At 73.3% G+C, this 93,803-nt stretch carries 83 protein-coding genes and 2 riboswitches (1 of these 85 cut by a window edge); of the genes, 57 read left to right on the forward strand and 26 right to left on the reverse strand.

The annotated features are described in order from the left end of the window. Positions 1-411, reverse strand: partial view of a rhomboid family intramembrane serine protease gene (locus tag ACIPLC_RS08740; RefSeq protein ID WP_400472234.1) — the 5' portion only. 372 nt of this gene lie to the left of the window's left edge; 411 of the gene's 783 nt are visible here — the first part of the coding sequence; its start codon is at positions 409-411; its stop codon lies off the left edge, out of view. A gap of 200 nt (positions 412-611) precedes the next feature. Between ACIPLC_RS08740 and ACIPLC_RS08745 the strand changes: the two genes are divergently transcribed. From ACIPLC_RS08745 to ACIPLC_RS08770, 6 genes are all read left to right on the forward strand, one after another. Continuing rightward, complete coding sequence (locus ACIPLC_RS08745; RefSeq protein WP_270147438.1) at positions 612-875, forward strand: hypothetical protein; 264 nt, start codon at positions 612-614, stop codon at positions 873-875. Positions 876-1,145: 270 nt separating this feature from the next. Further along, complete coding sequence (locus tag ACIPLC_RS08750; RefSeq protein WP_400472462.1) at positions 1,146-2,489, forward strand: NYN domain-containing protein; 1,344 nt, start codon at positions 1,146-1,148, stop codon at positions 2,487-2,489. A 200-nt stretch (positions 2,490-2,689) separates the two neighbouring features. Further along, on the forward strand, positions 2,690-3,724 hold the full coding sequence (locus ACIPLC_RS08755; protein ID WP_400472235.1) for an NlpC/P60 family protein: 1,035 nt from the start codon (positions 2,690-2,692) through the stop codon (positions 3,722-3,724). A 334-nt stretch (positions 3,725-4,058) separates the two neighbouring features. Then, positions 4,059-4,212: riboswitch (cyclic di-AMP (ydaO/yuaA leader) on the forward strand. A gap of 10 nt (positions 4,213-4,222) precedes the next feature. After that, entirely contained in the window at positions 4,223-5,368 is a 1,146-nt protein-coding gene (locus ACIPLC_RS08760; RefSeq protein WP_400472236.1) for an NlpC/P60 family protein, read from the forward strand. A 227-nt stretch (positions 5,369-5,595) separates the two neighbouring features. Continuing rightward, positions 5,596-6,642 carry an NlpC/P60 family protein gene (locus ACIPLC_RS08765; protein WP_400472237.1) on the forward strand — a complete coding sequence of 349 codons (1,047 nt, stop codon included), beginning with the start codon at positions 5,596-5,598 and terminating at the stop codon, positions 6,640-6,642. A 41-nt stretch (positions 6,643-6,683) separates the two neighbouring features. Beyond that, positions 6,684-7,850 carry a hypothetical protein gene (locus ACIPLC_RS08770; protein ID WP_400472238.1) on the forward strand — a complete coding sequence of 389 codons (1,167 nt, stop codon included), beginning with the start codon at positions 6,684-6,686 and terminating at the stop codon, positions 7,848-7,850. An 88-nt stretch (positions 7,851-7,938) separates the two neighbouring features. Here ACIPLC_RS08770 and ACIPLC_RS08775 read toward each other — a convergent pair whose 3' ends face one another. Continuing rightward, positions 7,939-9,354, reverse strand: coding sequence for a glycosyltransferase 87 family protein (locus tag ACIPLC_RS08775; RefSeq protein ID WP_400472239.1), 1,416 nt, complete (start codon positions 9,352-9,354; stop codon positions 7,939-7,941). Between the two features lie 243 nt (positions 9,355-9,597). Here ACIPLC_RS08775 and ACIPLC_RS08780 point away from each other — a divergent pair, with 243 nt between their 5' ends. Continuing rightward, positions 9,598-10,734, forward strand: coding sequence for a glycosyltransferase family 4 protein (locus ACIPLC_RS08780; RefSeq protein WP_400472240.1), 1,137 nt, complete (start codon positions 9,598-9,600; stop codon positions 10,732-10,734). 79 nt (positions 10,735-10,813) lie between these two features. Here ACIPLC_RS08780 and ACIPLC_RS08785 read toward each other — a convergent pair whose 3' ends face one another. Then, positions 10,814-12,607: an AMP-dependent synthetase/ligase gene (locus ACIPLC_RS08785; protein ID WP_400472241.1), complete on the reverse strand. Its 1,794-nt coding sequence runs from the start codon at positions 12,605-12,607 to the stop codon at positions 10,814-10,816. Between the two features lie 325 nt (positions 12,608-12,932). On the opposite strand from ACIPLC_RS08785, the gene ACIPLC_RS08790 reads away from it, so the two are divergent. The 5 genes from ACIPLC_RS08790 (at position 12,933) to ACIPLC_RS08810 (ending at position 17,108) form a co-directional block, all read left to right on the forward strand. After that, positions 12,933-13,394, forward strand: coding sequence for an SRPBCC family protein (locus ACIPLC_RS08790; protein ID WP_400472242.1), 462 nt, complete (start codon positions 12,933-12,935; stop codon positions 13,392-13,394). A 26-nt stretch (positions 13,395-13,420) separates the two neighbouring features. Continuing rightward, positions 13,421-14,593 carry an ArsA family ATPase gene (locus tag ACIPLC_RS08795; RefSeq protein ID WP_400472243.1) on the forward strand — a complete coding sequence of 391 codons (1,173 nt, stop codon included), beginning with the start codon at positions 13,421-13,423 and terminating at the stop codon, positions 14,591-14,593. Positions 14,594-14,687: 94 nt separating this feature from the next. Beyond that, entirely contained in the window at positions 14,688-15,065 is a 378-nt protein-coding gene (locus tag ACIPLC_RS08800; protein WP_400472244.1) for a DUF5304 family protein, read from the forward strand. A 193-nt stretch (positions 15,066-15,258) separates the two neighbouring features. Then, on the forward strand, positions 15,259-16,203 hold the full coding sequence (locus tag ACIPLC_RS08805; RefSeq protein ID WP_400472245.1) for an ROK family glucokinase: 945 nt from the start codon (positions 15,259-15,261) through the stop codon (positions 16,201-16,203). A 146-nt stretch (positions 16,204-16,349) separates the two neighbouring features. After that, positions 16,350-17,108: an endonuclease/exonuclease/phosphatase family protein gene (locus tag ACIPLC_RS08810; protein WP_400472246.1), complete on the forward strand. Its 759-nt coding sequence runs from the start codon at positions 16,350-16,352 to the stop codon at positions 17,106-17,108. Between the two features lie 17 nt (positions 17,109-17,125). On the opposite strand, the gene ACIPLC_RS08815 is transcribed toward ACIPLC_RS08810, so the two are convergent. Both ACIPLC_RS08815 and ACIPLC_RS08820 read right to left on the reverse strand, forming a co-directional pair. After that, positions 17,126-17,911 carry a hypothetical protein gene (locus tag ACIPLC_RS08815; RefSeq protein ID WP_400472247.1) on the reverse strand — a complete coding sequence of 262 codons (786 nt, stop codon included), beginning with the start codon at positions 17,909-17,911 and terminating at the stop codon, positions 17,126-17,128. Beyond that, positions 17,904-18,698 carry an alpha/beta hydrolase gene (locus ACIPLC_RS08820; RefSeq protein WP_400472248.1) on the reverse strand — a complete coding sequence of 265 codons (795 nt, stop codon included), beginning with the start codon at positions 18,696-18,698 and terminating at the stop codon, positions 17,904-17,906. Before ACIPLC_RS08820 ends, ACIPLC_RS08815 begins: the two co-directional genes overlap by 8 nt. A 238-nt stretch (positions 18,699-18,936) precedes the next feature. Here ACIPLC_RS08820 and ACIPLC_RS08825 point away from each other — a divergent pair, with 238 nt between their 5' ends. Genes ACIPLC_RS08825 through ACIPLC_RS08835 form a run of 3 tightly spaced genes read left to right on the forward strand, consistent with a single transcriptional unit; the run spans position 18,937 to position 21,687 of the window. Next, positions 18,937-19,731: a lysophospholipid acyltransferase family protein gene (locus tag ACIPLC_RS08825; protein ID WP_400472463.1), complete on the forward strand. Its 795-nt coding sequence runs from the start codon at positions 18,937-18,939 to the stop codon at positions 19,729-19,731. 35 nt (positions 19,732-19,766) lie between these two features. Then, positions 19,767-21,029, forward strand: a complete 1,263-nt coding sequence (gene macS / locus ACIPLC_RS08830) for a MacS family sensor histidine kinase (protein ID WP_400472249.1) — start codon at positions 19,767-19,769, stop codon at positions 21,027-21,029. Then, complete coding sequence (locus ACIPLC_RS08835; RefSeq protein ID WP_400472250.1) at positions 21,007-21,687, forward strand: response regulator; 681 nt, start codon at positions 21,007-21,009, stop codon at positions 21,685-21,687. The genes macS and ACIPLC_RS08835 overlap by 23 nt, the downstream gene beginning before the upstream one ends. Positions 21,688-21,762: 75 nt before the next feature. Here the strand turns inward: ACIPLC_RS08835 and ACIPLC_RS08840 are convergent, their stop codons facing one another. Then, positions 21,763-23,697 (reverse strand): anthranilate synthase family protein, encoded by a 1,935-nt coding sequence (locus tag ACIPLC_RS08840; protein ID WP_400472251.1) that lies wholly within the window; start codon positions 23,695-23,697, stop codon positions 21,763-21,765. A 241-nt stretch (positions 23,698-23,938) separates the two neighbouring features. Between ACIPLC_RS08840 and ACIPLC_RS08845 the strand changes: the two genes are divergently transcribed. Then, positions 23,939-25,348 carry a class II 3-deoxy-7-phosphoheptulonate synthase gene (locus ACIPLC_RS08845; protein ID WP_400472252.1) on the forward strand — a complete coding sequence of 470 codons (1,410 nt, stop codon included), beginning with the start codon at positions 23,939-23,941 and terminating at the stop codon, positions 25,346-25,348. Between the two features lie 206 nt (positions 25,349-25,554). Further along, positions 25,555-25,836: a bacterioferritin-associated ferredoxin gene (locus ACIPLC_RS08850; RefSeq protein ID WP_400472253.1), complete on the forward strand. Its 282-nt coding sequence runs from the start codon at positions 25,555-25,557 to the stop codon at positions 25,834-25,836. Between the two features lie 22 nt (positions 25,837-25,858). On the opposite strand, the gene bfr is transcribed toward ACIPLC_RS08850, so the two are convergent. Continuing rightward, the gene (gene bfr, locus ACIPLC_RS08855; protein WP_188300920.1) at positions 25,859-26,338 is read right to left on the reverse strand and encodes a bacterioferritin; all 480 of its coding nucleotides are present in this window, start codon (positions 26,336-26,338) and stop codon (positions 25,859-25,861) included. 221 nt (positions 26,339-26,559) lie between these two features. Between bfr and ACIPLC_RS08860 the strand changes: the two genes are divergently transcribed. After that, entirely contained in the window at positions 26,560-27,189 is a 630-nt protein-coding gene (locus tag ACIPLC_RS08860; protein WP_400472254.1) for a sulfite oxidase-like oxidoreductase, read from the forward strand. A gap of 39 nt (positions 27,190-27,228) precedes the next feature. Here the strand turns inward: ACIPLC_RS08860 and pknB are convergent, their stop codons facing one another. From pknB to thiO, 4 genes are all read right to left on the reverse strand, one after another. Next, a complete protein-coding gene (pknB, locus tag ACIPLC_RS08865; protein ID WP_400472464.1) occupies positions 27,229-29,007 on the reverse strand; it encodes a Stk1 family PASTA domain-containing Ser/Thr kinase in 1,779 nt (592 codons plus the stop codon). Positions 29,008-29,127: 120 nt separating this feature from the next. Then, entirely contained in the window at positions 29,128-29,925 is a 798-nt protein-coding gene (locus tag ACIPLC_RS08870; protein WP_063347257.1) for a thiazole synthase, read from the reverse strand. Position 29,926: 1 nt separating this feature from the next. Beyond that, positions 29,927-30,226, reverse strand: coding sequence for a sulfur carrier protein ThiS (gene thiS / locus ACIPLC_RS08875; protein WP_400472255.1), 300 nt, complete (start codon positions 30,224-30,226; stop codon positions 29,927-29,929). After that, positions 30,223-31,398: a glycine oxidase ThiO gene (thiO, locus tag ACIPLC_RS08880; RefSeq protein WP_400472256.1), complete on the reverse strand. Its 1,176-nt coding sequence runs from the start codon at positions 31,396-31,398 to the stop codon at positions 30,223-30,225. Before thiO ends, thiS begins: the two co-directional genes overlap by 4 nt. Positions 31,399-31,401: 3 nt before the next feature. Continuing rightward, positions 31,402-31,514, reverse strand: a riboswitch (TPP riboswitch). A gap of 84 nt (positions 31,515-31,598) precedes the next feature. On the opposite strand from thiO, the gene ACIPLC_RS08885 reads away from it, so the two are divergent. From ACIPLC_RS08885 to thiE, 3 genes are read left to right on the forward strand one after another with little or no spacing between them, the layout of a single operon-like run. Further along, on the forward strand, positions 31,599-32,807 hold the full coding sequence (locus ACIPLC_RS08885) for an NAD(P)/FAD-dependent oxidoreductase (protein WP_400472465.1): 1,209 nt from the start codon (positions 31,599-31,601) through the stop codon (positions 32,805-32,807). A gap of 41 nt (positions 32,808-32,848) precedes the next feature. Beyond that, positions 32,849-33,214: an Rv2175c family DNA-binding protein gene (locus ACIPLC_RS08890; protein ID WP_400472257.1), complete on the forward strand. Its 366-nt coding sequence runs from the start codon at positions 32,849-32,851 to the stop codon at positions 33,212-33,214. Beyond that, positions 33,214-33,864 carry a thiamine phosphate synthase gene (gene thiE / locus ACIPLC_RS08895; RefSeq protein WP_400472258.1) on the forward strand — a complete coding sequence of 217 codons (651 nt, stop codon included), beginning with the start codon at positions 33,214-33,216 and terminating at the stop codon, positions 33,862-33,864. The genes ACIPLC_RS08890 and thiE overlap by 1 nt, the downstream gene beginning before the upstream one ends. 30 nt (positions 33,865-33,894) lie before the next feature. On the opposite strand, the gene ACIPLC_RS08900 is transcribed toward thiE, so the two are convergent. Next, positions 33,895-35,016, reverse strand: a complete 1,122-nt coding sequence (locus tag ACIPLC_RS08900) for a polyprenyl synthetase family protein (protein WP_400472259.1) — start codon at positions 35,014-35,016, stop codon at positions 33,895-33,897. 208 nt (positions 35,017-35,224) lie between these two features. On the opposite strand from ACIPLC_RS08900, the gene metF reads away from it, so the two are divergent. Both metF and ACIPLC_RS08910 read left to right on the forward strand, forming a co-directional pair. Next, the gene (gene metF, locus ACIPLC_RS08905; RefSeq protein WP_400472260.1) at positions 35,225-36,145 is read left to right on the forward strand and encodes a methylenetetrahydrofolate reductase [NAD(P)H]; all 921 of its coding nucleotides are present in this window, start codon (positions 35,225-35,227) and stop codon (positions 36,143-36,145) included. Positions 36,146-36,261: 116 nt separating this feature from the next. Continuing rightward, the gene (locus tag ACIPLC_RS08910) at positions 36,262-37,146 is read left to right on the forward strand and encodes a hypothetical protein (RefSeq protein ID WP_400472261.1); all 885 of its coding nucleotides are present in this window, start codon (positions 36,262-36,264) and stop codon (positions 37,144-37,146) included. Positions 37,147-37,152: 6 nt separating this feature from the next. Here ACIPLC_RS08910 and ACIPLC_RS08915 read toward each other — a convergent pair whose 3' ends face one another. Both ACIPLC_RS08915 and ACIPLC_RS08920 read right to left on the reverse strand, forming a co-directional pair. Continuing rightward, positions 37,153-38,649, reverse strand: coding sequence for a phytoene desaturase family protein (locus ACIPLC_RS08915; protein WP_400472262.1), 1,497 nt, complete (start codon positions 38,647-38,649; stop codon positions 37,153-37,155). Positions 38,650-38,698: 49 nt separating this feature from the next. Beyond that, on the reverse strand, positions 38,699-39,340 hold the full coding sequence (locus tag ACIPLC_RS08920; RefSeq protein ID WP_400472263.1) for a DUF4126 domain-containing protein: 642 nt from the start codon (positions 39,338-39,340) through the stop codon (positions 38,699-38,701). 599 nt (positions 39,341-39,939) lie between these two features. On the opposite strand from ACIPLC_RS08920, the gene ACIPLC_RS08925 reads away from it, so the two are divergent. From ACIPLC_RS08925 to ACIPLC_RS08935, 3 genes are all read left to right on the forward strand, one after another. Further along, positions 39,940-40,479: an SAV_6107 family HEPN domain-containing protein gene (locus tag ACIPLC_RS08925; RefSeq protein ID WP_400472466.1), complete on the forward strand. Its 540-nt coding sequence runs from the start codon at positions 39,940-39,942 to the stop codon at positions 40,477-40,479. A 96-nt stretch (positions 40,480-40,575) separates the two neighbouring features. Then, complete coding sequence (locus ACIPLC_RS08930; RefSeq protein ID WP_400472264.1) at positions 40,576-41,328, forward strand: methyltransferase domain-containing protein; 753 nt, start codon at positions 40,576-40,578, stop codon at positions 41,326-41,328. Between the two features lie 410 nt (positions 41,329-41,738). Next, entirely contained in the window at positions 41,739-42,128 is a 390-nt protein-coding gene (locus ACIPLC_RS08935) for a DUF3040 domain-containing protein (protein ID WP_400472265.1), read from the forward strand. Between the two features lie 122 nt (positions 42,129-42,250). On the opposite strand, the gene ACIPLC_RS08940 is transcribed toward ACIPLC_RS08935, so the two are convergent. The 4 genes from ACIPLC_RS08940 to ACIPLC_RS08955 all read right to left on the reverse strand — a co-directional run bounded on the left by ACIPLC_RS08940 (position 42,251) and on the right by ACIPLC_RS08955 (position 47,885). After that, positions 42,251-44,704: a transglutaminaseTgpA domain-containing protein gene (locus ACIPLC_RS08940; RefSeq protein ID WP_400472266.1), complete on the reverse strand. Its 2,454-nt coding sequence runs from the start codon at positions 44,702-44,704 to the stop codon at positions 42,251-42,253. Beyond that, positions 44,701-46,023: a DUF58 domain-containing protein gene (locus ACIPLC_RS08945; protein ID WP_400472267.1), complete on the reverse strand. Its 1,323-nt coding sequence runs from the start codon at positions 46,021-46,023 to the stop codon at positions 44,701-44,703. Before ACIPLC_RS08945 ends, ACIPLC_RS08940 begins: the two co-directional genes overlap by 4 nt. A gap of 1 nt (position 46,024) precedes the next feature. Continuing rightward, entirely contained in the window at positions 46,025-47,071 is a 1,047-nt protein-coding gene (locus tag ACIPLC_RS08950) for an AAA family ATPase (RefSeq protein WP_400472268.1), read from the reverse strand. Positions 47,072-47,342: 271 nt separating this feature from the next. Continuing rightward, positions 47,343-47,885, reverse strand: coding sequence for a beta-class carbonic anhydrase (locus ACIPLC_RS08955; protein WP_400472269.1), 543 nt, complete (start codon positions 47,883-47,885; stop codon positions 47,343-47,345). A 561-nt stretch (positions 47,886-48,446) separates the two neighbouring features. On the opposite strand from ACIPLC_RS08955, the gene rsmH reads away from it, so the two are divergent. The 16 genes from rsmH to ACIPLC_RS09035 all read left to right on the forward strand — a co-directional run bounded on the left by rsmH (position 48,447) and on the right by ACIPLC_RS09035 (position 66,905). Further along, positions 48,447-49,421 carry a 16S rRNA (cytosine(1402)-N(4))-methyltransferase RsmH gene (rsmH, locus tag ACIPLC_RS08960; RefSeq protein ID WP_400472270.1) on the forward strand — a complete coding sequence of 325 codons (975 nt, stop codon included), beginning with the start codon at positions 48,447-48,449 and terminating at the stop codon, positions 49,419-49,421. 133 nt (positions 49,422-49,554) lie between these two features. Continuing rightward, positions 49,555-50,049, forward strand: a complete 495-nt coding sequence (locus tag ACIPLC_RS08965; RefSeq protein WP_400472271.1) for a hypothetical protein — start codon at positions 49,555-49,557, stop codon at positions 50,047-50,049. Then, positions 50,046-52,238, forward strand: a complete 2,193-nt coding sequence (locus ACIPLC_RS08970; RefSeq protein WP_400472272.1) for a peptidoglycan D,D-transpeptidase FtsI family protein — start codon at positions 50,046-50,048, stop codon at positions 52,236-52,238. Before ACIPLC_RS08965 ends, ACIPLC_RS08970 begins: the two co-directional genes overlap by 4 nt. Positions 52,239-52,331: 93 nt before the next feature. Next, entirely contained in the window at positions 52,332-53,897 is a 1,566-nt protein-coding gene (locus ACIPLC_RS08975; RefSeq protein WP_400472273.1) for a UDP-N-acetylmuramoyl-L-alanyl-D-glutamate--2,6-diaminopimelate ligase, read from the forward strand. Next, on the forward strand, positions 53,894-55,300 hold the full coding sequence (gene murF / locus ACIPLC_RS08980) for a UDP-N-acetylmuramoyl-tripeptide--D-alanyl-D-alanine ligase (protein ID WP_400472274.1): 1,407 nt from the start codon (positions 53,894-53,896) through the stop codon (positions 55,298-55,300). Before ACIPLC_RS08975 ends, murF begins: the two co-directional genes overlap by 4 nt. Then, positions 55,297-56,358 (forward strand): phospho-N-acetylmuramoyl-pentapeptide-transferase, encoded by a 1,062-nt coding sequence (gene mraY, locus ACIPLC_RS08985; RefSeq protein ID WP_400472275.1) that lies wholly within the window; start codon positions 55,297-55,299, stop codon positions 56,356-56,358. The genes murF and mraY overlap by 4 nt, the downstream gene beginning before the upstream one ends. Then, positions 56,355-57,794: a UDP-N-acetylmuramoyl-L-alanine--D-glutamate ligase gene (gene murD, locus ACIPLC_RS08990; protein ID WP_400472276.1), complete on the forward strand. Its 1,440-nt coding sequence runs from the start codon at positions 56,355-56,357 to the stop codon at positions 57,792-57,794. The genes mraY and murD overlap by 4 nt, the downstream gene beginning before the upstream one ends. 131 nt (positions 57,795-57,925) lie before the next feature. Beyond that, positions 57,926-59,233, forward strand: a complete 1,308-nt coding sequence (ftsW, locus tag ACIPLC_RS08995; protein ID WP_400472277.1) for a putative lipid II flippase FtsW — start codon at positions 57,926-57,928, stop codon at positions 59,231-59,233. 6 nt (positions 59,234-59,239) lie between these two features. Then, a complete protein-coding gene (murG, locus tag ACIPLC_RS09000) occupies positions 59,240-60,346 on the forward strand; it encodes an undecaprenyldiphospho-muramoylpentapeptide beta-N-acetylglucosaminyltransferase (protein WP_063347235.1) in 1,107 nt (368 codons plus the stop codon). Next, a complete protein-coding gene (locus ACIPLC_RS09005) occupies positions 60,339-61,115 on the forward strand; it encodes a cell division protein FtsQ/DivIB (protein ID WP_400472278.1) in 777 nt (258 codons plus the stop codon). Before murG ends, ACIPLC_RS09005 begins: the two co-directional genes overlap by 8 nt. A gap of 363 nt (positions 61,116-61,478) precedes the next feature. Next, the gene (ftsZ, locus tag ACIPLC_RS09010; RefSeq protein WP_400472279.1) at positions 61,479-62,693 is read left to right on the forward strand and encodes a cell division protein FtsZ; all 1,215 of its coding nucleotides are present in this window, start codon (positions 61,479-61,481) and stop codon (positions 62,691-62,693) included. A gap of 17 nt (positions 62,694-62,710) precedes the next feature. Further along, positions 62,711-63,421 (forward strand): peptidoglycan editing factor PgeF, encoded by a 711-nt coding sequence (gene pgeF, locus ACIPLC_RS09015; RefSeq protein ID WP_400472280.1) that lies wholly within the window; start codon positions 62,711-62,713, stop codon positions 63,419-63,421. Next, positions 63,421-64,227 (forward strand): YggS family pyridoxal phosphate-dependent enzyme, encoded by an 807-nt coding sequence (locus tag ACIPLC_RS09020; RefSeq protein ID WP_400472281.1) that lies wholly within the window; start codon positions 63,421-63,423, stop codon positions 64,225-64,227. Before pgeF ends, ACIPLC_RS09020 begins: the two co-directional genes overlap by 1 nt. A 303-nt stretch (positions 64,228-64,530) precedes the next feature. Continuing rightward, the gene (locus tag ACIPLC_RS09025; RefSeq protein ID WP_031071810.1) at positions 64,531-65,133 is read left to right on the forward strand and encodes a cell division protein SepF; all 603 of its coding nucleotides are present in this window, start codon (positions 64,531-64,533) and stop codon (positions 65,131-65,133) included. 99 nt (positions 65,134-65,232) lie between these two features. After that, positions 65,233-65,514 (forward strand): YggT family protein, encoded by a 282-nt coding sequence (locus ACIPLC_RS09030; RefSeq protein ID WP_063347232.1) that lies wholly within the window; start codon positions 65,233-65,235, stop codon positions 65,512-65,514. Positions 65,515-65,573: 59 nt separating this feature from the next. After that, positions 65,574-66,905 (forward strand): DivIVA domain-containing protein, encoded by a 1,332-nt coding sequence (locus tag ACIPLC_RS09035; protein ID WP_400472282.1) that lies wholly within the window; start codon positions 65,574-65,576, stop codon positions 66,903-66,905. Between the two features lie 229 nt (positions 66,906-67,134). Here the strand turns inward: ACIPLC_RS09035 and ileS are convergent, their stop codons facing one another. Further along, the gene (gene ileS, locus ACIPLC_RS09040; protein ID WP_400472283.1) at positions 67,135-70,263 is read right to left on the reverse strand and encodes an isoleucine--tRNA ligase; all 3,129 of its coding nucleotides are present in this window, start codon (positions 70,261-70,263) and stop codon (positions 67,135-67,137) included. Positions 70,264-70,903: 640 nt separating this feature from the next. Here ileS and ACIPLC_RS09045 point away from each other — a divergent pair. The 4 genes from ACIPLC_RS09045 to ACIPLC_RS09060 all read left to right on the forward strand — a co-directional run bounded on the left by ACIPLC_RS09045 (position 70,904) and on the right by ACIPLC_RS09060 (position 73,646). After that, entirely contained in the window at positions 70,904-71,371 is a 468-nt protein-coding gene (locus tag ACIPLC_RS09045) for a TraR/DksA family transcriptional regulator (protein WP_244293330.1), read from the forward strand. 167 nt (positions 71,372-71,538) lie between these two features. After that, positions 71,539-72,195, forward strand: a complete 657-nt coding sequence (lspA, locus tag ACIPLC_RS09050; protein WP_400472467.1) for a signal peptidase II — start codon at positions 71,539-71,541, stop codon at positions 72,193-72,195. A 49-nt stretch (positions 72,196-72,244) separates the two neighbouring features. After that, positions 72,245-73,183 (forward strand): RluA family pseudouridine synthase, encoded by a 939-nt coding sequence (locus ACIPLC_RS09055; protein WP_400472284.1) that lies wholly within the window; start codon positions 72,245-72,247, stop codon positions 73,181-73,183. Between the two features lies 1 nt (position 73,184). Next, on the forward strand, positions 73,185-73,646 hold the full coding sequence (locus tag ACIPLC_RS09060) for a GNAT family N-acetyltransferase (RefSeq protein ID WP_400472285.1): 462 nt from the start codon (positions 73,185-73,187) through the stop codon (positions 73,644-73,646). Between the two features lie 74 nt (positions 73,647-73,720). Here the strand turns inward: ACIPLC_RS09060 and ACIPLC_RS09065 are convergent, their stop codons facing one another. Next, positions 73,721-74,737, reverse strand: coding sequence for a mechanosensitive ion channel family protein (locus ACIPLC_RS09065; protein WP_400472286.1), 1,017 nt, complete (start codon positions 74,735-74,737; stop codon positions 73,721-73,723). 143 nt (positions 74,738-74,880) lie between these two features. Here ACIPLC_RS09065 and ACIPLC_RS09070 point away from each other — a divergent pair, with 143 nt between their 5' ends. Together ACIPLC_RS09070 and ACIPLC_RS09075 are read left to right on the forward strand one after the other, a co-directional pair. Then, positions 74,881-77,685 carry an alpha/beta fold hydrolase gene (locus ACIPLC_RS09070; protein ID WP_400472287.1) on the forward strand — a complete coding sequence of 935 codons (2,805 nt, stop codon included), beginning with the start codon at positions 74,881-74,883 and terminating at the stop codon, positions 77,683-77,685. A gap of 44 nt (positions 77,686-77,729) precedes the next feature. Continuing rightward, positions 77,730-78,599, forward strand: a complete 870-nt coding sequence (locus tag ACIPLC_RS09075) for an ABC transporter permease (protein WP_400472288.1) — start codon at positions 77,730-77,732, stop codon at positions 78,597-78,599. Between the two features lie 60 nt (positions 78,600-78,659). Here the strand turns inward: ACIPLC_RS09075 and ACIPLC_RS09080 are convergent, their stop codons facing one another. After that, positions 78,660-80,390 (reverse strand): alkaline phosphatase D family protein, encoded by a 1,731-nt coding sequence (locus tag ACIPLC_RS09080; RefSeq protein WP_400472468.1) that lies wholly within the window; start codon positions 80,388-80,390, stop codon positions 78,660-78,662. Positions 80,391-80,530: 140 nt separating this feature from the next. On the opposite strand from ACIPLC_RS09080, the gene ACIPLC_RS09085 reads away from it, so the two are divergent. Then, positions 80,531-81,160, forward strand: coding sequence for a dienelactone hydrolase family protein (locus tag ACIPLC_RS09085; RefSeq protein ID WP_350884332.1), 630 nt, complete (start codon positions 80,531-80,533; stop codon positions 81,158-81,160). A 32-nt stretch (positions 81,161-81,192) separates the two neighbouring features. On the opposite strand, the gene ACIPLC_RS09090 is transcribed toward ACIPLC_RS09085, so the two are convergent. The 3 genes from ACIPLC_RS09090 to ACIPLC_RS09100 form a co-directional block, all read right to left on the reverse strand. After that, a complete protein-coding gene (locus tag ACIPLC_RS09090; protein ID WP_400472289.1) occupies positions 81,193-81,885 on the reverse strand; it encodes a response regulator in 693 nt (230 codons plus the stop codon). After that, positions 81,882-83,117: a sensor histidine kinase gene (locus ACIPLC_RS09095; RefSeq protein WP_400472290.1), complete on the reverse strand. Its 1,236-nt coding sequence runs from the start codon at positions 83,115-83,117 to the stop codon at positions 81,882-81,884. The genes ACIPLC_RS09090 and ACIPLC_RS09095 overlap by 4 nt, the downstream gene beginning before the upstream one ends. 160 nt (positions 83,118-83,277) lie before the next feature. After that, positions 83,278-83,805, reverse strand: a complete 528-nt coding sequence (locus tag ACIPLC_RS09100) for a GNAT family N-acetyltransferase (RefSeq protein WP_400472291.1) — start codon at positions 83,803-83,805, stop codon at positions 83,278-83,280. Between the two features lie 147 nt (positions 83,806-83,952). Between ACIPLC_RS09100 and ACIPLC_RS09105 the strand changes: the two genes are divergently transcribed. The 6 genes from ACIPLC_RS09105 to ACIPLC_RS09130 all read left to right on the forward strand — a co-directional run bounded on the left by ACIPLC_RS09105 (position 83,953) and on the right by ACIPLC_RS09130 (position 89,103). Next, positions 83,953-84,723 carry an HAD hydrolase family protein gene (locus ACIPLC_RS09105; RefSeq protein WP_400472292.1) on the forward strand — a complete coding sequence of 257 codons (771 nt, stop codon included), beginning with the start codon at positions 83,953-83,955 and terminating at the stop codon, positions 84,721-84,723. 154 nt (positions 84,724-84,877) lie between these two features. Next, positions 84,878-85,438: an RNA polymerase sigma factor gene (locus ACIPLC_RS09110; RefSeq protein WP_350884320.1), complete on the forward strand. Its 561-nt coding sequence runs from the start codon at positions 84,878-84,880 to the stop codon at positions 85,436-85,438. Then, positions 85,435-86,262, forward strand: a complete 828-nt coding sequence (locus ACIPLC_RS09115; RefSeq protein WP_400472293.1) for a zf-HC2 domain-containing protein — start codon at positions 85,435-85,437, stop codon at positions 86,260-86,262. Before ACIPLC_RS09110 ends, ACIPLC_RS09115 begins: the two co-directional genes overlap by 4 nt. Positions 86,263-86,294: 32 nt before the next feature. Further along, on the forward strand, positions 86,295-87,107 hold the full coding sequence (locus ACIPLC_RS09120) for an ABC transporter ATP-binding protein (RefSeq protein WP_400472294.1): 813 nt from the start codon (positions 86,295-86,297) through the stop codon (positions 87,105-87,107). Further along, on the forward strand, positions 87,104-88,504 hold the full coding sequence (locus ACIPLC_RS09125; protein ID WP_400472295.1) for a hypothetical protein: 1,401 nt from the start codon (positions 87,104-87,106) through the stop codon (positions 88,502-88,504). Before ACIPLC_RS09120 ends, ACIPLC_RS09125 begins: the two co-directional genes overlap by 4 nt. Next, positions 88,501-89,103 carry a hypothetical protein gene (locus tag ACIPLC_RS09130; protein ID WP_400472296.1) on the forward strand — a complete coding sequence of 201 codons (603 nt, stop codon included), beginning with the start codon at positions 88,501-88,503 and terminating at the stop codon, positions 89,101-89,103. The genes ACIPLC_RS09125 and ACIPLC_RS09130 overlap by 4 nt, the downstream gene beginning before the upstream one ends. A gap of 74 nt (positions 89,104-89,177) precedes the next feature. Here the strand turns inward: ACIPLC_RS09130 and ACIPLC_RS09135 are convergent, their stop codons facing one another. Next, the gene (locus ACIPLC_RS09135; RefSeq protein ID WP_400472297.1) at positions 89,178-90,134 is read right to left on the reverse strand and encodes an SDR family NAD(P)-dependent oxidoreductase; all 957 of its coding nucleotides are present in this window, start codon (positions 90,132-90,134) and stop codon (positions 89,178-89,180) included. 138 nt (positions 90,135-90,272) lie between these two features. On the opposite strand from ACIPLC_RS09135, the gene ACIPLC_RS09140 reads away from it, so the two are divergent. Next, a complete protein-coding gene (locus ACIPLC_RS09140) occupies positions 90,273-90,866 on the forward strand; it encodes a TetR/AcrR family transcriptional regulator (protein WP_400472298.1) in 594 nt (197 codons plus the stop codon). Positions 90,867-90,962: 96 nt separating this feature from the next. Here ACIPLC_RS09140 and ACIPLC_RS09145 read toward each other — a convergent pair whose 3' ends face one another. Continuing rightward, positions 90,963-92,969, reverse strand: a complete 2,007-nt coding sequence (locus tag ACIPLC_RS09145; RefSeq protein ID WP_400472299.1) for a ricin-type beta-trefoil lectin domain protein — start codon at positions 92,967-92,969, stop codon at positions 90,963-90,965. Positions 92,970-93,269: 300 nt separating this feature from the next. On the opposite strand from ACIPLC_RS09145, the gene ACIPLC_RS09150 reads away from it, so the two are divergent. Next, positions 93,270-93,629 (forward strand): hypothetical protein, encoded by a 360-nt coding sequence (locus tag ACIPLC_RS09150; RefSeq protein ID WP_400472300.1) that lies wholly within the window; start codon positions 93,270-93,272, stop codon positions 93,627-93,629. Positions 93,630-93,803 lie beyond the last annotated feature (174 nt).

The following is a 93,803-nucleotide window of genomic DNA, read 5'->3' on the forward strand; positions in this document are numbered from 1 at the left end:
CAGCTGTCGTTCGACGGTGGGGCCGAAGACGTAGAAGAAGAGCAGGTTGCCCAGCAGGTGCAGCCAGCCGGCGTGCAGGAAGAGCCCGGTGAGGACGGACAGCGCCGGGTGCTTGCCCGGGGTGGGTGCGGCCGGGCAGCCCGGGGCCGGGTCGGGGGCCTCGGCCAGCTGCTCGGCGGTCAGCGGGCGGCCAGCCAGCACCTCGGCGGGGATGACGCCCCAGCGCTGCTCGTACCGCTGCTCCGCGCAGAGCCGGGCCTGGCCGGTGCCGTACAGCGGGTTGAGCCCGGCGGCCGGGCCCAGCAGGAACACCAGGGTGTTGACCGCGATCAGGGCGTAGGTGACCGCCGGGGCGGGCACGGCCGGGCGGTCGCCCCGCGCGTCGGTGTGCCCGGGGGCCGTCAGTGCCATGCGGCCAAGCATCCCTCCGTGTCGGGCGTGTGACACGGCTTTGTACGGCAGGTGGACTAGTCCGCTCGTTCTCCTGACCGGTGGCCGGGATGGTTGCCTCAGGCAATAGGCTTGGGGCGGGCATTCCCGCCTCCCGCCGCCGACGCCGGGGCTCCGGGGGGAGCGCCTAGCCCACCAGGGACCACCCGAGAGGACCCCCGATGACCGTCCCCGCCCTGACCGCCGAGACGCGTTGGCGCTGCACCCTGTGCGGAAACCTCACCCGCTTCGACGTGACCCGCACCGCGCGGGTCACCGAGTTCCTGCACTTCGACCTGGCCGGCGAGTCCAAGGTCGAGGAGACCGAGGTGCTGAGCGAGACGATCGAGTCGGTGCGCTGCCGCTGGTGCAACGCCGTGGACCAGGTCGAGCTGGTGGCCCGTCCCGGTGCCGAGGGCGCGGAGGCCCCCGCCGAGCAGGGTTGACGCCCGACGGCGCGGGGGGCGGGTGCGCGGCGCGCCCGCCCCCCGCGCTGGGACAATACAGACAGGACGCGCGGAGCGTGACGACAGGGCGGCGGCCGCGGGCCGTGACCCCGTAGGACCAGGATCGGAGCCGAGGACGTGGTGGACGCAGCGAGGGAGCCCGCCGAAGCGCAGGGGCTTCAGCCCGCTGCGCACGCGCAGGCGCCGGCCGCCGACGCGGCCCCGTCCGAGCCCGCGGCCGTCGGCGGGGCGACGGGCTCCGACGGGCCGGTGGGCTCCGGCGAGTCGGCGGCGGAGCGTGGTGCCGAGAAGCTCGACCGGCCGCTGCCCGAGGGCGTGCGCCGGCGCGTGGTCGGCCTGGCCTCGGACGCGCTCGGCGGGCTGCCGCCCGGCGAGCTGCCGCAGAGCCTGCGCCAGTACGCCAAGTTCACCCCGGCCCGGCGGGCCAAGTACGCGGCCACGGCGCTGGCCGCGGCACTGGAGTCGGAGCCGGCGTTCCGGGTGCGGATAGCGGAGCGGCTGCGGCTGGGCCAGCCGGACCTGGTGAAGGCGTTGGAGTCGGGCAGCGTCCCGGGCGCCGCCGATCCGATGGACGTCGCGGCCGCCGCCTACCTGGTGCGGTCGGCCGGCTGGAGCCGGTTGGTGGCCGAGGCCGGGGAGGAGGCCGAGCGGGCCGGCGCCGAGGGCGCGGCCGCCGAGGCCGCCCGGCTGGTGGAGAAGTTGCAGGCCGAGCTGGCCGAGCTGCGGTCCGCCGCGCGGGCGGACCTGGAGCGGCAGCGGGCGGAGTCCGAGGACGTCCGCCGGGAGGCCGAGTCGCTGCGGAAGAAGGTGCGCTCGCTGGAGAGCGACACCCGCCGGGCGCAGGCCGAGACCCGGCGGCTGGCCGGGGAGCTGGAGGCCGCGAGGGCGCAGGCGGCCGTCGAGCGCGGGGCCGCGGAGTCCGAGGCGCGGCGGTTGCGGCACCGGGTCGGCGAGCTGGAGACGGCGGCCGAGCAGGGCCGCCGGTCGGCCCGCGAGGGGCGCAGCGTCGAGGACATGAGGCTGCGGCTGCTGCTGGACACGGTGCTGCAGTCGGCGCAGGGTCTTCAGCGGGAGCTGGCGCTGCCGGTCGCCCAGATCCGGCCGGCGGACCTGGTGGAGGCGGTGGTGCCGGGGGCGGCCTCGCCGCACGACGTGGCCCGGCGCGGTCTGGCCGACGACGATCCGGCGCTGCTGGACCAGTTGCTGGCGATCCCGCAGGTGCACCTGGTGGTGGACGGCTACAACGTGACCAAGACGGGCTATCCGACGCTGCCGCTGGAGCAGCAGCGGATCCGGCTGCTGGGCGGGCTGGCGATGCTGGCCCAGCGCACGCAGGCGGAGGTCACCTGTGTGTTCGACGGGCAGGACCTGGACGTTCCGGTGATCATGGCGCCACCGCGCGGGGTGCGGGTACGGTTCAGCCGGACCGGCGAGACCGCGGACGAGCTGATCCGTCGTCTGGTGCGGGCCGAACCGCAGGGTCGTCCGGTGGTGGTGGTGTCCACCGACCGGGAGGTCGCGGAGGGCGTGCGGAAGGCGGGCGCGCGCCCCGTGGCCTCGGTTCTGCTGTTGAACCGGCTGGCGCGGCCCTGACGGCCGCCACGGCGGGATGACGCCTGGTCAGCGCCCGGTTTGCGGTGGTGTGCACATCCCGTGAAGTCCGTGGGGGCAGTGGAGTTCACGCCTTCGGGGGAGTGGCAAAACGCGTGGATCTTCCCTAGGGTGTGGCGTCAAACCTATTTTCCGGATTCTCACCTGATCGGGTGAGGCCGATGGAAGAAGGAGCAATTCCCTTGGCCTCCCATCGCCGTCCCAAGCAGCCGAGCCGCGCCCGGGTCTCCGTGCTCACCGCTGCCGCGGCGACCGCGGTCGCCCTCTCCGCGCAGGTCGCCGCGCACGCCGCGCCCCAGCCGAACAAGGCCGACGTCAAGGCGCAGATCGACCAGCTCCAGCAGGAGCAGGAGCAGGCGGCGGAGAAGTACAACGGCGCCAAGGAGCGGGCCGACCAGCTCCGCAAGCAGTCCGACCAGTTGCAGGACCAGGTGGCCCGCAGCCAGGACGAGATGACCCAGCTCCAGACCGGTCTGGCCGGGGTGGCGGGCGAGCAGTACCGCACCGGCGGCATCGACCCGTCCGTCCAGCTGATGCTCTCCTCCGACCCGTCCGGCTACCTGGAGAAGGCCTCCAGCGTCCAGCAGGCCAGCACCAGCGAGTCCGAGGCGCTCAAGGGCCTGCTGGACCAGCAGCGCCGGCTGGACCAGGAGAAGTCCGAGGCCGCCGCCGTCCTGGCCTCGCTCGACTCCACCACCAAGGACCTGAACCAGGCCAAGACGGACGTCAACCAGAAGCTCAAGGCCGCGCAGGACCTGCTGAACTCGCTCAGCGCCTCCGACCGCGCCGCGCTGCGCGCCCAGCAGCAGCAGGACGACCGCGCCTCGCGCGGCAGCGAGCGCACGGACCTCGGCAGCCTCCCGCAGGCCGGCGGCTACGCGGGCGTGGCCGTCGCCAAGGCGATGAGCAAGCAGGGTTCGCCGTACGTGTGGGGCGCCACCGGCTCGACCACCTTCGACTGCTCGGGCCTGATGGTCTGGGCGTACGGCCAGGCCGGCGTCTCGCTGCCGCGCACCTCGCAGGAGCAGGGCAACGTCGGCACCGCCGTCACGCTGGACCAGGCCCAGCCGGGCGACCTGGTCATCTACGGCTCCGACCGGCACCACGTCGGGATGTACATCGGCAACGGCATGGTGGTGCACGCGCCGCACACCGGCGACGTGGTGAAGGTGATGAAGGCGGACGCGATGAAGATCAACACGATCCGCCGGGTCTGACGGTCCGACACGCCCGAAGGGCCCCGCCGGGCCTGTGATCCGCGCCACCCTCCGACCGGGGGGTGGCGTTCGGTTTTCGCCCGCTCGACGAGCCCCGGTGAAGACTGATCAGCTTTGCGTGCGACGGTGATCACTATGTGTCATATTCACAAAAGAACTTTGGTCTTCTTCCGTCTTTTTTCTGACAAGGATTTGAACGGATCACGGTTCAGTTACTAGGGTCATGCACCGAACCACCGCACTGTCGATCGCCCAGCCAGGGTGGCGGCGGTGGTTTCCGTCGAGTTCGTGACGCAGCGGGGCTGGCCGAGTGCCTGCCCGACGGGGAGCCCAGCAATCGGGGGCGCTGTCGAACGGAGCCGGGGAACCACGTTCCTCCGGGGTGAATCGGCGCCAGGTCGGCCGGTGGAACGGCCGTGAGGCGTCGTAGGGCATGCTTCCGGCCCGAACCCGTCAGCTCACCCGGTAGGCGGTCGCAGGAAGAAGGAGTCCGCCTTCGTGGCGTCCCATCGTCGTCCCAAGCCCGCGAGTCGCACCCGGGTCTCGATCATGACCGGTTTCGCCGCCGCAGCCGTCGCGCTGTCCGCGCAGTCCGGCGCCCACGCCGACCCGCAGCCGACCAAGGACCAGGTCAAGGAGCAGGTCGACCAGCTCAACGAGCAGGCCGAGGTCGCGACCGAGAAGCTCAACGCCGCCCAGGAGAAGCAGCAGCAGCTGCAGAAGCAGGTCACCGACCTGCAGGACCAGGTGGCGCGGCAGCAGGGACAGGTGACCGACCTGCAGGGCGGCCTGGCCGAGATCGCTGGCGAGCAGTACCGCAACGGCGGCATATCCCAGACCGTCCAGCTGATGTTCTCCGCCAGCCCGGACACCTTCCTGAGCCAGGCCGACACGCTGAACCAGGCCGGTGGCACCCAGAAGGGCCAGCTCAAGCAGCTCCAGGACGAGCAGCGCAAGCTCGACCAGGTGCGCAACGAGGCCCAGGGCAAGCTCTCCGAGATGGAGACCACCACCCAGCAGCTGAAGAGCGCCAAGGACGAGGTCCAGGGCAAGCTCAAGGCCGCGCAGGACCTCTTCAACACCCTGTCCGAGCAGGAGCGCCAGGCGATTCGCGCGGCCGAGGAGAAGGCCGCCGCCGAGGCCAAGACGAAGGCCGACGCCGCCGCGAAGGCCGCCCAGCAGCAGGCGGCGGCCCAGCAGGCCGCCGACCGCTCCTCCCGCGACAGCAGCCGCACCGACCTGAGCGCGTCGCAGGCCCCCGCCGCGCCGGTCACCAAGCCGAGCGCCGGCAGCTCGCGCGGCGCCGCGGCGCTGTCCATCGCGGCCTCCAAGATCGGCAGCCCGTACGTCTACGGCGCCTCCGGCCCCGGCTCCTTCGACTGCTCGGGCCTGATGGTCTGGGCGTTCAACCAGGTCGACGTGTCGCTGCCGCGCACCTCGCAGGAGCAGGCCCACGCCGGTACCCGGATCGGCTCCGACCTCTCCCAGGCGCAGCCCGGCGACCTGCTGATCTTCTACGGGGACGCCCACCACGTCGGCATCTACGCGGGCAACGGCCAGGTGCTGCACGCGCCCAAGCCGGGCGCGTCGGTCCGCTACGAGGCGGTCAGCAACATGCCGCTGGCCTCCATCGTGCGGGTCTGATCCCCGCTCAGGCCCTCCCAGGCCCGGCCTTCCCTCACGGAAGGCCGGGCCTGCGGCTTTTCCGGCGTCCCGGACGGATGTCCGATTGCGGGCCAAATATTCGGGTTGGTAGGGGTTTGGACTCGGTTGCCCGGACTCGCTAACGTCTGCCACCGGACTCCGCTTCCAGGGCCGCCCGCGTTGGTGCGGCGGCGGGGCCCCGCCGCCGGATTGGAGCCGCTGCCGCCATGCCCGTGCACCGCCGTTCCCAACTGTTCGCCCGTGCGCTGGTGCTGACCGCGGCCGCCACCACCGCCCTGGGCGTGACGACGGGCGGCAGCGCCCAGGCCGCCCCCGGCCCGCCGGACACGCCCGCCCGCAAGGACGTCAAGGCGCAGGTGGAGCAGCTCTACGGCGAGGCCGAGCAGGCGTCCGAGAAGTACAACGCCGCCCAGGAGGCGCAGCAGCGGCTCCAGGGCGAGACGACCATCCTCCAGGGCGACATCGCCGTCGCCCAGGACCAGCTCAACCAGCTGCGCGGCGACCTCGCCACCGTGGCCGGCGCCGAGTACCGCGGCGGCGGCATGGCCCAGACCGTCCAGTTGATGCTCTCCACCGACCCGGAGGGCTACCTGTCCCGGGCCCGCACCCTCGACCAGGCCGCCGAGCGGCAGCAGGAGACCCTGCACGAACTGGCCGCCCGCCAGCGCCGGCTCGACCAGCGCCGCACCGAGACCTCCGGCAAGCTCGCCGAACTCGATCAGGCCCGCAGCTCGCTCGCCGACAGCAAGCAGCAGATCCAGCAGCGGCTCGCCAAGGCCCAGCGGCTGCTCAACGGCCTGGGCGTCGCCGAGCGGGCCCGGCTGGCCGCCCAGGACGCCCGGGAGGCCGAGCAGCGCGCCACCCGCGGCACCGACCGGCTGGACCTCGGCACGGCCCCGCCCGCCTCCGAGCGCGGGGCGGCCGCGCTGGCCGCCGCGGTGCGGATGATCGGCTCGCCCTACGTCTACGGATCCACCGGGCCCCGCGCCTTCGACTGCTCCGGTCTGATGTACTACAGCTGGCGGCAGGCCGGAGTGACCCTGCCGCGCACCTCGCAGGCCCAGGCGTACGCCGGGCAGCGGGTCAGCCTCTCCGAAGCGCGGCCGGGAGACCTGGTGATCTTCTACCGGGACATGCACCACGTCGGCATGTACGCCGGCGGCGGGGTGATCGTGCACGCCCCCTACCCGGGCGCCAGGGTCCGCTACGAGAGCGTCAACGCGATGCCGGTCGTGGGGGTGGTCCGGCTCTGAGCCCGACCCCGTCCGACCCCGACGGCCACCGCCCGATACACGTGGCCCGCCGCGTGCTGTCCCGGCGCGGTGCGCTGCTGCTCGCGGTCGGCGGGCTGGCCCAGCTGTCGCTGCCGCCGGCCGCCCCGGCGGCCCCCTCGGCGGCGGCCGGGCGGGCGGCGGACCGGCGGGCCGAGGTGGCCGCGCTGCTGGACGCGCGGGCCCGGGCTCTGCCGTCCTGGTCCGGACCGGCGGCGATCGAGGCCGGCTACCGCAACCTGGTGCTCGGCGCGGACGCCGGGCCGGAGCGGCTCACCGCCGCCGCCGACCTGGCGGTCCGGATCACGGGGTACGACGACTACCCCGTGGTGTACCCGCGCCGGATCGACCTGGTCCGGGCCGGCGGCGGCTGGCGGGTCGACCGGGAGGAGAGCACGAGCGGGCCCCCGGCGCTCTGGGACCTCGGCTCCGCCCGGTCCGCGGCGGGCGCGCACTGCCTGGTGCTCGGCCTGGCCGACGGGCCCGACCCGGCCGGCCTGGTCGCGGTGGCCGACCGGGCCGTGCCGGCCGTGAGCGAGGTCTGGGGTACCGGCTGGGCCGGCCGACTGCTGCTCGAAGTGCCCGCCACCGAAGGGCAGTTCGCCCGGCTGCTGGAAGTCGACCCGGCGGGCTGGACGGGCATGGCGGCGGTCACCGTGGCCGCCTCCGGCGCGCCCTGGCACACCCCCGCGGACCGGGTGCTGGTCAACCCCGAGGCGTACGGGCGGCTCAGCGACTTCGGCCGGCAGGTGGTCGTCACCCACGAGGCCACCCACGTCGCGACCAGGGCCGACACCCGGGCCTGGACGCCGCTCTGGCTCTCCGAGGGCGTCGCCGACTGGACCGCCTACCGGGGCTCCGGCCGGCGCCCGCAGCAGATCGCCCCCGAGCTGGCCCGGGACGTCGCCGCCGGTCGGCTGCCGGCCGCGCTGCCCGCCGACCGGGACTTCACCGCGGGCGCCGACGGCATCGCCCAGGCCTACGAGCAGGCCTGGCTCGCCTGCGAGCTGATCGCCCGGCGCTACGGGCCCGAGCGGCTCGTGGCGCTCTACCGGGCGGTCGGCGCGGCCGACGGGCAGGGGGAGGACCGGGACCGCCGGCTGGACCGGCTGCTCCGGGCCGGACCGGGCGTCGGCCTGGCCGAGTTCACCCGGCTCTGGCTGGACGAGGTGGCCGCGCTGCGGAGTTAGGGCCTGTCCGGCGGAATGCCTGGCGGCACCTCCCGGCCGAAGGCTGGGGGAGCCGCGCGCTGATCCGCCGCGAATGATGAAACACGCCCTAGCGCCGCTGCTTGGCCGGGGTGCCGGGCCGGTCGATGCCGTCCAGCAGGTCCTGCTCGTAGGCGATGCCGGGGCGCACCGGGTAGGCGCCAGCGGGCACCGGCTCGGGCTTGGCCAGCACCACCGTCGCCGGGAGCTGCGCCGGGCCGCGGGTGGCGCGCCAGAGCCGGATGCAGGAGAGCACGGTGGCGGCCAGCAGCAGCAGGTTGCGCAGGCTGAGCACGGTGACGCCCCAGGGCTCGCTGGCGAGGATCCGGTTGAACATCAGCGGGAACTCGGCCAGCGTCAGCGGGCAGGCGAGCAGGATCAGCAGGGCCACCGGCCGCTGGCTGCTGCCGCGTACGGTCAGACAGACCGCGGCGGCGCCGATCAGCCAGACCAGGTACTGCGGGCTGATCACCCGGCTGGTGACGGTGAAGATGAGCAGCGCGCTCAGCGCCGCGTCGTACATGGTGGCCGCGTTGCGGCGCTTGGCGGTGAAGCGCCAGAGCAGCAGCCAGGCGAAGCCCAGCACGGTGCCGGCCACCATCACCTTGCCGATCACGTCGACCCACGGCCCGAGCATCTCCGGGGAGCCGTAGTTCATGGTGACCTTGCCGTCCCAGGCGCCCGCGAGCCGGGCGAAGTGCAGCGGCAGCGCGCCGAGCGACTCCACCTCGATGCCGCGCTCCTTCTGGAAGGCGAGGAAGTCGAAGGCGCCGTTCATCCCGGCCGCGAGCAGGAAGCCCACCGAGACGGCGGTGGCCGCGGCCAGCGTCCAGGCACGGCGGGTGCGCCGGCCGGAGGGGGTGCCGATCAGGGCGAGCAGCGGCCAGATCTTGATGATCCCGCCCAGGCCCAGCAGCATCCCGCCGATCGCCGGGCGGCGGATCAGCGCCAGCAGGCCGGCCAGGGCGATCGCGGTGACGATGATGTCCAGCCGGTTGTAGACCATCGGGCCGAGCAGCGGCACGGCCACCACCCACATCCAGGCGCCGGTCAGCGCCCGGCCCCGGCGCAGCCCGGTGCGGACCAGCAGGGCGGTGGCGGCGACATCGGCGATCCCGCAGATCACCCAGAAGGAGACCAGGTACGACCAGGGCAGCAGGCCCGGCAGCAGGATCACCAGGGCCGCGCCGGGCGGGTACTGCCAGGTCACGTCGTCGAACGGGAAGGTGCCGGTCTGGAGGACGGAGTACCAGGCGTGGTAGATCATCCAGACGTCGGCGGTGATGTCCCCGCCGATCCCCTTGACCACGCCGGTCATCAGCAGCACCAGCGTCGTCCGGGTGGCCAGCCAGGTGCCACCGAGTGCGGCGAGCGCCCCGAACGGGCGGCCGGGGGCACGGGCCGGCTCCTGCCGGGCGGCCGGCGCCGGGCCGGGGCCGACGGCGCCGCTGGGTGTACCGGACTCGGTGGCCGGGGCCAACTCCACTGCGCTCCCTCGTTCGTCTCGGACGTCCCACCGGAGGCACCGCGCGACGGACGCCCGGGCGGTCGGGGGGCGGGCATGGCACGCTGGGCCGGGCCGCCACCGGCCGCCTAGGTTCTAGGACTGACCCGGGGGTGAAACGGTTGCCGTGCGCGCATCCGTTCCCGGCGGGTCATGGTGTTGACCTATCGTACGGATCACCCAGCGGTACACCGAGCACCCCCCGACCGAGCGAGCCGTGGCCTGATGCACAGAACCTTGATCGTCACCAACGACTTCCCGCCCCGCCCCGGCGGCATCCAGGCCTTCGTGCACAACATGGCTGTACGTCAGCCCGCCGGGAGCATCGTGGTGTACGCCTCGACCTGGCGGGACGGCAGTGAGGTGGCCCGCTTCGACGCCGAGCAGCCGTTCCCGGTGATCCGGGACCGGACGAAGGTGATGGTTCCCACACCGCGGGTCACCCGGCGGGCCGCCGAGATCCTGCGGGCGGAGAAGTGCGACTCGGTCTGGTTCGGGGCGGCCGCCCCGCTCGGGCTGATGGCGCCCGCGCTGCGCCGGGCCGGCGCAGCGCGGCTGCTCGGCATGACCCACGGGCACGAGGCCGCCTGGGCCCAGCTGCCGGCCGCCCGGCAGCTGCTGCGGCGGATCGGCGCGGGCACCGACGTGCTGACGTACCTGGGGGAGTACACCCGTTCCCGGATCGCGGGCGCGGTCGGGCCGCAGGCCGCGGCCCGGATGGTGCAGCTGCCGCCGGGCGTGGACGAGACGACCTTCCACCCGGGCTCGGGGGGCGCCGAGGTGCGTCGCCGGCTCGGGCTGGCGGATCGGCCGGTGGTGGTCTGCGTGTCCCGGCTGGTGCCGCGCAAGGGCCAGGACACGCTGATCGAGGCGATGCCGCAGATCCTCGCCGACGTGCCGGACGCCGTGCTGCTGATCGTCGGCGGCGGCCCGTACCGGGCGGACCTGGAGAAGCTGGCCGACGCCAAGGGCGTCCGGGCCTCGGTGCGCTTCACCGGCTCGGTGCCGTGGGAGGAGCTGCCCGCCCACTACGGGGCCGGGGACGTCTTCGCGATGCCCTGCCGGACCAGGCGCGGGGGGCTGGACGTCGAGGGCCTGGGCATCGTCTACCTGGAGGCCTCGGCGACCGGCCTGCCGGTGGTCGCGGGCGACTCCGGCGGCGCGCCGGACGCGGTGCGGGAGGGCGAGACCGGGTACGTGGTGCCGGGCGGCTCGGCCGCCGCGGCCGCCGAGCGGATCGTCCGGCTGCTGGGTGACGAGGAGCTGCGGCGCCGGATGGGCGAGGCCGGGCGGCGCTGGGTGGAGCGCTCCTGGCGCTGGGACCTGCTGGCCGGGCGGCTGACCTCGCTGCTGGCGGGTTAGGGCCTGCTCGGCGGATCTTGCCCCAGGCACGCGGGCGGGCCCCGCCTCCGCCCTGCGGAGGCGGGGCCCGCACCTGCGGCTACTTCTGGTAGATCGCCTCGATGTCGGCGGCGAAGTCCTTCAGCACGAGGTTGCGCTTGAGCTTGAGGGAGGGCGTCAGGTGGCCGCTCTCCTCGGAGAACTCGGTGTCCAGCAGGCGGAACTTCTTGACCGCCTCGGCGTGCGAGACGGCCGCGTTGCCGTCGTCCACCGCGGCCTGCAGGGCGGCCAGCAGGTCCGGGTCCTGGCTCAGCTCGGCCACCGTGGCGGTGGCGGGCTTGCCGTTGAGCTCCTTCCACTGGGGGAAGAAGTCCGGGTCGACGGTGATCAGGCAGGCCACGAAGGGCTTGCGGTCGCCGACCACCATGACCTCGCCGACCAGCGCGTGCGCCCGGATGCGGTCCTCGATCACGGCCGGGGCGACGTTCTTGCCGCCCGCGGTGACGATGATCTCCTTCTTGCGGCCGGTGATGGTCAGGTAGCCCTCGGAGTCCAGCGAGCCGAGGTCGCCGGTGGCGATCCAGCCGTCCTTGAGGGTGTCCGCGGTGGCCTGCGGGTTGTTCCAGTAGCCGGTGAAGACGTGCGGGCCCTTGAAGAAGACCTCGCCGTCCTCGGCGATCCGCACCGAGGCGCCGGGGACCGGCTGGCCGACCGTACCGATCTTCGGCTTGTCCCACGGGTTGAAGGCGGTGGCCGCGCAGGTCTCGGTCAGGCCGTAGCCCTCCAGGACGGTGAAGCCGATGCCCCGGTAGAAGTGGCCCAGCCGCTCGCCGAGCGGGGCGCCGCCGGAGATGGCGTGGGTGGCCCGGCCGCCGAGGGCGGCGCGCAGCTTGCTGTAGACCAGCTTGTCGAAGACCGCGTGCTTGATCCGCAGGCCCAGGCCCGCGCCGCCGGCGTCCAGCGCCCGGCTGTAGGCGATCGCGGTGGCGGCGGCCTTGTCGAAGATCTTGCCCTTGCCGTCGGCCTGGGCCTTGGCGCGGGCGGTGTTGTAGACCTTCTCGAAGACTCTCGGCACGCCCAGGATCAGGCTCGGCCTGAACGCGGCCAGCTCGGCGGTGACGTCCCTGACGTCGGAGACGTGGCCCAGCTTGATCGGCGCCATCGCGGTGGCGATCTCGGCGATCCGGCCGAGCACGTGGGCCAGCGGCAGGAACAGCAGGACGGAGCTGTCGCCGGTGCGGAACAGCGGGGCCAGGCGCTCGACCACGTTGCCGCACTCGGCGAGGAAGTTGGCGTGCGTCAGCTGACAGCCCTTCGGGCGGCCGGTGGTGCCCGAGGTGTAGACGATGGTGGCGATCGAGTCGGCGGTCGCGGTCGAGCGGCGCTCCTGGACCGTCTCGTCCGGGACGTCCTTCCCGGCCTCGGCCAGCGCGGCGATCGCGCCGCCTTCGATCTGCCAGACGTGCTCCAGCCCGGTCAGCCGGCCGCGGACCTCGTCGACCACCTTGACGTGCTGGTCGGTCTCGGTGACGACGGCGACCGCGCCGGAGTCGCCGAGGATCCACTCGACCTGCTCGGCGGAGGAGGTTTCGTACACCGGGACGGTGATGGCGCCGGCCGTCCAGATCGCGAAGTCCAGCAGCGTCCACTCGTACCGGGTACGGGACATGACGCCCACCCGGTCGCCCGGCTCGATGCCCGCGGCGATCAGGCCCTTCGCGGTGGCGTGCACCTCCGCCAGGAACTGGACCGCGGTCAACTCCTGCCAGCGGCCGTCCACCTTCCGGCTGAGCACCGCGACATCCGGGTGCTCCGCTGCGTTCCGGTGCACAGGGTCGGAGAGATTACCGCCGCTCGGTACCTGATAGAGGGCCGGAAGGCTGAAGTCGAGCAAGACTGCTCCTCGTTCGCGACGCTGCGGGACGGCAGGACGTTACTGCCCGGTAGGCAGCTTCGACCAGGGGGGTCGGCTCCGGTGTTCGAAGTGTCACACCCGGCCGGGTCCGACCAGGCCGTGACCGGGTCGTTCGAATGGCACCCTACGACAGCCCCGAGGTGACCGGCCGGTAGCATGCCCCGCCGCCCGGTCCCCGGCCCCCGTCGAACCGCGGCCCGCGCGGCCGAGCCGATCGCCGGTCGCGGTAGCCTGCTCCGGGCGGACAAGGCCGAGCACGCTCGACCGGACCGGCAGGCAGAGGGACGACGCGGAGGGCCATTCCATGGCGGAGCACACCAGGTCGAGCATCACCATCGACGCCACCCCGGCCACGGTCATGGCCGTGATCGCCGACTTCGCCGCCTACCCGGCCTGGACCGGAGAGGTCAAGGAGATCGAGGTCCTGGAGGCCTGCGACGACGGCCGCGCCGCCCAGGTCCGCCTGCTGCTCGACGCCGGCGCCATCCGCGACGAGCACGTCCTCGCCTACACCTGGGACGGCGACCGCGAGGTCGGCTGGACCCTCGTGCGCAGCCAGATGCTCCGCTCGCTGGACGGCTCCTACGCCCTCGCCCCGCTCTCCGGCGGCCGCACCGAGGTGACCTACCAGCTCGCCGTGGACGTCAAGATCCCGATGCTCGGCATGATCAAGCGCAAGGCCGAGAAGGTCATCATCGACCGCGCCCTGGCCGGTCTGAAGAAGCGCGTCGAGGACGCCGACGGCAAGAAGCCCGTCCAGGGCTGACACGGCGGAACGGGGGGCCGGACGGCATGACGGCGACACGCACCATCCTGGTCAGCGGCGACGCGGGCGCGCCCACGGTGGCCGCCGCCACCGCCCTGCACGCCGCCCGGCGCGGCCACCGCACCTGGCTGCTGGCCGCGGACGACCCGCACCGCGCCCTGGACGGCGTCCTCGGCACCCGCCTGGAGCCCGAACCGGCCCGCTACGCACCCGGCCTGACCGTCTCCCGGATCGACGAGCAGGCCGCCTTCCGGTACGCCGCCGGCGAACTCACCGGCCGGCTCAAGCCCGCCCTCGACCTGCTCGGCGCCGAGCAGCTCGACCCCGAGGAGCTCACCGCCCTCCCCGGCATCGCCCGGATCGCCCTGCTGCGCGCCCTGCCCGCCGCCGACCAGGACGTCCTGGTCGTGCTCGCCCCGCCGCCCGCCGAGCTGATCGCCACCCTCGCCCTGCCCGAGCAGCTGGAGCGCTACCTGGACCGGCTCGTCCCCGAGCAGCGGCAGGCCGCCCGGGCGCTGCGCCCGCTGCTGGCCGGCCTGGCCGGCGTGCCGATGCCCGCCGAGTGGCTGTACGAGGGGCGGACCAAGGCCGCCGCGGTGCTCGCCGAGTCCCGCGCCGCGCTCGCCGCGCCCGGCACCAGCGTGCGCCTGGTCGTCCCCGCCGACGGCCACCCGTACCAGGAGTTGAGCCGGATCCGGGCCGGGCTGGCCCTGCACGGCCACCGGCCGGACGCCGTCGTGGTGCACGGCGTGCTGCCCGAGGGCGCGGTCGACTCGCCGGACCCGTGGCTGGCCGCGCTGGCCCGCCGCCGCCGGGAGGAACTGGCCGAGCTCGCCGCCGAGACCGACGCCCCGGTGCTGGCCACCGGACTGGCCGAGGCCACCCTGGAGGCCGTCGCCGACCGTCTGTACGGGGACGGGCCCGGCCCGGAGCGGCTGGCCCCCGAGCCCTGGCCGGTCGAGGACCGCCTCGCCGAGGAGGGCCTGCTGGTCTGGCACGTCGCCCTGCCCGGCGCCGACCGGGCCGAGCTGGACCTCGTCCGGCGCGGCGACGAACTGGTGGTCGGCCTCGGCGCCCACCGCCGGGTGCTCACCCTGCCGTCCGCGCTGCGCCGCTGCACGGTGGCCGGCGCGGGCCTGCACGACGGGGCGCTCTCGGTGCGGTTCGCGCCCGACCCGGCGCTCTGGCCCCGGGGCTGAAGCCTTTCCGGGGCCTTACGGGCCCTTGCGGGCCGTCCGGTAGCGTCGGGCCCGAGGGCCGCGGGGTGCGGCCACGGCTGAGGAGGCGCCCGCGATGACCAGCACCGACGACCGGACCGAGCCCACCGCCGAGCCCGGCGGCCCGCAGGCCCACCCGTTCGGGCCGGAGCTGGGCCCGCTGGTGGACGAGGTGCGCAAGCTCGCCTCCGCCGTCGGCCAGAAGGCGCAGGAGGCGAGCGCCGACACCCTGATCACCCTCTCCGGGCTGGCCGACCGGCTGCGCACCCAACAGCCCGAGGTCTACGGCCACCTCGCCGCCGCCGGCTCCGGGCTGGCCGCCGCGGGCACCGAGCTGCTGGCCGCCTACCGGGCCGCGGTGGCCGGCCACGAGCACCGCTGGACGGCCGGCGAGAGCGCCCCCACCGAGCGGATCGACCTCGACACGCCTGACGGGCCCTCCGCCAAGCAGTGAATCCGTAACCTTCGAACCGTGATCGCGTTGCTCTGGTGCGTGACGAAGCGGGAGATTAGATACGACTTCTGAAGCGTCACGGCCCGGTTGGTCCATGATTGTCTTCGGTTAATGTATGCGAGGCTGTGTACGGGGGGCAGGGTTGGGCGGTACCGTTCCGCCCAGCGGGAACGAGTGAATAGCTGAGGGACACATGGCTCTGACCATCGGCGTCGATGTCGGCGGGACCAAGATCGCGGCAGGCGTGGTCGACGAGGCGGGCGCGATCCTGGCCCGGACCAGGGTGCCCACCCCGGCCGACCCCCAGTGGGCGGTCGACGCCATCGCGCAGGCCGTGCGCGAACTCAAGGAGCAGCACCCCGACGTCACCGCCGTCGGCGTCGGCGCCCCCGGCTTCGTGGACAGCAACCGTTCCACGGTGATCTTCGCGCCCAACATCGACTGGGAGAACGAGCCGCTGCGCGGCCGGATCGAGGAGCTCACCGGCCTGGACACCGTCGTCGAGAACGACGCCAACTGCGCCGCCTGGGCCGAGTTCCGCTTCGGCGCCGCCGCAGACCACCAGGACATGGTGCTGATCACCGTCGGCACCGGCATCGGCGGCGGCATCGTCCTCGACGGCCGACTGCACCGCGGCCGGTTCGGCGTGGCCGGCGAGATCGGCCACCTCAACATGGTCCCCGACGGCCTGACCTGCGGCTGCGGCGGCAAGGGCTGCTGGGAGCAGTACGGCTCCGGGCGGGCGCTGCGCCGCTACGGCCGGGAGAAGGCCGCCGCCGACCCGGTGCGCGGCCGGCGGATGCTGGAGCTCAACGACGGCGTCGCCGAGACCATCCGCGGCATCCACATCACCGAGGCCGCCGAGGAGGGCGACCCGCTCGCCCTGGAGTGCTACGCCGAACTGGCCGACTGGCTCGGCCGTGGCATGGCCGACCTCGCCGCGCTCTTCGACCCGGGCGTCTTCGTCCTCGGCGGCGGCGTCTCCGACTCCGGCCGCCTGCTGCTCGACCCGGTCGCCAAGGCCTTCGAGCACTACCTCACCGGCGGCGTCCACCGCCCGCGCGCCGAGGTCGTGCTGGCCTCGATGGGCTCCGCCGCCGGCATCGTCGGCGCCGCCGACCTGGCCCGCACCACCTGACCCCTCGGGTCAGCCCCCCCAAGCCCGCCGGCGGCGGCGCGACCGGACCCCGACCAACCCCGGACGCGCCGCCGCCGACGCACGTCCCGGCCCTGCCGTACGGTCGTCCCACGTACCACGCACGACGTACGGGGAGGACCAGGACCATGACCACGGCACCCGCCGAACCGCCGCCGCCCGGCCCGCGCCGGCTGCGCCTGCTCAGCTACAACATCCGCTCGCTGCGGGACGACCGGCGGGCGCTGGCCCGGGTGATCCGGGCCTGCGCGCCCGACCTGGTCTGCATCCAGGAGTCACCGCGCTACTGGCGGCCCGAGGGCCAGGCCGCCCGGCTCGCCCGGAGCACCGGGACGGTCGTCCTGGCCGGCGGCGGCCGGACCGCCGCCGGGCCGCTGCTGCTCGGCCGGCCCGGCGCGGCGCAACTGCTGGGCGTGCACGACCGGCTGCTGCCCAAGACCCGGGGCCTGCACGCCCGCGGCTTCGCCACCGCGCTGCTGCGACTGCCCGGCGCGGCGCCGTTCACCCTCACCAGCTGCCACCTCAGCCTGGACGCCGACGAGCGGTACGGCCAGTTCGAGCTGCTGCTCGACCAGCTCGGGATCGCCGAACACGGCATCGTGGCAGGGGACTTCAACGAGCACCCGGACGGCAGGGGCTGGCAGTCGCTGGCCGCGCGGTTGCAGGACGGGTACCCGACCGCGCCCTGGGGCGGCGAGTTCACGTCCGTCCCGGAGCGCCCCTACCAGCGGATCGACGCGGTGTTCGCCACGCCCGGGATCACCGTCCTCGGCTGCGGCGTGCCGCACGGGCTGCCCGGCGTCACCGAGGCCGACCTGCGGGCCGCGACCGACCACCTGCCGGTGCTCGCGGTGCTGGAGCTGCCGCAGGCTCAGGACACGCCCTAGGGCTTGTCGGACACGCCCTAGACCACGGCGCCGTTGTCCGGGTCCTCGGGCTCGTCCTCGTCGCGGTCCTTCATCCGGGTGACCAGGGTGACGAAGCCGCCGAGGAAGGCGGTGATCCCGACCCAGGCCGGCCAGCCGGCGATCTCCCGCCACACCACCGCGTCGAACAGCAGCAGGGCGGGGCCGCCGAGCACCGCGAGCCAGGCGAACTTCGCGGTGACGTCGGGGGTCGGCAGCGGCGGGGGCTCCGGCGGGACGTAGTGGCCCTCGTCGGTCTCCTCGGCCAGCTCGAAGTCGCGCGGGCCCGAGCTCGCCGCCGGCAGCACCGGCCGGCCGGAGCGGGGGCGGGGCTGCGGGGTGAGGTCGGTGAGGTCGTCCGGGTCGGTCCGGGGGCCGGGGCCGTCCTTGAAGCCGCCCTTCAGCTCGCTCTGGGCCCGGAGGTTCTCGACCTCCGGCCAGTTGGGGTTGGTGAGGTCCACGGGATCGTCGAACTGGGCGACCAGGGCGGCGAAGATCTCGTCCTGCTCGGCCTGGCTGCGCTCGGGGGCGCGCCGGGTGCGGGGCTCCGCGGGTGCGGGTGCGGGTGCGGGTGCGGTGGCGTCCGGCTCGGCCGGGCGCCGGTCGGCGGCCGGCGGTTCGGCGGCCGGGGCGGTGGCGCCGTCCGCCCCCGTACGGTCCGCCGGCGCGCCGCTCTGCGCGGTGCCGTCCTTCGCCGTGCCGTCCTTCGTCGCGCCGTCCTCGCGGGGTGCCTCGTCCCCGCCGCCCGCCGTGCTGCTCTCGTGCACTTCCGGCCCTTCAGCCATGGTGATCGTCGGATTCGACCCCGGTGACGCCCACCGCGTGCGCGGGGGCCAGCCGTCGGATGAAGTCCTGGCTGGCCGCGAATATTTCCGCCGCGTCGTGGTCCAGCGTCGCGACGTGGAAGCTGCGCTGGCACAGCCGCTCCGTCACGTCGGTCGAGGATATCCGGGCCAGCACCAGTTCCGAGTTGGCCGGCGAGACGACGTGGTCCTGCGGACTGCGGAAGAGCAGCACCGGCTGGGTCACCTGCGGCAGCCGCCGCTGGACGTCCCGCCACAGCCGGCTCAGCGACCAGGCGGCGTGCAACGGCGTCCGGTCGTAGCCCAGCTCGACCACGCCGGGCTTGGCGATGTCGTCGGCGATCCCGGGCACGCTCGGGACGAGGTGCCGCAGCACCGGCAGCAGCACACTCGCGGGGTTGTCCGAGCGCACCGACGGGTTGACCAGCACCAGCCCGGACACCGCCGGACCGTGCAGCGCGGCCAGCCGCAGCGCCAGCGTGCCGCCCATCGACAGCGCGCAGACGAAGACCTGCTCGCACTCGGCGGAGAGCGTCAGCAGTTCGTGCTCGACCTCGGCGTACCAGTCCTCCCAGCGGGTGACCTGCATGTCCTGCCACCGGGTGCCGTGCCCGGGCAGCAGCGGCAGCGACACGCTGAACCCGGCCGCCGCCAGTTCCTCCGCCCAGGGCCGCAGCGACTGCGGCGACCCGGTGAAGCCGTGGCACAGCAGCACCCCCACCGGTCCGCCGCGGTGGCGGTACGGTTCGGCACCGGGCAGCAACGGCATGGCGGACTCCTTCGCGGGCGGGTGGCGCTGGGGGAGGGACGCTGGAGGGGAGGCTGCGGGAATCCGCATCGTCCCACGGTCCCGCCCGGGACGTACACCCCTCACGGCGGGCCCCGCGCGAGTGCCTGCGGCAGTCCGGCGGCGCCCCGCCGGGGCGGGGCGGGGCGCGGGTGGCGCCCACGGGGCATTAGGATCGACCGGTCCGCATAACAGGAGGCCCGGGTTGTTCTACCGACTGATGAAGATGATCGTCGCGCCACTGCTTCGGATCTTCTTCCGGCCGTGGATCGAGGGTGAGGAGAACATCCCCACCGAGGGCGCGGCCATCATCGCGAGCAACCACCTGTCCTTCTCGGACTCCTTCTTCTTCCCCGCGCTGATCAAGCGCCGGGTGACCTTCATCGCGAAGGCCGAGTACTTCAACACCCCGGGCATCAAGGGCCGGCTGACCGCCGCGTTCTTCAAGGGCGTCGGCCAGCTGCCGGTGGACCGTTCGGGCGTGCGCGGCGCGGGCGAGGCCGCGATCCGCAGTGCCATCGCGGTGCTGGACGGCGGCGAGCTGTTCGGCGTCTACCCCGAGGGCACCCGCTCGCCCGACGGCAAGCTGTACCGCGGCAAGGTCGGCGGCCTGGCCCGCGTCGCGCTGGCCACCGGCGCGCCGGTCATCCCGGTCGCCATGATCGACACCGAGAAGGTCCAGCCGCCCGGCCAGGTGATCCCCAACTTCGGCATCCGCCCCGGCATCCGGATCGGCCGCCCGCTGGACTTCTCCCGTTACCACGGCATGGAGAACGACCGCTTCATCCTCCGTTCGGTGACGGACGAGGTGATGTACGAGATCATGCGGCTCTCCGGCCAGGAGTACGTGGACATCTACGCGACCGCCGCCAAGCGGCAGATCGCCGACGACAAGAAGAAGGCCGACGCCGAGCGCAAGGCCGCCGCCAAGGCGGAGAAGGCGGAGGCGGAGGCCGAGAAGGCCGAGCAGTCCGAGCAGTCCGGACAGGAGCAGAAGGAGACCGGGTCGGCCTGACGGCCACGGGCTCGGCCCAGGGGAGGGGCGGAAGGATGACGGACGGCGAGAGAACCGGGGCGGTCGGCGGCGCGGTCGCGGCCGGGGGCATGTCCGTCGAACTGCCGCTGTGGAAGGCCATCTCCTACTTCCGGGTGCTGGCCCTCTGCTACGCCCTGCTGCGGTACCTCAACTCGTACCTGGACTTCCTGCACCCCGTCGCCGGCTGGATCTTCCTCGGCACGCTCACCCTCTGGACGCTCGCCAGCACCCGGGCCTTCGCCGGCCCGCAGCGCTGCACCTGGTCCGTGCTCGGCACCGACCTCACTCTCGCCGTCACCGGCATCGTGATGAGCGGTCTGACCGACGATCCGGTGCGGATCAGCCACGGCGCGCCCACGCTGCCGACCATCTGGGCCGCCGGCACGGTGCTCGGCTTCGCCGGCAAGGGCGGCTGGCGCTGGGCGGCCGCCGCGGGCACGGTGATCGGCGTCGCCAACATCCTCGGCCACGGCGGCCTGACCGGCGACAACGTCCACAACATCATGCTGCTGATGGTGGCCGGCTGCGCCATCGGCTACGTCATCGAACTGGCCCGCGCCAGCGAGGCCACCCTCACCCGGGCGCTCCAGGTCGAGGCGGCCACCCGGGAGCGCGAGCGGCTCTCCCGGGACATCCACGACGGTGTGCTCCAGGTGCTCGCCCTCGTCCAGCGCCACGGCGCCGAACTCGCCGCGCGGCCGACCGAGGGCGCGGCCGGTCCGGCCGGTGGACGCCCGGGCGGCGACGCCGACTTCGCCGAACTCGGCCGACTGGCCGGCGAGCAGGAGCGCGCCCTGCGGGCGCTGATGACCGGCGGCCCGATCCCGGGGCAGCGCCCGCCGGAGCGCGGGGCGGCCGGGGAACCGCAGGACCTCACCGCGCTGCTGCGCCCGTACGCCGACGAGCGGATCACCCTGTCCGCCCCCGGCGGTCCGGTGCTGCTGCCCGCCGGGGCGGCCGGCGAACTGGCCGCGGCGGTCGGCGCCGCCGTCGACAACGTCCGCCGGCACGCCGGGGAGCGGGCCCGGGCCTGGATCCTGGTGGAGGACGAGCCGGGGAGCGTCACGGTCAGCATCCGCGACGACGGCCCCGGCTTCGCCCCCGGCCGCCTCGGCGAGGCGGAGCGGGCCGGGCGGCTGGGTGTCTCCCAGTCCATCCGCGGCCGGCTGCTGGACCTCGGCGGCACGGCCGAGCTGTACTCGGCGCCCGGGGAGGGCGTCGAGGTCGAACTCCGCGTCCCGAGGAAGGGCTCTGATGACCGATCAGCCGACGACTGACCGGCCGGTACGGGTGATGGTCGTGGACGACCACCCGATGTGGCGCGACGCCGTCTCGCGGGACCTCGCCGAGGCCGGGCTGGACGTGGTGGCCACCGCGGGCGACGGCGAGGAGGCCGTCCGCCGGGCCCGCGCCTGCTCGCCGCAGGTCGTCGTGCTGGACCTCAACCTGCCCGGCCTGCCCGGTGCCGAGGTGTGCCGCCAGGTGGTCGCGCAGGACCCGGCGGTGCGGGTCCTGGTGCTCTCGGCCAGCGGCGAGCACCAGGACGTGCTGGAGGCGGTGAAGTCCGGCGCGACCGGGTACCTGGTCAAGTCGGCCGGGCGGGAGGAACTGCTGGACGCGGTGCGGCGCACGGCCGTGGGCGACGCCGTGTTCACCCCGGGCCTGGCCGGCCTGGTGCTGGGCGAGTTCCGCCGACTGGCCGCCGAACCGGCCCCGGCCTCCGCGCCGGCCGTCCCGCAACTGACCGCCCGGGAGACCGAGGTCCTGCGCCTGGTGGCCAAGGGCCTGTCGTACCGGCAGATCGCCGACCGGCTGGTGCTGTCGCACCGGACGGTGCAGAACCACGTGCAGAACACGCTCGGCAAGCTGCAGCTGCACAACCGGGTGGAGCTGGTGCGGTACGCGATCGAGCAGGGGCTGGACGACGGGATCTGACGGTTTCGGCGGGATGTGACGGCCCCGGCGATCCCGCGTGCGGGGGCCGGTCCCGGACCGGCCCCCGTCGGCTCCTCAGCCGTGGACGGCCGTCGCCTCGCGCAGCAGGCCCGCCACGATGTCCACGCCGTCGCGGGTCAGCACCGACTCGGGGTGGAACTGGAGGCCGGCGAAGCCGGGCCCGCGCACGGCGTGGACGTCCCCGGTGACGGCGTCCCGGGCGACCTCGACGCCCTGCGCGGCGAGCCGGGCCGCGTCGGCGTCCGAGCAGCGCGCGGTGAACGTGTTGTAGAAGCCGACCGTGTGCTTGGTGCCGAACAGGTCGACGGTCTCCTGCGCCCCCTGGTACGGGACGGCCTTGCGGCCCAGCGCCAGCCCGAGTTCGGCGCAGAGCAGCTGGTGGCTGAGGCAGACCGCGAGCAGCGGCGCGGTGCGGGCCCCGGAGCGGACCGCGGCCAGGGCCTCCGCGACGACCGGCCGCAGCAGGGCCATCTTGGGGTCGTCGGCGAGCGCCGGGTCACCGGGCCCGGGGCCGAGCACCAGCGGCCCGCGGTGCGCCGCCAGCAGGGCGGGCAGCCCGGGGGCGTCGTGGCGGACGACGCTGACCTGGTGGCCGATGGAGGTGAGCAGGTGGGCGAGCATCGAGGTGAAGGTGTCCTCGCCGTCGACCACCAGGGTCGGCTCGGGCTCGGTGACCCGGGTCGGCGTCTGCATCCGCAGCCAGAACGGGGCGAGGTCGGCGCGCCGGGCGTCCAGGGCGGTCTGGACGCGGTGGTCGTCGGCCAGCCGGGGTCCGGTGGGGCCGGGCAGCCGGGCGGGCGCGGGCCGGGCGCCGATCGCGGTGAGCACCCCGGCGGCCTTGGCGTGGGTCTCGGCGACCTCGGACTCGGGGACGGAGTGGCGGACCAGCGTGGCGCCGACCCGGACGACCAGGCGGCCGGTGGCCGGGTCGATGTCGGCGGTGCGGATGCAGATCGGCGAGTCCAGCAGCTGCCCGCCGCTGGCGGAGCGGCCGATCAGGGCGAGCGCGCCGGAGTAGTAGCCGCGCCCGCCGGGCTCGTACCGCTTGATGACCCGGGTGGCGTTCTGCACCGGGCTGCCGGTGACGGTGGCGGCGAACATCGTCTCGCGGAGCACCTCGCGGACGTCCAGCGAGGTGCGTCCGCGCAGCTCGTACTCGGTGTGGGCGAGGTGGGACATCTCCTTGAGCCGGGGCCCGAGCACCTGGCCGCCGAGGTCGCCGACCGTGCACATCATCTTGAGCTCTTCGTCGACCACCATCGTCAGCTCCTCCAGCTCCTTGGGGTCGTGGAGGAACCGGAGCAGCGAGTCGATGTCCGAGCCGCCGGCCGGATAGCGGTAGGTGCCGGAGATCGGGTTCATCACGACGGTGCCGCCGCTCTGCCGGACGTGCACCTCGGGGGAGGCGCCGACCAGGACGCGTTCTCCGGTGTGCACCAGGAAGGTCCAGTAGGCGCCGCGCTCCTGCTCCAGCAGCCGCCGGAACAGGGTGAGCGCGAGCGCGGACGAGAAGTCCTCCAGGGTGGCGGTGAAGTCGCGCCGGATCACGAAGTTGGCGCCCTCGCCGTTGCCGATCTCGTCCTCGATCACCCGGCGGACGATCGCGGCGTACGCCTCGTCGTCGATGTCGAACGAGCCGCCGGTGAGCGAGACCGGTGACTGCGGCAGGGCGGCGGTGACTTCGGCCAGCGGCAGGGTGTGCTGTTCGGCCACCGCGAGGGCCTGCAACGGGGTCCCGTCGTCGTGCGCCTCGAAGCCGCGCTCGCGGATCTGCCGGTACGGGACGAGCGCGAGCAGGTCGTGCACCGGGCCGTCGACCGGGACGCCGGTGCGGACCGGCAGGTCGGCGAGGTTCCGGTAGCTGTCGACGGTGCCCACCAGCACCTCGACGGTGTCCGGGGCGAGCCGGGGGGTGCGGCGGTGCAGCAGGGCGAACGCGGGCGCGTCGGGAGCGGTGAGGCGGGCGAGCAGGTCGGCGGTGGCGGTCACGGAGCGGCTTCCTTCCGGGAGGCTGGCGAGGTGCGGTGCTGGGATCCGCTCCCGGAGGGCCGTCTGCGCATACGCCGACGGCCGCCCCGAGGGGCGGCCGTCGTGTTCGTCTAGGAACGCGCGATCGGTGGGCCACCCTTGGGGGAGGCCCACCACCAGGAGTGGGTGTGGGGCGCGTGCATGGTTCGAGCGTAGCGGATCGTGCGGGGAGGGTGAGCCCGGTCACGTGATTGTCCGAGTTATGTCTCACCCCTCGGGCAATGGTCACGAATCGCTCGAGTCACCCCGTAGCCTTGGTGGTGTGACCGTGACGACTGAGACATCGAGGACTGGCCACTCCTGGCAGTCCCTGCCCGCGGCGCAGCAGCCTGAATGGCCGGACCAAGAGGCTCTGCGCAAGACCCTTGCCGAGCTCGCCTCCTATCCGCCGCTCGTGTTCGCCGGCGAGTGCGACCAGCTGCGCGCCCGGCTCGGCGCCGTGGCGCGCGGGGAGGCGTTCCTGCTGCAGGGCGGTGACTGTGCCGAGGCCTTCGACGGCGTCTCGGCGGAGCACATCCGCAACAAGCTGAAGACCCTGCTGCAGATGGCCGCCGTGCTGACGTACGCGGCCTCGGTGCCGGTCGTGAAGGTGGGCCGGATCGCCGGCCAGTACTCCAAGCCGCGCTCCAAGTCGACCGAGACCCGCGACGGCGTGACCCTGCCGGTCTACCGCGGCGACTCGGTGAACGGCTTCGACTTCACCCCCGAGTCCCGCATCCCGGACCCGGAGCGCCTCAAGCGGATGTACAACGCGTCCGCCGCGACGCTGAACCTGGTGCGCGCGTTCACCACCGGTGGCTACGCGGACCTGCGCCAGGTGCACGCCTGGAACCAGGACTTCGTGCGCAACTCGCCGGCCGGCCAGCGCTACGAGCAGCTCGCCCGGGAGATCGACAACGCCCTGGCGTTCATGAACGCCTGCGGCGTGGCGCCGGAGGAGTTCAAGACCGTCGAGTTCTTCTCCTCGCACGAGGCGCTGATCCTCGACTACGAGACCGCGCTGACCCGCGTGGACTCGCGCACCGGTGAGCTGTACGACGTCTCCGGCCACATGGTGTGGATCGGTGAGCGCACCCGCCAGCTGGACCACGCGCACATCGAGTTCGCCTCGAAGGTCCGCAACCCGATCGGCGTCAAGCTCGGCCCGACCACCTCGGTGGACGAGGCGCTGACCCTGATCGAGAAGCTGGACCCGGAGCGCGAGCCGGGCCGCCTCACCTTCATCACCCGGATGGGCGCGGGCAAGGTCCGCGAGCACCTGCCCACCCTGGTGGAGAAGGTCACCGCGTCCGGCGCCCAGCCGGTGTGGATCTGCGACCCGATGCACGGCAACACCTTCGAGGCCTCCAGCGGCCACAAGACCCGCCGCTTCGACGACGTGCTCGACGAGGTCAAGGGCTTCTTCGAGGTGCACCGCGCGCTCGGCACCCACCCGGGCGGCATCCACGTGGAGCTGACCGGCGACGACGTGACCGAGTGCGTCGGCGGCGGCGACGAGGTGATGGTCGACGACCTGCACCAGCGCTACGAGACGGCCTGCGACCCGCGGCTCAACCGCAGCCAGTCGCTGGACCTGGCGTTCCTGGTGGCGGAGATGTACCGCGGCCAGTGATTCGCCGTTGATTCGCCGCAGATTCGCCGTAGAGCGAGTCGCCGCTGAGCGGATGTGACGAAAGCCCCTCCGGATTCGGGGTCCCCGAGCCCGGAGGGGCTTTCTCGTACCCGGATCGCCGGGTAAGGTGAGGCTTAGTGAACTAAGGCAACCCTTAGTCAAGATCGTTCCGCCAGTCGGCGCCGCACCACCCGGGAGAGACCGCGATGTACGTGTGCATGTGCCATGCGGTCACCGAGGACCAGGTGAAGAAGGCGATCGACGCCGGTGCCGACACCCCGCGCCAGATCGCCCGGGGCTGCAAGGCCGGCACCGACTGCGGGTCCTGCGTCCGCCGGATCCAGGCGCTGCTCGGCGAGCACGGCGCCCGGCCCTGCCCGACCGCCCGCCTCGCGGCGAAGCTGGGCCTGGCCGATCCGGAGGCCCAGGCCGCGCCCGCCGCAGCTCCCGTGGCCCCGGCCACGGTCGCCCCGCTGCGCGCGGCCTGAGGGCTCGGGAGTCCCTGAGCGCTCAGGACTCCGGCTGCTCGATCACCTGGGCGAGGTAGAGTGCCTCGCCGAGCTTCTCCAGGAGCTCCAGCTGGGTGTCGAGGTAGTCGATGTGGTGCTCCTCGTCGGCCAGGATGTCCTCGAAGATGTTCGCCGAGGTGACGTCGTTCTTGGCCCGCATCACCACGATCCCGCGCTTCAGCCGGTCGATCGCCTCGACCTCGACCTGGCGGTCCGCCTCGAACATCTCCTTGACCGTCTGGCCGATCCGGACGTGGAACAGCCGCTGGTAGTTCGGCAGCCCGTCCAGGAACAGGATCCGGTCGGTGAGGGTCTCGGCGTGCTTCATCTCGTCGAAGGACTCGTGCCGGGTGTACTTGGCGAGCTTCGTCCAGCCGAAGTTCTCCTGCATCTTGGCGTGCAGGAAGTACTGGTTGATCGCGGTGAGCTCCGCGGTGAGCTGCTCGTTGAGGAACTCGATGACCTCTGGATCGCCCTGCATGGCTGGTGCCTCCCTGCGCTACGGCCTGCTGTGACTCCTGCGCTGCGCATCCTGGCATCGAAATGGGAGGAAATTCCAGTAAGTTCACACTCACTAGGACATGTGTCGGAATATCCGATTTGAGCCGAAATTGGTCCGACCATCGACTCGTGGGGGTGGGGCGCACGACCGCGCCAAGGGGCGCGCGCGGGGCGTCGGCCGCCGTCTGTCACCATGGAGTCATGGGTCAGTCCGAACAAGAACCACTTCCGCCGTCTGACCCGAGGCTCCCCCCGGGGCAGCGCCTGCAGCGCGGCTGGCCCGCCCTGCACTACGGGCCCGTACCCCGCTTCAAGCCGCTGACCTGGGACCTCCAGGTGTTCGGCGCCACCGCCTCGGCGGAGAAGCGCAGCTGGGACTTCGAGGCCTTCCACGCCCTGCCGCGCACCACCGTCGTCGCCGACCTGCACTGCGTCACCAAGTTCACGCTGCTCGGCAACGAGTGGACGGGCGTGCCGGCCGCCGCCCTCCTCGACCTGGAGCCCCCCGCGCCCGGCGTCACCCACGTCATGGTCTGGGCCGAGTACGGCTACAGCGCCAACCTGCGGCTGGCCGACTTCGCCGACCCGCGGACGATCTTCGCCACCCACCGCAACGGCGAGCCGCTGACCGCCGAGCACGGCTTCCCGGTCCGGCTGATCGTCCCCGGGCTGTACGCCTGGAAGGGCCCCAAGTGGGTCCGCGCGGTGGAGTACATGCGGGCCGACCGCCGGGGCTTCTGGGAGGAACGCGGCTACCACAACCTCGCCGACCCGTGGCGCGAGCAGCGCTACTCCCACCAGGAGGAGCCGGGCGACGGCCCGCTCCGCTGAGGACTGCGGGCTCTTCGGCAGAGCGCCCGGAGAACGTCCTTAGAAGAAGGGGAAGTTGACCGTCACCACGGTGTGCTGCGGGTGCCGCTCGCCGGCCGCCGGGGACTGGCCGGACACCTTGCCGGTGCCGAACAGGTTGACCCCGCTGGTCTGCATCGCGAAACCGGCCGCCTGGAGCGCCTTCGCCGCGTCGTCCTTGCTCATCCCGGTGACGTCCGGGACCGGCACCATGCCCTTGCTGACCACCAGCGCGACCGCGGTGTTCTCCTGGAGCAGCTGCCCGGTCGCCGGCGAACTGCTGATCACCACGCCCTCCGGCACGGTGTCGCTGTACGTCTCGGTCACACCGCCCTTGGTCAGCTGGGCGGCGGTCAGTGCGTCGGCGGCCTGGTCGGCGGTCTTCCCGGTCAGGCCCGGCACCGCGATCCGCTTGGGGCCCTTGGAGACGGTGACCGTCACGGTGTCGCTCTTGCGGGTCCGCGCGCCCACCCCGGGGTCGGTGGCGATCACCTGCCCGGCCGGGGCGCTCTCGCTGAACGCCTCGACGAACCGGCCGTGCATGCCCTCCTTGTCCAGGATCCGCTGCGCCTCGGCCCGGTCCTTGCCGAGCACACCGGGCACCGGCCCGTACAGCCCCTCGGACAACCCGTACGTCGCGCCGCCGACCGCCAGCACCAGGGCGGTCAGCGCGGCGACCCAGATCAGCGGCTTGCGGGGGAGCCGGTGCAGCAGGCCGGGCCGGCGCCCGCGCACCGGGGTCGGCTCGTCGTACGGGCGCGGCTCGACCAGCAGCTGGTCCATCAGCTCCGCCGGCACGTCCAGCACGCTGGTGGGCTCCGGCGCCGCGGCGTCGACGGGCCCCGGCGGCGGCTGGATCACCGAGGTCGGCTCGCTGGTCGGGTAGCGCGGGCTGGGCCGGGTGGAGGCCGGCGGCTCGGCGTCCAGCTCGGCCGGGGTGAGCGTGCGGCGGAGCCGCTGGAGGGCGGCGAGCAGTTCGACCGCGTCGTACGGGCGGGCCTCGGCCGTCCGGGCGCAGGCGCCGGCCACTATGGCGTCCAGCGCGGGGCCGACGGCCGGGGCGATCAGCGAGGGGGCGGGGACGTCCTCGTGCAGGTGCTTGTACATCACCTGGACGGGGTTGTCGCCGGTGTGCGGGCGGCGGCCGGTGAGCATCTCGTAGAGCAGGATGCCGGCCGCGTAGACGTCGACCCGCTGGTCGGTGGGGGCGTCCGGGAGGATCTGCTCGGGGGCCAGGTAGGAGACGGTGCCGAGGACGGTGCCGCCGGTCGCGGTGCTGGTCGAGGTGGGTGCGCCGTCGGCGGTGCCGAGGACCCGGACCAGGCCGAAGTCGGCGACCTTGACCAGCCCGCCCTCGGTGATCAGCACGTTCTCCGGCTTGACGTCCCGGTGCACCAGCCCGGCCCGGTGGGCGGCGCCGAGGGCGGCGAGCACCGGCTCCAGCACGTCCAGCGCCGCCCGCACCGACAGTGCGCCGCGGTCGCGCAGCAGGTCCCGCAGGGTGCGGCCGGGCACGTACTCCATGGCGAGGAAGACGTTTCCGCCGTCCGCGCCCTGGTCGAAGACGTTCACCACGTTCGGGTGGGTGAGCCGGGCGACCGCCTTGGCCTCGCGGATGAACCGGGCGGTGAAACCGTCGTCCCCGGCCAGCGCGGGGTGCATCACCTTGAGGGCGACGACCCGGTCCAGCCGGGTGTCGGTGCCCTTGTAGACGGTGGACATCCCGCCGGTCGCGATGCGCTGCTCGACCCGGTACCGGCCGTCGAGCAGGGTACCGATCAGCGGGTCGTGCAATGCCATGTCCACCCGGGGAGTCTAGTGCCGCAGGCATCGGCCGGGCCCGGAGGACATCGCCTCCGGGCCCGGCTGTGCCCGGTTTGTGACACGGCACACGCGGGCGGGTGCCCGGGCGTCCCGGCGTCAGAACGCCGGGTGCTCGCGGGTGTCCAGCTCCGCCCGGCCGGCCATCGCCGAGGAGGCCTCGGCGTGGAACCGGCGCGGGATGCGGCCGGCCCGGTGGGCGAACCGGCCCGCCTCGGCGGCGTGCCGCATCGCCTCGGCCATCAGCACCGGGTCCTGCGCCCTGGTCACCGCGGAGGCGAGCATCACCGCCGCGCAGCCCAGTTCCATCGCCAGCGCGACGTCCGAGGCGGTGCCGGCGCCCGCGTCCAGGATCACCGGGACGCCCGCGCCCTCCACGATCAGCTGGAAGTTGTGCGGGTTGCGGATGCCCAGACCGGAGCCGATCGGCGAGCCCAGCGGCATGATCGCCGCGCAGCCGACGTCCTCCAGCTTGCGGGCCAGCACCGGGTCGTCGTTGGTGTACGGCAGCACCGTGAAGCCGTCGTCGACCAGGGTCTCGGCGGCGTCCAGCAGTTCGATCGGGTCCGGCAGGAGGGTCCGCTCGTCGGCGATCACCTCCAGCTTCACCCAGTCGGTGCCGAGCGCCTCGCGGGCCAGCCGGGCGGTCAGCACGGCCTCCCCGGCGGTGAAGCAGCCCGCCGTGTTGGGCAGCACCCGGATGCCGTTGCGGGTCAGCACGTCCAGGACGGAGCCCTGGGTGCCGGCGTCGACCCGGCGCATCGCCACGGTGGTCAGCTCGGTGCCGGAGGCCAGCAGCGCCCGTTCCAGGATCTCCAGACTGGGTGCGCCGCCGGTGCCCATGATCAGCCGGGAGCCGAAGGACGCCCCGGCGATGGTCAGCAGGTCGTCAGCCATGTCAGCCTCCCTGGACGGCGGTGAGGATCTCGATCCGGTCGCCTGCCGACAGCTCCGTGGCCGGCCACGAACTGCGGGGCACCACAGCCTCGTTGAGGGCGGCGGCGACGCCGCTGTGGGCGGCGCTGAGGGTGGCCACCACCTCCGCGAGGGTGGTCGTGGCGGACACCCGGCGGGGCTCGCCGTTGACGGTCAGTGCGATCTCGGCCGGTTCGATCTCGGCCGGTGTGGTCTTGGCCGGTGTGGTCTTGGCCGGTGTGGTCTGGGGCGGTGTGGTCTGGGGTGGTGCGATCTCGGTCATGCGGAGGCCTTCGTGGTGGAGCGGTCGGGGAAGAACCGGGTGGGTGTGAACGGCTGTGCAAGCTCGGGGAGTTCGCCGGTCGCCAGGTACTCGGCGAGCAGGTCGGCGGTCACCGGGGTGAGCAGCACGCCGTTGCGGTAGTGGCCGGTGGCGGCGACCAGCCCGGGCAGCGCGGTCGGGCCCAGCAGCGGGGCGTTGTCCGGCGAGCCGGGCCGCAGCCCGGCGGAGGTCTCCAGCAGCGGGAGTTCGGTGATGCCCGGCACCAACTCGTGGGCGTCGCGCAGCAGTTCGTACACCCCGCCGGCGGTGACCGTGGTGTCGTAGCCCTGCTCCTCGGTGGTCGCGCCGATCACCAGTTCGCCGTTCTCCCGGGGCACTAGGTACAGGTGCTGGCCGCGCACCACCGCGCGGACGTTGCGGGACAGGAACGGCCGGTACGCCTCGGGGATCCGCAGCCGCAGGATCTGCCCCTTCACCGGGCGGACGGCCGGCAGCACGCCCTCCGGTAGCCCGGGCAGCCGGTGGCTGTGCGGGCCGGCCGCGAGCACCACCTGCTCGGCGGTCAGGGTCTCGCCGGTGCCGAGCCGGGCACCGACCGCGCGGCCGCCCTCGACCAGCAGCTCGACGGCCTCGGCGCGGTGGATCACCACCTCGGCGAGCTCGCAGGCGGCCACCAGGGCGGTCAGCAACCGGCGCGGATCCACCTGGTGGTCGTCCGCGACGTGCAGGCCGCCGCGCACGCCGGGGGCGAGCATCGGCTCCATCCTGCGGGCCTCCCGGCCGGTCAGCCAGGTCGAGTCCAGGCCGAGCCGCTGGTGGAAGGCGTGCAGCTCGCGCAGTTCCTCGCGGTCGTCGGAGTCCAGCGCGACGGCGACGGTGCCGCACCGGCGGTACCCGGTGTCCAGGCCGCCGCTCGCCTCGGTGAGTTCGGCGGCGAAGTCCCCGTACCGCTGGTTGGAGGCCATGCCGAGGCGCAGCAGCGGCTCCTCGCCGTACTGCAGTTCGGTGACCGGGGCGAGCATCCCGGCCGCGACCCCGGCCGCCCCGCCGCCGGGGGAGAGATCGACCACCACGATTCTCTTCAGCCCGCGCTGTGCGGCGCGCCAGGCGACGGCGAGGCCGATGATGCCCCCGCCGATCACCAGCACGTCGGCGCGGGTTCCTTCGGGCAAGCGTGACAAGGCTGCTCTTCTCCCTTCGCCGGAATGACCCGGATCAGGTTCGGACGGTCGCGGGCCGTGCCAGCCCGCCTCTCAGCCCGGTACGCCGGGCTCCCGTGATGGTGTCCCCACCATAACGCCGGGGGCGGGCCCGGCCGAAGGCCCGTACGCAGGGTGGACGGGCTCATGGGCCCCCGGGGCCCGTGAGTACAGTGACGGGCGTGGCAGAGCTGAGCGGAACGGATCAGGTGGTCGTCGTCGGGGCCGGGCTGGCCGGGGCGCAGTGCGCCCTGAAGCTGCGGCAGGGCGGCTGGCGGGGGCGGATCACGCTGGTCGGGGAGGAGCCGCACGCGCCGTACGACCGGCCGCCGCTCTCCAAGGACGTGCTGCTCGGCAAGGCCGACGCCACCACCCTGGACATCGACTACCCGCACCTGGGCATCGAACTGCTCACCGGCCGCCGCGCCACCGGCCTCACCCCCGGCGTGCTGCACACCGACGCCGGCGACCTCCCGTACGACGCCCTGGTGATCGCCACCGGCGCCACCCCGCGCGCCCTGCCCGGCGCCGAGCGCGCGCACCTGCTGCACACCCTGGACGACGCGCTGGCGCTGCGCGCCCTGCTGCGGCCCGGCCTGCGGCTGGTGCTGGTCGGCGCGGGCTGGATCGGCGCCGAGGTGTCCACCGCCGCCCGCGCGGCCGGCTGCGAGGTGACGGTGGTCGAGGCGGGCCCGGCGCCCGTCCCCGGCGCGCTGCCGGCCGAGGTCGGTTCGGCGATGGCCGCCTGGTACGCCGAGGCCGGCGTCGACCTGCGCTGCGGGGTCGGCGTCGCCGCCGTCGAGGAGGGCGCGGTGCTGCTGGCGGACGGCTCGCACCTGCCCGCCGACGCGGTCGTGGTCGGTGTCGGCGCCCGGCCCGCGACGGGCTGGCTGGCCGGTTCCGGCGTGGAGCTGGACGGCGCCGGCGCGGTCCTGGTGGACGAGCGGCTGCGCACCGGCCTGCCCGGCGTCTTCGCGGCCGGGGACTGCGTCAGCTACCCGTCCGCCCGCGCCGGTGCCCGGCTGGTCGTCCAGCACTGGGACCACGCGCTGCAGTCCGGCGAGGCCGTGGCCGCCGCCGTCCTCGGCGCGGACGCACCGCCGTACGACCCGGTGCCGTACTTCTGGTCGGAGCAGTTCGGGCGGATGGTCCAGTACGCCGGGCGGCACGCCGAGGGCGACGAACTGCTGTGGCGCGGCGGCCCGCTGGACGCCTCCTGGACGGCGCTCTGGCTGCGCGACGGGGTGCCGAGAGCGCTGCTGGCCGTCGACCGACCGCGCGACCTCACCCAGGGCCGCCGGCTGATCGAGCGCGGCACCGCGCTGGACCGGACCCGCGCGGCGGACCCCTCGGTGCCGCTGAAGTCGGCGGTCGCGGGGTAGGTCTGGTGCGCGGCGGGCCCCGGAGGTGGCAGTCTGGTGGCGTGAGCGAGATCGAAAGCAAGATTGAAGCCCTGGTCACCGAGTGGATGTACCTCCCCGACATCTCGGAGCAGTGGGGGGTCCGGGTCACCGAGGTGCGCGACCTGGTCAAGAGCGGCGGGCTGATCGCCGTCCGGCGGGGCCCGAACAAGTCGCTGCAGGTCCCTGCGGCGTTCATCGACGGCCAGGGGCTGGTCAAGCACCTGTCCGGCACCCTGACCGTGCTGCGCGACTGCGGGTACAACGACGTGGAGATCCTGGAGTGGCTCTTCACCGAGGACCCGTCGCTGCCCGGCAGCCCGATCCAGGCGCTGCGCGAGAACCGCGGCACCGAGGTCAAGCGCCGCGCCCAGGCGATGCTGATCTGATGGCGGCGGACACGCCGCGCCGGCGGCTGGCCGACGCCCGGCTGTACCTGTGCACCGACGCCCGCCGGGAGCAGGGCGACCTCGCCGAGTTCCTGGACGCGGCGCTGGCGGGCGGCGTGGACGTCGTCCAGCTCCGCGACAAGGGCCTGGAGGCCAAGCAGGAGCTGGCGGCGCTGGAGGTCTTCGCGGACGCCTGCCGCCGCCACGGCAAGCTGCTGGCCGTCAACGACCGGGCCGACGTCGCGCACGCGGCCCGGCCGGACGTGCTGCACCTCGGGCAGGACGACCTGCCGGTGCCGGCCGCCCGGGCGATCCTCGGCGACGAGGTGCTGATCGGCCGGTCCTGCCACGCCGAGTCCGAGGTGGACGCGGCGGTCGCCGAGCCCGGCGTGGACTACTTCTGCACCGGCCCGGTCTGGCCGACCCCGACCAAGCCGGGCCGCCCGGCGCCGGGCCTCGGCCTGGTCTCGTACGCGGCGAAGCAGAGCACCGACCGGCCGTGGTTCGCCATCGGCGGCATCGACCTCGGCAACCTCGACGAGGTGCTGGCCGCCGGCGCCCGCCGGATCGTGGTGGTCCGTGCCATCACGGCCGCCGACGACCCGCAGGCCGCCGCCGCCGAACTCTCCCGGCGGGTGCGCTCGGCCTGACCGGCCGCGCGGCCGGGGCCGCCGCCGTTCTCAGTACTTGCGGACGGTGGCGGCCTCGGCCAGGGCCAGCAGCACCGTGCGGGCCTGCTCGTCGGCGAGCGGCGCCGCCTCCAGCGCGGCCAGGGACTGCCGCATCAGCTCGTCGATCCGGCGCTCCACCCGCTCGGGCGCGCCGCTGCGGGCCACCAGGTCGCGCAGCCCGGCGACCTCCTCGGGCACCAGGTCCGGCGCGCCGAGCCGCTCGTCCAGGTGCCGGGCGTCGGCCGTCGGCAGGCCCCGCATCGCGTGCGCCACCAGCAGGGTGCGCTTGCCCTCGCGCAGGTCGTCCCCGGCCGGCTTGCCGGTGACCACGGGATCGCCGAAGACGCCGAGCAGGTCGTCCCGCAGCTGGAAGGCCTCGCCCAGCGGCAGCCCGAAGGCCCCGAACGCCGCCACCAGCTCCGGGCCGGCCCCGGCCAGCAGCGCGCCGACCTGCAGCGGCCGCTCGATCGTGTACTTCGCCGACTTGTAGTGCAGCACCGTCTGCGCCCGCTCCAGCGCGCCCTCGTCGGCGGAGTCGCCGGCCACCGGCTCCAGGACGTCCAGGTACTGGCCGACCATGACCTCGGTGCGCATCAGGTCGAACGCCGGCTTGGCGGCCAGCACGGCGGCCGGCTCCAGGCCCGAGCGCAGGAACAGCTCGTCGCACCAGATCAGCAGCAGGTCGCCGAGCAGCACCGCCGCCGAGGCGCCGTACTGCTCGCGGTCGCCGCGCCAGCCGCTCGCCCGGTGCAGCGCCTCGAAGCGGCGGTGGATCGAGGGCAGGCCGCGGCGGGTGTCGCTGCGGTCCATCAGGTCGTCGTGCACCAGGGCGCTCGCCTGGAGCAGTTCCAGCGCGGCCGCCGCGTTCGCGATGCCCTCGCCGCCGGCCGGGCCGCCGGCGCCGCGCCAGCCCCAGTAGCAGAAGGCCGGGCGCAGCCGCTTGCCGCCGTCCAGCAGGAAGTCGCGCAGGGCGTCGGCGGCCGGCACGAGCTGCGGGGAGATCTTGCCCAGCAGGGCGGACTGGCCGTCCATGAACGCGGCGAGGGCGGCGTTGACGCGCGCGCGGACGTCCTCCACGTCTATGGGGTTGGCCGGTACGGGGGTGGCCGGCCGGTTGCTGGACGAGGTCACGATGAGGCTCCGCTGGTTCGCTGGGGTGCAGCAAGCGTAGCGGGGCGGCACGGAACGGATGTGCGAACGGGCGGGCGGGCGGACCGGGCGCCGGCGTCGAACGTCAGTCGGAATCCGTCGGACCATCGGATGGAATGTCGTCCACCGCTTGTCTCAATCCGTGGTACCGAGTTGTCCGGCTCCTTCGAACGCCCGATAACCTGCCGACATGGCACTCGGCATCGCTTCCACCAGACCGGACCGCGCACTGACGGTCCGCGAACTCCTGGCGGCCGGAAAGCGGTCCTTCTCCTTCGAGTTCATGCCCCCGCGCACCGAGGTCGGCGAGCAGAGACTCTGGGACGCCATCCGTCGGCTCGAACCGCTGGACCCCAGCTTCGTCTGCATGACGTACGGCGCCGGCGGCTCCTCGCGCGAGCGCACCGTCAACATGGTCGGCCGGATCGCCACCGAGACCACGCTGACCCCGGTCGCCCACCTCACCGCCGTCGACCACTCGATCGCCGAACTGCGCAACATCATCGGCCAGTACGCCGACCAGGGCGTGCGCAACGTCCTCGCGGTCCGCGGCGACCCGCCCGGCGACCCCATGGGTGAATGGGTCAAGCACCCCGACGGCGTCACCTACGCGTACGAGCTGGTGGAGCTGATCAAGGGCATCGGCGACTTCTGCGTCGGCGTCGCCGCCTCGCCGAACATGCACCCGCGCTCCACCGACTGGGACGACGACATCCGGCACTTCGTCGGCAAGGTCCGGGCCGGCGCCGACTACGCGATCACCCAGATGTTCTTCGAGGTCGACGACTACCTGCGGCTGCGCGACCGGGTCGTCGCCGCCGGCTGCGAGACGCCGATCATCCCGGAGATCATGCCGGTCACCAACGCCAAGCAGTTGGAACGCTTCCCCCAGCTGAGCGGCTCCGCCTTCCCCGTCGACCTGGAGGCCCGTCTGCGGGCCGCCGTCGACGACCCGGCGGCGCTGCGTGCCATCGGCATGGAACACGCCACCTCGATGGCCGAACGCCTCCTCGCCGAGGGCGCGCCCGGCCTGCACTTCATCACGCTCAACCACTCCACGGCGACGCTGGAGATCTACCAGAACCTCGGCCTGCACCAGCGCCCCGCGTAGGTCCTCTCCGCTCCCCGCGAGCAGCGGGAACGCGATGCGGTACCCCGGCCGTTGAACCGGTACAGTCGCCGCACACGCGCGGCGAGCGCGGGCACGCGACTGGAGGTAGCGGGCGGATGGGCATCGGATACCTGCTGCTGTACGTCGCGTTGGCGGTGGTGGCGCTCTGGCTGGTCGCCGAGGTGCTGCTGCAGAACCGGGCCCCGCTGCACTGGCGGGGCCTCGCCCTGGCCGGCTTCCTCGGAGTGGCCGCCGGCATGGCGCTCGGCTCCGTCCCGGTGATCGGCGCCGGCGCCGCCCTCTTCGCGGCCGGCCAGACCTTCGTCACCCTCTCCGTCAAGCGCGGCTACCGGGCCGGCTGGTCGCTGCGCAAGGCCGACGGCTCCCTGCCCGGCCCGCTCGCCAAGGTGCCGCTGCTCGGCGCCCTCACCGGCGGCGCGGCCGCCGTGGCCGCCGTCGAGGCCACCGAGAAGCGGATCGGCGAGGTCAGCGCCGTCGAGGAGGCCCCGGCCGCCGCCCCCGCCCCGGTCGCCGAGGACGTCCCCGAGGTCGAGCAGACCGCCGCCTTCGAGATGCAGGAACTCGCCCAGGACGGCGTCTACGCGCCCGCCTACTACGAGCAGCAGCCGCACGACCCCTACGCCGACGTCTTCCAGTCCGGCTACGACACCGCCCAGCCGCAGCCGTCCTACGAGCAGCAGCAGTGGCAGCAGACCCAGCAGCAGCCCGCCTTCGCCTACGACCAGGGCTACGGGGCCTACCCGCAGCAGCAGCCCGACCCGTACAACGGCTACCCGCAGCAGGAGCAGTACCAGCCCTACCCGCAGCAGCAGCCCGGCTGGGAACAGCACCCCCAGCAGCAGTGGCAGACCCCCCAGCAGCACCCGGACCAGCAGCACCCCGACCAGCACCCCGGCCAGCAGCCCCAGGGCATCCCGCAGCAGCCGTCCTACGAGCACACCTACGGCTACCAGCAGCAGAACACCTGGCCCCAGGGCTGACGGACCCTACGCGGGGCCGATCAGGTTGGCGGCGATGCAGGCGGACATGCCGGCCCGGGCCAGCCCGCCGCCGGGGTGGGCCGCGCCGCCGATCAGGTAGAGGCCGGGGACGGGCGACTCGTTGGGCGGCTGGAGCCACCAACCGCCGGATCCGGCGAGCGCGGGCCGGGGGACCGACCCGCCGAGGGCGCCGGTCTCCCGGCGGGTGTCGTCCGGGGTGCGCACGACCCGCCACAGCACCCGCTCGCGCAGGCCCAGACCGGCGGCGTCGGCGTGCGCCAGCAACTGGTCCGCGTAGCGGTCGGCGAACCCGGGCGCGGTCCAGTCGACGTCGCCCTGGGCGGGGACCGTCGCGGTCAGCACCACGCTCTCGTGCGCGTCGTCGGGGCGCAGCGCGGGATCGTCGGGGCGCAGCACCTGCAGGGTGGGGCGCCCGCAGGGCGGGTCCGAGAGGGTCAGGGCGTTCTGCTCGGCCGCCGGATCGGCGGCGTGCACCACCGTCCGGTGCGGGGTGCCGTCCGGCCGGGCGCCGCGCAGCGCGAGCAGCACGCTGAACCGGCCGGGCACCTCGAACGGCTCCCAGTGGTCGGTGTCCAGGCCCGGCCACCGGGCGAGACCGTCATGGAACAGGGCCCTGGTGTCCATCGAGGAGACCACCAGGTCCGCGTCGATCCGCCCGTCCGGGGTGTCGACGCCGCGGGCCCGGCCGTCCTCGACCAGCACCCCGGTGACCGGGGTGTCGAAGCGGAACTCCACCTTGCGCAGCTCGCAGCGCCGGTACACGGCGTCCGCCAGGGCCCGCAGGCCGCCCCGGACGTACCAGACACCGAAGGACTGCTCCATGTACGGCAGCACGGTGGCCCCGGCCGGGGCTGACCCGGGGGGCAGGCCGAAGCGCAGGGCGTGCTCCTCCAGCAGCGCGGTGAGGCCGGGGTGGCCGCCGAGTTCGCGGGCGGCGACGTCGGCGAGGGTCCACGGGCGGGGCCGGCCGAGCCGGGCGAGCGGGCCGCGCCGGGGCGGGACGGGGTAGGGATCGGTGTCCAGCGGTGACCGGTCGGCCGGGAGCGGCTCCTCCAGGAGCGGGCGGCGGGTGGCCTCCCAGACCGTCCGGCCGTGGTTCATGACCGCGCTCCAGCGGGCGCCCGAGCCGGCGCCGAAGGCGGCGTCCAGGGCCTGGCTGACGCCGCCGCGGGAAGCGTTGGGCAGGCTGACTGCGGTGCCGTCCGGGAACAGGTGCCGGCTCTCCGGCGCCACCGGGGCGAGGTCGACGAGCTGCTCCAGCGGCTCCTTGCCGGTCTTCAGCGCGAGGTCGCGGTAGACGGCCGGGAGGGTGAGCAGACCGGGGCCGGTGTCGAAGGCGAAGCCGTCGCGCTCGTACCGGCCGACCATGCCCCCGTACGTGCCGCCGGCCTCGCAGACCGTCACCCGGTGTCCGAGGGTGGCCAGCCTGGAGGCCGCCGCGAGCCCGCTCATTCCTGCGCCGATGATGACGATCCGTGCCATGGCACCTGATCCTAGGGCGTGACCTGGCAGGGCCCGGCGGGCTCCGTCCTCAGGGCCGTGGGGCGTACGGGCGGTCCGCCTCCTGCTCGCGGGCGGCGGACCGGGCGTCGCGGGCGTCGCGGCGTTCGCGGCGGCGGGCCCGGAAGGCGCGGATCCGGTTGACCGCGAACCAGACCAGCAGCAGGCCGACGGCGAGCAGGACGGCGGCGATCGAGGCGGCCAGCCAGGGGTGGAAGATCGCCAGGGAGACCAGCCCGGCCACCGACAGGTCCTCCGCCAGGCTGACCGCGATGTTGCTGGCCGGTTCGGGCGAGGTGTTGACCGCCATCCGCAGCGAGGCCTTGACCAGGTGGCTGACCAGTGCCGTGGTGCCGCCCATCGCGCCCGCCGCGACCTCGCCGAGCGAGCCCGGGTCGGTGCTCGCGATCAGCGCGCCGACGGTGGCGCCCGCGATCGGCCGGATCACGGTGTGCACGGAGTCCCAGAGGCTGTCGACGAACGGGATCTTGTCGGCCACCGCCTCCAGCAGGAACAGCACGGCGGCCGCGACCAGCACGTCGGTGCGCTCCAGCGCGGGCGGCACCGAGTCCGCGCCGGCGAAGCGGCCCAGCAGTCCGAGCAGCAGCACCACCGCGTAGGCGTTGATGCCGCTGGCGAGTCCGCTGGTGAAGATCAGCGGCACGATCGTCATGGCTTCCCCCTCCTCATCGCTTTCCCCCTCCTTCTCGCAACCGTGGCCGGGCCGTCCCGGCCACGCCGTACCGTACCCGGACGTGCCGGGTCGGCCCGCCGGTTCCGGCCACGCCCGGGCTCGGGGGCCGGGCGTGGCCGCAGACACGCCCTGAGTACGCGTACTCAGATCCGGGGTTGAGTACGTCAGCGGATGGCCCGCCGACCTGCCGGGACGGAAGAGTGGTGGCACCGGGTCGGCGGCGCGTCGGGCGCCCCGCCCCGGGCGGCGGATCCGTCCGTCCAGCCGGCAGATGAGGGGTCGGCGGGGCGGCGGCGGAGGTCCGCCACGGGAGCCGGTCACGGGCCCTGCACCGCCGACACGGGGCGGCGGAGCGGGCCGGGGGGAGACCGGCCACCGGAGGGGGGAGCTCGCCACCGCCGCCTGTGGGGGACGGCGGAGCGGCAGCGTACGGCGGCGGCGCGGGGCCTGGGGGGACAGGCCCGTGCCCGCCGCCGGTCACCCCGGGCCGGGCCGCGTTGTCAGTGGTCCCGTTCACGATGGAGGGGCACGGACCACTCGGTCCGCGCGCTGCCTCGGAACCGGGGGAGACCATGACCATCAGCCGTCCTGAGCCCGTCACCGCCCGCCTCCACTCCGCCGACCTGCCGTCCTCCCCGGGCGGGCGCCCGGGCGGCGGGGACGTCCACCCCGTGCTGCGCCGGATCGCCGCCCCGCCGGCCGCCCTCGACCTGCTCGCCGACGCCCGCCGCACGCTCGCCCGGGCCCGCGTCCTGGAGGACCCGCTGGAGCGGTACGCCACCGCCCACCTGGCCGCGCTGCGCACGGTGGCGGCCGTGCTCGCGGTGCGCGGGCGCCCGGAGAAGAGCCCGCGCCGGCGCAAGGCCATCCGGAGCGCCTGGGAGGTGCTGCCCGAGGTGGCCCCCGAGCTGGCCGAGTGGGCGCTCTACTACGGTGCCGGCGCCCGCCGCCGGGCGGCCGCCGAGGCCGGGATCCGGGGCGCCGCGACGGCCCGTGACGCCGACGACCTGGTCCGCAACTCCGCCCTGTTCCTGCGCCTGGTCGAGCGCCTGCTCGGCCTGTGCCCGGCCCCGCCGGCCCCGCGGGTGCCGCTGGACGGCGACGACCCGTCGGGGTGACGGGCCCCGCCACCCGCCCGGTCTAAGGGAGTGTCGCCGGACAGGCCCTAAGGTGGAGGCATCCTGATCCATCTGCATGTGCCGAGGAGCCCCACCTTGTACCCGACGCGACCCCGCAGTGCCCTGCGTACCGCCGTGGTGTGGGAGGTGGTGCGGGCGGCCCTGGAGAAGCGGGCGGCCGAGCTGGACCAGCCGGTGCTCGACGTGGTCGACACCGGCGGCGGCACCGGCAACTTCGCCGTGCCGGTGGCCAAGCTCGGCCACCGGGTCACCGTGGTCGACCCGAGCCCGGACGCGCTGTTCGCGCTGGAGCGCCGGGCCGCCGAGGCCGGGGTGACGGAGCTGGTCCGGGCCGTCCAGGGCGACACCCAGACGCTGCCCGAGCTGGTCGCCCCCGGCACCGTGGACGCGGTGCTCTGCCACGGCGTGCTGGAGGTCGTGGACGACCCGGCGGAGGCGCTCGGCAGCCTGGCCGGCACCCTGCGCCGGGGCGGCCTGGTCAGCCTGCTGGCCGCCAACCGCAACGGTGCCGTGCTGGCCCGCGCGCTGGCCGGCCACTTCACCGAGGCCCGTACGGTGCTGTCCGCGACCGACGGCCGCTGGGGCGAGCAGGACCCGATGCCGCGCCGCTTCACCGGCGAGGAGCTGGGCCGGCTGGCCGAGGGCGCGGGCCTGCGGGTGGAGTCGGTGCACGGCGTCCGGGTCTTCGCCGACCTGGTCCCCGGGGTGCTGGTGGACGCCGAGCCGGGCGCGCTGGAGGCGCTGCTGAAGCTGGAGGAGGCCGCCGCCGAGCAGCCCGCCTTCCACGCCGTGGCGACCCAGCTGCACCTGCTGGCCACCCTGGCCTGAACGGGCGCGAGGCCGTCCGCCGTCGTACGGTTCGCACGCCGTGCGGCGGCGGTTCGCCTCCCGGACGCCCCCCGGCCTCGTCCGTGTGGTCCCGAACCTGCCCAGGTCCGGGCCGATTCCACCCGTTCGGGCACTTGTCCGGGCCTCGTGGCGTTGAGACGGGTGCGGCCGTGCCCGGTCGAAGTGGCCCGTCCCACGCGGCGCAGACCACTCCGTAACGGGCCCACGGACCGTATGATCTGGGTAAAGCCGGAAAGCATGACAGCCGGATACGTGGGGCATATGGACGACACGGGCCGGGTCCCCCCGCACAGGCGTCCGACCGTGTGCCCCGAAGGCTGATTGGACTTTGCCTCCCCGACCGGGGTGGCGGACCGGTCGCACCCGCGACCGACGAGTAGGAGGACTCCGTGCCGCTCTCGGAGCACGAGCAGCGACTGCTCGACCAGATGGAGCGAGCGCTGTATGCCGAAGATCCCAAATTCGCGACGGCGCTTGAGGGAACCGGGCTGCGCACCTACACCCGCCGGCGGGTGTACCTGGCCATCGCCGGCTTCGTGGTCGGCATCGGCCTGCTGATGGGCGGCATGGTCGTCCCCAACCAGATCTGGGTCAGCGTCGTGGGCTTCCTGGTGATGCTCGGGTGCGCGGTGTTCGCCGTCACCGGCTGGCGCCGCGGGCCCGCCGGCCAGGGCTCCGGCCCCCGGCCGGCCGCCGCGCCCCGCCGCAAGGCCGGGATGATGGACCGGGTGGAGCAGCGCTGGCAGCGCCGTCGGGACGAGCAGACCGGCGGCTTCTGAGCCGCGCACGGCACGCCCGCCGGGGCGCGCACACGCTGGACGAACGCCGGGGGCGGGCAGTCGACCGACTGCCCGCCCCCGGCGTTTCCGTGCCCGCGGAACGGCTCCCGCTCGGGCCCCGCTCAGGACTCCCCGGGGGCCCGCTCGGACTCCGGCTTCCGCTTCCGCCGGGAGAACACCCGCCGCACCGGGCCGGTGACGGCGGTGGACACCCGGCCGATCCCGGTGCCGACCGTCGTCCGGGCCGCCCGCAGGGCGTCGGAGATCCGCCACCACAGCTGGGCCGAGGACGGCGGCAGCAGCACCGCCCTGGTCCGCCCGGCCCGGCTGGCGGTGGCCCGCAGGCCCTGCCGGGCGGTCCGGACGTCGGCCGGCAGCGGGGCGGTGGTGACCTGGCCGGCCGGGGCGTAGAGCACCCGTTCGGTGGCCAGCGCCAGCCGGCCGGCGGCCGCCGCCGAGTCCGCGTCCAGCTCAGCCTTCTCGGTGATCCGCCGGGCGGCCGAGCGCGGGGTGCGTGACTCGTCCGGGGGAATTCCGAGGTCCCAGGCGGAGTCGATCAGCTCGTCCCAGGCGGCCAGCACCTGGGTGTCGGTGAGCTCGGTCGGGCCGCCGCCGGGCCCGCGCCGTCCGCCGCGGCCGAGCCGGCGCCGGCGCAGCGCCGACCGCCAGAGCATCGGCACCAGCAGCAGCGCGATCACCAGCACCACCACGGCGGCGGTGCCCAGGACCTGCCCGGACAGCAGCCAGGAGTCGTCGGCGGCACTGCTGACGGCCTGGCTCTTGCCGCCGCACTCACCCAGCTGGCGCTGCTTCGCGTCGCAGTCCTTGCTGTTGGTCGGCGCCGGGACCGGCGCCGAGCTCTGCGCGGCGGCCGTCGGCTGCTGGGTCGGCGCGGTGGTCGGGGCGGTGGACTGCTCGGTGTAGCGGGGCTGGACGCCGCGGCTCGGGGTGGGCTCGAAGCGCAGCCAGCCGTAGCCCGAGAAGTACAGCTCGGGCCAGGCGTGGTACATCCGGCCGGTCACCGAGTAGACGTTGCCGCCCTTGGCGTCGCCGGGGGTGAAGCCGACGGCCACCCGGGACGGGATCTTCAGGGTGCGGGCCATCGCCGCCATGGTGGAGGCGAAGTGGACGCAGAAGCCCTTGCGGTCACGCAGGAAGACCGCGATCGCGTTGCTGCCGGTGCCGCCGTTGACCGCGGTGTCGTACTGGAACTGGGGGCCGGTGAACCAGTTCACCAGGGCCATCGCCCGGTCGTAGTCGTTCGTCGCCTTGGCGGTGACCTCGTGGGCCTGCTGCGCGACGACCGGCGGGAGGTCCGAGGGGAGGCTGGTGTAGTGCTCCCGGATGTCCTGCGGCGCGGTCGACGCGGTGCGCAGCTCGTTCGCGGTGGGCCGCAGGTCCAGGGCGCTGACGTGGTAGCGCAGGCCGCGGATCGCCCGGTCGTTGGTCGGCAGGACGGTGCGGGTGAGCGGGTCGAGCTTCCAGTCGGACCGGTTGGGGACCTGGACGGAGGCGGCCGGGTAGGGCATCGGCAGCCAGCTCTTCTCCAGCCGGTCGCTGATCTGGAAGTCGCCCTCGATCCGGGGGACGTTGGCGTCCCGCAGGCCCTCGGGGGCGGGGAAGGAGGACGGGAGGTCGTTGACGGTGGTGCTGCCGAGTCGCCAGTTGGTGCCGTCGAACTGGTCCAGCGCCCCGGTGCGCAGGTAGATCTGGTCGGCGAGTTCGCTGTCCAGGGTGTAGCTGAGCAGTTCGTTGTCGGTGGGCTTGGTGACCGCCGACTCCAGGCTGACCAGCGGGTCGAGGCTGGTGGCCGCCCCGACGGCGTTCTTGCCCGAGGAGCCGCCGGAGCCGGGGCCCAGCAGGCCGGAGTCCCAGTGCGGCAGGGCGATCGGCAGCAGCAGCGCCGCGACCAGCGCGAGGAGGCCGACCTGCTGGCCGCCCAGGCTGACCCGGCCGGAGCCCGTCATCTCGCGCGAGCCGCCGTGGAAGACCCGGCCCCAACGGGAGACCCGGTCCTGGCCCTCGGCGAACAGCAGCACCAGGTAGCCGGCCGACGCCAGGGCGAACCAGAGCCAACTGCCGCGGTCCCCGGCGAGCCCGTTGCCGACCGAGTACAGCGCCAGCAGCGGCAGCCCGGCCAGCGCGGAGCGCCGGTACGTCACCGCGACGGTGTCCACCATGACGGCGACCAGGCCGACCGAGGCGACCAGGATCAGCCGCAGGCCGGCGTTGGGCGGCGCCGGGATGGCGTACACCTGGATGTCGTCCAGACCGGAGCTGATGACCTGGTCGAGGGCGCGCAGCGAGGACGGCCCGGGCACCACGCCGCCCAGCAGCGAGCCGGAGCCGGCGAAGCCGATCAGGATCAGCAGGAACAGCACCAGCAGCTGGCCGACCGGCACCGTCCAGCGGTACAGCGGGGCCCGCCGCAGGCCCGCGCCGACCGCCGCGATCACCGCGACCACCAGGAAGGCGTGGGTGACCCAGCTCCTGGTGGTGAGCAGCGGGGTCAGGCAGAGCGACGCGAGGGCGGTGGCCAGCGCCGAGTAGACGGTCAGTTTGGCCCGGGTGGTCACGCGCCGGCCTCTTCTCGGTAGGGGGAGGTCGTCCTGGTGCCGTCGGCGGCCTGCCAGAGGTCCGGGACGGAGTCCCCGGAGCGGGCCGGCAGGACGGTCCAGCCGGCCTCGCGCAGCTGCCGGACCCGGTCGCGGAACTCGTCGCCGCCGGTGCCGGGGGCGAGCATCCGCAGGCCCGCCCAGGTGCCGGTGTCGAGGAGGAACGCGACGGCCCCGCCGGTGCGGTTGCGCAGCCGGGCCAGCCGGGCGGTCTGCGCCTCGTCGAGTTCGCCGAGGACGGCGACCAGCAGTCCCTCGCCGCCGGCGCGCAGCGGCTCCTCGGCGCGGGAGAGCCCGCCGCCGTCGGACAGGTCGGCCACCGCGAGCGCGTCCAGGATCAGCCCGGAGGCGTCGGCCGCGGTGTTGCCGCCGCCGGTGCCGGGGCCGGGCACCCACTGGCCGGTGTCGGTGAGCAAGTGGGTCTGGTAGCCGCGCTCCAGCAGGTGCACGGCGACCGAGGCGGCGCAGCTCACGGCCCACTCGAAGGAGGAGGCGGGGCCGCTGCCCCGGTGGCCGGTCTCCCGGGTGTCCAGCAGGACGGTCGCCCGGGCCCGCTGCGGCTGCTCCTCGCGGCGCACCATCAGCTCGCCGTACCGGGCGGTGGACTTCCAGTGCACCCGGCGCAGGTCGTCGCCGGGCCGGTACTCGCGCAGGATCACGTCGTCGTCGCCGGCCAGCGCCAGGGTGCGGGCACGGCTCTCGCCCTGGCCGGCCCACTCGCCGCTCAGCCGCACGTACGGCAGGGCCTGGACCTGGGGGACGACGGTGAGGACGTCGGAGGCGGAGAAGGAACGGTTCACCTCGCACATCCCGAACGGGTCGGACAGCCGGAGCTGGAGCGGCCCGAGCGGGTAGCGGCCGCGCAGGTCGGAGCGGACCCGGTAGGAGACCTCGCGGTGGCCGCGCGGCTCGACCCGGTCCAGCACGAAGCGCGGGCGCGGCCCGAGCACGTACGGGACCTTGTCCTCCAGGAGCAGCAGCCCGGTGGGCACCCGGGAGACGTTGTCGACCCGCAGGTGGACCCGGGCCTCCTGGCCGGCCACGGCCCGGCGCGGGCTCAGCCGGCGGCCGCTGGCCACCCGGTACCGGGTGTTGGCGACCACCAGCGCGGCGGCCAGCGGCAGCGCGGCGAGCAGGACGCCGACGCGCAGCAGCGCGTCCTGGTCGAGCAGGTAGGCGCAGCCGACCGCGGTGACGCCGGCGGCGAGGAAGGAGCGCCCCCGGGTGGTGAGGCCGCGCAGCCCGGCCCGCAGTCCTGACGTCGGGTCGGACGGGGCCACCTCAGCCCCTCCGGACGGCCGGGCCGCCCTGCGGGCGCGGCAGCGGCAGCCGGGCGACCAGGTCGGTCACGATCTGCTCGGCGGTGCGGCGGCTGAGCTGGGTCTCGGCGGTCGGCATCAGGCGGTGCGCGAGGACGGGCACGGCCAGGCGCTGGATGTCGTCCGGGGTGACGTAGTCGCGCCCGTCGAGCGCGGCGGCGGCGCGGGCGGCCCGGACCAGGTGCAGGGTGGCGCGCGGCGAGGCGCCCAGGCGCAGCTCGTGGCTGGTGCGGGTGGCGCCGACCAGGTCGACGGCGTAGCGGCGGACCGGGTCGGCGATGTGCACGCCGCGCACCAGGTCGACCAGCTTGAGGATGTCGGCGGCGTGCGCCACCGGCTGGAGGTCCTCCAGCGGGCTGGCTCCGGAGTGCACGTCGAGCATCGCGAACTCGGCCTCGGGGCTGGGGTAGCCGATCGAGATCCGGGCCATGAAGCGGTCCCGCTGGGCCTCCGGCAGGGGGTAGGTGCCCTCCATCTCGACCGGGTTCTGGGTGGCCACGACCATGAACGGCGAGGGCAGCTCGTAGCTGGTGCCGTCGATGGTGACCTGGCGCTCCTCCATCGACTCCAGCAGCGCGGACTGGGTCTTGGGCGAGGCGCGGTTGATCTCGTCGCCGACCACGATCTGCGCGAAGATCGCGCCCGGGCGGAACTCGAAGTCGCGCTGGTGCTGGTCGTAGATGTTGGTGCCGGTGACGTCCGAGGGCAGCAGGTCGGGGGTGAACTGGATGCGGCGGACGGTGCAGTCGACCGAGCGGGCGAGTGCCTTGGCCAGCATGGTCTTGCCGACGCCGGGCACGTCCTCCAGCAGCAGGTGGCCCTCGGCGAGCAGGACGGTCAGGGCGATCCGGACGGCCTCCGGCTTGCCCTCGATCACGCTCTCGATGTTGGCGCGGATCCGGTCCACGACCGCGGTGAGCTCGGGGAGTCCGATCCGGTGGTACCCGTCCGTCCCCTGGCCGCCCCCCGCAGGACTACCGAGACCGGCCTGATCGCTGTAGCTCGTCACCCGTATACGCTCCCTGGCACCCTGTGCCCGCCTCACCCCGAGGCCGGACCCCACCCCATGCTTGACGCGGCCGTTCCGGGGGCGGTTCCGTCGGGGATCCGGCGCCGGGGTAGCGGCCTGCGGCCTGGCCGCCCCAGGTGGTTCGGGGTCTGACCGGCAGGCGCATTCTCCCCCGCCCGGTGACCAGAAGTCACCCTCGGGAAAGCCCCGGATGCCCGGACGCCGTCGGCCGGGCGGTGCGCGGTGCGGGGGGCGGTGGTGTGGTGCGGGGTCAGTGGATTTCGCGCAGGAGCCCGGTGTGGACGTCGAAGACGAAGCCGCGGACGTCGTCGGTGTGCAGCAGGAAGGGCGAGGTGCGGACCCGCTGCATGGACTGGCGGACGTCGCCGTCGAGGTCGACGAAGGCTTCCACCGCCCACTGCGGGCGCTGGCCGACCTCCAGCTCCAGCTCGCGGCGGAAGTCCTCGGTCAGCCCGAGCAGGCCGCAGCCGGTGTGGTGGATCAGCGCGATCGAGCGGGTGCCGAGGGCGCGCTGACTGATGGTGAGGGAGCGGATGGTGTCGTCGGTGACGACGCCGCCCGCGTTGCGGATGACGTGGGCGTCGCCCAGTTCGAGGCCGAGCGCGGCGAACAGGTCGAGGCGGGCGTCCATGCAGGCCACCACGGCGATCTTCTGCACCGGGCGGGCGTCCATGCCGCCGTCCCGGAAGGTCACGGCGTACTCGCGGTTGGCCGTGACGAAGCGGTCGATGATGGCGGGTCGCGGGGAGTCGGCAGCGTCGGTCGGCGTCGGCCGGTCGGGGGTCACTGTCATGGTGGCGACGTTAGTGCGATTCGGGCGTCCGCGGTGGGGCGGAGAGCTACAGATCGGGCCGCTGTGATCGAGCGCATAGCCACAACAGGCCGGCCGCTCCGCGTGTTCGGGAGGGTTTGTCCGGGCTGGTCCCGGAGCGCCCGCGGGGCGGGTGCGCGGGTGGGGCGCGCGGCCGTTCCCGCAGGCCCCCGGCCGGCACCTCCGCGGGACCACTCCCATGGCTGCGACCTGCGGTGATCCGTACCGCCGCCCGGGTGGTGCGCCGGAGCGGACCATTGACTGGCGGGGCCCGCGCGATAGAGTTGCGGCGCAGTGGAGCACACCCGCCGGAGCCCGTCAACCGGGCCTTTCCGGCCGGGTGGCCCGGTCGATGCGGCCCGTGGCCTCCACCCGCTCCGTGCCCACCTGGCGCACCTTCCCCGGCGCCGGGCGGTCACGATCTTCCCCTTGGAGCGGGCGGGGACCACGGGCCGCGTCGTCGCGTCGTGCAGTGGTGGGCGAGAATGGTCGAAGCTCCCGGTCGTCGGGCTGCTCCGCACCTGAGGAAGGGCGCCACCGCGCATGACCACCAACGATCCGGGCCCCAAGCACGTTCCGGTCATGCTGCAGCGGTGCATGGACGCCCTGGCTCCGGCGATCTCGCGCCCCGGGGCGGTGGTGGTGGACGCCACCCTCGGCCTCGGCGGGCACAGCGAGGCGCTGCTCACCCAGTTCCCCGAGGTGCGGCTGGTCGCGGTGGACCGCGATCCGCAGGCGCTGAAGCTCTCCGGCGAGCGGCTGGCTCCCTTCGGCGACCGGGCCACCCTGGTGCACGCCGTCTACGACGAGATCCCCGAGGTGCTGGAGCGCCTGGACATCGACCGGGTGGACGGCGTCCTGTTCGACCTCGGCGTCTCCTCGATGCAGCTGGACGAGGCCGATCGCGGTTTCGCGTACGCGCAGGACGCGCCGCTGGACATGCGGATGGACCAGACCCGGGGGATCAGTGCGGCGGAGGTGCTGAACACCTACAGCCACGGTGCCCTGGCCCGGATCCTCAAGGTCTACGGCGAGGAGCGGTTCGCCGGGAAGATCGCCTCGGTGATCCTGCGCGAGCGGGAGAAGGAACCGTTCACCAACAGCGCGCGTCTGGTCGAGTTGGTGCGGAACGCCATTCCGGCGGCGACCCGCCGGACCGGCGGGAACCCGGCCAAGCGGACGTTCCAGGCGCTGCGGATCGAGGTCAACGGCGAGCTGGAGGTCCTGGACCGGGCGATCCCCGGAGCGCTGGAGGCCCTGGCGATCGGTGGTCGGATGGTCGTGATGTCCTACCAATCGCTGGAAGACCGGCTGGTGAAGCAGTACTTCGCCGCCGGGGCGACCAACACCGCGCCGCCGGGGCTGCCGTTCATCCCGGAGGAGCACCAGCCCTGGCTCAAGCTGATCACCCGTGGTGCCGAGCTGGCCACGGAGGAGGAGATCGAGGAGAACCGGCGCGCCGCGCCCGTACGGCTGCGGGTGGCGGAGAGGATCAGGGACCGTAGCAAGCGGGGCTGAAACGTTGGCCCCGGCGGGGTCCGAAGGGCGGAGGAGAGCGGTGGGGCCGGTGGCCGGTGAGGTCCGGGCGGGGCGGGGATCGTTCCCCGGACAGGGCAGGGCGCGGATCACGGTCCGGCCGGGGCGGCGTCCGGTGCGGGGGCGCACGCCGTTCGCGGTGCTCGTGGTGGTGCTGCTCGCCGCGGGGCTGCTCGGGCTGCTGGCGCTGAACACGGCGCTCAACGAGGGCTCCTTCGAACTGTCCCGGCTGCAGAAACAGACCACCGTGGCGACCGACGAACAGCAGGGCCTCCAGCACCAGATCGACCAGAGCTCGGCGCCGGACGCGCTGGCCCGGCGGGCCGCCGAACTGGGCATGGTCCCGGCCGGCGGGATGGCCTTCCTGGACGTCCCGAACGGCGGCAAGGTGATCGGCACGCCCGGACCGGCGCAGGACAGCCCGCCGGTCAAGCGTTCGACGGTCGACCCGTGGCCGGCGAAGCAGCCGGCGCCGAGTGCCCCGACGGGTGCGCCCCCGGCGGCTGCGCCCTCGGGCGCACCGAGCCCGGCGGCGACGGCCGGTGACTCCGTGGTCCAGATCAACCCGGCCTCCCCGGCCGCGCCGTCGACCGGAGGTGCGGGCCGATGAGCACGCCACGTCAGCCGTCCGGCGGCTCAGGCAACGGCCGCCGCCAGCCGCCCAAGGGCGCTGCGCCCCGTGCGGCCGCGCCGCGCGGCCAGTCCGCCGGCAAGGCCCAGCCCGCGAAGGGGCAGCCCGCGAAGGGGCAGCCCGCGAAGGGACAACCCGTCAAGGGACAGTCGGCCAAGGGCCAGCCCGCCAGGGCCGCCGCCGCCCGTACGCCCCGGGCACCGCAGCAGCGCCGCCCCGAGGGCCGTCCGCCGGCCCGGAGCCAGGCCGCCGTCCGGCCGCGCCGCCCGCTGCGCCCCAAGGCGCTCCGGCTGGCCGAACCGAAGCGCCGTCTGCGGGTGATCACCGTGGTGATGTCGCTGGTGTTCTCGGTGTTCGCCGGCCGCCTGGTGCAGCTCCAGCTGCTGGATTCCGACGCGCTGGCCGCCGACGCCAACACCAACCGCTACCTGAACATCCCGATCACCGCCGAGCGCGGCTCGATAACGTCCTCCGACGGGGTGGCGCTGGCCGCCACCGTCGACGCGTACGACATCACCGCCGACCCGGCGATGTTCACCCCGGCGGCGACCGGCATCCCGGACGCCCCGGAGCAGGCGGCCGCCCTGCTGGCGCCGATCCTCAACCTGCCCAAGGAGAAGATCGCCGCCGACCTGCACACCCCCAAGACCCGCTACAAGCGGCTCGCCGCCCAGCAGACCCCGGCCGCCAAGAGCCAGATCAGCGACCTCAAGGCGGGCCTGGAGAAGCAGGCCGGCTCGCGGGCCTGCCAGACCCAGAAGCGGCTGCTGAACAAGCCCGCCGACCAGGGCGGGCGCACCCGCGTCGACAACGAGTGCGCCAACCCGCTGGCCGGGGTGTTCAACCGGGACACCCAGAAGCGGATCTACCCCGCCGACGGGCTGGCCGCCAACCTGGTCGGCTTCGTCAACGGCGAGGGCGAGGGCGCCGGCGGCCTGGAGCTCCAGTACCAGAAGCAGCTGGCCGGCAAGGACGGGCACAGCAGCTACGCCCAGGCGGGCGGCCGACTGGTGCCCACCGCCGGGGGCTCGATGGACCCGGCCGTGCCCGGCACCGACGTGAAGCTGACCATCAACCGGGACATCCAGTGGGCCGCCCAGCGGGCGCTCACCGACCAGGTCGCCAACTCCGGGGCGGAGAAGGGCTACGTCGTCGTCCAGGACGTGAAGACCGGTCAGGTCCTGGCGATGGCCACCGCGCCCGGCTTCAACCCGAACGACCTGAGCACCGCCAAGCAGTCCCAGATGGGCAACGCCGCGCTGGTCGACGCGTACGAGCCGGGCAGCACCGCCAAGCTGATGACCCTGGGAGCCGTCCTGGACACTGGCAAGGCCACCTGGGACACCAAGGTCACGGTGCCCTACCCGCTGGTCCGGGCCGGCCAGCAGTTCAAGGACGACGTCAAGCACGACACCTGGTACCTGACCCTGGCCGGGGTGCTGGCCAAGTCCTCCAACATCGGCACCATCGAGGCCATGGAGACCCTCGGCGACGGCGACCAGCTGAAGGCCAACCAGGTCCTGGACAGCTACATGCGCAAGTTCGGCGTCGCCCAGCCGACCGGCCTGAACTTCCCCGGCGAGACGGCCGGGAAGCTCAAGAAGCCGGAGGACCTGGTCGCCTCGGAGAAGTACAACACCTCCTTCGGCCAGGGCCCGATGCAGATGAACGCGCTGCAGGCCACCTCGGTCTACTCGACCATCGCCAACGGCGGCGTCCGGGTCGCGCCCAGCATCGTCCAGGGCACCACCAGCCCGGACGGCAAGTACACCGCGACCCCGCCGGGCGAGCAGACCAGGGTGGTCAGCGAAGAGACCGCCAAGACCCTCACCTCGATGTTGGAGTCGGTCGTCGACGACGAGCAGGGCACCGGCGGCAAGGCCGCCATCCCCGGCTACCGGGTCGCCGGCAAGACCGGCACCGCCAACCGGGGGGCCGCCAACGGCGTCGGCTACGACGGCTACACCGCCTCCTTCATCGGCTTCGCCCCCGCCGATGCCCCCCGGTACACCGTCTCCTGCACCCTCCAGGGGCCGGTGAACGGCCACTTCGGCGGCCAGCTGTGCGGCCCGGTGTTCAAGCAGGTGATGGAGTTCACCCTGAAGACCATGCAGGTCCCGCCGAGCGGCAGCCAGGCGCCCAACCTGCCCGTCGAGTGGAAGCCGTGAGCGAGCATGAGCAACGAGCGGGTCGGGCTGGGCGGCGGCGCGGCGAAGGGCCGGTTTGGCCCTGGGCACCCTTCGGCGGATAGCCTTCCCGCCGTGCCGAAACCCGATCAAATCACCGTGAGTCCGCCCCGCCCGGCCGCGACCGCCGCCCTGCCGCTCGCCGAGCTGGCCCGCCAGCTGGGCCTTGAGCCCGTCGAGGGGGGCCGCGTCACCGGCGTCACCCACGACTCCCGGGCGGTGCGCCCCGGCGACGTGTACGTGGCCTTCCCCGGCGCCAACCACCACGGCGCGGCCTTCGCGGCCAAGGCCGCGGACGCCGGCGCGGTGGCCGTGCTCACCGACCCGGCCGGCGCCGAACTGGCGGCCGGCACCGGCCTGCCGCTGCTGGTCGTCGACCGGCCGCGGGCCCGGATGGGCGAGCTCGCGGCAGCCGTCTACGGCCGCCCCTCCGAGCGGCTGCTGATGCTCGGGCTGACCGGCACCAACGGCAAGACCACCACCTCCTACCTGGTCGAGGGCGGCCTGCTCGGCGCCGGGCGCGCCCCCGGGGTGATCGGCACCGTCGAGATGCGGGTCGGCGACGAGCGGATCAAGAGCGAGCGCACCACCCCCGAGGCCACCGACCTGCACGCGATCCTCGGCGTGATGGCCGAGCGCGGCGCGGACGCGGTGACCATGGAGGTCTCCAGCCACGCGCTGGTCTACGGCCGCACCGACGGGGTGGCGTACGACGTCTCCCTGTTCAACAACCTCACCCCTGAGCACCTCGACTTCCACCCGGACATGGAGGACTACTTCCAGGCGAAGGCCCGGCTCTTCCAGCCCGGCAAGTCCCGCCACGGCGTGGTCAACGTGGACGACGAGTACGGCCGCCGGCTGGCCGCCGAGGCCAAGATCCCGGTGACCACCTTCTCCGCCACCGGTGCCGTCGAGGCCGACTGGCGGGCCGTGGACGTCCAGCTCGGCCCGGTCGGCTCCACCTTCCGGGTGCTCGGCCCGGACGGCGCCGAGGCCGACGCGGCCGTGCCGCTGCCCGGCCCGTTCAACGTGGCCAACGCGCTCGCCGCGATCACCCTGCTGGTCGCCGCCGGCCTGCCGCTGGAGCGGGCCGTGGCCGGCGTCGCCGCGGTGCCGGGCGTGCCGGGCCGGCTGGAGCGGGTGGACGCCGGACAGCCGTTCGTCGCCGTGGTCGACTACGCGCACAAGCCGGACGCCCTGCAGGCCGTCCTCGGCTCGCTGCGCGAGGTCACCAAGGGCCGGCTGCACGTCGTCGTCGGCTGCGGCGGCGACCGCGACCCGCACAAGCGCGGCCCGATGGGCGCCATCGCCGCCCGGCTCGCCGACACCGCCCTGCTGACCAGCGACAACCCGCGCAGCGAGGACCCGCTGGCGATCCTCGCCAGCATGCTGACCGGCGCCGCCGCGGTGCCCGAGGCCGAGCGCGGGACCGTCCTGGTCGTCCCCGACCGGGCCGAGGCGATCCGGATCGCCGTCGCCCGCGCCCAGGCCGGGGACACCGTGCTGGTGGCCGGCAAGGGCCACGAACTTGGCCAGTACGTACGAGACGAGATCCGCCCCTTCGACGACCGGGAGGTGCTGCGCGAATCCATCACGCAGACCACGGTCGCCCGGGGCGACCGAGGAGTAGAGCAGCAGTGATCGCACTGACCCTCGCCGAGGTGGCCGCCGCAGTCGGGGGCACCCTGGACGGCGCCGACCCCGGCGCCCTGGTGACCGGCCCGGTCGAGGTCGACTCGCGGAAGGTGCGCCCCGGCGGCCTGTTCGCGGCCTTCGCCGGCGAGCACGTGGACGGCCACGACTACGCCACCATCGCGGTCGAGGCCGGCGCCGTCGCGGTGCTGGCCTCCCGCCCGGTCGGCGTGCCCGCCGTCCTGGTCGACAGTGTGGTGGACGCGCTCGGCAAGTTGGCCCGGACCGTGGTCGCCCGCGCCGAGGGCACCGCCGTCGTCGCGCTGACCGGCTCGGCCGGCAAGACCAGCACCAAGGACCTGATCGCCCAGCTGCTCCAGCGCCTCGGCGACACGGTCTACCCGCCCGGCTCGCTCAACAACGAGATCGGCCACCCGATGACCGCGCTGCGGGTCGAGGACGGCACCCGGCACCTGGTCATGGAGATGGGCGCCCGGCACAAGGGCGACATCGAGTACCTCACCTCGATCACCCCGCCCCGGATCGGCCTGGTGCTGAACGTCGGCACCGCGCACGTCGGCGAGTTCGGCTCGCAGGAGGCGATCGCCGAGGCCAAGGGCGAACTCGTCGAGGCGCTGCCCGCCGACGGCACCGCGATCCTCAACGCGGACGACCGGCTGGTGCGTGCGATGGCGGCCCGTAGCAGGGCGAAGGTGGTCCTGTTCGGGGAATCCCCGGATGCCCACGTCCGGGCGACGAACGTTCGTCTGGACGCCGCTGGACGGCCATCCTTCACGCTCACCACCCCGGCCGGTTCCGCGCCCGTGCAGCTGCGCCTGTACGGTGAGCACCACGTCTCGAACGCCCTCGCCGCCGCTGCGGTGGCGGTGGAGCTCGGGATGTCCGTCGACGACACCGCGACCGCCCTGGGCGAAGCGGGTGCGCTGTCCCGCTGGCGCATGGAGGTCGTCGACCGGGCCGATGGTGTCACCGTCGTCAACGACGCCTACAACGCGAACCCCGACTCGATGCGGGCCGCGCTGCGGGCGCTGGTCTCGATGGGGGGACGCGGCCCGGAGCGCCGTCGCACCTGGGCGGTGCTCGGCGAGATGCGGGAGCTCGGCGAGGAGAGCCTGGCCGAGCACGACGCCATCGGGCGGCTCGCCGTTCGACTGGACGTCACCAAGCTGGTGGCGGTCGGCGGACGCGAGGCGGCCTGCATGGAACTCGGCGCGAGGAACGAAGGTTCGTGGGGTGAGGAGTCGGTGCTGGTGTCCGACGCGGACGCGGCGGTCGAGCTGCTGCGCAGTCAGCTGCGGCCAGGGGACGTGGTCCTGGTGAAGGCGTCCCGTTCGGTGGGGCTGGAGAAGGTGGCAGAGGCCCTCCTCTCGGACGGTGTGGCCGCCCGATGAAGCAGATCCTCTTCTCCGGCATGATCGGCCTGATCCTGTCGCTGGCCGGTACCCCCGCCCTGATCAAGCTGCTCGCCCGGCAGGGCTACGGCCAGTACATCCGCGACGACGGGCCGAAGGCGCACCACAGCAAGAAGGGCACGCCCACCATGGGCGGCATCGCCTTCATCCTGGCGACCCTGATCGCCTACTTCGCGACCAAGGCGATAACGGGCGAGAGCCCGACCGCCTCCGGCCTGCTGGTGCTCTTCCTGACGGCCGGTCTGGGCCTGGTCGGCTTCCTGGACGACTACATCAAGGTGGTCAAGCGCCGCTCGCTCGGTCTGCGGGCCAAGGCGAAGCTGGCCGGCCAGTCCATCATCGGCCTCGGCTTCGCAGTCCTGGCGCTGCAGTTCCAGGACGACCGCGGGCTCACCCCGGCCTCCCAGCACCTGTCCTTCGTCCGGGACTACGGCTGGTCGATCGGCCCCGTGCTGTTCGTCATCTTCGCCTACCTCATGATCGCCGGCACCTCCAACGGCGTGAACCTGACGGACGGTCTGGACGGCCTCGCCACCGGCGCCTCGGTGATGGCCTTCGGCGCCTACACCTTCATCGGCGTCTGGGAGTACGGGCAGAGCTGCGCCTACTCCGTCACCGCGACCGTCAGCTGCTACGACGTCCGCGACCCGCTGGACCTCGCGGTGGTCGCCGCCGCCCTGATGGGCTCCTGCTTCGGCTTCCTGTGGTGGAACACCTCGCCCGCCAAGATCTTCATGGGCGACACCGGCTCGCTCGCCCTCGGCGGTGCCCTGGCCGGTCTGGCGATCTGCTCCCGCACCGAGTTCCTGCTCATCCTGCTCGGCGGCCTCTTCATGATCATCACCCTGTCGGTGATCATCCAGGTCGGCTCCTTCCGGATGACCGGCAAGCGCGTCTTCAAGATGGCGCCACTGCAACACCACTTCGAACTCAAGGGCTGGAGCGAAGTCCTGGTCGTGGTCCGGTTCTGGATCATCCAGGGTCTCTGCGTGGCCGTCGGCCTCGGCCTCTTCTACGCGGGATACCGGACCGGATGACGAACCCCGACTTTGTGAACCTGCCCGTCGTCGTCGCCGGGCTCGGCGTCTCCGGCATCAGCGCCGCGCGCGTCCTGCACGGCCTCGGCGCCCGTGTCACCGTGGTGGACGGCGGCAGCGGCGCGGGCCTGACCGCCCGCGCCGCCGAACTGGAGGCGCTGGGCGTCGCCGTCCGCCTCGGCGACGGCGACAGCCTGCCCGAGGGCACCCGGCTGATCGTCACCTCGCCCGGCTGGGCGCCCGACCGCCCGCTGTTCGCCGCCGCCGCGGCGGCCGGCATCGAGGTCTGGGGCGACGTCGAACTCGCCTGGCGCCTGCGCAGGCCGCTGCCCGCCACCGGCGAGCCCGCCCCCTGGCTGGCCGTCACCGGCACCAACGGCAAGACCACCACCGTCCAGATGCTCGCCTCGATCCTCACCGCCGCCGGCAAGCGCACCGCCGCCGTCGGCAACGTCGGGGTCTCGGTGCTGGACGCGGTGCTCGCCGAGGAGCCGTACGACGTGCTCGCCGTCGAACTCTCCAGCTACCAGCTGCACTGGGCGCCCTCGCTGCGCCCGCACTCGGCGGCCGTGCTCAACCTGGCCCCCGACCACCTCGACTGGCACGGCTCGATGGAGGCGTACGCCGCCGACAAGGGCCGGATCTACGAGGGCAACACCGTCGCCTGCGTGTACAACCTGGCCGACCCGGCCACCGAGGCGCTGGTCCGCGAGGCCGACGTCGAGGAGGGCTGCCGGGCGGTCGGCTTCGGCCTCGGCGCGCCCGCCCTGTCGAACCTCGGCGTGGTGGACGGGCTGCTGGTGGACCGCGCGTTCGTGGCCGACCGGGCCAAGAACGCGGCCGAGCTGGGTGCCGTCGAGGACGTCAACCCGCCGGCCCCGCACAACATCGCCAACGCGCTCGCCGCGGCGGCGCTGGCCCGGGCGTACGGTGTCGAGCCGAAGGCCGTCCGGGAGGGCCTGCGGGCCTTCCGCCCGGACGCCCACCGGATCGCCGAGGTCGGCGTGGTCGGCGAGGTCACCTACATCGACGACTCCAAGGCCACCAACACCCACGCCGCCGCCGCCTCGCTGGCCGCCTACCGGCCGGTCGTCTGGATCGCCGGCGGCCTGGCCAAGGGCGCGACCTTCGACGACCTGGTCCGGGGCGCGGCCGAGCGGCTGCGCGCGGCCGTGCTGATCGGCGAGGACCGCGCGCTGATCCGGGAGGCGCTGGAGCGACACGCTCCGGATGTCCCGGTGATCGAGGCGGCCGAGGGCCAGACTGGCGCGGTGGCGATGGCGGAGGTCGTCCGGACGGCCGCCTCGCTGGCCCGGTCGGGTGACACGGTGCTGCTGGCGCCGGCCTGCGCCTCGATGGACATGTTCACCAACTACGGCGAGCGCGGCGACCTCTTCGCCGCCGCGGTCCGGCAGCTGGCGGACCGCGGGGAGTGAGCCGAAGGGCCGTTCCGGGCCGGAGCGGTCCGGAGGCGGGTGAGCCGTGAAGAGAGAGTGAGCGGGGAGTGGCTGGGCAGGGCAGGGCGGGTTCCGGAGCACCGGAGCGGGATGCCGCCGAGCCGTGGCGCGTGATCTCGGCCACCACGACCAAGTACAAGTCGGCCGGACCGCTGGCCCGGGTCCGGGCCTTCCGGGACCGGGTGCGGTACTGGCTGGACCGGCCGCTCACGCCCTACCTCCTCATCATCGGCACGACGCTGCTGCTGGTGGTGCTCGGTCTGATGATGGTCTTCTCGGCCTCACAGATCCTCGCCCTGGGCCAGCACCACTCGGCGCAGTACTACTTCCTCAAGCAACTGATCGCGGCCATCCTCGGCCTGGTCCTGCTGATCGGCTTCGCCTCCGTGCCGCTGGCGGTGCTGCGGGTGATCGTCTACCCGGTGATGTTCGGGGTGATCGGCGCGCTCGCGCTGGTCGCCGTGCCCGGCATCGGGGTGCGGATCAACGGCAACCAGAACTGGCTCGACTTCGGGTTCTTCCAGTTCCAGCCCTCGGAGTTCGCCAAGCTCGCGCTGGTGCTCTGGGGTGCCGACCTGCTCGCCCGCAAGCAGAAGGCCGGCACCCTCACCACCTGGAAGCACCTGCTCGTCCCGCTGGTGCCGGGCGCCCTGCTGCTGCTCGCGCTGATCATGCTCGGCGGCGACATGGGCACCTCGATGATCCTGGTGGCGATGCTGTTCGCGCTGCTCTGGATGGTCGGCGCGCCGCTGCGGCTGTTCGTGGCCACCCTCGGGGTGGCCGTGGTCGTCTGTACCGCGCTGGTGATCACCGTCCCGCACCGGGCGGAGCGCCTGGGCTGCATCGGCGTCACCAAGCCCGACCCCGACGGGGCCTGCTTCCAGGCACTGCACGGCGTCTACTCGTTCGCGCTCGGCGGCGGCTTCGGCACCGGCCTCGGTGCCGGCGTGGAGAAATGGGGCCAGCTGCCCGAGGCGCACACCGACTTCATCTTCGCCGCGACCGGCGAGGAACTGGGCCTGGTGGGGACGCTGTCGGTGATCGGTCTCTTCGCGGCACTAGGCTACGCGGGTATCCGTGTGGCCATCGGTACGAAGGACTCCTTCGTCAGGTACGCCGCGGGAGCCGCCACCACCTGGATCATGGCGCAGGCCATGATCAACCTGGGGTCGGCGCTGGGACTGCTGCCCATCGCGGGCGTCCCGCTCCCGCTGTTCTCCTACGGCGGTTCCGCCATGCTGTCGGCCATGTCCGCGATCGGTGTACTGCTGTGCCTGGCACGCAGCACCTCGGGCGCGAAGGCGGCGCTGGCCGCCCGGAGCAAGAACTCCCGGATCAGGAGACGACTGGCCCGGGTGCTGCCACGACGACGAACCACAGCGCGCCCGGCCCCGGGGTCGGCACGCAGGGAGCGGTGAATTTCGGTGCATGTCGTACTCGCCGGCGGGGGGACCGCCGGTCACATCGAGCCGGCCCTGGCCCTCGCGGACGCCCTCCGCAGGCACGACCCGTCCATCGGGATCACCGCCCTGGGAACCGAGCGCGGACTGGAGACCCGGCTGGTGCCGGAACGCGGCTACCAGTTGGAGCTCATCCCGGCCGTCCCGTTGCCCCGCAAGCCCACCCCCGAGCTGATCACCGTCCCCGGCCGGCTGCGCGGCACCGTCCGGGCCGCCCAGGAGATCATCGAGCGGGTCAACGCGGACGCCGTGGTCGGCTTCGGCGGCTACGTCGCGATGCCCGCCTACCTGGCTGCCAAGCGGGCCGGTGTGCCGATCGTGGTGCACGAGGCGAACGCCCGTCCGGGCCTGGCCAACAAGATCGGCGCCCGCTACACCGACTTCGTCGCGGTCTCCACGCCCGACAGCAAGCTGCGCGACTCCCGGTACATCGGCATCCCGCTGCGTCGGACCATCGCCACCCTGGACCGGGGTGCCGCCCGGCCGGAGGCCCGGCACTACTTCGGCCTCGACCAGCGGCTGCCCACCCTGCTGGTCTCCGGCGGCTCCCAGGGCGCGCGCCGGCTCAACGAGGTGGTCACCGCGATCGCCCCGCGGCTCCAGCAGTACGGCGTGCAGATCCTGCACGCCGTCGGCCCGAAGAACGAGCTGCCGCAGGTCGAGGACATCCCCGGGATGCCGCCGTACCGCGCGGTGCCGTACGTCGACCGGATGGACCTCGCCTACGCGGCCGCGGACCTGATGCTCTGCCGGGCCGGCGCCATGACCGTCGCCGAGCTGGCCGCCGTCGGGCTGCCCGCCGCGTTCGTCCCGCTGCCGATCGGCAACGGCGAGCAGCGGCTGAACGCCCAGCCGATGGTCAAGGCCGGCGGCGGCCTGCTGGTGGACGACGCCGAGCTGACCCCGGAGTGGGTGCTGCAGAACGTGCTGCCGGTGCTCACCGACCCGCAGCGGCTGTGGGACATGAGCCGGGCCGCCGCCGAGTTCGGCCGCCGGGACGCCGACGACCTGCTGGTCGGCATGGTCTACGAGGCGATCCAGGCCTCCCGCGGCGGTCGCCGCCGTGGCTGACGGCCGGCTCGCCGACCCGCTGGAGGAAGAGCTGGAGGCCGAGGAGTCCGCTCCTCGGCTCCGGCTCTCCCGGCGGGGCATCGTGGTGCTGAGCGTGCTCGGCGCTGCGGTGCTGGGCGTGCTGGCCTGGGTGGTGTTCTTCTCCTCGGTGCTGGACGTGCGCGAGGTCGCGGTCCAGGGACCGAAGGACGAGAAGCTGACGGCGGACCAGGTCCGCGAGGCGATCGGCGGGGTCGGCGACGGCCCGCTGGCCAGGGTGGACCTGGACGCCGTCCAGCGCCGGGTGGAGGCGATCCCCCGGGTGGCGAAGGCCGAGGTGTGGCGGGGCTGGCCGCACACCCTGCAGGTGAAGGTCGTCCAGCGCACGGCGGTGGCCGCCGTCAAGGGGGAGGACGGCCAGTTCACCCAGGTGGATGCCGGCGGCGTGAGCTTCGCCACCGAGGCGGCCCCGCCGGAGGGGGTGCCGGTGGTGGAACTGCGGCTCAGTCAGCAGGCGAAGGACGTGGACGGGGTGATCTCCCGTTCGCAGCTGGTGCAGGGTGCGGTGTCGGTGGCCGCCGGGCTGCCGCCCGAGGTGGCGAAGCGGGCCGGAGCGGTGCTGGTGCACTCGTACGACGATATTCAGCTGCAGCTCAGCGGGGGTGCGACGGTGCGCTGGGGGAGCCCGGAGCAGACCGATCGCAAGGCCCGGACCCTGGTCGCGTTGATGGCTCAGAAGGGCTCGAACTTCGACGTGAGTGCGCCGGAGGCGCCGGCGGTGTCGGGATGATCCGGTAGGTTCTGTGCCTGAGGGAGGGGTTGACGCTGTGAAGTGTCGGCCCGACCCTTGGTGGTCACCCCGGTTTCATATGCCGACCGATGATCACATAGGCTCAAAAGAAAAAGGGAAGCTCGGCGTGTTCGTTGAAACACGTGCCTGGAGCCACCTAGTGTCCTGTGTCACCAGACTGTGCCCCCTGGTGATGTGACGGAGGCACAGGACTAACCCTAAAGGTCAAGTTTAGGGTTGGGGTCGGCGGTCGGCATTTCGGACATTCAGTCAGAAACCAGGCTCCCTACCCATCGACATCCGTCGGTACGATCCCCCGTCGGGTCGGGCCGACCCGGAAATTCGAGGCGAGAGGCCTTCGACGTGGCAGCACCGCAGAACTACCTCGCAGTCATCAAGGTCGTCGGAATCGGCGGCGGTGGTGTCAACGCCATCAACCGGATGATCGAGGTCGGTCTCAAGGGCGTCGAGTTCATCGCGATCAACACCGATGCGCAGGCCCTCCTGATGAGCGACGCCGACGTCAAGCTCGATGTAGGCCGTGAACTCACCCGGGGCCTCGGCGCCGGCGCCAACCCCGAGGTCGGCCGCAAGGCCGCCGAGGACCACCGCGAGGAGATCGAGGAGGTCCTCAAGGGGGCCGACATGGTCTTCGTCACCGCGGGCGAGGGTGGTGGCACGGGCACGGGCGGCGCGCCCGTGGTCGCCAACATCGCCCGTTCGCTCGGCGCCCTGACCATCGGCGTGGTCACCCGCCCCTTCACCTTCGAGGGCCGCCGCCGCGCCAACCAGGCCGAGGACGGCATCGCGAGCCTGCGCGAAGAGGTCGACACCCTCATCGTGATCCCCAATGACCGCCTGCTGTCCATCTCGGACCGCCAGGTCAGCGTGCTCGACGCGTTCCGCTCGGCCGACCAGGTCCTGCTCTCGGGCGTCCAGGGCATCACCGACCTGATCACCACCCCCGGCCTGATCAACCTCGACTTCGCCGACGTCAAGTCCGTCATGTCGGAGGCCGGTTCGGCGCTCATGGGCATCGGCTCGGCCCGCGGCGAGGACCGTGCCAAGGCGGCCGCCGTGATGGCGATCTCCTCGCCGCTGCTGGAGGCCTCGATCGACGGCGCCCGCGGCGTGCTGCTCTCCATCTCGGGCGGCTCCGACCTCGGACTGTTCGAGATCAACGAGTCGGCCCAGCTGGTCAGCGAGGCCGCGCACCCCGAGGCCAACATCATCTTCGGCGCGGTCATCGACGACGCGCTCGGCGACGAGGTCCGGGTCACCGTCATCGCGGCCGGCTTCGACGGCGGGCAGCCGCCGGCGATCGTCCGCGACCCGGTGGTCAAGGCCACCCCGGCCGCCTCGGCCACGCCGCCGGCCGCCCCGGAGCGCCCGGCCACCCGGCCGTCCTACGGGAGCATCGGCTCGGTGACGTCCCGTTCGGAGGGGGAGACCCACTCCGCGCCGCGTGCCACCGAGACCGTGACCGCCGCCCCGGTGCCGCCGCAGGTGCAGCCGGTCCGGCAGCCGTTCGTCGAAAGCCCGGCCGAGGAGCTCGACGTCCCGGACTTCCTTAAGTGATCAATCACGCCGTACGCGTGGGTGCTCACTTCGCCTTCACCGACCGGTGGGGCGGGGTGAGCACTTCGCCGTACGGGGAGCTCAACCTCGGCGGGGCGGTGGGGGACGATCCGGAGAGCGTCCGGGAGAACCGGGCGATCGCCGCCCGGGAGCTCGGGCTCGACCCGGCCGACGTGGTCTGGATGAACCAGGTGCACGGTGCCGAGGTCGCCGTGGTGACGGAGCGCCAGCCGTTGGGGGAGGCCCCGACGGTGGACGCGGTGGTCACCGACCGGCCGCTCGCGCTCGCCGTGCTGACCGCCGACTGCACTCCGGTGCTGCTGGCCGACCCGGTGGCGGGCGTGGTGGGCGCGGCCCACGCGGGCCGGCCCGGGCTGGCGGCCGGGGTGGTGCCCGCGGTCGTGCGGGCGATGGTCGCACTGGGGGCCGAGCCCGGCCGGATCGCCGCGGCCACCGGCCCGGCGGTCTGCGGCCGGTGCTACGAGGTGCCGGCCGATCTGCGGGCGGAGGTCGCCGCGGTGGTGCCCGCCGCGTTCGCCGAGACCTCCTGGGGAACACCGGCGCTGGACGTGGCCGAGGGAGTCGCGGCCCAGCTGGCCGCTGCGGGGGTCACCGAGGTGGTGCGGTCACCGGTCTGCACCCTCGAATCCGCGGATCACTACTCCTATCGCCGCGAGCAGCGCACCGGCCGGCTCGCGAGCTACGTCTGGTTGGGCTCTGATCACTGATGACGAACGACATCTACGGACCGTTCCCGGGAAGTCCCGGCGGCTTTCCCGACAAGAGCTGGCTGGAGACCCTGACGGAGGGGCAGCGGGCCCGGTACGAAGAGCTGGGGACCAACCTCGACGTGGTCGAGCGGCGGATCGTCGACGCCTGTGCGGCTGCCGGACGGGCGCGCGACGAGGTCACCCTGGTCGTCGTCACCAAGACCTACCCCGCCGAGGACACCGCGTTGTTGGCCGGACTGGGTGTGACGGATGTCGCGGAGAACCGCGACCAGGACGCCGCGCCCAAGGCAGAGCAGTGCAGAAACCTTCCTCTTGACTGGCACTTCGTCGGGCAGTTGCAGACCAACAAGGTCCGCTCGGTCGTCCGGTACGCGAACCACGTGCACTCGGTGGACCGGCTGAGGCTGGTCGGGTCGCTCTCCGCGGCGGTGCTCAAGTCCGAGCGCCCGGAGCTCGGTTGCCTGGTCCAGGTGGCCCTGGACAAGGAGCACGGCGAGGGCGCCCACCGGGCCGGAGTCGCCCCGGAGGATGTCGCGGAACTCACGGACGCGATCGCCGACACGCCCGGACTGCGGCTGGACGGTGTGATGACCGTCGCTCCGCTGGCCGGTCCGCTCGCCGGGGACCCGCTCCGCGCCTTCGAGCGGCTGACGGAAATCGCAACCGCCGTACGCACGGCCCATCCTGCTGCCACCATGGTCTCCGCAGGGATGAGCGGCGACCTTGAGCAGGCGATTGCCGCCGGAGCGACACATGTGCGCGTCGGAACGGCGGTACTCGGAGTGAGGTCACCCCTCAGGTAACGTCACCGGGTAGTAGATCAGACTGCAGGACAAAATAGGACAGAATCTAGCAGCTCCTCGGAGCGCTAGCGAACCGTGGATCGCAGCTCCGCGGCCCCCACCCCACGAACTCTGACCGGCCGTCGGCCTGACGGGCCGTCGTGGGTGGACCGCGGAATCCGCAGGCAGGGCCGCACGGCCTGGCCGCCGGGACGGAGCCGGTCCGCACGGAGCGAGCAGAGCGAGCGACCATCGGAAGGTGCGCGTTTCGCGAAGCCGCCACCGAGCGCCAGCGAGGTGGCTATGAGCGGAGGAGACAGGAGCATGGCCGGCGCAATGCGCAAGATGGCGGTCTACCTCGGCCTCGTGGAGGACGAGACGTACGACGGTCAGGGGTACGACCCTGACGACGACTACGACGCGGACCCCGAGCCGATTCGAACGGGACAGCGCACCGAGGACATTCCCCGGCCGGCCGCCGCGCCCGCCCCGGTCTCCTCGATCACCCCGCAGCCGGTCCCGGCCGCGGTGCCGATCCGACAGGAGACCCCGAGGATGGCCCCAGTGTCGTCCATCACACCCGAACGCCGCCACAACCTGGAGAAGAGCGCCCCGGTGATCATGCCCAAGGTAGTGAACGAACGAGAGCCCTACCGCATCACCACGCTGCACCCGCGGACCTACAACGAGGCCCGTACCATCGGGGAACAGTTCCGTGGCGGGACCCCCGTGATCATGAATCTGACCGAGATGGACGACACCGACGCGAAGCGACTCGTAGACTTCGCCGCTGGACTCGTCTTCGGTCTGCACGGCAGTATCGAGCGCGTGACACAGAAGGTGTTCCTGCTGTCGCCTGCTAACGTCGATGTCACGGCGGAGGACAAGGCTCGGATCGCCGAGGGTGGGTTCTTCAACCAGAGCTGACCCGGCCACGACTTTACGTGTGGATCTGATCAACAGTGGATTAGCGACAGGTGACGAGCGGCAGGCCCAAGGGCCCGGAACCGGGGAGAGGGAAACGCGATGGACATCGTGTGGGCGGTGCTCTACTACGCCCTGACCGTCTTCCTGGTGTTCCTGCTCGTGCGACTGGTCATGGACTGGGTCTTCCAGTTCGCGCGTTCGTGGCGGCCCGGCAAGGCCATGGTCCTGGTCCTGGAGGCCACGTACACTGTCACGGATCCGCCGCTCAAGCTTCTTCGGCGGTTCATTCCGCCGTTGCGTTTCGGGGGCGTGGCGCTCGACCTGTCCTTCTTCGTACTGATGATCATTGTGTATGTCCTGATCTCGCTTGTGCGGCCCTAGTCGTAGGTGAGCGATGCGACAGGATGCCGGTGTGCCGACGATCACGTTGAGGTGAAGAGATGCCATTGACCCCCGAGGACGTTCGGAACAAGCAGTTCACGACCGTCCGCCTGCGCGAAGGCTATGACGAGGACGAGGTCGATGCCTTCCTCGACGAGGTCGAAGGAGAGCTGACCCGCCTGCTTCGCGAGAACGAGGACCTGCGCGCCAAGCTGGCCGCCGCGACTCGTGCCGCTGCGCAGAACCAGGCGAACATGCGGAAGGAGCCGCCGCAGGACGCCCGTCCCGGCGCCCCCGTTCCGGCCGCCATATCCGGCCCGCCGGTTCCCGGCCAGCAGGGCCCCGGCCCGCAGCAGCAGATGGGCCCCGGTGGTCCGCAGCAGCAGCAGATGGGCGGCCCGCAGCAGCAGATGGGCAACCAGCCGCTCGGCCTGCCCTCCGGTGCCCCGCAGCTCCCCGCCGGTCCCCAGCAGATGGGCGGCCAGCAGCAGCAGATGAACCAGACCATGGGCGGCCAGCAGCAGCTGGTCCAGCCGATGGGCGGTCAGATGCTCCAGCCCATGGGCGGCCCCGGTGGCCCGCAGCAGATGGGCAACCCGATGGGCCAGGGCATGGGCCAGCAGCAGCAGATGCAGCCGATGGGCGGCCCCATGGGCGGCCCGCAGCAGCAGCAGATGGGCGGCCAGCTCGGCGCCCCCATGCAGCAGCAGGGCCCCGGTGGCGACAGTGCCGCCCGCGTTCTGGCGCTCGCTCAGCAGACCGCCGACCAGGCGATCTCCGAGGCCCGCTCCGAGGCCAACAAGATCGTCGGCGAGGCCCGCAGCCGCGCCGAGGGCCTGGAGCGCGACGCCCGTGCCAAGGCCGACGCCCTGGAGCGGGACGCGCAGGAGAAGCACCGCGTCGCGATGGGCTCGTTGGAGTCCGCGCGCGCCACGCTGGAGCGCAAGGTCGAGGACCTGCGGGCGTTCGAGCGCGAGTACCGGACGCGCCTCAAGTCGTACCTGGAGACCCAGCTGCGCCAGCTGGAGTCGCAGGCCGACGACTCGCTCGCCCCGCCGCGGATCCCCGCCACCGCGTCGCTGCCGCCGGCAGCCTCGTCGATGGCACCGGCCGGTGCCGGCGCGATGAGCGGTGCCCCGTCCTTCGGTGGCAACCAGCCGTCCTTCGGCGGCAACTCGCCGGCGTTCGGCGGGCAGAGCTCCTTCGGCGGCAACCCGCCGGCGCCGAGCTTCGGTGGCCAGGCGTCCGGTGGCAACACCGGCGCGCCGCAGATGCAGCCGGCCGGGATGACCCAGCCGATGGCGGCCGTCCGACCGCAGCCTCCGCAGCCGATGCAGCAGGCGCCGGCGCCGATGCGGGGCTTCCTGATCGACGAGGACGGCGACAACTGAGGTTGTAGCGCGGCCTTTCGAGAGCGCCCCCTGTCCGACCCCCGGGTCGGACAGGGGGCGCTCTTTTCGTGTGGGGCGGCCCGGGGGCGCCGGTCGGGGGAGCCGGATCGGGGGAGGGCTCCGGGGGCAGGAGGAAAGGGGAACGAGGGAGGGGACGGCGACGGCGGGGTACGCGGGTACGGCGAAGCCGCCGTCGCCCCGGGCGGGGTGACGGCGGCTTCGGGGTCGGTCAGGCCTTGCGGAGCTGGAAGGCGAGGCCGAGGGATTCGTCGGTGAAGGTCTCGGAGTCCCAGTCGGCCGTGCCGGCGGCGAAGTCGGTGGCCAGGACCTCCTCGGCGACGAGGGGGCCGTGCTCGGCGATGGCCTCGGCGGTCTCCTCGGTGGTGGCCCGCCAGCGCAGGACGATCCGGTCGGCGACGTCGAGACCGGAGTTCTTGCGGGCCTCCTGGATCTGGCGGATGGCGTCGCGGGCGACGCCGAGCCGCTTGAGCTCCGGGGTGATGGCCAGGTCGAGGGCGACGGTGGCACCGGACTCGTTGGCGACGGCCCAGCCCTCGCGCGGGGTCTCGGTGATGATCACCTCGTCCGGGGAGAGGGCGACCGGCTCGCCGTTCAGCTCGACCGAGGTCTCGCCGTTCGCGCGCAGTTCGGCGGCCAGGCGGGCGGCGTCGGTGGCGGCGACCGCCTTGGCGACGTCCTGCACGCCCTTGCCGAACCGCTTGCCCAGGGCGCGGAAGTTGGCCTTGGCGCTGGTGTCGACCAGCGAACCGCCGACCTCCGCCAGCGACTCCAGGGTGGAGACGTTGAGCTCCTCGGCGATCTGCGCACGCAGGTCGGCGGGCAGCTCGTCCCAGCCCTGGGCGGCGATCAGCGCGCGGGACAGCGGCTGACGGGTCTTCACGCCGGACTCGGCGCGGGTGGCCCGGCCGAGCTCGACCAGGCGGCGGACCAGCGCCATGTGCCGGGAGAGGTCGGCGTCGATCAGCGACTCGTCCGCCTGCGGCCAGGTGGCCAGGTGGACCGAGGCCGGGGCGTCCGCGGCGACCGGGACGACCAGGTCCTGCCAGACCTGCTCGGTGATGAACGGGGTCATCGGGGCCATCAGACGGGTGACCGTCTCCAGCGCCTCGTGCAGGGTGGCGAGCGCGGCCGCGTCGCCCTGCCAGAAGCGGCGGCGCCCGCGGCGGACGTACCAGTTGGACAGGTCGTCGACGAAGCCGGACAGCAGCTTGCCGGCGCGCTGGGTGTCGTACGTCTCGAAGGCCGCGTCGACCTCGCGGACCAGGGTGTTCAGCTCGGAGAGCACCCAGCGGTCCAGCTGCGGGCGGTCGGCCGGGGCCGGGTCGGCCGCCGAGGGGGACCAGCCGGCGGTGCGGGCGTACAGGGCCTGGAAGGCGACGGTGTTCCAGTAGGTGAGGAGGGTCTTGCGGACCACCTCCTGGATGGTGCCGTGGCCGACCCGGCGGGCCGACCAGGGCGAGCCGCCGGCCGCCATGAACCAGCGGACGGCGTCGGCGCCGTGCTGGTCCATCAGCGGGATCGGCTGCAGGATGTTGCCCAGGTGCTTGGACATCTTGCGGCCGTCCTCGGCCAGGATGTGGCCCAGGCAGACGACGTTCTCGTAGCTGTTCTTGTCGAACACCAGGGTGCCGATCGCCATCAGCGTGTAGAACCAGCCGCGGGTCTGGTCGATCGCCTCGGAGATGAACTGCGCCGGGTAGCGCTTCTCGAACAGCTCCTTGTTCTGGTACGGGTAGCCGTACTGGGCGAAGGGCATCGAGCCCGAGTCGTACCAGGCGTCGATGACCTCGGGGACCCGGGTCGAGGCACCGCCGCACTCGCGGCAGGCGAAGGTCACCTCGTCGATGTACGGGCGGTGCGGGTCGAGCTCGCTCTGGTCGGTGCCGGTGAGCTGGGACAGCTCGGCCAGCGAGCCGACGCAGGTGAGGTGGCCCTCCTCGCAGCGCCAGATCGGCAGCGGGGTGCCCCAGTAGCGGTTACGGCTGAGCGCCCAGTCGATGTTGTTGTTCAGCCAGTCGCCGAAGCGGCCGTGCTTCACGTTCTCCGGGTACCAGTTGGTGGCCTCGTTCTCCCGGATCAGGGCGTCCTTGACCGCGGTGGTGCGGATGTACCAGGACGGCTGCGCGTAGTAGAGCAGCGCGGTGTGGCAGCGCCAGCAGTGCGGGTAGCTGTGCTCGTACGGGAGGTGGCGGAAGAGCAGGCCGCGCTCCTTGAGGTCCGCGACCAGGGCCTCGTCGGCCTTCTTGAAGAACTGGCCGCCGACCAGCGGGACCTCGGGGGCGAAGGTGCCGTCGGCGAGCACCGGGTTGACCACCGGCAGGCCGTACTTGCGGCAGGTCGCGAGGTCGTCCGCGCCGAAGGCGGGGGACTGGTGGACGATGCCGGTGCCGTCCTCGGTAGTGACGTAGTCGGCGTTGAGGACGTAGTGCGCGTTCTCGATCTCGACCAGGTCGAACGGGCGGCGGTAGGCCCAGCGCTCCATCTCGGCGCCGGTGAAGGACTCGCCGGTGGCCTCCCAGCCCTCGCCGAGGGCCTTGGCGAGCAGCGGCTCGGCGACGACCAGCTCCTCCTCGCCGTCGGTGGCCACCACGTAGGTGACCTCCGGGTGGACGGCGGCGGCGGTGTTGGAGACCAGGGTCCACGGGGTGGTGGTCCAGACCAGCAGCGCGGCCCGGCCGGCCAGCGGGCCGCTGGTCAGCGGGAAGCGGACGAAGACCGAGGGGTCGACGACGGTCTCGTAGCCCTGGGCCAGCTCGTGGTCGGACAGGCCGGTGCCGCAGCGCGGGCACCAGGGGGCGACCCGGTGGTCCTGGACCAGCAGGCCCTTGTCGAAGATCTGCTTGAGCGACCACCAGACGGACTGGACGTACGACGGGTCCATCGTCCGGTAGGCCTCGTCGAGGTCGACCCAGTACCCCATGCGGGTGGTCAGCTCGGTGAAGGCGTCGGTGTGGCGGGTCACCGACTCGCGGCACTTGGCGTTGAACTCGGCGATGCCGTACGCCTCGATGTCCTGCTTGCCGGAGAAGCCCAGCTCCTTCTCGACGGCGAGCTCGACCGGAAGGCCGTGGCAGTCCCAGCCGGCCTTGCGGGCGACGTGGTAGCCCTTCATCGTCCGGTAGCGCGGGAAGACGTCCTTGAAGACGCGGGCCTCGATGTGGTGGGCGCCGGGCATGCCGTTGGCGGTCGGCGGGCCCTCGTAGAAGACCCACTCGGGGCGGCCCTCGGACTGCTCCAGGCTGCGCTGGAAGATCTTGTTGTCCTGCCAGAAGGACAGGATCCGGTGTTCGAGGGCGGGCAGGTCCACCTGCGCGGGGACGGGATTGTAGGTGCTCATCGCGGGCGTCATACCTCCGGCGGATGTGGACGGGATCCGACGGAGGGACGAGACGGCGAGCCGCCCCGCGGTACCACCCTCCTTGGCCGCGGTGCTGCTGCGGCCCTCTTGTTTGGGCTTGCTGCCGGGTCTAGTGGGCCGGCCCGCACGGTGGCGGGCGGCCGTTCTTCCGGCGGCTCCGGGGTGATCTTCCCGCCGTGCACACCCCCGGGCTCACACCGTCCCCGGGTCGCTGGTGGCTGCGTACGTCGGTACTCGTCCCATCTGCGCCTTGCCGGGCAAGTGTATCGGCCGGGTGAGTCGGTTTGTCCAAATCGTTTTCCCCGTACCGTGCGGCCGGGGTGCCCCGTGGCCGACGGCGGTGGTGGTTAGGAGGGGGTGATCTGGGCACAAGTCTGGTCAGCGCGCGGGGCGTGGCGGCTGGGGCGGCTGCCTGGGTGGGATCATCATGGGGCGTCGGTATGTCATGTTGTGACCGGTTTTGATCGGGATTATCGTTCCGGCACTGGAGGCCGCCGGGAACCGGCGGCTCGATTCGTTCGTAGATGGGGTCGAAGCCATGGCTGAGAAGGCAACCGGCGCGGGTACCGTCACCAAGCGGGCACGCAAGGCCGTGGCGGCCGATCCAGGGGAGGGGACCGTGACCACTACCGCACGGCAGAAGAGCAGCACCGACACCGTCACCGTGCCGCGCGGCGCCGAGTCGGTGGACCCGGCCACGCTGCCGGTCCGGCCCGGCGAGGACCCGTGGACCACCGACGAGGTCCACGAACTGCACACCGAGCTCATCAGCGAGCTGGAGCGGTTGCAGAACGAGATCGACGCCGCCGAGGCGGCCATCTCCGGCCTGATGCGTGACTCCAACGACGGAGCCGGCGACGACCAGGTGGACGCCGGTACGAAGAACATCTCGCGGGAGAGCGAGCTCGCGCTCGCCAACAACGCCCGGGACAGCCTCGCCCAGACCGAGCGTGCCCTGACCAGGCTGGAGGGCGTCGGCTTCGGCACCTGCGAGTCCTGCGGGCAGGCCATCGGGAAGGCCCGGATGCAGGCCTTCCCCCGGGCCACGCTCTGCGTGCAGTGCAAGGCCAAGCAGGAACGCCGCTGACGCGGCCGACCGGGGCGGCGCAGGGGGTCGGGCTTGCCGTACGCTCGACCCCGTAACGTCGCCTGATCCTTGGGACACGTCCGGTTCGGAGGTGTCCGGTACGGCGACCACGGGCCCACCCTCCCCCACCTCCAACCGGGGGAGCTCCACCGGCAGCGGAGCGGATCATCAGTACGCAAGGTTCCCCCCAGACGCGGGACGACGCCGTCCCGACCCCCGCCGAAGCCGTGGAGGTGGCCGTGGCCGAGCCCACCGAGCCTGCTGGGCCCGCCGAGCACGCCGAGGCGACCGCCCCGGCCGCGGCGGAGGCGGAGGCGCCGACGGGCCGGCGGCGGATCGGCGTGCTGCTGGTCGTCGCGCTGCTCGCCTTCCTGATCGACTTCGGCAGCAAGCTGCTGGTCGTGGCCCGGCTGGAGAACCACGCGGCGATCAAGGTGATCGGCGACATCGTCACCTTCCAGGTCATCCGCAACTCCGGCGCCGCCTTCGGCATAGGGCAGGCGCTGACCGTCGTCTTCACGATGATCGCCTCGGCCGTCATCGTGGTGATCTGGCGGATCGCCCGCCGGCTGTACAGCCTGCCCTGGGCGATCGCGCTCGGGCTGCTGCTCGGCGGGGCCCTGGGCAACCTCACCGACCGGCTGTTCCGTTCGCCGGGCGTCTTCCGCGGGCACGTCGTCGACTTCATCTCCGTCCAGCACTTCGCGGTCTTCAACCTCGCCGACTCGGCGATCGTCTGCGGCGGCATCCTCGTCGTGCTGCTCTCCTTCCGGGGCAGCAACCCGGACGGCACCGTCCACCAGCAGGGCGGCAAGACCGAGTAACGGCGGTGGGCGGGCGGCGGAGGGCCGCGGTTCCGGCATACTCGTACGGGTGAGTACCGCAGCGCAGATCCGCAGCCTCCCCGTACCCGACGGCCTGGAGGGCGAGCGTCTCGACGCCGCCCTCGCCCGGATGTTCGGCTTCTCCCGGACGAAGGCCGCCGAGTTGGCCGCCGACGGCAAGGTGACGCTCGACGGCGCCGTGGCTGGAAAGTCGGACCGGGTGACCGCCGGCTCCTGGCTGGAGGTCGAGATCCCCGCCCCCGCCGCGCCGGTGCAGATCGTCGCCGAGCAGGTCGACGGCCTGCGGATCGTCCACGACGACGAGGACATCGTGCTCGTCGACAAGCCGGTCGGCGTGGCCGCGCACCCCAGCCCCGGCTGGACCGGCCCCACCGTCATCGGCGGGCTCGCCGGGGCCGGCTACCGGATCTCCACCTCCGGCGCCGCCGAGCGCCAGGGCGTCGTGCACCGGCTCGACGTCGGCACCTCCGGGCTGATGGTCGTCGCCAAGTCCGAGCGCGCGTACACCGACCTCAAGCGGCAGTTCCACGACCGGATCACCGAGAAGCGCTACCACACCCTCGTGCAGGGCCACCCGGACCCGCTGAGCGGCACCGTGGACGCGCCGATCGGGCGGCACCCCAGCTCGGACTGGAAGTGGGCCGTGACCAAGGACGGCAAGCCGTCCATCACGCACTACGACCTGATCGAGGCCTACCGCGCGGCCTCGCTGCTCGACGTCAAGCTGGAGACCGGGCGCACCCACCAGATCCGGGTCCACATGTCCGCGCTGCGCCACCCCTGCGTGGGCGACCTGACCTACGGCGCCGACCCGACGCTGGCCAAGCGGCTCGGGCTGACCCGGCAGTGGCTGCACGCCGTGTCGCTCGGCTTCGAGCACCCGGCGGACGGGCAGTGGGTCGAGTTCTCCAGCGAGTACCCGGCCGACCTGCGCAAGGCGCTCGACATCATCTCCTCGGAGAGCTGAGATGACGGCGGCCGTCCGGACCGCGGTGGGCGCGGCGGACCTGGCGCTGGTGCGGGACGTGCGGCGCGAGGTGTTCATCGTCGAGCAGAACGTGCCGGAGGAGCTGGAGTACGACGAGTACGACGCGACCTCGGTGCACCTGCTGGCCGTGGCGGCGGACGGGACCGCGCTCGGGACCGGGCGGCTGATCTTCGGGGAGCAGGCGCTGAAGCTCACCGGGGGTGTCGAGGGGCGGGTGCTGCTCGGGCGCCTCGCGGTGGTGTCGGCGGCCCGGGGGACCGGGCTCGGGGCCGAACTGGTGCGGGCGATCGAGGCGGCCGGGCTCGAACGCGGGGCCGTCGAGGTGGAGCTGCACGCGCAGGTGCGGGCGCTGGGGTTCTACGAGCGGCTGGGGTACGCGGCCGAGGGCCCGGTGTACGAGGACGCGGGTATACCGCATCGGACGATGACGCGGGTGCTGTAGCCCTTCGGGCCCGGCCGCGCGGATCCCCGTGCCCCCTGGTGGGGTGCGGGGATCTCCGTTTTCCCGGGCGGGGTTCAGCCTTCGGTGGTGCGCAGCCGGGGGAGGGCGTGGGGGTGCTCGTCGCGCAGGTGGGCGATGAGCTGCTCGCGGACGTCGAAGCGGAGCTGGGCGGCGTCGTCGGGGGTGCGGGCGGTCATGGTGGCGCGGACGACGATGGTGCTGGGCGTGGTGTCGGTGACCTGGAGGGCCCATTCGGCGCCGTCCCAGAGCGGGTTCTCGCCGAGGCGGGCGCGCAGGGCCGTGCGCAGGTCGTCGATCCGGGTGCTGTGGTCGAGGTGGAGCAGTACGGCGGCGAGCAGGCCGGGGTCGCGGCGGGTCCAGTTCTCGAAGGGCTTGTTCACGAAGTAGGAGACCGGGACGACCAGCCGCCGGTAGTCCCAGAGCCGGACCACCAGGTAGGACAGGGTGATCTCCTCGACCGTGCCCTGCTGGCCGTCCACCACCACGGTGTCGCCGAGCCGCACGGTGTCGCCGAAGGCGATCTGGAGGCCGGCGAAGAAGTTGCCCAGGGCGCTCTGCGCGGCGATGCCGGCCACGATGCCGATGATGCCGGCCGAGGCGAGCAGGCTGGCACCGATGGTGCGCATCGCGGAGAAGGTCAGCAGCATCACGGCGATGGTCACGACGACGATGACCGCGCTGACCACCCGGCGCAGCATGCCGATCTGGGTCGTCATCCGCTGCACCCGGGACGGGTCGCCGACGACCGTCTCGTAGCGGCCGAGCACGGCCTCCAGGACGGCGGCCACCACCCGGACGGTGAGCCAGCCGAGTGAGGCGAGCAGGAACAGGAGCACCAGGTGGTGGATGCCCTCGTCGTGCTCGTGGAGGATCCGCTTGAGCGGGCTGGCGGCGAGCAACAGGGCTGAGGCAACGGTGAGTTGGAGCGGGATGCGGCAGCGGCGCAGCAGTGCCCAGACGGGCGCCCCGGGGTGCCGGGCGCCGACCCGTTGAAGCGTCTGGTCGACGACCCAGCCGATCGCCAGGGTGACGGCGGCGGTGGCGAGCAGGACGGTCAGCGGCCAGAGCACGGGCACCTTCTCGGGCGGAGCGGCGGCGGGTGGGTACGCCGTACCATACCCGGGCGCAACGGGGTGAATGAGACGAAAGTGGCGACGGCTTCGGCGATGGCCTTATCGGACGCCTACCCGGGCGGCGGATACGATCAGCCCTCATGGAGTTCGGTGGGGCGTGGCGCCGGTGGCGCGGCCGGGGTACGAGGGTGCGGCGCAGGGTGGTGGCCGGTGCGGTGGCCCTGGTGGCGGTGGCCGGGGTCGGTACGGCGACGGTGGCATCCGGTGGTGAGCAGGCGGTCCATCAGGAGGACCGTTTCCTCGCCATGCCGGAGACCCCCGGCAGCGACCAGCAGGTCCAGGTGGACACCTCCTTCTTCACCACCGGCACCACCCCGCGCCCGGCGGTCCTGCTCGCGCACGGCTTCGGCGGCTCCAAGGACGGCGAACGCGAACGCGCCCAGCAGCTGGCCCGGCAGGGCTACGCGGTGCTGACCTGGTCGGCGCGCGGCTTCGGGCACTCGGGCGGGAAGATCGGCCTCAACGCGCCCGACCGCGAGGTCGAGGACGTCAAGCACCTGGTGGACTGGCTGGCCCAGCGGCCCGAGGTCCAGCTCGACGGGCCCGGCGACCCCCGGGTCGGCATCACCGGCGCCTCGTACGGTGGCGCCGTCTCGCTGCTGGCCTCCGCGTACGACCACCGGATCGACGCGGTGGCCACCCAGATCACCTGGTGGAACCTGGCCGACGCGCTGTTCCCGCAGGGCGTGCAGGGCTCCGGCGCCGTCGACGGCGTGTTCAAGAAGCTCTGGGCCGGGATCTTCTTCACCACCGGCGCGGCCGGCGACCTCGGGCCCTCCGGCGGCGCGCCGCGCGGCGGCGGGGCCGGGCAGGGCGGGCCGGGGCAGGGCGGCGACGCCGCGGCCGGGCCGGTCGGCTGCGGGCGGTTCCTGGAGTCGCTCTGCCAGATGTACGACCGGGTCGCCACCGCCGGGCACGCCGACCCGGAGGCCGTCGCGCTGCTGGACCGCTCCAGCCCGTCCTCGGTGGCCGCACAGCTCAAGGCGCCCACCCTGGTCGTGCAGGGCCAGCAGGACTCGCTGTTCCCGCTCGACCAGGGCGACCGGATCGCCCGGGCCGTCGCGGCCAACGGCGCGCCCGCCTCGGTGGACTGGTTCGCCGGCGGGCACGACGGCGGCACCGACACCAGCGCCCGGGTCGACGACCGGGTGACCGCCTGGTTCGACCACTACTTGAGGGGCCGGGGCAACGACACCGGCCCCGCGTTCCGGGTCACCCGCACCGGGGGCGTCGACTCCACCGGCTTCCAGGCGGTGCTGCGTGGCGCCTCCGCCGACCGCTACCCGGGCCTGGGCGGAACCGGCTCCCACGGTGTCGAACTGGCCGGCGGGGAACAGGCCATCGCCAACCCGCCCGGCGGGGCCCCGCCCGGGATCTCCACGCTGCCCGGGATCGGCGCGCTCAGCCAGGCCGCCTCGCTCGGCGCCGGGCTGTCGCTCGACTTCCCCGGCCAGCACGCCGCCTTCGACTCCGCGCCGCTGGACCAGCCGCTGCACCTGACCGGGCAGCCCACCGTGCCCGTCCAGGTGCACGCCGACCGGCCGGACGCGGTGCTCTTCGCCAAGCTGTACGACGTGGGCCCGGACGGCAAGGCCGTGCTCCCGCAGCAGCTCGCCGCCCCGCTGCGGGTCACCGGCGCCGACGCGGGCCGCACCGTCACCGTCGCGCTGCCCGCCGTCGACCACACCTTCGCCGCCGGGCACCGGCTGCGGCTCGTCCTGGCCGCCACCGACCTCGCGTACGCCTCGCCCGCCGAGCCCGCCACCTACCGGGTCGCGCCGGCCGGGGCGCTCACCGTGCCGACCGACGACGAACTCGTCACCGAGGCCACGCCGCTGCCCGCGCGCACCTGGCTGCTGCCGCTGGCGGCCGTCGTGGTGGCGCTCGGCCTGGTGCTGTCGCCCCGGCTGCTGCGCCGCCGTCGGCGGGGGGCGGGCGACGGGCCGGCGTATGATCCGGCGCTGGCCGGGGTGCCGTTGCAGATCACCGGCCTGAGCAAGCGCTACAAGGGCGCTCAGGACCGTTACGCCGTGCGGGAGTTGGGCTTCCGGGTGGAGCAGGGGCAGGTGCTCGGCCTGCTCGGGCCCAACGGCGCCGGCAAGACCACCACGCTGCGGATGCTGATGGGCCTGATCCGGCCCGACGCGGGCGAGATCCGGATCTTCGGCCACCTGGTGCGCCCCGGCGCACCGGTGCTCTCCCGGGTCGGCGCCTTCGTCGAGGGCGCGGGCTTCCTGCCGCACCTCACCGGCCGGGCCAACCTGCGGCTGTACTGGCAGGCCACCGGTCGGCCGGAGGCGGACGCCCGCTTCGACGAGGCGCTGGCCATCGCCGGTCTCGGCGAGGCGCTCGACCGCGCGGTGCGGACCTACTCGCAGGGCATGCGGCAGCGGCTCGCCATCGCCCAGGCCATGCTCGGGATGCCGGACCTGCTGATCCTCGACGAGCCGACCAACGGGCTCGACCCGCCGCAGATCCGCGAGATGCGCGAGGTGATGATCCGGTACGCCGCCGCCGGCCGTACCGTCATCGTCTCCAGCCACCTGCTCGCCGAGGTCGAGCAGAGCTGCACGGACCTGGTGGTGATGGACCGCGGGCGGCTGATCACCACCGGAGCCGTCGGCGAGATCGTCGGTGCGGGCGAGCTGCTGTTCCTCGGCGTGCCCGCCGGGTACGAGCCCGGGTCGGTCGTCGAGAAGGTGGGCGCGCTGGCCGGGGTCGGCTCGGCGGAGGCCGTCGAGGGCGGGCTGCTGGTGCGCCTGGACGGGCTGGCGGCGCACGAACTGCTGGCCGAACTGGTGCGCCTCGGCGTGCCGGTGGAGAGCGTCGGGCCGCAGCGGCGGCTGGAGGACGCGTTCCTGTCGTTGATCGGAGGTGCGGCGTGAGTGGCGGTGCGAGCAGTGACGTGAGTGGTGGCGCGAGCGGTGTCGTGAGCGGTGACGCGAGCGGTGTCGTGTCGGCGGACCACGCCGAGGGGTACCGGGCGGGTCGGACGCTGCCGCTGCGGGTGGAGGCGATGCGCCAACTGCGGCGCCGCCGCACCCTGGTGATCGGCGCGGTGCTGGCCGCCCTGCCGTTCGTGATGCTGGCCGCGTTCCAGATCGGCGGCACCCCGAGCCGCCCCGACCGGACCACCTTCATCGACCTGGCCACCGCCTCCGGGCCCAACTTCGCCGCCACCATGCTGTTCGTGGGCACCGGCTTCCTGCTGGTCATCCCGGTCGCGCTGTTCTGCGGCGACACGGTCGCCTCCGAGGCGAGCTGGTCCTCGCTGCGCTACCTGCTGGCCGCGCCGGTGCCCCGGGCCCGGCTGCTGGCCCGCAAGTTCGCGGTCGGGCTGGCGTTCTCGGCGGTGGCGGTGGCGATGCTGCCGCTGATCGGGCTGGTCGTCGGCACCGCCGCGTACGGCTGGGGTGACCTCAAGCTGCCCACCGGGGCCAGCCTTTCGGCCGGGGAGGCGCTGCCCCGGCTGGCCGTCGCGGCGGCCTACGTGTTCCTCGCGGAGGTCGTGATCGCCGCGTTGGCGTTCTGGCTCTCCACGGCGACGGACGCGCCGCTGGGCGCCGTCGGCGGGGCGGTGTTCGCGTCGATCATCACCGGGGTGCTGGACGCCGTCACGGCGCTGGGGGGACTGCGGGAGTGGCTGCCCGCGCACTGGCAGTACGCCTGGGCGGACGCTCTTCAGCCGCAGTTGGAGTGGGGCGGCATGGTGCAGGGCGTCTCGCTGTCGCTGTCGTACGCGGCGGTGCTGCTCGCGCTGGCCTTCCGGGGGTTCGCGCGCAAGGACGTGGTGTCGTAGGCCCGGTCCGGGGCCGCCCGCCCTTGGCCCGCCGCTCGGGTGCGGCGGGCCCGGGCGAGGTCAGGCGATCGGGGCGTTCGCGCGCTCGATCCGCTGGGTGCCGGTGCGGGTGCGGTAGGAGCGGGTCCAGCTGCTGGTCGCGTCCTTGCGGGTGCGGTCGGAGAGGACGTAGTAGTCCATCTGGGTCTGCTCGGGCGTGATGTCCAGGATCCCGTAGCCGTGCGAGTCCAGGTCGACCCACTTGACGTGCGGGTTGGCCGTCCTGATCGCGGTGGCGGCCGCCAGCGAGACGGTCTGCGGGGCGACCTTCAGCAGGTCGTCGACGTTGTCGGAGGTCACCGAGGTGACCACGAACTCGGTGGCGACGCTGCCGGACAGCGGGTAGGTGGCGGCCTCGTTGGGGACGTCGGCGGCCCAGGCGGAGTGGATGTCGCCGGTCAGGAAGACGGTGTTGGTGATGCCGTTCGTCTTGAGGTGGCCGAGCAGTTCGCGGCGGTCGTGGGTGTAGCCGTCCCACTGGTCGGGGTTGACCGCCACGCCCTCACCGGGCAGGCCGAGCAGCTTGGCCAGCGGGCGCAGCAGGTAGTCGGGCAGCGAGAGGAAGGCGACCGGGGAGATCATCACCTCGTTGCCGATCAATCGCCAGGTGGTGTCGGAGGCGGACAACCCGGCCTTGAGCCAGTCCAGTTGGGCGCGGCCGGTGATCGTGCGGTCGGCCGAGTCGACGTCGCCGCTGCCCGTCTTCGCCTGTTGGGAGCGGAACGAGCGCTGGTCCATCAGGTGCAGGTCGGCGAGCTTGCCGTAGCGCAGGCGGCGGTAGGTGGTGCCGGCGATGGAGGGCCGGACCGGCATCCACTCGAAGTAGGCCTGCTTGGCGGCCGCCATCCGGTCGGCCCAGGGGCCCTCGGTGCCCGGGGTGTGGTTCTCGGCGCCGCCGGACCAGGCGTCGTTGGCGAACTCGTGGTCGTCCCAGATCGCGATGGTCGGGAGCTTGGCGTGCAGGGTCTGGAGGTCCTCGTCGGTCTTGTACTGGCCGTGCCTGGTGCGGTAGTCGGCCAGGGTGAGGATCTCGTGGGTGGGGGCGTGCGGGCGCACGACCGTGCCGCGGGCGCAGAACTCGCCGGTCTTGTACTCGTAGATGTAGTCGCCGAGGAAGAGGAAGGCGTCCAGGTCGCCGCGGGCGGCGAGGTGGCGGTAGGCGGAGAAGTAGCCGCCCTCCCAGTTGGCGCAGGAGGCGACGCCGAACCGCAGGCGGGAGAGGGCGGCGTCGGTGGCGGGGGTGGTGCGGGTGCGGCCGGTGGGGGAGACGGTGGTGCCGGTACCGGTGCTGCCGGTACCGGTGGTGGTGGAAGTACCGGTGGTGGCGGTGAAGCGGTACCAGTAGGGGGTGTCCGGGGTCAGGCCGCGGACATCGGCCTTGACGGTGTGGTCGGCGGCGGCGGTGGCGGTCACCGCGCCGCTCGCGACGACGCGGGTGAACGCCTGGTCGGCGGCCAGCTCCCAGCGGACCTCGGTGTCGGGGCCGAGGCCCGAGCCGGGGAGGGCCTCGGGGAGGGGCGTCACCCTGGTCCAGAGCAGGACGCCGTCGGGGAGGGGGTCGCCGGAGGCTATGCCGTGCAGGAAGCGGGGGGCGGCTTCGGGGGTTCCAGCGGCCTGCGCGGCCTGGGCCGCCTGGGCGGGCTCGGCGGCTTCGGCGGGGGTGGAGAGGGCGATCGGGAGCGCGGCGGTCGCGCCGGCGGCGAGGGCGCCGGCCTTCAGGACCTGGCGGCGGCGCGGGTGGGCGGAGGGCATGTCATGGACAAGATCGTTCACGTCCGGAAGGTTACCCGCTAGTAAAGCACAGGTAAATCAGGGGAACTGACGATCCGTAGTGGAGGGGTGGAACCTCGCCGTTCGGGGCGGGCGGGCCGGGGAAGCCGGGGCGCCGGATCATGCGGGATCATGGGGGAGTACCCGCCCTCAGCTGCCGAAGGACCCCGACCGTGGCCCAGATCGTCCTCTTCCACTCCGCCCTCGGGCTGCGCCCCGCCGTCCACGCCGCCGCCGACCGGCTGCGCGCCGCCGGGCACACCGTGCACACCCCGGACCTGTACGACGGGCGGACCTTCGACGACATCGAGGCCGGGCTGGCGTACCAGGAGGAGGTCGGCGGCAGCGAGGAACTGCTCCGCCGGGCCGTCACCGCCGCCGCTCCGCTCTCGGACGGCGGCCTGGTCTACGCGGGCTTCTCGCTCGGCGGCTCGCTCGCGCAGAACCTCGCCCTCGCCGACGAGAAGGCCCGCGGCCTGCTGCTCCTGCACGGCACCTCCGACCTGCGCGAGGACGCGGCCACCGAGATCCCGGTGCAGCTGCACGTCGCCGAGCCGGACCCGTTCGAGACCGAGGACTGGCTGAACGCCTGGTACCTGGGGATGCGGCGGGCCGGGGCCGACGTCGAGGTGCACCGCTACCGGGGTGCCGGGCACCTGTTCACCGACACCGAGCTGGCCGACTACGACGCGGAGGCGGCGGAGCGGGCCTGGGCCATCGCGCTGGACTTCCTCGGCGAGCTGGATTCCTGACCGAGGGGTGAGGGGGCCGTCGGGGCGGCCGGTCAGCCGGCGAGCCCCGGCACCACCAGGCCGGACTCGTACGCGATCACCACGGCGTGGGTCCGGTTCTGCGCGCCGAGCTTGGTCAGCACGTTCCCGACGTGCGTCTTCACCGTCTCCAGGCTCACCCTGAGCGACTCCGCGATCTCCGGGTTGGACTGGCCCGTGGCCATCGACCGCAGCACCTCCTCCTCCCGCACCGTCAACGCCGCCCGGGGCAGCGCCTCGGCGGAGTCCAGCGGGCGGGCGGAGACCATCCGGCGCAGCGCCGCCGGGAAGAGGATCGCCTCCCCGGCCGCCGCCACCCGCACCGCCTCCGCGATCTGCCGCACCGGAAGCCGCTTCAGCACGAACCCGCTCGCCCCCGCGCTGAGCGCGGCGGTGACGTAGCCGTCGTTCTCGAAGGTGGTGATCACCACGACCTTCGGCGGCGCGGCCGACTCGGCCAGCAGCTGCCGGGTGGCCTCGATCCCGTTGCGGCGCGGCATCCGTACGTCCATCAGGACCACGTCCGGCCGCAGCCGCTGCGCCTGCTCGACCGCGTCGACGCCGTCGGACGCCTCCCCGACCACCGTGATCCCCGGCTGCACCGCGAGCAGGGTGCGCAGGCCGCTGCGGGTCACCTCGTCGTCGTCCGCGATCAGGAGGGTGACGGGGGCGTTGCTCGGGGCGTCGGTGGGGTCCGGGCCGGTCATGCCGACAACCGCACGGGCAGCTGCACGGCCAGCCGCCAGGCCTGGGACCCGTCCGGCCCGGCCTCGATCTCGCCGTGCAGCAGTCGGACCCGCTCGGCCAGGCCCGGCAGGCCGTGGCCGGAGGTCGGGAAGGAGCCCTGGCGCGGGCCCGTCCCGGTCCGGTTGACCACGCTGAGCTCCAGGGTGTCCGGCCCGGCCGCCACCCGGACCTCGATCGGGCCGCCGGCTCCGTGCCGCAGCGCGTTCGTCAGCCCCTCCTGGAGGATCCGGTACGCCGCTCGGGAGAGCGTCCCCTGCACCTGCGCCAGCTCGCCGGACAGCTCCGGCTCCACCACCGCGCCGGCGTGCCGCAACCGGTCCAGCAGCTCGGGCAGGTCGGCCAAGGTCCGGGTCGGCGCCGCCCCCGGCTCCTCCTCGCGCAGCGCGCCCAGCACGTAGTCCAGGTCCTCCAGGGCGGCCCGGGTCGACTCCTCGATGCTGCGCATGGCGGCCCGCGCCGCGACCGGGTCGGCGGAGAGCACCTCGCCCGCCACTGCCGCCTGGATCGTGGCCGCCGTCAGGGTGTGCCCGATCGAGTCGTGCAACTCGTGGGCCAGCCGGTTGCGTTCGGCCAGCTGGCGCTCCCGCTCCGCCGCCAGTGCCAGCCGCTCGGCCGCCGACGGCCCCAGCAGCTTCGGGGCCAGCCCGTGCAGGGCGCTCGCCACCGCCGCGCACACCACCGGTGCCAGTAGCAGGCAGGCCGCCGCCGCCACCCAGCTCCAGACGCCCGTCACCTGCACCGACCGGCCGGGCCAGCTCAGCCGGGCATCACCGGAGACCCAGCCGCCCGGCAGGGCCACGGCCGCGCCGAGCAGGACGAGGCTCACCAGGCCCCCCACCCAGCCCAGCGCCACGTGCAGCAGCAGCCACAGCGGGGTGCGCCAACGGTCGGTGCCGGGGGTGTCCGCCGCCCGGGTGTCGGACACCGGATCCGGCAGCGGCACCCTCAGCAGCCGGCGGGCGCCGCCGATCAGCACCCGCCGGGTGGTGCGGGCCAGCCCGACCACGGCGAGCAGCGCCGCCCAGACCAGCAGGGTGAGCACCGCCCGTGCGAGGTAGGGGCCGGACGGCCAGGCCATCATCGGCAGCATCGCGAACGGCAGCAGCGGCAGGCTCGCCAGCGCGCCGAGGAAGGCGAACAGCACACCCGAGTACGTGGAGCCGCGCAGCAGCGGCCGGATTCCCCTGATCATGATCACCAGTATTGCGGCGCAGCTCATGGGGGGCCTCCCCCGATCGGGGGAGCGTTCGTTCCGGCCTTCGGGCCTCGGTCCTTCGGGCCTCGGTCCTTCGGGCCTCGGTCCTTCGGGCCTCGGTCCTTCCGGCCTCGGCGTTTCCGCTCCGGCGGGAAAGCTACGGCGAGGCGGCCCCGGAGGCGTCGGCGCGGCCCCGGGTGAGCAGGCGGGTCGTACTGCCGTCGTCCTCCGTGATGTCGCGGACGTGCCGGAAGCCGATCCTGCCCAGCAACGCCAGCGAAGCGAGGTTGGCGTCGGCAACCGTCGCGTGCACCTCGGCCAGCCCCAGGGCGGTGAAGCCGTAGTCGACGATCGCGGCCGCCAGTTCGGTGCCCAGGCCGCGGCCCCACGCCTCCGGGGCCAGCGCGTAGACGATCTCGAAGCCCTCGACCACGGTGGTGGGCTTGATCTCGGCGTGCCCGACGAGGCGGCCGTCGTGCCGCACGGCCCAGACGTCGAACCGGTTCGAGGCGTAGACCTGGGTGAAGACGCGGCCGAACAGGGCCCGGTCCTCGGCCTCGGACTGCGGGCCGTCGCCCATCCACCGGGACACCTTCGTGTCCTGGAACAGCGCCACGAAGTCCTCTTCGTCCGCGAGGACGTACGGGTCGAGCAGCAGGCGCTCGGTACGCAGGGCCGGGGTCATGTCGGGCGACGGTACGGGGCCGTCGCCCGCTCGGCAAGCGGCTTTCGGGAGGTCGGAGCACCGGTGGCGATCGCGGTCGAACGGGTGTCGGGGGCGGCGTCGTGGGGATCACATCGCGGGCTCCGAACGGACGGATATCATCCGGGAATGGTCAACCTTCGCACCCGCACGGTGGTTTTCGATCTCGACGGCACGCTCTGCTTCGACGGGCGGACGATCGACGGTCGGATCCTGGCGGCGATCGGGGAGTGCGAGCGGGCCGGGTACCGGGTGGTCTTCGCATCGGCCAGGCCGGTTCGGGACATGCTGCCGGTGCTCGACGGCGCCTTCCCGGCCGCGATGCTGATCGGCGGGAACGGGAGCCTGGTGTCGGTCGACGGGCAGGTGCGGGCCCGGGCCGTGTTCGAACCGGCGGTGCTGGGCGGGCTGATGGCGGCGGTCGCGCGACACGAGGCGACGTACCTCGCGGACGGGCCCTGGGACTACGCGTACACGGGGCCGGTGGACCACCCGATCCGCAGCCGGGTCGACCAGGGCGGCCTGGCGAGCCGGGTGGAGCTGGCCGAGCTGCCCGAGGTGGTGAAGTTCCTGGTCGTCGGGGCGTCGGACATGGCGGAACTCGCCGAGGCCGGCCGGGGGCTCGGGCTGATGGTGAACCACCACCTCGACGAGGCGATCATCGACTTCGCGCCCGGTTCGACGACGAAGTGGGAGGCCCTGACGTCGATGGGCATCGGCGCGTACGCGGCGTTCGGCAACGACATCAACGACTTCGACCTGCTGCGGAACGCGGAGCGGGCGGTGCGCGTCGGCACGCATCCGGGGCTGGACGACGTCGCCCACGTCAGCGTCGCGGCCGAGCCGGAGGCGGTGGCGGCCGAGATCTCCCTGCTGGCGCGGACGGCCGAGGGCCGGTAGCGCGGCGGGGCGCTTGCCACCGCAGGTGCCTGATCCGGGCGTCGAGGTCGCCGCAGCGCGGGAAGTCGGGTAGGCCGACTTCCCGCGCTGCTCTCATGTGACGTAGGTCACGTCGAATGCAGAACCTGCGCGCGGTCGCGGGCGTCTGGCTGGTGTGAGATCACGCAGGAGAGCACTGGACGAGCTGGACGAGGAACGCCTCGTCCGGCTGATCGCCAGAAGTGACCGCGCGGCGTTCGACGAGCTGTACCGGCGTACGTCGCCCTGGCTGGCAGTACGGCTGCGCCGCCGCTGCGCGGACGAGCAGATCGTCGCCGAGGTCATGCAGGAGACCTATCTGGCGGTGTGGCGCGCGGCCGGCGCGTTCGCCGGGAGCGCGGTCGGCGGGACGGCCGTCGGATGGCTGTGGACGATCGCGGCACGCCGCCTCGTCGACGCGTTCCGGCGCCGCGCCCACCACGCCGAACCGCCGGCCGCCGCCGCCGAGCGGGCCGTGGTGCCCGCAGCGGAGGAGGAGGCGCTCGCCGGGACCGTCGGCGGCGACGTGGGCGACGCCCTGCGGCGCCTCGCGCCGGAACTCCGAGACGTACTGCAGGCGACGGTGCTCGACGGGCTGTCCGTCCGGGAGACCGCCGTCCTGCTCAGACTGCCCGAAGGCACGGTCAAGACCCGTGCCCGCCGGGCCCGGATCGCGATGCGGGAGGCGCTGGCATGAACGCGGAACACGCGTCGAAGCGGCTGATCGACGACTACGCCCGTGGTGACACGGCGATGGCCGCCGACACGGTGTGGGCGCTGGAGTCCCACCTGGAGACGTGCGCGCCGTGCCGGAGCCTCCTGGCGGCCTCCGTGGCCACCGAGGCGCCCGGTATCACCGCGCTCGTCGAGACCGTCCGGGCCGGTCTGGAACCGGAGTTGGACGCGTCCGTCGGGGCGCCCCGGCGGCGACACCGCCCGACGTGGGTGTCGGCCTGGCTGACACCGGCCATGAGCCCGTGGCTGGCCATGACCGCCGTCGTCACCCTGATGGCGCTGCTGCTGGACGCGGTCGCGCCGTCGGAGGTCTTCGGCGGCTCCTCGCTGGTGGCGCTGATCGCCCCCGTGCTGCCGCTGTGCGGTGTCGCCGCCTCGTGGTCGCGCGGCCTGGATCCGGCGTACGAACTGACGGCCTCGACCGCCCGGGCCGGCCTGGCCCTGCTGCTCAGGCGCACCACCGCGGTCCTCGTGGTGGTCGTGCCCGGGCTCCTGGCGGGGGGATGGCTGACCGGGAACACGACGGTCGCGCAGTGGCTGCTGCCCTCCCTGGCCTTCACCTCCACCGCCCTGGCGTTGGGCAGCGTGGTCGGCGTGACCCGCGCCGCCGCCGGGCTGGTGGTCGCCTGGGGCGCCGCTGTCGTGGTCCCCACGTACATCACCGGCCGCATCCCCTCCGTCCTGCAACTCGCCCTGCACCGCGACCAGTTGCCCGTGTGGGGGCTACTCCTCGCGCTCGGCATCGCCGCCGTGATCGCCCGCAGGGACGCGTACTCAACGCTGTGAAACCCATGTCCACCCTGGAAAGGGACCATCGCATGACGTATACGGCGAGCGCGGCCGACACCGCGCCGAAGACCTACGCCTGGGAGATCCGGGCCAGCGGCCTGAGGGTACGCGTCGGACGGAGCAAGATGGCCGTCGACGGGCTCGACCTCTCCCTGGGCATCGGCGCCCACGGCCTCCTGGGGCCCAACGGAGCGGGGAAGACCACCCTGATCCGGACCCTGGCCACCGTGCTGCGCCCCACCGAGGGCGAACTGGAGATGCTCGGCACCCCGCTGGGGGGCAGGGTGGGCGACCACCGGGCCCTGCGCCGCCAGATCGGCTACCTGCCGCAGGACTTCGGCTACTACAAGCGCTTCACGGTGCGCGAGTTCGTCGAGTACATGGCCTGGTTGAAGGAGGTGCCGAAGGCGGACATCCCCGGGGCCGTCCAGCGCGCCGTGGAACGGGTGGGGCTGACGGACCGCGCCGACCACCGGATGAAGACCCTGTCCGGCGGCATGGTGCGGCGGGCCGGCATCGCCCAGGCCATCGTCAACTCCCCCGCGGTGCTGCTGCTGGACGAGCCGACCGCGGGCCTGGACCCTTCGCAGCGGCTGCGCTTCCGCGAGCTGTTGCAGGAGCTGGGCCGCGACACCTGCGTGGTCGTCTCCACCCACCTGGTCGAGGACGTCGCGGCCGCCTGCTCCGACGTGGTGCTGTTCGCCGACGGCCGCCTCGTCTTCCAGGGCACGCCGGACGAACTGGGCGCGGCAGGCAGCGCTGACCACCCGGGCGACAGCCCGCTGGAGCGCGGCTACTCGGCGCTGCTCCGCAACTCCGGCCAGCAGGGGAGTGCCTGGTGAACGGACGTGTGCTGCGGACGGAGCTGAAGCGCTCCGCCGCCCCGTGGGGCGGAATCGTCGTCCTGGGCGGCAGCCTGGCGGTCTTCCTCCCGTTCGACGCGTTCTGGTGGCACGGCACCGCGGGGTGGACGGCCCAGTGGAGCACCATGGCCATGTGGACCCGGTCCCTGCTGTCCTTCTGGTGGCCGTTCGTGGTCGGCATCGGGGCGGTGTACGGGCTGCGCGAACCCCGCTCGCGGATGACCGAGCTGCTGTCGACCACGCCGCTGCCGGCCTGGCGCCGGGTGGCGCTGCCGACCGGTGCGCTCGCGCTCGCGCTGGCGGCGGGCTTCGGCCTGCTCGTTCTGGTGGGCGGAATCCAGGTGGCGCTCGGTCCGACCACCTACGCACCCCTCGGGTGGCTGCCGATCTCGCTGGTGGCGGCACTGGCCCTGGTCGCGGGCGCCGTGTTCGGCATGGGCGTCGCGCGGGCGCTGCCCTCCGTCCTCACCCCGCCGGCGCTGGTGGTGGTCTTCCTCGTGGCGACGGGCCTGCTCCTGCGGATGAACAGTGAAGGGGCGGTACCGTCGGGCAGGGTGTCCAACCGCCTCGCCCAGCTGAACCCGGCGACCCCGGAGCCGCGGCAGATGCTGCTGACCCTGGCCGGCTCCGTCCACCTCGGCCAGACGCTCTGGCTGCTCGGCCTGCTCGCCACCGGCCTCGCGCTGCTGGCGGCCGTGACCCGCCGGGCCCGGCTGCTCGCGGTGACTCCCGTCCTGGCCGGCTTGGCCCTGGCCCTGCTGGTCCTCCCGGCCTCTGCGCGCGACACCTACGTCGTCGACAAGGCCGCCGCGACGCTGGTGTGCGACGGGCCGGTGTGCGTGACGCAGGCGAGCCGTTCACGCCTGGCCGAGCTCGCGCTGCGCAGCAAGGACGCGATGCGCGTGCTGCACGACGTCCTGGGCGACAAGGCGCCGACCTCGGTGCGGGAGGACACCGCGCTGCACGAGCTCGCCGAGGCACGCGAACTCTCCGCGGACGTGCTGTCGGTCGACTTCAACGATCGGATGCTCGCCGATGCGACAGGTGAGAAGCTGACCCGCGCGCTGATCGGCAGGGGCCTGGCACCGAGCTGCTACCCGGACAACGACCGGGAGGGCGGGGGGAGTTACGACGCCCTCGGCCAGAGCGTCGCCGTGAGCTGGGCCCTCCACGACCCCCAGCTCCAACCGCTGAAGGAGAAGGGCACCGACGCGTACGCGATCAAGCTCTGGGCGGAGGCCGACGCCGCGTGGCAGAAGCTGATGGCGCTGCCGCCGGCCGAGCAGCGCTCGCAGATCGTCGAGCTGCACGCCGCCGCCCTCTCCTGCGGGGGGTACAAGCAGCTGCAGAAGCTGGCCGGGGAGGCGGCGCAGTGAGGTGGCTGACGCTGTACGCGCGTTCACGGCAGGTGGCCTCCTCGGCCGCCGCGGTCGCGCTCATCGCGCTGGTGGTGTGGGCCTTCAACCGGGGCGGCGGCACGGGTGCGGCGGATGCGAGGGATGTGGCGGATTCGATCAACCCGGTCGCGTACTTCGTGCTCGCCGCGAGCGTGGCGGCCGGCTCCGTCGGGCTCGGCGGGCAGGACCCCTCACTGGACAGGACGGCCGCGATCCGGTGGGCGCCCCGCCGGGCGGCGCACGCGCTGCTGATCGGCGCGGTCGCCGGTGCGGCGCTGCTGGCGATCCAGGCGGTGGGGCCGAAGTTCGCCCCCACCGAGGTCGTCGTCCGGGACAGCGCGGGCCTGGTCGGCCTGGCCGCGCTCGGGGCGGTGCTGTGCGGGGCGCACCTCGCCTGGACCTTGCCGACCGGCTGGCTCGCGATCACCGTCCTCACCCCGCCGATGCCGCCCAACGTCGTGGGGAAGTCGGTCGGCTGGATGGTCTATCCCGCCGGCACGGAGGCGTCCACCTGGGCCGCGGTGGCCCTGCTGGTGACCGGCGCCGGGGCCTACGCCCTGGCGGGACCGCGCAGGTAACGGGCCCGCCCCGCGCTCCGCTTCCCCTCGGCGAGTCGGGGGAGCGGAGCGCGGGGCGTTCTGCCGAGGACCCGTCAGTCGTGGCTGCCCAGGGTGTCGTGCGAGACCTGCCAGAGCAGGGCGGCCGCCTCGGGGTCGAGGGCGTATTCGGCGACGCCGTTGCGGGCGCTGAGCTTGCCGCGGACGGCTTCGTTGCAGTCCTCGAAGTAGCGGCCGCTGACGCCCTCCAGCAGCGGTGAGGCCGCGAGCAGGACGGAGGTCGCCGCGCCCTGCTCGGTGCTCTTCCACAGCAGCTCCGCGCCGTCGGCGACCTGGGCGCGCAGGCGGTCGAGCTCCTCTTCGGAGATGTGGCGCTGGAGGGCGGTACGGATGCCGCCGGGCATCAGGGCGTTGACGGTGATGCCGTCCGCGGCCCAGCGCCTGGCGGCCTCGACCGCGAACAGGACGTTGGCGGTCTTGGACTGGCCGTAGGCGGACCAGGGCTCGTAGGCGCGCTCGCGGAAGTGGATGTCCTCGAAGACGACCGGGGAGCGGTGGTGGGCGCTGGAGCTGACGGACACCACGCGGGCGCCGCCGTCCCGGGCCAGGGCCGGGTGCAGGCCGGTGGCCAGCGCGAAGTGCCCGAGGTGGTTGGTGGCGAACTGGAGCTCCCAGCCCTCCGGCGTGCGGAGCTCGGGCGAGGCCATCACGCCGGCGTTGTTGACCAGGATGTGCAGGGGCCCGTCCCAGGCGGCGACGAACGCGGCGACGGAGGCCTGGTCGGCCAGGTCCAGCGGCGCGACCCGGACGTCCTTGTTGCCGGTGGTCGCGGTGATGTCCTCGGCGGTGCGGGCGCCGGCGTCGAGGTTGCGGACCGCGAGGGTGACCTGCGCGCCCGCCGAGGCGAGGGCGCGCGCGGTCTCGACGCCGATGCCGGAGGCGCCGCCGGTGACGACGGCGCGGCGGCCGGTCAGGTCGGTGCCGGAGACGACCTCGGCGGCGGTGGACTCGGCGCCGAAGGGGGTGGTGAGGCGCTGGGTGTTGGCGTTCATGATCTTCCCGTCTGGCTGGGTGACCGGAGCTGGGGGTGCGCGGGAGGGGGCGGCCGGTAGAGTGGAAACCGGAGGGCCCTCCGCATGTCTCCAGGCTAAGCGGAGCACCCTCCGTTTGCAACCCGAGGAGGACCAGCCGTGACCACCGCCGACCCCCGGCCGCTGCGCGCCGACGCGCGCCGCAACCGCGACCGACTGATCGAAGTGGCCGCGCGGGCCTTCGCCCAGGACGGGCCGGACGCGACGCTCGGGGCGATCGCCAAGGAGGCCGGCGTGGGCATCGGCACCCTCTACCGGCACTTCGCCACCCGCGAGGAACTCGTCGAGGCGGTCTACCGCAGCGAACTCGCCAAGCTGTGCGACTCCGCCGCGGAACTGCTGGACGGCAGGGGGCCCGACGCCGCGCTGCGCGCCTGGATGGACGGCTTCGTCCGCTACATGACCACCAAGCGCGGGATGTCCGACGCGCTGCGCGCGCTCATAGCCTCCGGCAGCGACCCCTTCTCGCACAGCCGCGCGATGTTGACCGCCGCCATCACCGAACTCCTGCGGGCCGGGGCCGAGTCGGGCGCGCTGCGCGCCGACGTCGAACCGGACGACGTGCTGTTCAGCCTCAGCGGCCTGTCCATGGCCGCGACCACCCCCGAGCACCACGCCCGGATGGAACGCCTCCTCGACCTCCTGATGGACGGCCTCCGCTACCACGCCGCCTCCGGGCGGGGCGCCCGCTGAGAACGGCGAAGGGCGCCAGCCGTACGGCTGGCGCCCTTCGCCGTGACTCCGGTCTGGCCTGATACGGCCTGATACGGCCTGGCACGGCCTGGCCGGTCAGAGGAGCTGGAAGGACCACTCCTGCTTCCAGCCGCCCTCACAGCTCCACACGCCGAGCTGCTTGAAGTCGGAGTCGTGGGTGAGGCAGTCGTCGTCGCCGATCTGGATCCGGTACTTGCCGTTGCCGAGGCCGACGAACTCCCACTTCTGGTTGGAGGTGTTGCCCCACGCCTGCTGCTCGGCGACGTAGGTCTCGGGGTTCTCGGTGAGGTTGTACCCGAGGTCGTTGACGATCCGGTAGCGGTCCCCGCCCAGCGGCTTGATCGTCCAGGTGGACCCCTTGTACCCCAGGATCCCGCCCACGATCGGGGCGCCCCAGGTCGAGGTCTCGGTGGGGGCCGAGGCGCCCAGGCCGTTGGAGAGCTTCAGGAACAGCGGCCGCTCGGTCGGGACGGTTGGCTTGGTGTCCGGCTTCGGGTCCGGCTTCGGCTTGGGGTCCGGCTTGGGCTTGGGGTCCGGCTTCGTCGGGTTGGTCGGGTCGGTCGGGGTGATCACGCCGCCGGACGCGGACTCCAGCACCCACTCCTGCTGCCAGCCCGACTTGCACGTCCACACGCCGAGCTGCTTGAAGTCGGCGTCGTGGGCGAGGCAGTCGTCGTCGGAGATCCGGATCTGGTACTTGCCGTTGCCGACTCCGGCGAGCTCCCACTTCTGCTTCGAGGAGTTGCTCCACGGCTGGAGCTCGGCCATGTAGTTGCCGTTCTCGGTGAGTTCCAGCCCGTACGAGCTGGTGATCCGGTAACGACCGCCGCCCACCGAGGTGAGCTTCCACTTGGACTCGTTGCCACCCCGGAGCCCGGGGACGACCGACGCGCCGGCGGAACCGTTGACCGGGACGGCGCCCAGCCCGTTGTCGAGCTTCAGGAACACGTCGGCGCCGTTGCCGCCGCCGCCTCCGCCGGGCGTGGGCGGGTTGGTGGTCGGCGGGGTGCCGCCCCAGGCCCAGTTCTGGTTGGGCGCGTCCCGCCTTTCCTCGGAGCCGCAGGCCCAGGCCGCCACCGTGCTGCCGTTGGCGGTCCGGCCGTTGAAGTCGTCGATGCAGACGTCCTTGGACCGGTCGTCCATGTCCGCCATGTGCCGGAAACCGCCGCTGGCCGACATGTTCCAGCGCTGACCGGGGATCTCCAGGCAGTCCCAGACCTGGAGCTTGGTCCCGTTCGCGGTCTTGTTGGCCTCCAGGTCGAGGCACTTGCCGTTGGCGGCTTGGAGCTTGTAGCCGTTGTACGTCCACTTCTGGGCGTCGCTGCCGTTGCACTCCCACATCTGCACGGGGGTGCCGTTCGCGTTGCCGTTGCCGTTGACGTCCAGGCAGGCGTGGTAGCCGGGGCTGGAGTCGGGGGTCAGGCTGCCGGTCCTGGTGCCGTAGCCGGACCGCGCGGGGAAGTGGATGGTGCGCACGTCGCCGTCGCACTTGTAGGGCCGCGCGGTGCCCGCCCGGCAGGTCCACGGCTCCTTCTTGACGGAGTCGCCGTCGTTGCCGATGAACGCCCAGTTCATGTAGCCGCCGTCGCCGCGGTTACGGATGGTCGAGTCCCCCTGGAAGACCCAGATCCGGAATATGTCGTAGCCGGAGGGGTCCTTCTTCTCCTTGTCCAGGAAATGGTTGAGCTTGTAGGTGGTGTCGATCAACACCCCCTTCATGTCGGACTTGTACTCGTTCTTGAACCACTCGGTGTCGTACATGTCGGTGCCCACGGTCTTGAACACCATGACGTTGAACCCCGGGAACTTCGCGCTCAACTTCGACGCGGTGCTCTGGGTGAACTCCGCGTTGTCCAGCTTGTTGAGGTTGGCGGCGTTGCGCATGCCCCTGACCATGTCGAAGGCGGAGCTGATCAGCGAGGTCATGCAGTTGCCGCCGCCCGGCACCGCCGGGGTTCCGCAGGTCGTGTCCACGGGGAAGGGCGTCGGCGCGGCCTGGGCCTGCACGGTCAGGCCGGAGACCGCGGCGAGTGCGGCGATTCCGCAGGCCAGGGCGCGTTTCAGGCGGGACAGGGGTTTCATGTCAGAACCATCTTTCTTATCGACAAAAATGGATCGTAGACATCGGAATCCCGCGTCCCGCGACTCCATACGGAATCCATATGGCGAGATCTGGAGTCTTGACGCCTTATTGCACTCGCCAACCCGGCCCGGTGAGCTCTGTGGACCAACTTCCGTGCCAGCGACTTGAGGGTGCATCGAGCGGGCCCGCACCAACCCGCCGGTTGGCCGGCGCGGGAAGTCGGGCTGACCGACTTCCCGCGCCGGAGCTGGGGTTCGGCTTCTCGCGCGAGGGGTCGTGGGGGTGGTGCGGATGGTGAGATGGCCTATCGGGACATCGAACGCCGCCCGGCGGCGGGCGGGGTCTACGCTGTGAGCGCAGCCACGCCGGTGATCACCGTTGGCCGCACCGGGGTTGCTGTAGCCCGTGTCATGACGACGAACGTGGACACCGAAGGTTGGAGGACCCGCGAAGTGTCAACAACGCCAGAGTTCCGTGGCTTCGACTTGGTGAGGCGTGGCTACGACCGCCATCAAGTCGACCGCTATCTCAAGGCCCTGTCCGAAGCCGGTTCGCCGCCACCCCAACCGGTGTTCGAGATTGTGCGGCGGGGCTACGACCGCGAGCAGGTCGACGCGCGCATCGCGGACCTCCTGCGCGGCAGGGGCGCGGGCGCGTAGAGCCCACGTCCGCGGATCCTTCATCTGATCCGCAGCCGCGACCCGGACCGCGGGGGGGGGGGGGGGCGGGGGGCGCCCCCCCCCCCGGCCCCGCCCCCCCCGCCCCCCGGGGGGGGGGGGGGGCTGCGCGGGAGAGGCGGCGCGGGGCAGGGGCGCCGGGGGGGGGGGGCGCAC

Source organism: Kitasatospora sp. NPDC086801 (assembly GCF_044745805.1).
In the GTDB taxonomy this organism is placed as follows: Bacteria; Actinomycetota; Actinomycetes; order Streptomycetales; family Streptomycetaceae; genus Kitasatospora.

Excerpts from the sequence above, each read along its gene's own strand:
- ACIPLC_RS08870 (WP_063347257.1), bottom strand. The coding sequence starts at position 29,925 with ATGGCTGACGACCTGCTGACCATCGCCGGGGCGTCCTTCGGCTCCCGG.
- thiS (WP_400472255.1), bottom strand. The coding sequence starts at position 30,226 with ATGACCGAGATCGCACCACCCCAGACCACACCGCCCCAGACCACACCG.
- ACIPLC_RS08780 (WP_400472240.1), top strand. The coding sequence starts at position 9,598 with ATGCACAGAACCTTGATCGTCACCAACGACTTCCCGCCCCGCCCCGGC.
- ACIPLC_RS08820 (WP_400472248.1), bottom strand. The coding sequence starts at position 18,698 with ATGCCGTTGCTGCCCGGTGCCGAACCGTACCGCCACCGCGGCGGACCG.
- ACIPLC_RS08795 (WP_400472243.1), top strand. The coding sequence starts at position 13,421 with ATGACGGCGACACGCACCATCCTGGTCAGCGGCGACGCGGGCGCGCCC.
- mraY (WP_400472275.1), top strand. The coding sequence starts at position 55,297 with ATGAAGCAGATCCTCTTCTCCGGCATGATCGGCCTGATCCTGTCGCTG.
- rsmH (WP_400472270.1), top strand. The coding sequence starts at position 48,447 with ATGACCACCAACGATCCGGGCCCCAAGCACGTTCCGGTCATGCTGCAG.
- ACIPLC_RS09090 (WP_400472289.1), bottom strand. The coding sequence starts at position 81,885 with ATGACCGGCCCGGACCCCACCGACGCCCCGAGCAACGCCCCCGTCACC.
- ACIPLC_RS08910 (WP_400472261.1), top strand. The coding sequence starts at position 36,262 with ATGGGCATCGGATACCTGCTGCTGTACGTCGCGTTGGCGGTGGTGGCG.
- ACIPLC_RS08745 (WP_270147438.1), top strand. The coding sequence starts at position 612 with ATGACCGTCCCCGCCCTGACCGCCGAGACGCGTTGGCGCTGCACCCTG.
- bfr (WP_188300920.1), bottom strand. The coding sequence starts at position 26,338 with ATGCAGGGCGATCCAGAGGTCATCGAGTTCCTCAACGAGCAGCTCACC.
- ACIPLC_RS09120 (WP_400472294.1), top strand. The coding sequence starts at position 86,295 with ATGACGTATACGGCGAGCGCGGCCGACACCGCGCCGAAGACCTACGCC.
- pknB (WP_400472464.1), bottom strand. The coding sequence starts at position 29,007 with ATGGCATTGCACGACCCGCTGATCGGTACCCTGCTCGACGGCCGGTAC.
- ileS (WP_400472283.1), bottom strand. The coding sequence starts at position 70,263 with ATGAGCACCTACAATCCCGTCCCCGCGCAGGTGGACCTGCCCGCCCTC.
- ACIPLC_RS09060 (WP_400472285.1), top strand. The coding sequence starts at position 73,185 with ATGACGGCGGCCGTCCGGACCGCGGTGGGCGCGGCGGACCTGGCGCTG.
- ACIPLC_RS09095 (WP_400472290.1), bottom strand. The coding sequence starts at position 83,117 with ATGATCAGGGGAATCCGGCCGCTGCTGCGCGGCTCCACGTACTCGGGT.
- ACIPLC_RS08765 (WP_400472237.1), top strand. The coding sequence starts at position 5,596 with ATGCCCGTGCACCGCCGTTCCCAACTGTTCGCCCGTGCGCTGGTGCTG.
- thiE (WP_400472258.1), top strand. The coding sequence starts at position 33,214 with ATGGCGGCGGACACGCCGCGCCGGCGGCTGGCCGACGCCCGGCTGTAC.
- ACIPLC_RS08810 (WP_400472246.1), top strand. The coding sequence starts at position 16,350 with ATGACCACGGCACCCGCCGAACCGCCGCCGCCCGGCCCGCGCCGGCTG.
- ACIPLC_RS08955 (WP_400472269.1), bottom strand. The coding sequence starts at position 47,885 with ATGACAGTGACCCCCGACCGGCCGACGCCGACCGACGCTGCCGACTCC.
- ACIPLC_RS08970 (WP_400472272.1), top strand. The coding sequence starts at position 50,046 with ATGAGCACGCCACGTCAGCCGTCCGGCGGCTCAGGCAACGGCCGCCGC.
- macS (WP_400472249.1), top strand. The coding sequence starts at position 19,767 with ATGACGGACGGCGAGAGAACCGGGGCGGTCGGCGGCGCGGTCGCGGCC.
- ACIPLC_RS09150 (WP_400472300.1), top strand. The coding sequence starts at position 93,270 with ATGGCCTATCGGGACATCGAACGCCGCCCGGCGGCGGGCGGGGTCTAC.
- ACIPLC_RS09030 (WP_063347232.1), top strand. The coding sequence starts at position 65,233 with ATGGACATCGTGTGGGCGGTGCTCTACTACGCCCTGACCGTCTTCCTG.
- ACIPLC_RS08850 (WP_400472253.1), top strand. The coding sequence starts at position 25,555 with ATGTACGTGTGCATGTGCCATGCGGTCACCGAGGACCAGGTGAAGAAG.
- ACIPLC_RS08815 (WP_400472247.1), bottom strand. The coding sequence starts at position 17,911 with ATGGCTGAAGGGCCGGAAGTGCACGAGAGCAGCACGGCGGGCGGCGGG.
- ACIPLC_RS09100 (WP_400472291.1), bottom strand. The coding sequence starts at position 83,805 with ATGACCCCGGCCCTGCGTACCGAGCGCCTGCTGCTCGACCCGTACGTC.
- ACIPLC_RS08845 (WP_400472252.1), top strand. The coding sequence starts at position 23,939 with ATGTCTCACCCCTCGGGCAATGGTCACGAATCGCTCGAGTCACCCCGT.
- ACIPLC_RS08800 (WP_400472244.1), top strand. The coding sequence starts at position 14,688 with ATGACCAGCACCGACGACCGGACCGAGCCCACCGCCGAGCCCGGCGGC.
- ACIPLC_RS08805 (WP_400472245.1), top strand. The coding sequence starts at position 15,259 with ATGGCTCTGACCATCGGCGTCGATGTCGGCGGGACCAAGATCGCGGCA.
- ACIPLC_RS08825 (WP_400472463.1), top strand. The coding sequence starts at position 18,937 with ATGAAGATGATCGTCGCGCCACTGCTTCGGATCTTCTTCCGGCCGTGG.
- ACIPLC_RS08790 (WP_400472242.1), top strand. The coding sequence starts at position 12,933 with ATGGCGGAGCACACCAGGTCGAGCATCACCATCGACGCCACCCCGGCC.
- metF (WP_400472260.1), top strand. The coding sequence starts at position 35,225 with ATGGCACTCGGCATCGCTTCCACCAGACCGGACCGCGCACTGACGGTC.
- ACIPLC_RS09105 (WP_400472292.1), top strand. The coding sequence starts at position 83,953 with ATGGTCAACCTTCGCACCCGCACGGTGGTTTTCGATCTCGACGGCACG.
- ACIPLC_RS08920 (WP_400472263.1), bottom strand. The coding sequence starts at position 39,340 with ATGACGATCGTGCCGCTGATCTTCACCAGCGGACTCGCCAGCGGCATC.
- ACIPLC_RS08835 (WP_400472250.1), top strand. The coding sequence starts at position 21,007 with ATGACCGATCAGCCGACGACTGACCGGCCGGTACGGGTGATGGTCGTG.
- murD (WP_400472276.1), top strand. The coding sequence starts at position 56,355 with ATGACGAACCCCGACTTTGTGAACCTGCCCGTCGTCGTCGCCGGGCTC.
- ACIPLC_RS08915 (WP_400472262.1), bottom strand. The coding sequence starts at position 38,649 with ATGGCACGGATCGTCATCATCGGCGCAGGAATGAGCGGGCTCGCGGCG.
- ACIPLC_RS08860 (WP_400472254.1), top strand. The coding sequence starts at position 26,560 with ATGGGTCAGTCCGAACAAGAACCACTTCCGCCGTCTGACCCGAGGCTC.
- ACIPLC_RS09080 (WP_400472468.1), bottom strand. The coding sequence starts at position 80,390 with ATGCCCTCCGCCCACCCGCGCCGCCGCCAGGTCCTGAAGGCCGGCGCC.
- ACIPLC_RS09135 (WP_400472297.1), bottom strand. The coding sequence starts at position 90,134 with ATGAACGCCAACACCCAGCGCCTCACCACCCCCTTCGGCGCCGAGTCC.
- ACIPLC_RS09115 (WP_400472293.1), top strand. The coding sequence starts at position 85,435 with ATGAACGCGGAACACGCGTCGAAGCGGCTGATCGACGACTACGCCCGT.
- ACIPLC_RS09025 (WP_031071810.1), top strand. The coding sequence starts at position 64,531 with ATGGCCGGCGCAATGCGCAAGATGGCGGTCTACCTCGGCCTCGTGGAG.
- ACIPLC_RS09020 (WP_400472281.1), top strand. The coding sequence starts at position 63,421 with ATGACGAACGACATCTACGGACCGTTCCCGGGAAGTCCCGGCGGCTTT.
- ACIPLC_RS09070 (WP_400472287.1), top strand. The coding sequence starts at position 74,881 with ATGGAGTTCGGTGGGGCGTGGCGCCGGTGGCGCGGCCGGGGTACGAGG.
- ACIPLC_RS09035 (WP_400472282.1), top strand. The coding sequence starts at position 65,574 with ATGCCATTGACCCCCGAGGACGTTCGGAACAAGCAGTTCACGACCGTC.
- ACIPLC_RS09145 (WP_400472299.1), bottom strand. The coding sequence starts at position 92,969 with ATGAAACCCCTGTCCCGCCTGAAACGCGCCCTGGCCTGCGGAATCGCC.
- ACIPLC_RS09085 (WP_350884332.1), top strand. The coding sequence starts at position 80,531 with ATGCGGGATCATGGGGGAGTACCCGCCCTCAGCTGCCGAAGGACCCCG.